The sequence below is a fragment of the Alistipes indistinctus YIT 12060 genome (assembly GCF_025144995.1).
In the GTDB taxonomy this organism is placed as follows: Bacteria; Bacteroidota; Bacteroidia; order Bacteroidales; family Rikenellaceae; genus Alistipes_A; species Alistipes_A indistinctus.
The window spans coordinates 803,368-918,710 of the sequence record NZ_CP102250.1; the positions used below are offsets into that span (position 1 = coordinate 803,368).

Sequence of the window (115,343 nt, forward strand, 5' to 3'; positions counted from 1 at the left end):
CTGCCGCATGGCAGGCAGATCCGCGTCGTAAAGCAGCGTATTGACAGCCAGATACGTTTTAACGTTATGCCGACGGGCAATGGACACGATACGCGCGAGATCGTCCAATGTAAAATTCGCGGCCGAACGCGAGCGCATATTCAACTGCCCGACGCCGAAATAGACCGAATCGGCCCCGGCATCAATGGCGGCCCGCAACGACTCATACGAGCCGACCGGCGCCATAATCTCTATATCCTTGCGTTTGAAACTCATTTTCATCCATTCTCTGTTCCGCGGGAAGGGCTGAAGCCGTATACCGAAACAAGCCCGGCTCCCTCCGCTTTCCCTATCCATCCGGGGCAGCGGACAAACCGGTGAAACGTGCTATTTCCGCCGTCCTTGCAATTCGGCAGTCAGCTCCCGCAACGGCTTCAACCGGTCGGGAGCCACCTCGAGCGCATCGAGCGCCAGATTCGCATCGGCGAAATAGGCCGCCACGGCCTTTTCGGTCAGCTCTCGAATGCCGAGCCGGTCGTAAATCGCCCTGACCCGTGCTATTTTTTCTGCCGGAACGATTGTGCGGTCCGACAGCAGTTCCAGCAGACTGCGGCGTGCCGGTTCATCGGCCCGTGCAAGCGCATTGGTCAGCAGGAAGGTCTTCTTACCTTCGAGGATGTCCCCGCCCACCGGTTTGCCGAACTCATCCGAATCGGCATACGTATCGAGCAGGTCGTCCTGCAACTGGAAGGCGAGTCCGATACTGATCCCGTATTTATACAACAGGTCGGTCGCCATATCGCTCCCACCGCCGCAAATGGCGCCGAGCTTCAACGCGCCGGCCAGCAACACCGCCGTTTTCAGTTCGATCATGCGCAAATATTCCGCCACCGACACATCGGTTCTCTTCTCGAAATCCATGTCGTACTGCTGCCCCTCGCACACGCCGACAGCCACTTCATTAAAAACCGTCAACAACCGGGGCAGCGACTTTTCGTCACAACCGGCCAGCAACCGGTAGGCATAAATCAGCATCGCATCGCCCGAAAGGATAGCCGTATTATCGTTCCATTTCTTGTGCACCGAGGGCTTCCCGCGCCGCGTATCGGCATTATCCATGATGTCGTCGTGCAGCAACGTGAAGTTGTGAAACACTTCGACGGCGAGTGCAGCGGGTTTGGCTGCCGTGACCGCCTCTTGAAACAGGTTGCAGGCCATCAGCACGAGTGCGGGGCGGATACGCTTACCGCCCGCCCCGAGGGCGTAACGGATCGGTTCATACAGTCCCGCGGGCCGGGCCGGATAAGGCAACTGGGCGAGTTCCCGCTCGCTCATCGCAATCAGTTCGTGCAGCGAATACATACATTTGTCAGGTTATATCCCCGTCGGACGGGGGTTTGCAAAGTTAAAAAAAATAAACCGTTTCGGATTATTTCTATTGCCGGGCCCGATTTTTTTATTACTTTTGATTATCTGTTTAATAAAATAATTTAAAAACTACACATTGACTCAATCATGAAAAAAGTAGCTGTCGGCGTAGATATCGGGGGGACGAACTCCGTTTACGGATTGGTGGACGAAGCGGGTGAGATCATCTGCGAAGGGGCGTTCCCCACGCGCAATTACCCCGATTTCGATCAATATATCGAGGAACTCTACATCGGAATCCAGGACCTGCTCAAACGAGCCGGCGACGAAGTGGAGCTGGTGGGTATCGGTATCGGCGCCCCGAACGGCAACTACTATACCGGCACAATCGAGTTCGCACCAAACCTCGTCTGGAAGGGCGTGCTGAATATCGTCGAGAAGATGAAGCGCTTTTTCCCCACCGTTCCGGTCATCATCACCAACGACGCGAATGCGGCAGCCGTAGGTGAAATGGTCTACGGCGGTGCGAAGGGCATGAAAGATTTCCTGGTGGTCACCCTCGGTACCGGATTGGGCAGCGGTTTCGTCGCAAACGGCAAGCTGATCTACGGCCACGACGGATTCGCCGGCGAGCTGGGCCACGTAGTGGTCAACAAAACCGGACGCATCTGCGGTTGCGGACGCAAAGGATGTCTCGAAACCTACGCATCGGCCACCGGCATCAAGCGTACGGTGTTCAAGCTGCTTGCAGACCACACCGACGACAGCGAATTCCGCCGGGTTACCTACGACGACCTGACGGCAGAGATGATTACCAAGGCAGCCCTCAACGGCGACCCGATTGCAATCGAAGCTTACGAATACACCGGCAAACTGCTCGGTGAAGCGCTGGCCGACGCCGTAGCCATCACCAGCCCCGAGGCGATCTTCCTGTTCGGCGGCCTGGCCAAGGCGGGCAAGTATATCTTCGAACCGACCAAGAAATACATGGAACAAAACCTGTTGGCGATTTTCCGCAACAAGGTGAAACTGCTGCCTTCGGGCATCGACGGTAAAAACGCTGCGGTACTGGGTGCTTCGGCCCTCGTATGGCAGAGCCTTCAGGAAGCACAGGAGGCCAAGGAGAGAAAAGCGCGGGGTTGCTAACAGCGCTGCCCTTTTCCGTCACACAAGGCCGTCCGATGTGACGGCCTTGTTTTTGCAGGAGATACGTTCTGCGTCCGTTTTTACGTTATCCATAACGAAGACTCAAACGCAACACGATAAACCAAAATATAGCACGGCAAAACCAAACGATATGAAAAGCGTACAGCAATCGCTGCTCGAGCGCCGGACGATCCGCCGCTACGAGCGCATGAAAGTGGAACCCGAAAAGATGCAACAAATCTACGATGCGATCCGCAATACCCCGACCAGTTACAACGGCCAGCAATTCTCGGTGATCGCCGTAGACGACCAGCAACTCAAAGAGCAGTTGTACGAAATCACGAACCAGAAACAGATCAAGACCTGTTCGCACTTTCTGGTTTTCTGCATCGATTACCACAAACTGCGCGTGGCAGCCGGACTGCACGGCGAACAAACGCCTCCCTTCGAAAGCACCATTGACGGCTATACGGTGGGCGTGATCGACGCGTCCCTGGCCATGATGAGCGCCGTGACGGTGGCCGAATCGCTCGGACTCGGTTGCTGCTGCATCGGTTACACCCGCACGGCGGATCCGCGGCGAATCTCCGACCTGCTGCTGCTGCCCGAAGGGGTTTCGATCGTCTGCGGCCTGGCTATCGGCTATCCGCGTGAAATGCCCGACCTGAAACCGAAGCTGCCCCAACCGGCTGTCATCCACACGAACCACTATTCGGCCGACGAAGAGCTGAAGCCGCTGCTGGCCGAATACGACGAGCGTATCACCGAATACAACCGGACCCGTTCGGGCGACCAGACGACCAACGACTGGTCGGGGCACATCGCCGATTACCACCGCCATTCGATGGAGCACGGCATCGCCGGCTATCTCCGCGAGCAGATCGGATTAAAATCGGAATAAGGAAAGCTGGGAAAATCAGCCGTCTGGAAACGAGGATATAATACCTCCCCCCCCCGGTTTTAGTACCCTATCCTTCATCGTATGACGATCCGGACGATGCGAAAGATCAAAGGCATCGACTTTTACCGGTCGATGCCTTTCCCTTTTCTGCACTAAATATTTCGGGCCGATTTCGGCTCGGCGACTTTTCCTATTCCAAAGGACGCATACCCGCGTCTGGCGGGATACGTTTGCATTTACCGGCAAGGTGTTCGATGTCGAGCCGCAACACCACCGTCCGTCGAAACGACGCAGCGATATACTTCTCCCCTATTTCAGCATATTCGGGACTGTACTTGCGTATCAGCAGGCGCAGGGCGTGGAGCCGTTCCTCATCGGCACCCACGACGACAATCCGGCCGAACAAATGCACGCTTTCATAAGCAGTACTGAACTGGCGCGGAATCACCCGTGTCCGGTCCACGACGCAAAAACTCACGCGGTCATTTTCTCGGATCGCGTCGAGCTTTTCCCCTTCGGGCGCACAATGGAAATAGATCCTATCCCCGTCCGCAACATAACTCATCGGCAAGCCGTATCCGTACCCGCCGACGCCGCACATCGCCAGAAAACCGTATTCGCCCCGATCCAACAACTCCCTCGCTGCCGCCTCATCCCACACCCGGTCTTTGCGGCGGATCGCTCTGAATTTTTCCATTATACCGATTTTGGCCAAATATAACAATAGATCCCCGCAAAAGCAGGGATCTATCATCATTTAATTTCAGGTATTTTCCCGAAACGAAGTATTCTTGGAAAATCAATAATTCAGCTTGATCGATTTCACGAACAGTTCCGAATCCTCACCGCCCTCAAAACTGTCACCGTAGGCACTGGAAGAGAACACGATCGCAATTTTGTACTTTTTGCTGGCGTCGAATGCCTTTTTCACCTCGAAGGTTTTCGATTCGGTAGCGAAGGACGAAGATGCCGATTTTTCCAAAACGGCCCTTGCCGCAATCCTAGCGTCCGTCTTCAGGTTCGTTCCGTCAAGATAATCGGCTTCGTAATCCGAAACCTCGTAAATTACGACAGCGACAGAACCCTTATCGGTCTCACCCGGTTTCAGGACGTACAACGTACCATCCTCTTTATATTCGGGAGTAAACGAACCGTCTGCATTTTTGGTTCCTTTCGTTATATAATAATCGGTACCGGGCTGATACATCCAGTTCACATCGAACGATTTCGGGAAAGCGGTTTTCACGAACGGAAGGCCGAAACGGGTACTTTTCAAAGTATTGGTCATATCCACGTTGAAAGAACCAATGAACAATGTACCTGCGGTAACGGCCGGGATAAAGGTAATAAATGCATTGCCGCCCTTGGTCATCAGCGTACCTACCCGGGCAATATCAGTCCCGTTTTGGAGAACCGGCAGCGGTTTGAAGCTACCGTCCGGATAGGTCGGATACAGGCCCATTGACTCGTCAAAAAGATGAATCAGGTTCGCCGCTCCGTTGGAAGTTGCCCATCCTTTCGGCTCTTTGATCGGTGTACCGTCGAGATTCAGCGAGGTACCATCCACCCAGTCGTTGAACAGATATTCATCCTGAGCAACCGGCAGGACTGCCACCTTCAATATATACCTTTTGGTGTAATTGGGGTCTTGGGCCACCACGTTATAAGCGACATAATCGTCCTCGCCGAATTTCGAAAAGTCGATTTTATCGCCCTCCTTGATTTCAGCAGTTTGGCCGCCGATATTCGTTTCAATCGAAGCAAAGGTACAGCCTTCGCCCAACGTAGCCTTCGGTGCAATCTGCAGGTCTTCCGCCTTCGCATTGCTCAAAACAGTAAAGGTATTGGTCGAAATGGGTTTCGCAGGATCGAAATTCTTCACGATAGCAGGACTCTCCACTAACAGGCTTTCGAGTTTGGCCGTCGTATTTTCAGTCACAGCCGTACCGCTGAATCCAACGCCGATCTGCATCGACGCATCATCCACAAGGGCGATCTTCAGGCTCAAGGTTATCGTTTTATCTACGATAGTGCCTGTAACGTCGATCAAAGCTTTCATTGAAAGAGGGGCAGGTAGATTATAAGCATAGCCCACACTGTCGATCAGGGCCACAGAGCCTCGTTGGCTAACAACCAGGTTATTCAATTGGATCTGACTGATCTCCATGTCCAGAATCGACAAATTTTTGATCGTCAGTTTGGCCAGGGACTTATTCGAGGTGTATTTCGAACCCTTATCCAAATAAACACGCTGTTCCATGCCCGGAAAAGCATTGCCGTTCACATTGACTACCAGCTGACCTTTATAAGTGCTCTGCAATGAAGCGACATCCTCGATCGGTGCGGCTGGGATCTCGGTCAGTTTTACCGTAGCGGTCAATTTGCCTTCGGCATCGACCGTACCAGCGAATTCCACCGTGTATCCGGCCAGATCGCTGGTCTCAGTACCCGATATCTGGCTGACATAGGCTTTGGTCTCCACGGCACTGTACGTTACATCGTTAATCGTAAAGTCCTCGTTATTCGGCACCACATTTGTCAGGCGTACCTTGGTTTTGCCATCGCTTTGCAGCAACACGACCTCCGGATTGGCACCGGGAGTCCCGCCGGTAACGGTCAGCGCCAGGTTCTCGGCAGAATAACTGCCCAGAACATCTTCCACTACGGGTGGTTTTGGGGGTTCCGGATTATCATTCTTACAGGAAGAGAATCCGGCCAGAAGCAGGAGCGACATAGCCGCCGAAAAGAAAACCTTTTTCATGTTCAATTTTTGAAATTAATATTAAGTGTCGGTTGTATCAGTGCATACAATATAACAACAAACATCTCTCGACCAATAATTTGCAAAAGCAAACCAAATCGAAAGAATGTAATAAAATTTTTATCCCTTATATAACGATTTCAGCAAAGAAAAGTTACCTTTGCGAAGTAAGTATTTTCATATTTCCACCTAAACTGCAGATTATGCGAACGTTAACCATCCTGCTCGGAACCATGCTTTGCTTCGGTTTGAGTGGCTGCATCAAAAACGAACCTCTGAATACAGAGGCAGACATCGTCAAATGTATTTTGCCACCCGGAATTTTGAAGTCAGACCCCCTCATCACCAACAATACGGTGCTGCTGTTGATCCTGCCCGGTACGGCCGAAATCGACCACCTCGCACCGGAATTCGAACTGACTCCGGGGGCTACGATCAAACCCAAATCGGGAACGGTACGCGATTTCACCACGCCGCAGACCTACACGGTCACCTCAGAGGACGGACAATGGTCGAAGGTCTATACAGTTACCGTCTCCCAAGCGGATATTCCGACCGTATACGATTTCGAACACTGGCGGACCGCGAACAAATACGAAACGCCCTACGAAGTTTTGGAACCCGGGAACGAAGAGATAAACATCTGGGCATCAGGAAATGCCGGATTCGCAATCGCCGCGGGCAATGCCGCCCAACCCGACGATTTCCCGACCTTCTCCACGACCGACGCTTACCAGGGTAAACTGGCCGCACAGCTCGTCACGCGCTCGACCGGCAAATGGGGTGCACTCGCCGGCATGCCCATCGCAGCAGGCAACCTGTTCATCGGCACTTTCGACGGCAGCAGCGCCATGGCCGATCCGCTGGGGGCTACCCACTTCGGATTGCCTTTGGGCCAGAAACCGGTGCGTTTCCTGGGACACTACCGCTATATTTCGGGCGGCAATGTGACGGGCAAAGACGGCAAAGAGATCATCCCGGTACGGCGCGATATCGGACAAATCTATGCGATCCTCTACGAAACGGACGATAATGTACAGTATCTCGACGGCAGCAACATCACCACTTCGCCCAACATCGTCGCACGGGCCATGTTCACCGGAATCAAAGAGACGGAAGGAACCGGATACGAACTGTTCGACGTCACGTTCGTATACGAAAAACCTTACGATCCGGAGAAACAAAAGCACTTCCGGTACAACCTGGCCGTCGTTTTCGCCGCGAGCGAACGCGGAGCTTATTTCGAAGGCGCAGTGGGCAGCACGCTCTATATCGATGCCGTACAAGTAATCTGTGAATAATGAACCTTGAAAAACAGTATAAGATGAATTTCCGAAAAATAGGTTGCGCCGTTATTATGCTGACGCTGACCCTCAGCGCCGCCGCACAGTCCGAATCCGGCAAAAAATTCGAATACCGCATCAAAGCGGGTTTCAACATCGGCGGAACGCTGCCGATTCCGCTGCCGGCCGAAATTCGAAAAATCGAGTCCTACTCGCCCACGATGGCCTTTACGGTCGAGGGAAGCGTTCTGCGCTGGTTCACGCCGAAATGGGCGCTCACTACCGGCCTGCGCTTCGAAACCAAAGGCATGAATGCCGGAGCCAAGGTTAAGAACTACCAAATGACCCTCCTGATCGAAAACGGGGACAAGACCGGGGAGATGAGCGGGCGTTTCACCGGCCGGATCAAAACCCGTGTCCAGAACGAATACATCACGCTGCCGATCCTCGTTGTACGCGAGCTCTCCCCCCGCTGGGAGATCAAACTCGGCCCCTACATCGCCTACCGCATCGACGGCAGCTTTACCGGGTCGGCTTTCGACGGCTACATCCGCGACGGAGACCCGACCGGCACCAAAGTCGGCGTCGAATCGGCGACGTACGACTTCGGATACGGACTGCGCCATTTCAACTGGGGAGGCCAGTTCGGCGCCGAGTGGCAGGCATACCGCCACCTGTCGGTTTATGCCGACCTGACCTGTGCCGCGAACTCCATCTTCAAAAAAGATTTCCACAGCGTCAGCTTCGACATGTATAACCTGTATTTCACGATCGGTTTCGGCTACCGGTTCTGACTTTCACGACACCGACAAAAACCGGAGCTTCGCAAGCAAAGCTCCGGTTTTTCATTTAGCCAACACCGATAAATAAACCCGGCGATTACTCCCGGACGAAACGGACACGCACCCGGGTATATTCGCCCTCTTCGGAAACGATCTCCATAACAGCCCCGTAAGAAGAGAGAATGTTGGCAGAAAGGTTCAGTCCAATGCCGTGTCCCCGGTACTCCCGGGAATTGCGGGCACGGTAGAAAGATTGGAATACCTGGCCGATCTCGTCCTTCGGAATGCCAATTCCGGAATCCAGTACCTCGACAACAGTTTGCCCGTTCTCCCGCCCCAGGTTAATCGCCACATTGCCCTGCGAATATTTACAGGCATTTTCGATAATATTCCCCAGCGCCACCCCCAGCAGATAGGGGTCAGCCACAACCGGAAACGTATCCCCACCCGGATCGACCGTCAAGATCAGACGGGGATTTTCCCCACACTGCCGGACGAGCCATTCGGTTAAAGAAACGGCCTCCATCGTATTTTGCCGGAGTTGCCGGTTTTGCCGGGAAAGCATCAATAACGCCTTGGTCAGGTCTCCAAGCCGCCTGCTCTCGGTGGAAATCCGTTCCAGCGCCGCAACATATTCTTCGGGCGGGCGGGATCTCATCAACATGATTTCACATTCGCCCTGGATCGCCGTAACCGGATTATTCAGCTCATGCGAAGCATTCGAAACAAACGACTTTTCAGCACTGAGCGCCGCATCGACCCGATCGAGCATCCCGTTAAGCGAACGGGTCAGGTCATCCAGTTCGTCACCGTTGCCGGTCGGCCGGAACCTTACTCGCAGATCGTTTCCCGTAATCCGTTTCAGTTTTTTCAATATCTTTTGCAAAGGGGCCAATATCCGGTCGGAATAGACCTTGCCGGCGATATAAGTTACGACCACCGCCACCAGCAACAGCAATAACATGAGCCAAGATACCTGCTGCCGGACCTGTTGTCCGTAATCGTTCTCGGCAAAAATAAGCAGGATGAAATTCCCCTCGTTATCCGGATAGAAAAGCGCGACACCCAGTTGCTGCCCGTGCCGGAACCGGACGGGTTCCCGCATTTTCAGCCGACCGACTTGGGCCTCGGTAAGATAATGTCTGAGCGAATCGCTGTGAAAGCCTGTCGAATCGGCATTGAAGATGACCTCCCGGGTAGTGGGCAACAATTCATTATAGCGTTTTTGGATCAGGGCGTAATCCTGAGCGTTCACCTCATCCCGCTCCCAATGTTTGCCGGCTGTCACCAACGCCTTTTCAGCGAGGTAAGAATAATAGACATTGTCGATATACCGCGAAGTATAAAAATAAAACACCACAACGAGCGCTCCGGTAATCCCCAGCGTGACCCACATGTAATAAAACGCTATCCTGCGACCTATTTTCATTTCGCCTGCATCATATAACCGATTCCGACCACCGTGTGAATCAATCTCCGGGCCGGATCCCGATCGACTTTGCCCCGCAGGTAATTCACGTAAACATCCACGACATTCGTATTGGTTTCAAAATCCCGTTCCCAGACATTCTTCAGGAGCACCTGCCGTGAAAGGGCTGCCCCCTGGTTCTGCATCAAAAACTCCAACAGACGGAACTCTTTTTCGGTCAGATCGACTTCTTCTGTTCCCCGGCGGGCGCGGCGGCTGGCATAATTGAGTTCCAGGTCGCCGCAGGCAAGCAATGGCGCAACAACAGCTGTCTCTGTGCCCGGTCGTCGCAACAGAGCCTTGATCCGCGCATTCAATTCCGCAAAACTGAACGGCTTGACCAGATAATCGTCCGCTCCGGCCTCCAGACCCCTGACGATATCTTCAGTGGTACCCAACGCGGTCAACATCAGGACAGGCACGGCATAACCGTAATATTGCCGGAAACGCCGGCACAAGTCCAGGCCGCTTATCTTCGGCATCATAATATCCATGACCAGCAGATCGAAACGCTCCTGCGCAATCCGTTCCCAAGCCGACGCACCGTCCCCGGCCGTAGTGACCGCATGTCCGAATTCGGTCAGTCCGCGCCCGATAAAAGAGCGGATATTGGCTTCATCCTCCACCAGCAGTATTTTGGCCATATAACCCCGTTTGAGACAAAGATACTATTTTACACTTTCCGCCCGCGAAGTTTTCCCTCTTTCGTGTAGAATACCCGGCTGTAAACGGCCTCCGCGATCAAAGGAAAGACGAACAGCGTGAAGAAGGTAGCGGCTACCAGGCCGCCGATAATGACGATAGCCAGCGGACGCTGCGATTCGGAACCTATACCGTGCGAAAGGGCTGCCGGAACCAAACCGATGGCAGCCATCGAAGCGGTCATAATCACGGCTCGCATCCGGGAACGGACGCCCGTTGCTATCGCCTCCTGCAACGGCAATTCTTGGCGGATATTCTGCTTGAAATCCATCAACATGATCACACCGTTTTGGATACAGATTCCGAACAGCGCAATGAAGCCGATACCCGCCGAAATCGAGAAATTGAATCCAGTCATCAACAGCGCCGCTATACCGCCTACCGCCGCGAACGGCACGTTGAACAGTACCAATCCTGCATCCCGCGCATTACCGAACAGCATAAACAGGATGATAAAGATAATGGCGATGCTGACCGGAACTACCTGCCCGAGCCGTTTGGACGCACGCTGCTGGTTCTCGAAATCGCCCGTCCATTTGAGCGTATAGCCTGCCGGAATGACCACCTGCTCCTTTACCTTACGCTGCGCTTCGGCGATAGCGCTGCCCATGTCACGCCCCCGCACGGAAAGCTTCACGGCACAGAAACGGGCATGATTATCCCGAAAAATAAGTAACGGGCCCGTGATCGTACGGATTTCGGCCAGCTCTTTGATCGGGACCATCGTCCCGGACGCAGACGGTACGAGTATTTTGCCGATCTCCTGTTCGCCCCGGCGGAACTCTTCGTCGTATCGGACTACGATGTCAAATTTTCGTTCATCCTCGTACAATTGCGAGGCAGCCTTGCCGCCGATAGCCATTGCGATGATCGACTGTACATGCTCCTTCTCCACCCCGTAACGGGCGAGCTTCCCTTCGTCCAACTCAATCCGCAATTCCGGTTGTCCGATGTTGCGGATCACACCGAGGTCCTCGATTCCGTCTATGGTTTTCAGTACGTCGTAAATATCATCCGCCGTCTTTTCCGACTGATAGAGGTCATGCCCGAAGACTTTCACGGCAATCGACCCCTTGACTCCCGAAGCAGCCTCTTCCACATTGTCGGTGATCGGTTGGGAAAAATTGAAATCCACCCCCGGATAGATAGAGAGATCCTGTTGCATCTTTTCGATCAGCCGAGCTTTGGTCAGCTTGCTCTTCCACTGTTTTTCCGGATAGATGTCCACATGGAACTCGTTGTTGAAAAAACCCGTTGCATCGGTTCCATCGTTGGGACGACCCGATTGCGACATTACCTGGCGCACTTCGGGATAGGCCAGTAATTTGCGCCGGATTTGGGAAGCAAGCCGCACCGACTCTTCGAGCGAAATGCTCGATGGCAAAGTCGCCCGGATATAAATCGCCCCCTCGTTAAGTTGCGGAAGGAATTCTGTCCCCAACCTGGGAAATGCCCCCAAACCCACCAGAATAACAATTGCGGCGAAGGCGAGCGTCGTTTTCGCATGCGCATGGCACTTGCGAAAAAGAGACATCACATGACGAGCGATGAAATCTAAAAAACGATTTTTCTTCTCCCGTACATTTTTATTGAGCAACATGCTCGACAGAACCGGCACGAGTGTCAGCGTAAAAGCCAACGCGCCGAGCAGTGCGAATCCGAGTGTATAGGCCAGCGGAGAGAACATTTTACCTTCGACCTTCTGGAAGGCGAAGATCGGCAACAAAGCTGTAATAATAATCAGTTTGGAAAAAAAGACCGCCTTGGCCCTATCCTTCGCCGTCTGGCGGATCAACCCCAGTTTACTCATTTTATTGAAGGCCGGCATCCCGACCTGTCGGGCCTTCTGATCCAATGCGACAAACAGGCCCTCGACCATCACTACTGCTCCGTCGATGATGATACCGAAATCGATCGCGCCCATCGAAAGCAGGTTGGCCGACATTCCCATCAACCGCAGGCAGATGAAAGCAAACAATAGTGCGAGCGGAATGATGATCGAAACGATCAGCGTCGTCCGCCAGTCGGCCATGAACAGCAACACGATACAGGTAACGAAAAAAATACCTTCCAGCAAGTTGCGGGTCACCGTATGCACGGCCAGATCGACCAGGTCTTCACGGTCGTAAAACGGTACAATCTCAACGTCCGCCGGAAGTATTTGTTCGTTCAGGTACGCGATCTTGTCCTTCAGCGCTGTAATCACTTCTCCGGGATTCTCCCCTTTGCGCATCACGACGATGCCTTCCACCACATCGTCCTCCAACCCGCGCCCCACCTGTCCCAAACGCGGCAAATGCGACTCGTGCACATCCGCAAGGTTCTTCACCAAAATCGGAGTCCCGTCGATATTTTTCACCACGATATTACCGATCTCCCCGGTATCGTTAATCAGACCGATACCGCGCACGACGTACGCCTGCGCGTTTTTCGTGATTACATCGCCGCCCACGTTGATATTACTCTTCGAAATGGCATCGAACAACTCGAGCGACGTGATGCCATAACTGGCCAACTGATGCGGGTTTACGCTCACTTCGAACGTTTTTACCTCACCGCCGAAACTGACGATATCGGCCACACCGGGTACCGAACGCAAGTTACGGTCGATCACCCAGTCCTGAACGGTCTTCAACTCCCGCACATCGCGCTTATCGCTGCGCAACGTATAACGGTAAATCTCCCCCGTAGGACCATAGATCGGTTGTACTTCCGGGGTCACACCATCCGGGAGGTCGGCATCGTTAAGCAGGTTATACACCTGCTGGCGCGCGGTAAAATCATCCACCCGGTCTTCGAAAACAATGTTCACTACCGAAAGCCCGAACAGCGTCGTGGAACGGATATCCGTCTTATTCGGGACAGGATTCATCGCGATCTCGACCGGGATGGTCACGAACTTCTCCACCTCCTCCGCACTGCGGCCGGGCCATTGCGTAATGACGGTAACCTTCGTATTGGAAACATCCGGGAAAGCATCAACCGGGGTATGCATGAAACTGACCGCTCCGGCGACAACGGCGATCGCCGTCAGGAAAAAGATAAAAAACCGATTCTTGAGCGAAAAAGAGATAATGTTGTCGATAAACTTGTGCATCCCGATCTATTTTAGCTGGTTGTACACAAGAAGGGCATTCCGTCCGATCACCGTTTCCCCGGCCTTCACCCCGCCGCTGAGGTAACACTCCCGGGGAGTCTGTCCGCGCAATTCGACCGGCCGGATCTGCAAAGATCCATCCTCGCCCGCGACAACGACATAGTGCCTGCCCCCTTCGAAAATCAAGGCCTCGGCCGGGACTGTCGGATAGCGCCTGTCCCCGTTATCGGTACGCACGTAAACGGTAGCGAACATGCCCGGTTTGAGCCGGTATTCCCGGTTGGCAAGTTTGACCCGCAGATCCATCGTCTTGCTTTCGGCATCCAACATATTGTAAACCTTGTCGATTTCGCCGGTAAACTCCGTATCCGGGTATGAAAGAATAGAAATGCGTACCGGCTGGCCCACTCCGACCGAACGGATATCGCTCTGGTACACTTCGGCGACGACCCATACATCCTCCAGTCCGCACACCCGAAACGCATCCTCTCCATCAGCCCGTACCTGCATATTGCGGCTGATGTTGCGTTCGGCAACAAACCCCGAGACAGGAGCCACGAGTCGGTAACTCGCCCCCTCCACATGATTCAGCGTCCTGAATTCTTTTGCACGCGACAGTTCCGCCTGCGCCGTATTGTACCGCTGCCGCGCTTCGAGCCGATCCTTCTCCGAAGCCAGTCCCGAAGCATACATCTCTTCGACTGTACGCTGGTTGCGTTCGGCAACGGCCAATCCCTGTACAGCATCCACGTACTGTTTTTCAGCCTCCGCCGCCTCGCCGCTTCGGATCACAGCAAGCGTTTCTCCCTTGCGAACATAATCGCCCAGTTCAGGGACGACCTCTTCGACAACACCGGCAAAAGGCACCGGAACAGGCGCAATCCGATCCTGGTCGAATGCCACCTTTCCATTGAGCAAGAGCTCGCTGGTTCGTTCCCTAATCTGGACCGTATCCACGGTTACTAGCTTCCTCAAGCTGTCCGTAAGCGTAAGCGGTACCGTTCCGCTGACGGTTTCCCTCTGACGGGTCCAGCATCCTGTCAACGACAGGATTGCAACGATCAAAACGGAATATTTATTCTTATTCTTCATTTTTTCAGCGTTAGTATGTCCATATCGCAGTTCCAGCCACCGTCCGGAGTTCATCGGCCGCAGCAAGCACCGCATGTTTGAGATCATAGAGCCGAAGGGCGCTCTCCTTATAACTTTCATAGTAATCGACAAACTCGAGCACGCTGATGTTGCGATTGGTAAAATTCTTCTCCACCTCGGCAATCAGCCGGTCGAAATCCTCCTCCAGCCCTCCTGGGGTTTCCCGATAGAGGCGCAAACTATTCTGGAAACGGATATAAGCGGCTTGCAATTCCGTTTGCGCCTGATTGCGGAGAAATTCTTTCTGCGTGTTGCTCTGCCGGATATCGAATCGCGCCGAACGGATATTTCCCTGATTCCGGTTGAAGATCGGAATGGAAACGGACGCCGTCAGTCCGAAATAGTTATCGATAAAATTGCCCTGGCGGTCGAATGTACCGCCCAGTGAAAACGAAGGAGCCGCCAGTGACCTCTGCAATTTCAAATTAGCCTCGGAGCGCAACACCTGCGACTCGGAGGCTTTCAGGTCCGGACGCTGGTTCAAAGAAGATTCCAGCCGATCCAGCATCACCGGCTGAGAAGCGATCCTGTCCAACGTTTCGTTCGGAAGTTCCGTTTCGATATTCGTTCCGGACGGCACCCCCATCAACAGGCACAATTCGCCGAGGCCATCAGCCAAATCGTTCTGTAACTGCATCCGCTCGCTGCGCAGGTTCAACAGAAAAGCCTCGAGCCGGGTCCTCTCCATCAACGAGATATTCCCCCGGGCCTGTTGGCCGGCCATTACAGTCAACAGGTGTTCCAACGAGGCGACTTCCCTGTCGTATACGCCCAACGATTTTTGCAGAAAAAAAACAGAGATAAACCGTTGCCTCAACTCGCCGGCAAGGGTGCGAACGACATCTTCGAACTGCCGCGAAACGACCTCTTTATTCAGGCCGGCGACCTTTACCGCCTTACCCCGCTGGCCGGCCAGGTTGATCACCTGTTCGATCGAAACGATCGCTTCGCCCTGTGCCCCGACATCGAAATATTTTTTATTGAGCCGGTTGTAGATATTCTGTTCAAGGGAGAGCACCGGATTCTCCAACAGGCGTGCCTGTACAATCTCAGCCTCGGCTTTGTCCACATTGTAGTGTTCCGCTATCAGCAACAAGTTATTTTGCAGGAAAAGCCGCTCCGCTTCCGCCTGCGAAACCACCAACTTACCGGGGAGATTTCCGGCCAACAGGACGACAGGGTTCAACAAAACGGGACTCAATAATAGGTAAAGACGGAATGATACTTTCTTGCCCATGCGAATTCTTTTCGGCAAAAATAGACCGTGACTGCTATTACGTCGCCATAGAACCGATTATAATCATCTCAGTAAAGATTAAAATATTATTAGAATAAGCTGCCCCTGAGACAAAATATCCGAAGGTACCGGAACAAAACAGGCCGTTCCCGGAAAAATCGGTTGATTTTCCGGGAACGGCCACTGCCTTTTACCGGCCTTTGCCGGATTATGCCTACATTATTTGTATTTGTTGACGACCTTCCAAAAGTCCGCCTTGTCTTTTTCGGTAAAGTCGCCGTAACGGAAAAACTCCACCTTGCGGTCCTTGTTCACGAAAATAATGACAAACAGGTTGTTGACATCGCCCATACCCCATGCATCGCGCAGCGAACAATCGACATCGGTGTACATCGCGGCACCGGTTTTTTTCTGTTTCGAGCGCATCATACTGCGAACCACTCCGTTAGGCAATAAGGGAGCATCTTTCAGGTTAACGATTCCGTAAGCCTGGATTTTGTCTCCCCCGATTTGGTGCTCCTCGAGGTATGCGATAAAATCGCTGTTCTGGCCCGCATGGTCGGGATCGACGTAAAAAAGCAGCAGCGGAGCCTTACCCAAATACGGCAGGTCGATCGGCTGGTTCTGCAAGTCGCGGATTTTCACATGCGGCACTGTTTTGCCTTCGATGTTATTCGGCCCCTTCGCATAAGCTCCGACGCCGAATAGCAATGCAGCGGCAAAAATTAAACTTCGTTTCATAATCACACATTATTGAATTGATATCTTGGAATCACTGGGTTTCCTTCATTTTTCCGCTTTCCCGCAACCGTACGCTTTCCCATCGACAGGAATCGGATCACCGGAAACGATGCCATGTGCTGCGAGCAACCGCACAGTTTCGTTCCACAGCCATCCGCGCAGGGGATGTCCGTACACCGCACGGGGAATCCTGCGGCCCTGTTCCCCACGCCACAGTTCACCGGTAACTTGCGCCGTCAAAGGCGACGAAGCCAACAACAATGCCGTTGCCGCTCCCTGCCGCGGGGTTTTGACCAACGGACGGAACAGTTTATCGGCCAACGGATCGAACCAGCGGCCCATTGTCAGCATGCCGGTATCGACCACGCCCGGATCGGCCGCATTAACCCGTATTCCCCGTCGGGCCATGCGCGAAGCCAGTTCCAGCGTAAACAACAACAACGCCAGTTTGGAACTTCCATAGGAGGAAAAACGCCGAAAGCGGTGCGGATCGGGCTGCAACAATTCCTTACCGACCCGGCCGATACGGTATGTACACGACACCGTATTGACAATCCGGCTCCCCTCGTCCATCAACGGCAACAAGCCGAACGCCAACGCAGCTGCACCCACATAATTGACCGCAAGATCTTCTTCCAGCCCGTCTTCCGTCAGCCGGAAGCCCCCGTTCATCACCCCGGCATTATTCAGCAGTACCGCGACCTGCATCTTCTCCGAACGCAACCGCCCGGTAAAACGACGTACAGAGTCCAGCGAGGCCAGATCCAACGGGTAAAGGACCACGCGGCGGTTGCCGCTGCGCACCATCACCGCCTGTTGCACAGGTCGGGCCTTCTCCAGGTTCCTGCAGGCCATCACGACCGGATACCCCTCCTTCGCCAACTGCTCGGTCAGTACGGCGCCGATCCCGCCCGATGCCCCCGTTACCACGACCCAACCTTTCGCTGCGGAATCCTGCGGTTCGTCCCGCCCGCAGGACATGCTCCCGGAACCTATCCTGTTACACACCGCAGCATCACTCCCTACCAGATTCTCCGGTGTACTCCCCTGTTTGCCGTCCGGTACCACGTCAACGGCCATAGCGGTAAAGTTTGGTATGTTCCTTAATGTAGTAAATGAGTTGTACAGGCAGCAGGTACAACGCCAGTACAAAAAAACGGTTCACCGCTCCCGGAAGGATATAGTCACGCCGTGCAAACATAGCCCGCAATCCCTTACGGGCAAGCCGTTCGGGTTTCATCATCACTCCGAGCCGCAGGGCAAGCCGTTGGTAATAATCGCTAAGGTTGTACAATCCCGTCGCTATCGCACCGGGACATACGGTCGTCACGCCGACCCCGTATTGATGCAGTTCGTAGCGCAGCATCTGCGAAAACTTCCGGATATAACTTTTGCTGGCCGCATAGACCGAGATTCCGGGCGCCGGGGTCCAGGCCGACAACGATGACATATTCAGGATATACCCCGCACGGCGGCGTTTCATCGCCGCGCCGAAATAGCGGCACAGCAGCGTCACGGTCCGGATGTGCAGCAGAAGCATCGTCTCGATCCGTTCGGGAGTCACCTCGGTCAGGTCGTCGAAAAAGAAAATACCGGCATTGTTCACAAGTATCCCAATCTGCAACTTCTCCCTTTCGCAATAATCGTACAGTTCCCGGGCCGCTTCGGAGCGGGCCAGATCCATGCACAACGGGATCGTTTTCACGCCGAAAGCCGCAGCCAACTCTTCGGCCACCGTCCCGATCCGCTCCTGTTCGTTGCTGACCAACAACAAGTCGTAACCGCGACGGGCCAACTCACGGGCATAGGCCAGCCCGATACCGGAACTGGCTCCGGTAACCAACGCCATTGCCCCTTCCTTTTGCAGTTGTTCGTTCATCCGCTTATACATCTTCTCTCAACACTAAATCCGTCTTTTCGGATCACACCCGGCATTTCGTCCTTTCGACTTCCGCCGACCTTCTCCGGCCAGTGGTCATTGCCACGCCTCGCGGTCGAGCCGCTCCACCTCCCGGCGTACCGGACAGGGCAAGTCGTGCAAATGCTTATGGCAAGCCATTTCGATCGAATACATCCGTGCGATGCAATAATTAGCATGCGTACAAGCGCAGCGTTCCTCTCCTTCGTTTTTCATCCGGTTGACAAAATCGGGTTCGTTAATCAGCGCCCGGGCCATCGCCACGCAATCGAATCCGGCATCGAGCACTTCGTCTATCTTTGTCCGCGACACCAAACCTCCGACATACACCAACGGCAGCTTCACCGCCTCGCGGAAATGACGCGCATCGTCCAGGAAATAAGCCTCGCGAAACGGTACCGACGGAATCATCATCCTGCCGAACATTCCCACCCCCAGTTTAAGCCACCACTGCGTCATATAATGCGTCAACGTACGGATCGGCATACTGCCGCGCATCACATACATCGGCGCGCGGCTCACAAATCCGCCGCTCAACACCAACGCATGCGCGCCGCAGCGCTCCAGTTCGCGGGCAACTTCGAGGCACTCCCCGATCTCCATTCCACCACGAAACCCGTCACGCATATTGGTTTTCACCACTACGGCCATATCATCCCCGGCCGCACGCATCACCTCGTCCATACACATACGCATGAACCGCATCCGGTTCCCGAGCGAACCGCCGTACTCATCCCTGCGCCGGTTCGTATACGGCGAGAGAAACTGACTGATCAGGTAGCCATGCCCGGCATGCACCTCGACAGCATCGAAACCGGCTTCGCGCGCCAGCCGCACCGCGTCGCCGAAGGCTTTGGCCTTTTCGGTGATTTCATCGCGGCGCAGTCCGCGTACCAGCGTCGGCGAGTAAATATTGACCCCCGAAGAGGCTGAAACCGGTCTGCAGCCGCAGATAGCGCGGTGCGACATGTTACCGCAATGACCGATCTGGATCGATGCGGCTGCTCCTTCGCTATGTATCGCATCGGTAATGCGCCTGAGCCCCGGCACCACCTCCGGGCGTAGCCACAGCTGGTGCGGAAACGAAAGCCCGTCGCGCGTCACGGATGCATACGCGAGCGTAGTCATGCCGATACCGCCGCGCGCCACGCTTCGGTGATAATCGTACAACAGATCGGTAGGAGCGTTGCCGGAACACATGCCCTCGAACGCAGCGGCCCGGATGGTCCGGTTGCGCAATGTCAACGGTCCGATCTTCACGGGAGTAAATAGTTGGGATTCTTTCATATTCGGGTCAGCAATCCTATTTTTGCTTACTGTCTAATCTGTAACAAACATCTTATCCATTCGAACAGGCGGTCAATCCATCGGCCGGTTTCAATGACAAACCCATTCTCAATAGATGAACGGAATGACCCGTTTTAACCGCGCACGGCGGAACTCATCGCCGAACATCTCTCCATAACGATGGTAAATGGCATCGGCACGGGGTACCAGATTCGCGAAGGTCCACAGTGCGAACACCGCACCGGCGGCAGACCAGGTCAGCACGGCAAAACCGGTCCACTCGATGATTTCCCCGAAATAATTGGCCGACGACACGTAACGGAACATCCCGCCCCGCGGCAGGTAATGGCCCGTATCGCCAGGCTGGCGCAAATGTCGGATAATCCGGTCGGAATGGATATTGATACCCATCCCGAGAAAAAACAACGAGGCACCGGCAATAAACTGCGGTGAGAGCAGCCACTGGGACGTATACATCCCTTCGGGCGCCAGATAGAAAATCCAGCACCCCTGCATACAGGCATTCAGCAGGTTGAACACCACCCCCATCACAATAATGCCGAGCGGCATCTTGCTTTGCCCTTTCAACAGCAACGGATAAATAAACGCACGGTTGAGATAATGAAGTTGGAACAGGCCGAAAAAGACCAATGGAGTCGCTTCAAAACGGCGCGACGAGCAAAACCAGAACAGGCACATCGCAATGAAAACCGGCGACTCCATCAGGAACCACCCCAATCGGTTCCCGATCTTCGGGCCCCAGCGTCCGTCCCTCAGCAGCCCGTAACCGGCCTTCACATGATAAAGCGCGACAAACACCACGACAGCCAATGCCGCCATGCCCCATAAAAACCACTCGTATGCCTGTAACATCCGATTTCTCCTGATTCGTTCCCTGTCAACAGTTTCCGGCAACGATCCGCGTCCAGTCCCAATGCCGTATCAGCCTCTTTCCCGAGTACATCAACGGCTGAATTTCGTCCGAAACGACATTTCGGCGCAGACCCCTTCCAAAATCAGAGCTAAGGTATAAAATCACATTAAAATTACCAACTCTTAACCTTTAGAGAACACCTCTTCCGGTAAAAAGTACTATTTTTGACAATCTCAAACCAAAAGCTTCGGACATCTACAATGAAAAGGATTCTTTACAGCCTGCTGATCGCCGCCGTGATTCTGCCGGGAGCGACCGCACACCTTCAGGCCCGGGACCGTAAACCAAAGACCAGCAAAACTGTTCAGGCCGCCGAACCGGTCCGCAATGTCATCCTGATGATCGGCGACGGTATGGGCCTTGCACAGGTAACCTCCTACATGCTTCGCGGCGGGGCACCGCTATCGCTCGCTCGCGCCCAAAGCATCGGCCTGCAATCGACTTTCTCCGCTTCGAGCGAAGTGACCGATTCCGCAGCGGCAGCCACCGCCCTGGCCACCGGCACAAAAACCAATAACGGTATGATCAGCATGACTCCCGACAAACAACCGCTCCGGTCTGTCCTCGAGCGGGCCGCAGCGGCAGGCCTGGCGACCGGACTGGTCGATACGCATGCCATTACCGATGCGACGCCCGTCGCATTTATCGGACACAACGAAAGCAGGAAAAACGAAGACGACCTGGCGGCTGATTTTCTCCGTACGGATATCGACCTGTTTATCGGCGGCGGCCGGGATCATTTTGAAAAGCGTTCCGACGGCCGCAACATTTCGGACGAGTTACGCGAAAAGGGCTACACGGTCGCCTACTCGCTCGACACTCTCGCCGCACTCGACAAAAGCCCCGTCGGGATCCTGCTCGCAGACAAATCGCTGCCGCTCGTCTCACAAGGACGCGGCGATATGCTGCCCCGGGCAACCGACCAGGCGTTACGGTTGTTATCTGCCAACGGCGACAAAGGGTTCTTCGTCATGATCGAGGGATCGCACATCGACAACGGCGGCCACGACAACAATGCGGAAACCGTACTTTCCGAAATACGGGATTTTGATGCCGCTGTCAAGATCGCACTGGATTTTGCCGACCGCACACCGGGTACGCTGGTGATCATCACCGGCGACCACGAAACGGGCGGTATGACGCTGCCTTCGGATGAAAACAAATTCGACATGGGTAAGCTCCAACCGGGCGATAAAAACCGGGCCACCGTCCAATTTTCGACCAAAGGACACACGGCGTGCCTGATCCCTGTCTACGCTTACGGCGCGGGTGCGGCACGGTTCAGCGGTTTCATGGACAACACCGATATCCCGAAACGAATCGCAGAAGCACTACATCTGGAATAAGTCAAAATAGTCGTCGCCGGAACAACATCCATTCACCGGACATCAGACACAAGGCAGAAGGGGCGGACGATCCGCTCCTTTTTGTATTTCTCCGGCACGCTTCCCCTTGCAGATGTTATAATCCGCAATACTGAAAGCCGGCCCGTGGCCCGGTTTCAAAACTTTCCCTCTTCCCATTTTCTTCTGGTATAAACAAGCAGGGCCGCATCATAAGATGCGGCCCTGTAATTTTTGAGAGTGAAAGTCCTGTTTATTTGGCAACTTTCTTATCGTAGTGCTTTGCGTAGCGGCTCATAAACTTATCAACGCGTCCTGCGGTGTCAACCAACTTCATCTTACCGGTGTAAAACGGGTGAGAGGTGTTGGAAATTTCCATCTTATACACGGGATAGGTTTCGCCATCTATTTCGATGGTCTCCTTTGTCTGGATGGCGGACCTGCACAAAAACACATGATCATTCGACATATCCTTGAATGCCACTAAACGATAGTTCTCAGGATGAATCCCCTTTTTCATGGTTGTTTGTTTTACAATTAATATGCTGTTGCGGTCGCAAAGTTAGCAAACCTTTCCGCTTTTACAAAGCGAAACCGCCGGAAAATCGATCGCAACCCCTATTTTTATTACTTATAACTGATAACCAGAACTTTGGAGTATTCCCAAAATTTCCGCTTATCCTTGATAATCAACGATTCATAAACACCCTTCTCATCCTGTACGAACTCATACGATCCGGCCGGATGCGAGCTTACGAGCGTCACTTTCTTCTGCCCGATCACTACGCTGTCGAAATGACGGATATCGACTTTCGTAAAGCTGTCGAGGCTCCGGCTCTCGTTGATCTTCAGCGTCCGGCCGATAAAACCGCTTTTGTAGACAATCTCCTTGGCGAGCAATTCTTTCTCCGAACCGACGATGTAGTAAGCGGTGTTGAGAATATCGGTCTGCCCCTTGACCTCGCCTTCGAGCGAGGCCTTCGCCTCGGAAAGGCCGGTCACCTGTGTATTGAGCCCCGAAACCTGTTCGTGCAGTTCAGCGACCTGCACATGCATCTGTTCGAGGTTGTTTTTCAGCATGACGATCTCCTGATCCTTGGTCTCCACCTGCTGCCGGAGCTGTGCGATCAACTTCTCCATGTTCGCGATATTGATATTCGCTTTCTTGAGTTGATTGGCCGACTGCTGCAACCGGGCGATCGTCTCGCGGTTCTGCAACAGCAGTTGGTTGATCGCTTCGACATCCTCGTTGATCTGCGTAGGAGTCTGGTTACGGATCTCTCCGTTGTCGATATTCTTGTTGATGATCTTCTCACGCACCTTGATCGCATTGAGGTTTTCGGCCACGGCATTCATCGACGCGAAGACTTCGTTGATCATCGAATCCTTCGCGGCCACCACGCGTGTGAGCGAGTCCTTGATACTCTCGACCTGGTCGGCGCCCTGCCGGTTCACGCAGGAAACCAGCGGAAGCAAAAACAACAACAGAAAAGCAAACTTTTTCATCATGCTATACGGTTAGGGAAACTTTTAAAAAGCCACTTTGATACCCAAGCCGAAATCAGCGGCATGGAATCCTGTATGCCCTGCAAAATTCAGGCAAGGTTTGTAATCGACGGAAAAAGCGAGCGGAATCGACGCGATTTTGTATTCCAATCCTACGATGCCGTTGATACCGGCCGTGAATTTCGTGTCGCCGTGTTTCTCCCAGCCGCCGAGGTTCACACCGCCGCCGTAATAGAAATGGAAACCGCTCGTAATCACCGGTATATTACGTTCATAAAGGGCATACACATTCACCCCTTGCACGAAATCGACAAGGGCCTCGATCGAATTGGCCGGATCGAAATTATATTTCACGCTCAGGCCCGTGGCCGTTACGCCGCCACGGACACCGATCGCCCAGTTATAATCCTGTGCATGGGCGCGGATCGACGAAACACCTACCAGTACAAAAAGGATAATCAGGAATTTCTTCATAAAACAATTTTCTAAAAATTCGACAGCAACCGTAATGTATCGATTTTCTCCGGAAATATCCGAAAATTCCGGGCAAAATTAATAATTATCTCTGCATTTATCATTCCACAGGTAAAATATTGTTTCCGGGGTGTCCTCGGCTACGACAAATGCCCTACCGCGTCGCCGTTCGCTCCTCGGGGAGTACCGCCTCCGATGACTGTTTCCGTTGCTTTCGCCGGGATGACTTGCCTTTCCGGTCCGGCACGACCGTTTCCCGTGACCCGCCATCCAGCGGTTCTCCGGCAGCAGGCATTAAAAGTGAGTCGGCTTTCTGAACCGTTGTATCGGGCAATATCCCCTGCTGGCGCAACAAAAGCGTATCGGCAGCGGTCAGTTCCTCGCTCTTGAGGGTCGCCTCCGAAGGCACATGTACCGCCGACGCGACACTCAGTTCGCTGAGGGTAGCCGCCTCGACGCCCCGATGGAAGATATCGGTTATGCGCCGCCGCAGATTCAATCGGGTGGAATCGATCAGTTCGACATAGGTCGGCACGTCGACGCTCTTGTAACGTGCCCGGCAGATGCGGAATTTAAATTTATCCGGATTGCCGTAAATATCGATCCCGAGCCGGAACGGGATCGGTGATTTGAGCACCGAAATATGGTAGTCGAAACTCATATCGAGCTTCTGCACGCCGCTGACGGCCGCGCGGTAACGATCCATCTCGATCACGAACGGGAAAATTTCAATCTGGTTGTCACGCACGAGCATCTCGACCGAAATCTTGTCGATCATATTCCGTTTCTTGTTCTTGAAATGGAGCATCTTCGAGATCTCGGTAAACGTCTCGCCGTCCAGCAGCACCATGTTCTCACCGTGAATGCGGCACGCCGCATTGACCGTCGGCATCAGGAAGTTCATCGACGAGTCGAGCGCAGCGGCGGCAGCCAGCTGGCAATCGACCACTCCTTCGAACGAACGCAGCATCGGCAACATCGTATCGACCGAAGGTAACAGTTTAATCAGCCGGTCGACCTGTATTTTTTTCATCTCAAGGTCAAAGCCGGTGGTGATATCGGTACGGCTCCGGGTCGCATAGAGGGCCGTAAGCGTCAGTTCGCCCGCATCCGTCACTGCCGTCAGGTCGTTCAGCTGCAAGCAACGGTCGCGCACGACCAGACAGCCCGAAAGCCTGTTAAGAATCAGGTCCGCATACACTCCGTAACGGACATCCAAGTCGACATCCATCTCGACGTTGGCGGGGATGACGATCAGCGGACTCTGCGATGCGGTATCGGCCTCGGTTTTCTGCTCGATCATCTGCTGCAGATGTTCCTGGGAAGTGGCTTGCCGCAGGGAATCTTTGTACCCTTCGCTCGAAGAGGCGTAAGCCGCCCCGGCATTGGCCGCCTTGACCAGTTCGTTGACATCCAGCGTATCGGACTCGATGTTCATATCCACGACAAGCTTGCCGCGTCCCAGCAATGCCCGGCGCAAATTGGACACCTTGCCGGTCAGGTTCAGTTCCGACACCCCGCTGTGGATGGTGGTTCCGCGCAAATCGATCCGGTCGGTCGTAAAGCTGACATCCACATTCCCCAGTGTATTGGTCAACGGGAAATACGGGGTAATCACCCTGCCTCCGGCAGCGGTAATGCTTCCCTTCGCATTCCAGCGGCGCAGCAGTTCACCGATCGACCGGTCAACCCGCATATCGATATCTTCGCCTGCAAAATCGTCCTGGACACGGCGGGATGCACCACGCGCCTGCCTGCGCAGCGCACGATTGTGGGCCATCAGCGAATCGCGCGGTACCGCAGGATAAACCCGCTGCAACGAATCGAGCATACGGTCGCGCTGCTGCGCCATCCGGCGACGCGTATTGAACAATATTGCCTCGAGATTCACATCTGCGCCGCGCAGTACGTAGATATTCTCCAGACTGCGGGCAGCAAGGCCTCTGGATTCGATCCGCGTGCGGATCATCGGCACCTGGGGATCGGACGCCGAAGGCAGGATGCTGAACGCAATGGATGCATTGCCAGCCTTCACCCAGGTCGAATCAAGGCCATTAACCTCCACATAACGCGTGCGTACCGAACCCGTAAACGGATGCACAACGGTCGTATCGCCGCTGAATACCGAAGCTGCGTTGCGCATTTTAAGTTCAGCCCCGGAGACAGCGACGGCCATCTGGTCTTTCAGGTTGACGTGTATCGTGTCGGCCTGTACCTCAAGATAGACCACCTGCGTACCGGCTGCGATCAGTGTATCCTGTTCCGGAAGGTTCGGATTCGCCCCAAGACTGATCCGGGTTCCGTTTGCAACGAGCCGAAGCGTATCCTGCGGCATATCGACCAGCATATCATTGAGCGTAACCACCGCATGGACACGGGTCTGCCCGATCCTGCGCGGCGTGAGTTCACTGAGACGGCACGCCAGATCGGCGTCGATGCCGACGATACCATGCGCTACAATCCCTTTCTGCTTGGAAGGAAACAGTTCGGTAAGCGTACCGAGATTGATCGAGCCGTGCATGTTGCCCTTGACCCGGGCGTCCCGCAGCACATCCCACGCCGTACCGTCCGCCCGGAATTTCATTCCGATTCCATCGACCGAGAGCTTGCGCAGGATCACACCTGTGGAATCGGAACGGGACGGATGGTAAAACAGCGACGCATCGAGCAACAGATTATCGATCCGCGCCCGACTCCCCCGATAACCGAGGTAACCGCCGTCCACTTTGCAATCGAGCCGGACACTCGGCAGTACACTGCCGTTGAAACGGTACGTTCCCGTTATCTTCGTCTCCAGGTCAGCCGTCAGGTCGGTTTCGACACGCTGTACGGCAGGCATCAACTCGACCGGAATCAGGCCGAACGCCTGTTTGAATCGCAACGGATTGACCCGGCAGGTCATATCCGACACGATACTGTCGGCCGCCACCGTCACGTTGCCGTCGAACACTGCCGGGATATCGTCCACCTTGAAAGCCAGCTGATCAAGCGCAATTCCGCCCGAATTTTTCGTATCGAATGCAAAGCCCCCGGAAAGCGACAGCGGCAGGGAGCGGGCGTAACGAACGGCCTCCTGCTGCATCGAAGCTTTGCCTCCGAAATCGATTTCATAACGTTGGCTGCGGTGCCCCCGTAGCCGCAAATGCAGTGAATCGAGCGCCGCCTCCACCCGGTCGGGACGGCTTTCGTACCGTATGCGCCCGCCTTCGAGCAGCAATTCGCGCACCCGGATACCGAAAATCGTAGAAAGATCGGTCGCCGTCGTATCGGCGGTCGTATCGGCAGACGTATAAATATTCCAGTTGGCATTGCCCGCCGGAGACACAAAAGCGTAAATATCGGGATCGACCAGCTTCAACTGGCGGACGGCGATCTGCGCGGCGAGCAGGCGCGGCAAGTTCAGCGTCACCGCAAACTCTTTGAACCGCAACAGGCTGTCGGCCCGCTGCGGCACGTATCCGCGCAACGAGTCGGGAATCCCGGCAAAAACGCCGGAGATCACCTCGCCGTTTTTCAACTCCAGGCTGACGTGCGGAAAATTCTCGAACAGCGACAGCCGGACAGTATCGAAATGCACCTCTGCATTGAGGTATTTGGTCGCGACACGGTTCACCAAAGGCGTCAGGCGCGGCGGCGTCAAAACCAGCCAGACCACCCCACCCAGCAGGACGAACAGTCCGGCCAGCGAGACGGCGACAATCAGCAGCACCTTGATCAGGCGCCTCCACCAGGGCTTTCGGGATTTTCCTTTTTCCTGATCCGGATAAGCCCCCCCACTCAGGCTCTCCGGCCTGTTCCCGCCGCTGGCGGGACCCGAAACGGTCATTTCAGGCATCGATGAAGTATCCATAGATTCCATGCGCTCTAAGTTAGGCAAAGATATCTATTTTCGCAATAAAAATGCCGCTTCCATCCGGGAAGCGGCATCCGACTACAGGAGGTCATCTCCCGTTAAATTTATTTAAAAGTTATTTATAAGACTCCTCGAAAATCCGGATAATATCGGCATCGGTGAGCGGTGCGGGATCGAGCCCGAACAGGCCTCCCATCGCATTGCGCGCCAATTGGACCAGACGCGGAAAATCTTCGCGGCGAATGCCGTAATCCGACATCTTGAGGTTATCCACCCCGCACGCATGCTGCAACTCCCTGAGCGATTCGACGAACACATAAGGTTTGTCCTCTTCGCGCATACAGCTCAGGTCGGCGCCGATATTGCGCGCCATTTCGATAAAACGGGCCGGAGCCAGCGGTGCGAAATGGCGATAGTAAGCCAACGAGATCATAATCAACCCGGCTCCGTGCGGCAGGTCAGGATAGAGGCCGCTCATCGCGTGTTCGAGCGAATGCTCGGAGATACAGCACGAGGTCGACTCGACCATTCCCGAAAGCGTATTGGCCAATGCCACGTTCGTACGCGCCTCCAGGTCGGAACCGTCGGCAACGGCACGCGGCAGGTAAATGGAGAGCAGACGCATGCTCTGGAGCGCAAGGGCGTCGCTCACCGGTGTGGCCACGCTGGCGAGATATCCTTCCGAAGCATGGAAGAAGGCATCGAATCCCTGGAATGCCGTCAGTTGCGGCGGTACCGACAGCATCAGCTCGGGATCGACGACCGACAGCACAGGAAAGAGTTCGTCGCAGCCGAAACCCACTTTATGGCGGGTTTCGTCATGGGTAATGACCGTCCACGGGTCAGCTTCGGTTCCGGTACCCGCCGTCGTCGTAATCGCGATGACAGGCAGCGCCCCCGCCGGTTTTTTGCCTCCTTCGACATAATCCCAGTAATCACCTTCGTTGGCCGCAGCCAATGCGATGGCTTTAGCCGAATCGATCGGGCTGCCGCCGCCCAAGCCGACCACGAAGTCGCACCCCTCGGCGCGGCACAGCGCAGCCGCCTCGCGCACATGGCTCAACAGCGGATTGGGCAGCACCTTGTCAAACACGACGCTCTGCGTACCGTGATTTTTTTTCAACAGCTCCACCACCCGGTCCAGGTAGCCGTATTTTTTGACGGACTTCCCCGCTGTCGTGACGATCAAAGCTTTCTGGCCAGGCAGTTTCGCCGCAGCCAATTCATCCAGTTTGCCGGGGCCGAAAAGCACCCGTGTCGGAATGTAAAAATCGAATTTTTCCATCTTTTTTGATTATCTGTTTACACTCGTGTCCTTTCGTGTCATCATGCCGGCAAAAGCCGTGCAAATACCGGCCGGCAGTTCCGACTCCAGATTCCATGCCGGACATCCGACCCCATACGGGTGACACCTGTCCGTATCCTGCGGAAAATAAAACAGAGGTGCACTTTGCCAGAGTACACCTCCATTATCTTCAGAACCTCCCCTCCGGCAATGCCGCGGATCAACCGCAACAATCCGGGACGGGGTATGGGCGACTGCCTGTCACCCAAACGACTGCCTCCTTATAACGCTTTTTTATACAGCGCTTCAATCTCCCCGAGAGTCACCTTGCGCGGATTGCCCGGGGTGCAGACATCGTTAAAGGCCGACTGAGCCAATTTGCCCAAATCGCTCTCTTTCACTCCCAGTTCACTGAGTTTCTGCGGAATGTTGATGCGGACCGAGAGAGCTTTCACGGCATCCACAGCAGCCTGCGCAGCCTGATCTTCACTCATCTTCGAAGTATCGACACCCATCGCCCCGGCGATCTTGCGGTACTTGGCCTTTGCGGCAGGCATGTTGAATTCCATCACATAGGGCAGCAACAGCGCATTGGCCACGCCGTGCGGAATATCGTAAAACGCACCCAGCGGGTGGGCCATGCCGTGCACGAGGCCGAGACCCACGTTCGAGAAGGCCATGCCGGCGATATACTGCGCCGTAGCCATCGCATCGCGCGCCTCGATATCCGACGGGGTCTCAACGGCCTTGGGCAGCCACTTCGCAATCATTTCGATCGCCTTGAGTTCGAACATATCGCTCATCTCCCAGGCCCCGAGGGTAATCAGTCCTTCGATGGCATGCGTCAGTGCGTCCATACCGGTAGCGGCGGTCAGCCCGCGGGGCATGCTGAGCATCAGCTCGGGATCGATTACGGCCAGCGTCGGGATGTCGTTCGGATCGACGCAAACCATCTTCTTCACATTCTCCTCGTCGGTAATCACGTAATTGATCGTTACCTCGGCAGCCGTACCGGCCGTGGTTGGCAGGGCAATCACGGGAACCGATTTTTTCTTGGTCGGAGCCACGCCCTCAAGCGAAACCACATCCGAAAACTCCGGATTGTTGACGATAATACCCACCGCTTTCGACGTATCGATAGACGAACCGCCGCCGATCGCAACGATAAAGTCCGCTCCGACAGCCTTGAACGCGTCGATACCGGCCTTCACATTTCTCACGGTCGGGTTCTGTTTCACGTTATCGAACACCTCGTAAGGAATGCCGGCAGCCTTCAGCACATCGGTCACCTGTGCGGCAACGCCGAATTTTACCAGATCCTTATCGGTAATCACCAGAGCCTTTTTGTAGCCGCGCTTGGCCACCTCCTCGGCGATCACTTTACGCGATCCCGGGCCGAAATAGGATGTTTCGTTAAGAATAATTCTGTTTACCATGATTTTATGTGTTTATATGTCTTTAAAAACTTAAGCCGAGCCAATAACCCGATTCCGACCGATTCTGCGAACGACCCCGGTTTTCCCTCCCGGTTCCGGCCGGTTACTCCACTTTCACCTTGACCACCGCCTTTTTCACGCGGCCGTCGCCCACCAACGGCGCATGCGCATCCTGCGGGAAAAAGATCCCGATTTCGCCCTCGCCGAGGGTAAAATAGGTCGAAGGCTCGTCATCGTAAAACATAACGTCCTTTTCGGTGTTCATCGCCCCGCGCGGAGCCGCGCAACGCGAACGGTCCTTCCAACCGAAACCCTCACGGCCCGAAAGCACGATCTGTATATCGATATAGCGGTCGTGTACCTCCAGCGCCGCATCCGCCGGTTTTTTGAGATCCCGTTCACTGATCATCAGGTAAGCGTTGTCACCGTCGATCGGATACCGGCCTTCGGGCAGACCGGAAAGATGCGCCTCCTTCAAATAGGCGCATACCTTCGCAAAATGGCTGTTCAGCGCATTGTAGGAAGGCAGGTTGGTTAAGGTGTCGAGTACCATTGTCTTTGACTGTTTATAGATCCTGTACGTTATTACGTTATACTGAACGATCAATCCCTTTTGAGCCGCACGTCCACGATCACCGGGTTGTGGTCGCTCCATTCGGGCTGTTCGCTGCGGTAGCTCACCGTTTCGAAATCGTCCGAATGGAACAGGTAGTCGATCCGCAGCACGCCCATCAGCCGCCGGTAGGTAAAGACCATACCCTGTCCCTTGCGCTTGAACGCATCGACGAAATCCCCCCGCATACGGCGGTAGGTGTAAGACATCGGCGTATCGTTAAAATCGCCGCACACGATCACCCGCGGGGTTCCGTCGTGGATGCGCAACGCCACCGAATCCGCCTGCTCCGCCCGTTTCATAAAATTGCGTTTGAGCTTGCGGGCGATCCCTTTCGCCTTGTCGTTGCGCAGCGTATCGGACAGCGGCTCCGTGCGCAGGAACTTCCGGTCGTTCTCGTCGATTTGGGTCGTTTGCAAATGGTTGTTGAATACGCGGATCGTATCCTTACGCACTGCAATATCCACCCACATCGCGGAATTCTGCGATTCGGGAAAAACCATGTGATCCTTACCCACGATCGGATACTTACTGTAAACGGCTATCCCCCATCCCCCGTTGTCCCGGATCGTCTGGGCAAAATAGACCGCCTTGTACTTCAGCGGTTCGAGCAGGCTGTCCAGCACGGCCCGCCGGTTGATGTAGTTGACCTCATACTCCTGCATGCAAACGACGTCGGGATCCTCGGCCCGGATATATTCGGCGATCGCACGCATCTTGCTCTCGGGCTTGCCGACCGTGTTGCCCCAGAAACCGCCCACATTGTAGCTCAGGATACGGATCGTCCCCTCTTCACGCGGCTGCTCGTAGGTTTTGCCCCACTGCGGCCGGAAATATTTGCCCACATTACCGAGTCCCAGCACGAATACCGCCAGCGAAAGCCATGCGATCGAGCGCCACCGTACCGTCCAATAGAGCATCAACAGTGCATTGGCGATGTAAATGAAAGGGGCGGCCAAGCCGAAAAATGCGAACCAATAGACTGTATTCGGATTGACATAAGGGGCACAATAAGCCAGTATCAAAGCCACGGCCACTGCAAACGTCAGTACATAGAGCAGCAGGTCGAAAGCCGTTGCCAGCCCTGACATCCATCCGTAGCGTTGTTTATGCTCCCTTGCAGCCATGAACGATCAATCGACAATCAATAATAAATCTTGCCCTTCTTCTTCCAGTAGTAAAGCAGGAAAAAGCCGAAGATCATACCGCCCACATGCGCGAAATGCGCCACTCCGCTTTGCGCTCCCGTAACACCGAGCGACAACTCGAGCAGACCGTATCCGATTACGAAATACTTGGCTTTGATCGGAATGGGCGGGATCAGCAGCATAATCATCGCATTGGGATACATCATGCCGAAAGCGAGCAGCACGCCGAATACGGCACCCGATGCACCGATGGTCACCACGTTGGCCCGGGCTGCGATCATACTCTGCATATAGGGGGTCATCGCACCCATCTCATGTGCCGCAGCTTGCAGCCGGCTGATCTCGATCCAGCTCACGCCCATCTGCAACAAACCCGCACCGATACCGGTAATCATATAATAGATCAGGAAACGCTTGCTGCCCATGTCGTATTCGAGCGTGCGCCCGAACATCCACAACGCGAACATATTCATGAACAGGTGCGCGATGCCGCCGTGCAGGAACATGTGCGTAATGAGCTGGTAGAGCCGGAAATTCGGGCTTTGCCACGGATAGAGGCCCAGTTTGTCGATTAGCAGGTCCCCGAGCCCGTTGGGCAGGATCACCTCAGCCAGAAAGAACAGCGCGTTTATGATAATCAGGTTCTTGACCACCGGAGGGGTCGTGAAGGCCCCGTTGTTAAATCTCATAAAATTCGTTTTAACGTTTAAAATCGTTTGGCCAGCTCTTCCCGCGTAATACGGATCAGTACCGCCCGGCCCGAAGGCGTGAAAGCAGGTTCATTGCAGGAAGCCAATTCGTCGAGCAGCGGCGCCACCGCCGCTTCGTCAATTTTCGCCGCGCCGGAAGCGCCGCGCCGCGCCAATATGGCCGCCAGATCGCGTACCTTCTCACTTTCCGGCACACCGCCCAATTCGCGCACACGGGCAAGCGCTTCATGCAAAGCGTCCTGCACCATACCTGCCGGCAATTCGGGCGGGATGCCCGTTATCTCATATGTAACGCCCTCCCCTGCCCCTTTGTTATCCGCCGGACCATTTTCAGCCGTAACACCCGCAGGCCCGTTTGCCGAAAATTCAAAACCGAGCGAGGAAAGCTCCTCGCGGATCTCCGCCATCAACCTTCCGTCGGCAGGCGACAGTTCGATCCGTTCCGGAAAAAGCAATTGCTGGCTCACTGTGGCATTATTGCCCAGCAGGCGCAAATACCGTTCGAACAACACCCGCTCCCGAGCCCGCCCGACATCCACGACGGCCAATGCATCGCCCAGAGTCGTTGCATACAGGCGGTCGCTCAACTTCAACTGCCCGCAAAACCCGGCCGTCCCGCCCAGTTCGAGACTCTGCTGCACCGGTTCGGGCTCCCCTTCCAGAAATGCCTGCAACGCACTGTCCATCTCATCGAACCGATCGGCCAAACCTGCATCCCCCGCACGGGAATCAATCTCATAAAGGTTCTGCCACCCGTCGAGCGGGGCAGTACGGGGCGATACACCTCCTCCGGCCGGCATTTTATGCACTTTTTCCTTAACCGTATCGGTCCGGAACGGGTTAAAATCGGGATTGACGCCGATTTCCGGCTCCCGATAAACGGTTCCTTCCCGGTATACGGGGATATCAATCGAACTGTCGATCTCGAAATCCATCAGCGGCACCACGCCCAGTTTACCGAGCGATTCGCGCACCGCTGCATTGAATATCTGCCAGATCGCCTGTTCGTCCTCGAACTTTACTTCCGTCTTCTGCGGATGCACGTTCACATCGATCCGCTCCGGTGCGACGGTCAGGTAGAGGAAATAGGGCGGCTGCGTCTCCGGGGCAATCAGTTTCTCATAGGCCTGAAGCACCGCTTTATGAAAATAAGGCGAGCGGAAGTAACGGCCGTTTACGAACAGGTATTGTTCCCTGTTCGTCTTTTTAGCCACCGACGGATGGCCCACGTATCCTTCGATCTTCACGATCGAGGTCTCTACGGCCACATCGAGCAGGTTATTGGCCAGTCCTTTGCCGCAAATGCCGGCGATCCGCTGCCGCAAGTTCCCTGGGGGCAGGCTGTAAACCAACGTATCGTTGTTGTAAAGCGTAAATTCGATTTCGGGATGGCACAACGCCACCCGCTGGAATTCGGACGTCAGGTGACGCGCCTCGACGGTCGGTTCCTTGAGAAAACGACGCCGGGCCGGAACATTGAAGAAAAGATTTTTAACCAGGAATTGCGTCCCGACGGGAGTTTGTACGGGTTCCTGAGCGACGAATGCGCCGCCGTTGATGGTCACCCGCGTGCCCACTTCCGCCGAAGCGGTACGCGTACGCAACTCCACCTCGGCCACCGAAGCGATCGACGGAAGCGCCTCGCCGCGAAAACCGAACGAATGCAGGCGTGAGAGATCCTCGACCGAAGCGATTTTCGAGGTCGCATGGCGTTCGAACGCCATGCGGGCATCCGGTTCGTTCATGCCGCAACCGTTATCGACAACCTGGATCAGTGCACGGCCCCCCTCCTTGAAATTGACCGTCACCGAAGTACTTCCAGCATCGACGGCATTTTCCAGCAACTCCTTCACGACCGAAGCAGGCCGTCCTACGACTTCTCCCGCGGCAATCTGATTCGCCACGCCATCCGGCAATACTCTGATCTTTTCGATATCCATCGGCGATTCTCTTCCTATCGGTTCACCAATACCAGAAACAACACCCACAGCACGGCCGCCAGCAACAGAAGCATCCGCAGCGCCATACCGCGCCGGTTCCGGCGCCCTTGGCGGCGCGACGCAACGATCCCGCGGCGAAGGTGCAATCTCCACTGCTGTCCGGAATCCTCTTCCACACCGGCCGTTTCGGGCCTCTTTCCGTTCTGCGGTTCTGTTAGCATAGCGGGTATCTCCCCGGGGTATTATTCACTTTAAAACGCAAAGATAAAAACAGTTTGCGAACTATTTTACGTTCTACCGAAAAACAGTCCGCAAACCTTTTTTGTTTCGTCAAGCGGCCGATTCTCGTGAAAGAACCGCCTCGGGCAATCATCCCCTACCGGAAAAAACTCTTCATCCGGTCGAACAGGTTGCCGCCGGCAGTCGGAGCCGCCTCCTTGAAATTGTCCCCCTGCGATAACTGCTCGAGCAGGCGTTTCTCCTCCGCATTCACCTTGGCCGGGATCGGAATGTTGACCACAACCAACAGGTCACCCCGACCGTAACCGTTCACGTCGGGCACCCCTTTGCCGCGCAAGCGCAGCACCTTGCCGGCTTGCGTACCCGGCTCGATCTTGATCTTGGCCCGGGCATCGACGGTGGGAATCTCGGTCGAAACGCCCAGCACAGCTTGGGGAATCGTCAGATTAAGATTATAGATCAGGTCATTACCGTCACGCACGAGCTCTTTGTCCGGCTCCTCCTCGATCAATACGAGCAAGTCGCCCGGAACGCCGCCATGTCGCGCCGCATTGCCTTTGCCGCTGACAGAAAGCTGCATGCCCTCGCCGACCCCCGCCGGGATTTTGAGTTCGATCACCTCCTCGCCGCGCACGGTACCTTCACCGTGGCATTTCGGACAGGGATTCGTAATGATCTTGCCCTCGCCGTGGCAGGTGGGACAGGGCTGGGTCGTCTGCGTCCGGCCGAAGAAAGTATTGACCACTTGTGAAACATAGCCCGACCCATTACAGGTCTGGCAGGTCGAATAGGAATCCTTGTCTTTCGCCCCGGTTCCGCCGCACTGGTCGCAAGTAATTTGCTTGTTGATTTTCAGTTTTTTGGTTGCACCGTTAACGATCTCCTTGAGCGTCAGTTTAACCTTGATGCGCAAGTCCGAACCGCGGCTGACCCTGTGGCCGCCTCCACCCCCTCCGCTGAAACCACCGAAACCGCCGCCGCCACCGAAATGGCCGCCGAAGATATCGCCGAACTGGCTGAAAATATCTTCCATCGTGAAGCCACCGCCGCCGAAGCCGCCGCCGCCGAAACCGCCGGCCCCGGCACCCATGCCTTCATGGCCAAACTGGTCGTAACGTGCTTTCTTGTCGGGGTTGCTCAGCACATCGTATGCTTCGGCAGCCTCTTTGAACTTTTCTTCGGCATCCTTATCGCCGGGATTTTTATCGGGATGGAATTTAAGTGCCGCCTTGCGGTATGCCTTCTTGATCTCGTCGGCACTCGCCCCGCGGTCGACACCAAGCACCTCATAGTAGTCTCTTTTCGCCATAACCGTTATTCTCCAACCACTACTTTCGCAAACCGGGTAACCTTATCCTTGAGCTTGTAGCCCTTCTGCACTACGTCGATGATCTTGCCTTTCTTGGCCTTTTCTTCCACAGGCACTTTCGCCACGGCTTCATGCAGGTCGGTATCGAGCTCCCGGCCCAGCGCCTCGATCTCCTCGACACCGCGCGAACGGAGCGTATCCATCAGCTTCTGGTGAATCAGCAATACCCCCTGGCGCACCGAAGCGACATCCTTGGCCGTCTCCATCGCCGCCAATGCCCGGTCGATATCATCCATTACAGTCAGCATCGCCTTGATTACGTCCTCGCAACCGGTAGCCACCAACTCCATCTTCTCCTTGAGGGTACGTTTCCGGTAATTGTCGAATTCAGCGCTCAGGCGCAGGTATTTATCCTGCCACTCCTTCGCGGCCTCTGCCATTTGTGCCGAATTGTCACCGGCTGCCTCCGGGGTATCTGTCACACTGTCAGGTGTAGGATCGTCGGATGAGGGCTCATCGAAATTCATCTGATCCCCCACGGCCCCGCCAATAGGCTCGTCGTCAAGAACTTTAGTGTCTACGTCTTCTTTTATCATGATTCAGGATATTATACTTTATATAATGGGTCTCGCAAATAATATACCAACAGCAAAAGCAAAAACCGAATGCAAAGGTAACGCAAAACGGAACAAAACCGGCCATATCTCCCTGTCCTTTTCAGAAAATTGTCCCACGGGGCAAAAAAATACTAGTCCCCCGATTGTCAAACAATCATCCACAAAATTCGACGATAAAAACACTTTTAGATTTGATTTTCAAGAAAATATTTCAACACACATAAAAAACAAGAATACTAATCGATAAAAAATATTATTATTTTCATGCTACTATGTATTGCATAGTATTAAAATTATTTCATATATTTGCATTACCAAACAAACACTACAAAAAATAATACGACATGAAAAACTATTCGCCGCTTTTATCCTCTGCGCATTCACGAGCCTGGGCTTATCCGCGCGAACGCAGAACGACCGTCCCGTCACACTGAAAGGACACGCCGTGACCGAAGAGAAAGCCCCGGTAGATTATGCCACCGTCATGCTGACGGCGAAAGCCGATTCGACGAAAGTTTACGGCTCCATTACCGACGAAAAGGGCGGCTTTACCGTGGAAATGCCCAAAGGCAGCTACCGGCTGAAAATATCCTTCATGGGATACGACAGCTTCGAACGCGAAGTAAACCTCGCGGCAGACACCGATTTGGGCGAACTGACGATGAAACCCTCGTCGGTGATGCTGGACGAAGTGGTCGTCACTGCGAACATGGTTACCCGCGAAGCCGACCGTTTCGTGGTCAATGTCGCGGCGACTCCCCTTTCGGCGGGCAAAACCGGCAAGGAGATGCTCGCGCTCTCGCCGGGCGTCTGGATTACCGATAAAGGCGACCTGTCCGTGAACGGACGCGGCGGGACACAGGTAATCGTGAACGACCGGGTACTCAAAGAGACGGGCGAAGAGTTGGTCGCCTACCTGGAAAACCTCAAGGCCGAAGATATCCTGAAAATCGAAGTCATCCCTTACGCAGGAGCCGAGTACGATGCGAACGCCACGGGCGGCGTGATCAAAATCACACTCAAGAAACAACGCGAAGAAGGTCTCGAAGGAGCCGTCAGCATGCGTTATTACACCTCCATCGTAGACCAGAAAGCCTGGAACTATCAGCCCAGCCTGAACCTCAACTACAAATACAACGCGCTGAGCCTTTACTCTAAAGTGGGTTACCGCCGTAACAACTGGACCGGCGGCAACATGGAAAGCGACCGATTCCTGGACCGGGACCGGATCATGGATGCAAACACCGGTATGGCACATCGCCAATCCCACACCACTTTTCAACTGGGCAGCGTTTACGACATCAACGACAAGCAAAGCGTCGGTGCAGAGTTCAATATGACCGAAAATCCTTATCACAACAACACCGACGGTACCGCACTCGCAATTGAAAGCGGAAACTCCCTCACGTCACAATCGCTTTCCCGTAGCACAACGGACTACTCGCTGATGAGCTTCACGGCGAACTACTCGCTCAAACTCGACACGCTCGGCTCGACTTTCAAGACCGTCGCAAACTACACCTACCGCAATAAGGAAGATTCGGTATATTACCACACGAACTACAGCGGCATGATGAACTACGACAGTACTTCGCGTTACATGCCCACCGCGCGGTACGACATGTTCGCGATACGCAGCGATTTCGACATCGCGCTCAGCAAAAGCTCCAAACTCGCTACCGGATTAAAATACCAACGCAACACGATGGATAACGTCAATCCTTACGACTACTTCAAAAACGATATTTGGATCCCGCTGCCCGAACGCAGCAGCATCAACAAGTACACCGAGAACATCGGGGCGCTGTATGCCAGTTTCTCGACCAAATTCCGCAACAACACTTCATTGCTCGTGGGCCTGCGGGGCGAATACACGTACGCCGTACCGGCCACCAACAGCCAATACGTTTCCGAGCGACAAAAGTATTTCGACCTCTTCCCGAACGCGAACCTGTCGATTCCGCTGAACAAAAAACAGAGCCAGATGATTATCCTCGGTTACGGACGCAAAATCGGACGACCGTCATTTTGGCAACTGAGCCCATTCCGCCAACAACTATCCGACTATATGTTCATGGAAGGCAACCCAAAATTAAAACCGTCCTATACAAACGATTACACGCTCACCTGGGTGCTCTTTCGCAAATATACGCTGACGCTCGGCGCACAGGAGGTAAAAGATGCGTTCAGTATAATCGTCGACACCGATCCTTCCGACTCGAACATCCAAATCGCCCGGCAAAGCAATATGCCCAAACGGATGAATTACAACGCGAGCCTCAGTATCCCGGCCCAGATTACCAAATGGTGGATGCTCAACGCGAACCTGAACGGCAGCCGCAACGAGAACACGCTGATGCAACGGGACGTACCTCAAAAGGAGATTATCTTTACTTTCCGCGGAAACATGAGCAACACCTTCACCTTCAAGAAAAACTACAATTTCATGATCGAGGCATTCTACATGAGCCCGTCACTGGAAGGAAACGTCCGGGTGGGGGCCTTCCACATGGTCAATGCAGGCCTGAAAGGCAACTTCTTTGACAAAAAGCTGACAGCGACTTTTTATGTATACAATATCTTCGACATGCGCGGGTCGACGATCACCTTCCAACAAGACAACACCTACACACGTTTCAATCAATGGGGCAACTACCGCTCGCTCGGCCTTTCGCTGCGCTACAGCTTCCAGGCCGGCAAAAAAATCAGGGTCAAAACCGTCGACGGCAGCGAACAAGATAACGGCGGCGGAGGTGGAGGAGGATTTTAACTTTCCAACAAAGATTACCGCAAACCGGCACTCCTATTCTTAAACTCGACTATAAAAAACATACGCACGATGCCTAAAATCAGAAATCCGGGAGTCTAATAGAATAAAAAAACTATTTTTATCTCTTAAACCATTAACCTACGAACACCTACCGCCATGAGATCACTGTTCACCATCCTGCTGGCCACCGCACTGGCGATTCCGGCGCCACGGGCACAGGCCCAGAATGCATCCGACCTGACATTGAAAGGCCGCACCGTCAATGACAAAGGGGCGGTAGTCGACTATGCCACCGTATCGGTAAGTTCGGTACAGGATTCCACAAAAACGTACGGCACGGTCGGAGACGACAAGGGGGCTTTCGAAGTCAGACTTCCCCGGGGAGACTACCGGCTGAAAATATCTTTCATGGGATACGAAAATCTCGAACGACAGATCGAACTGAACTCCGATACCGACCTGGGCGATCTGACGATGCACCCGTCCGCCGTCACGCTCGATGAAGTTGTGGTGACCGGGAACATCATCACCCGTGAAGCAGACCGTTTCATAGTCAATCTGGCCAACACTCCGCTGGCTATCGGACGCGACGGCAAAGAGATCATGTCGCTGGCGCCGGGTGTATGGATCAGTGAAAAGGGGGAGATCTCGGTCAACGGACGCAAAGGCACCCGCGTGATGGTAAACGACCGTCTGCTGCGGGAAACGGGCGAAGACCTGCTTGCCTATTTGCAAAACCTGAAAGCGGAGGATATCCTGAAAATCGAGGTCATCCCTTATGCCGGAGCGGAATACGACGCCGACATGACCTCGGGCATCATCAAGATCACGCTCAAAAAACAGCGCAACGACGGCATGGAGGGCTCGGCCACCATGCGTTACGGACACTCGCTGGTCAACGACATGACCTGGTACCTGCAGCCCGCCGTGAATCTCAAATACCGCAACAACAAACTGAGCCTTTACACCGACTTTTCACTGAACCGCAACAAGTCCGGCAACACGGTCTCAGGAATAAATCAATTCCATACCGGCGACCAAGTCACACAAACCTCCGGCGGGAAACTGTACAACCTGGGCTCCTACAAAACACTCCGGGTAGGCGGGGTGTACGACATCGACGATCGCCAAAGCGTCGGATTGGAGGTCAATTACACGCATTCGCCTTCCACAGGCAATAACCGGAACGACCTGACGATGCAAAGCGGCGACGAGGTGACCGACGTCCAAAGCCTCTACCTGAGCGACAACCTCAATTACCGGATCAGCGTTTCGGGCAACTACATCCTCAATCTCGACACGCTCGGCTCGACATTCAAACTGCTGCTGGACTACAACCGCCGCAACGGGGACGACCATTCGGACTACCACAGCCTCTATTCGGGTTTCCGAAACCTCGACTCGACCTATCGCAGCGATATCATTACGCTCAACAATATCTACTCGGCCACAGCCGATTTCGACATCGCCCTGAGCAAAGTATCGAAACTCACCACCGGCATCAAATACACGAACAACGGGATGGATAACTCGACTTTGTACGAATACCTGAAAAACGAATCATGGCACAAAATCGGCGCGCTGACCAACCTGAACAAATACAATGAAAACATCAGCGCGCTCTACGCGAAGTTCTCGACCCGCTTCAAAAACAACTTTGCCCTGTCGCTGGGCCTGCGCGGCGAGTATACCTATGCCGTTCCGTCGACCAGTAGTACCGTGATTACCGACAAGCAAAACTATTTCGGCTTGTTCCCGAACGCGAACCTGTCGATGCCGCTGAACAAAAAGCAGAGCCAGATGCTTATCCTCGGTTACAGCCGCAAAATCCAGCGGCCGTGGTTTTGGGCGCTGAATCCGTTCCGCAGGCCTCTTTCCGAATATTCGTATATCGAAGGCAATCCCAGGCTTACTCCCGCCTACACGAACGAAGTCAACCTCACTTGGGTCTTCGCCCATAAATACAGCCTGAGCTTCGGTACGCAGCTCACCAAAGACAACATCCAGCAGATTCTGGTAACCGACCCGACCAATCCCGACGCGATCGTTTACCGGTTCGAGAACATGCCGCACATGAACCTGTGGTTCGTAAACCTCAGCGTACCGGCCCAGATCACCAAATGGTGGCAGATGACGTTCAACGCGACGGGAATCAATTTCCGTTCGAAACTGTCGGGGCAGCCCATCACCATCCAAAACAGTATTATGGGCAATATGGACAACACATTCACCATTCATAAGGAGAAAAAATGGTACGTCGACCTGGGCGGCAACTACCAGTCACCGATAGCCGTCGGCAATATCCGCATGGGACATTACTATACGATTAACGGCGGACTCAAGCATACTTTCGCCAAAGACCGCATGACCATGAGCATCTATGTAAACGACATATTCAACTCCGGAACCGTACGGGTAACCGGAACCGATCCGTCGGTCACGAACGTATCCGTCATGCAGGGCAGCTTCCGCAGGCTCGGCATCTCATTGCGCTACAATTTCAAGGCAGGTAAGAAAATCAAGGTCAAGAACGTTCAATCCGGAGCCGGAGACGAACAGTCGAGGCTTTCGGGCGGAGCCAGCGCGCCCGGCGGCGGCAATTGACCTCCACTCGGCCGCTTTGGACACCATAAACTTCTCAAAACAGACGCCCACTCCCTACCGAAAAACTGAAACCAAAAAAGGAAACGAACACCTTATTTAAACGATAGATTTCCCAACATCTAAAACCGCACGATATGAAAAAAACACTGCAAGTGAACATAGGAGGCCGCCCCTTCATCATCGATGAAGACGCATACCTGACTCTCCGGCAATACCTCGACGAGGTAGGCATCCGGCTGGACGGATCGGAGAGCAGCGAGGTGATGGAGGATATCGAGACCCGGATCGCCGACCTGTTCCAGGAAACCCTCTCGTCACGCATTCAGGTCGTCAACCTCGATGCCGTACGCCACGCTATTGCCATCCTGGGCAGTGCCAAAGAGTTCGGCGAACCCATCCGTCAAACCACCCCGGACTCCGTCGGGGAGCAACAACCCCCATCCCCGACTGTCAAAAAACGGTTTTACCGCAGCCGTTACGACCGGATGCTGGGAGGCGTTTGCGGAGGCATTGCCCGTTATTACGACCTCGATCCATTGCTGGTCCGTATCATCACTCTCGTCCTGGGCGTTTTCACCGGTCTGGCGATCCTTCCCTATATCATCCTGTGGATCGTCGCCCCGATGGAACCCCGGCAAATTACCGAAGGCACAGATTTGAAAGACCAATAAAAACAAGACCGTTATGGCTGTTAATGTAGATAACATAAAAGCTCAGATGCGCAAGGGAATCCTCGAGTATTGCATTCTCTCGATTATTTCCCGCGGCGACTCGTACGCGTCGGCCATCATCAGCGAGCTGAAAGCCGCAGAGATGATCGTAGTGGAGGGAACGCTCTACCCGATCCTGACGCGCCAGAAAAACCAAGGTTTGCTCTCTTACCGCTGGGAAGAGTCTCCTCAGGGCCCCCCCCGCAAGTACTACACCATCACCGACCTGGGCCGGGAGTACCTCGCTGCACTCGACGTGGCATGGCAGGAATTCGTCACGCAAATCGGAATGATCCGCAACGGATCGGTAAACCGCTAAACAGACAAAGAGATGAAAGAGACCACCAACGTCAGCATTGCCGGAATCGCTTTCCGGCTCGATAACGAGGGATACCTGCAACTCAAGAACTACCTCACGCGGATCGAACTGGGTTACAAAAACAATCCCGACGGAGCGGAAATCCTCGCCGATATCGAGGCCCGCGTCTGCGAACTGATCCTCAACCAGCAATCGGCCGACCAACTCGTGCCGGCGGACCGCATCCGCGACATCATCGAGCAACTCGGGATGCCGGACGACTTCCCCGCGACGGACAATACGGAAACCGACGGAACGGGAACGTCCATCGACAGAAACGCCGTTCTTCCGAACGAAGAAAACGGGTCCGGGCATTCCCCGCTGCCTCGCCGTCTGTACCGCAACCCGGAAGGTGCAAAACTGGGAGGGGTATGCAGCGGGTTGGGCACCTATTTCAATGTCGAACCGGTTTTTATCCGGCTCGCTTTTCTCGCCCCGATTCCGCTGATCCCGCTATCGGCCATCATCACGCACGACGGGGCACCCTCCGCTTTCTTCGCGATTCTCTTCTCTGCTTTTTTCCTGCTCTATTTCCTGCTGTGGTTCTCCATCCCGATGGCACGAACCCCGCGCCAAAAGCTCGAAATGCGGGGTGAACGGATCACCGCATCTTCGATCCAGAAAGGCTTGCAAAACGATTTTCGCCAGATCCAGCCTTCACGCAAAAGCGAACGAAGCGCCTCGATCTGGGCAGACCTGGTTTATATTCTGGGACGGATCATGCTTTTCTTCGTCAAGTTCATCACAGTAGTAGTTGCGTGCGGTTTGCTGATCGGCGCCCTGGCAGCACTTTTCATGACAATCGTCATGATGAAAGGCGCGGCCGGTTCACCCGAAGTATTGCAAATCATGGGCATACATATTCATGCCTGCGATTTCTCAGGTACGGGCTTCCTGCTGGTCATGCTCTCCGCAATCCTGCCGATGCTGGGAATCAGCTACCTACTGATGGGGCTTGTACTGCAACTGCCCAAACTGAAAAAAGTGCTTTCGGCCCTGTTCGGTATCTGGCTGATCATCGCGATCTTCGCGGTCGTGATCGTGGCCAGGGGGCAGTATATGCCCGGTGACAGCAATGATAGCCAACCGCAGATTCCCATTTCACAGCATGACACGATACGGGTGGAAACGATCCGCATCGGCGATTCGACCGTTACCGATACGGTCCGTATCGAATATTTTACCGAACCCTAAAACTTTTAAACCATGGAAATCATCAATAACAACTACAATCCGGCCGGTGGTCCGACTTCATCCAACGGTCGTCCGTCCGGGCCGGACAACCAGGCCCGCAACCTCTTTTTCGGAACCCTGTTGGTCGCTGCCGGTTTCCTCTGGCTGCTGCGAGATTTTCATGTGGTTCCCTACTGGCTGTTCAATACGATCTTTTCGTGGCAAATGTTACTGGCCGTCACCGGCGCCTACCTGCTCACCATCCGGCGCTGGATCGTGGGATGGATCATGCTGGCCGCAGGCCTCTGCCTGGTCATCCTCGACCTGACGGGGATCCATGTCTCATTTGCAAAAATCATTTTTCCGTTGGTCCTCATTTCCGCCGGAGCAGCTATCATATTAAGTATCAATAAGCAGCAATAACCCAACACCCGTTTTGACGGCATGCACAATCCTATATTAAAAAATATTAAAATTTAGGTACCAAATATGCAGTGTCGTTATTATTGCTAAATTTGCGCAGTAAAAACAAAACGGAATACTATGGCTGAGATCAAGTGTATCGGCATTCTGACATCCGGCGGCGATGCGCCGGGCATGAACGCGGCAATCCGTGCGGTCACGCGTACCGCCATTTATAACGGCTTTGAGGTCAAAGGGATCATGAGGGGTTACAAAGGATTGATCACCAATGAGATCATCCCGTTCAAAACCCAGAACGTAAGCAATATCATCCAGCAGGGGGGTACAATCCTCAAGACGGCCCGCTGCATGGAGTTCATGACACCCGAAGGCCGCAAACTCGCCTATGAGAACATGACCGCCCAGGGCATCGACGCACTGGTGGTGATCGGCGGCGACGGTTCGCTCAGCGGAGCGCGCATTTTCGCGTCGGAATACAATTTCCCGATCGTCGGAATGCCCGGAACCATCGATAACGACCTGTTCGGTACCGATACGACGATCGGATACGATACGGCGCTGAATACCATTATGGAAGCCGTGGATAAGATCCGCGACACGGCCTCTTCCCACGAACGGCTTTTCTTTATCGAAGTGATGGGACGTGAGGCGGGTTTCCTCGCCCTCAACGGTGCGATTGCCTCGGGGGCCGAAGCGGCTATCATCCCGGAAATCGCTACCGAGGTCGACCAACTGAGCGAACTGATCGGCAACGGTTTCCGCAAATCGAAAAACAGCAGTATCGTGCTGGTGGCGGAGAGCGAACTGACCGGCGGAGCGACCGGACTGGCCGAACGTGTCAAGAATGAGTTCCCGCAATACGACGTGCGTGTGACGATCCTCGGCCACATCCAGCGCGGCGGTTCGCCCTCCGCGAGCGACCGCATCCTGGCCAGCCGCATGGGCGAAGCTTCGATCAACGCCCTGCTCGAAGGACAGCGCAACGTAATGATCGGTATCCAAAACGACGAACTGGTCTACATTCCCTTCAGCAAGGCGATCAAAAACCAAAAACCGATCAACCGGGATCTGCTCAATACGATTAAAATACTATCGATCTGACATCGGTTTTCACTCCTTAAAAAGCGGTTCTTGAGAGCCGCTTTTTTTATCGGCAGGATTGTATTTCGGGTCGGCAGAAAAGGTCGATTCATCGTGAAAACAGCCGTATCGGAAGCCGGTCCCTTGCTGATTCACAATCTTGTCCCTATATTTGTAACCTATTCATAGGCGACCGGATGCCTCGGCCAGCCCGTTTCGGAAATCTTTCCGAAAGGCCGAACAAACAGCCGGACAACATGGTGAGTAGTAGTGTTTGTAGGAAGAAGCACTGCCCCGAAGCGCAAGCCCGGGTGCAGTGCTTCGTTCGTTTATGGCACCTTTTTTGAAACACGTACGGTAGATTGGGTTCGGTAGCAACCTGAACCGAAGAAGAACCTATACAAGATTATTTTAATTAAATCGATTATTACCATGAAAAAAGGTTTACTTGCAATTTTTGCAATGCTGTGTGTAACGGCCACCGCCTCGGCCCAGGGTTGGGGATTCGGTCCTAAAGTAGGTGCCACTTTCGCGAACGTGAACGGTCTCGAGGGGACGAAAATGAAAGCTGGCGTCGTTGCCGGTATGTTTGCCGAGCGCGACATCAACAACTGGTTCAGCATACAAGCCGAACTGTTATGGAGCCAGCAGGGGTACCATCAAAAAATGGCGGGCGAAGCGTTCGATACTCGACTCAGCTATGTGTACCTGCCCGTCGTGACCAAATACTACCTGATCGGCGGCATGAACGTACAGCTGGGTGCACAGTTCGGTTATCTGGTGACCTCGAAAGCAACCGGAAGTCCGAGCCTGAAGCCGGTTATCAACAAATACAACGTAGACGCGCTGGTGGGCTTGGGTTACGACTTCAACTGCGGGCTGATGATCGAAGGCCGCTACAACATCGGGCTGACGAACCTTCAGCGCACAAATGATCCGCTGGACCTGCGCAACGCCACGATGGAAGTGATGGTCGGCTGGAAATTCTAACCACAGGATATGACTGGGCCCTGAGGCCCGGGTCGTCTATCCGGGAGGGGATCGCAAGTATCCCATTGTAAGAAAAGTGCAATATACTGACGATTCAGTTATTGCACTTTTTTATTGGGGTCGGGACAAAGTGATTCGACAATCCGGCAACCCCGTTTACCCCTGCAGAACGTCACAAAAAACTGCAACAGCCGCTCTTATACTCTTCATTCAGCAGGGATGGGTTTTGTACGACGACGCGACTCTCCGGAATTCGGACGGTGTCAGGCGGTAATACTTCTGAAACAGACGGTAAAAAGTCCTCACAGAATTGAATCCGGAGCAGGCCGCGATCGCCTCGATTTTCGTCGTGTGGTCGCACAGCAGCATCGCTTTCGCACACTCGAGCCGCAGATGGTTCGTATACTCGAGGAAGGTCATCGAACAATGCTCGGAAATCGCTCTCGAAAGGTAAAGTTTATTGGTGCCCAGTTCGGCGGCAACCTGTTCACGCGTCAGGTTCGGGTCCCTAAAGCGCTCCTGCTCCCGCATCAGCCGATCTAGAGCGGCATACAACTGGTTATCACCATCCTCCGGCCGATGTGGTTCCTGTTCCTGTAGTGCCCGGCGGATACGGTGCAACTCTTTCCGGACTTCACCCAACTGGGCAACCTGCTCGAACAGCTGTCGGTTTTTCCGCTTGACCCGGCGACCGTTCCACCACAGCAACCAGAGGATAATACCGAGTGCAACAATTCCGATTAATAATATCCCTGCAACCGTCCGGATGCGGGAGATCGTAACCTGCTGCCGCAATATCTGCGCCTGCTGTTCGGTCGTTTCGTATACGGTCCGCAATTCGAGGGCGGTCTCGTAGTTTGCCCGTGCATAAAGGCTGTCGGCAAGCACTGCGGCCTGATGTTCCATATTCCATGCATGCGGGTAATCGCCCAGATGACGGTAAATATCGCTCAATTGCCGTTTGGCCGCAAGGTTGAACAGGTTGACCGTATCGCCGACACGCGCCTCGTCGAGGTATTGCCACGCACGCCGGAGTGCCTCGGGGTAACGTCCCGCCGCCTTGAGGTAATCGAGAGCCAGTTCGTGCATTTGCGGACTCAGCACTTTGTCCGTATTCGCCAGCAACCGCTGCGCCTCGGCATATGCGCCGGCGGCTTGGGCCGTTTCGCCGTTCAACGCGTAGAGCCGTGCGAGTGAAATATGGTTTTGGGCCTGCCGGAAATTCAAATTCCGATCCTCTTCTACCTCTGTTCCGGCACGCTGCTGGCGGGTGAGGCGACCGTACCATGCGATCAGGTCCCGGGTGATGCGGATCGCCCCGGAATAATCTCCGGCCCGGAAACAGGCCTCGGCTTCCAATTCGCGGCTCCACAACAAATAATCGGTCACCTTCTTGTTCCCGGTTTGAGTCCGTAAAATTTCCTGTGCAGCACGAAGATGCTGCAATCCTTTTTCATGTGCTCCGTCCCGACTGTACGTATCCCCCAGGTATAACAGAGCGACCGCTTCGCGTAGCCGGTTTTTGTACTTGCGGGCCTTATCCAGGTAGAGCAACATGCTGCGAAGCATCTCGTCGTGCCGGTTCAGCACCTGGTACTCGTTGCACATCAATGCCGTAATGAAAAGATCGGTTTCCGGATCATTCCGAAGCTCGTCGGTGTCGGCGATCGAATGCAGGTAAAGCAGTGCCCGGCGGGGATTCAGGTCACGCGACGCGACAAAAGCCCTCGCCGCCACGATTTTGTATCGCGGAATCGCGGCATGTCCCTTCGAAGGATGTTGTCTTTCCAGCGAATCGAGTATCTGCCGGGCCAACGCGCCGTTTTTCCCGGCGAGCGCATACGCCCCATCGAGCGTATAAAGCGTATCGGCTGCCGGCTGTGCCGCAGCCGGAATGCAAACACCCGCCGCAACGGCCGAAAAGGCGACCGCGAAGATACGGAAGAGGAGAGCGGAATATAGGCGGAACATAGATGTACACAGCGTTTCCCCAAAGATAGACAAACATCAGCAGCCATACAATGTTCCCGGCTGTAAATACAGGCCGAAATCCGCAACAGCCCAGATTTTGCCGCGATGACACTTGATTTTTCCGGGATGACACATATTCGTGCTCCGTCTCGCCGGAAGCCCGGTATTTATTCCGTTCCTTTGTACACCGATGTACATACACAGCGCAATTCTGCTGTCGGCCGTGCATCCCGGCCGGTCTACATTATATTCCCGAATTCTCCATGTCCGGCTCAAAATCTTAATTGCAATCTCCCAATTAATGACAAATTATTGTAATCGTAGAATCCGGGAAGTACTGTGCGGCGCTGCAGCAGTGCTGCTTTGCGCCGGTGCATTTTCGTGCGGCAAAGAAAACGACGAATCCCAGGGAGGCGACGCGCCGCACGAAGGGCGCGCCCGCACCGTGCTGGTCTACATGATCGGCGACGTGAACCTGTGGCAGGAGCAATGGACGAACCTGAACCGGCTCGAGGCCGGATGGAACGACGATATCGACGGCAACCTGCTCGTTTACCTCGACCCTTCGCCCCATACGACACAGTTCCCGAATCCTGTGCTGCTTGAAATCGTCCCGGATCAAACCGATGCGATCGTAAGCCGTGTGGTCAAAAGTTATCCGGAGCAGAACGCGACCGACAAAGCGGTGATGCGCGGCGTACTCGAAGACGCGATCCGGATGTATCCGGCCCCGTCGCAGGGGCTCGTGATCGCATCGCACGGTTCGGGTTGGTGGCCCGCTTTCGCCGACGAGTTGGTGCCCACGGATGACGAACATGATACCCCCCAAACACGCGCAATCGCCGGGGGCGACAGGTACGGAACCGATGTGGAAGTGAACGACCTGGCCGAATTGCTGCCGATCAAGTACGACTTTATCCTGATGCACGCCTGCCTGATGGGCAATGTCGAAACCGCCTATGCGCTGAAAGACAAATGCGGAATGTACGTGGCTTCATCGGCCACATTGCCCGGTGCCAGCCTGCCGTTCCAATACATCACGGAAGCTATGTTCGCACAGCCTGCCGCCGATTTTTATCACCTGATCCAGACCAGTTGCGCTTTTTACAACACGCTGCCTGAAGACGAGGCCGACCTGCTGACTCTGTCGGCGGTACGTACCGACCGGCTCGACGGATTGGCAACGGCGACGCGCGCGTTGATGGAAAAAGTAACGGCGGATCCTGAACTGTTTTATGACAAGCTGAAAGACCGGGCCTATACATATGAAGATTCGCCCTATCAGGATCTACGGCAGGTACTTGCGCTGGAAAGCGAAGGAGTCCCGGAACTGCAATCCGACTACGAGGCTTTCTGCAAGGCACTGGCCGATGCCGTAGTGCTAACAGGTGATGTGTACCAGACATTGCCCCCCGACATGCGGCTCCATCCGGATGATTTTTGCGGGCTGACCTGTTACACCCCGCAGTCGGATGTCAAAATGTCAGAATTGAACGCGTATTTCAAAAAGACCTACCGCTGGGCGGATGCCTCCGGATTCGGTCTGCTGGTCGGCTATCAGGGTACTCCTGAAACAACACCTGCGCCATAACCCGAATAATTTATTTCCAACCACTTTAAAACCTATTTATTATGAAAATCAAATCTTTTTTGGCGACATTACTGGTAGCTATCAGTAGCATTGTTGCATTTTCCTCCTGCAATAATGACAAAGAGGAGACGGAATACTATTTTTTTAAACTGACTGCGGCGATAACCGACCCGGGCGACATGTCTCAGAGCGAAATTGATTTGGTCGATCAAGCGCTTGATTTGCTGGAAACGACTTACAACGGGAACGTATTCAATCAGGCTATGACTGTCGAAACGGCTAAATCCGTACTCGATAAGATGGCCGATGAACTCAAGTCGAAAAGCGGTACTTCAGGTCAGCCGGTAACCGTTACCTTGCGTTTGACAAGTTCATCGACAGGGGATCTTGTCGAAACCGTGACCATTTTACCGCGTTAAAATAATGATGGCTGACGTACCTGACATCGTGTAACGAAAAAAGACGGCAGGGATTCTGTCGTCTTTTTTCAAAATACAATATGCCCATGAAGACTATTTTTATGTTTATGGCCTTGTTCGCAGGATTCTGTACTGCGTCGGCCCAGGTGGATACGATTTATACCCACGAAGGGGTCATTCCGTGTAATGTCGTTGAGGTTACCGAAACGGCTGCCATGTTTCAATATCCCGGCGAGTCTCATAATAACAGTTTGTCGTTGAATGCAATCAGTAAAATCGTGTTTCGTAGCGGCCGCGTGCAGGAATTTGCCGCCCGCACTTCATTTCGCCGTCTCTCTTCACCCATGGAATGGCAGCAAGTTGCCATAGCGGGGGTCGAATCTGAGGTGAAAGGGCTGTATAAACTCGATGACGTGAGCTCCAAAGCGAAAGGAACGACCGAATTTTCAAATCAGGAACGCGTGAAGCGTCGCGCTATAGATAAAATGAAAATGCAGTCAGCTATCTTGGGTGGGAATGTCATTTATATGGTGCAGATGCGTAGCGACGGAACGAAATTCAATTGGCTGAGCGGTGTAAGCTCGACTGCTGAAACTTCTCTGTTCGGCGTAGCGTATTCGAGCCAGATGCCTCGGTTGTCCGATGTGGAAAAACTTATCAAAAGCGGTAGGCGTTTTGACGTGGTTGAAACAGTAACCATGGTTAACACCGATTCGCGTTACGCTCAAGGAACGATGTCATCGGAACTCACGATTGACCGCATTTACGACGATAGCGGTTTAATCATGCTCGAAGGCTCCATAAAAGGAGTGAAGGAACGAGTGTTCCGCGTCACTTTTTGCAATGAGTCTGATTTTTATATTGCCTATAAAACTCGTCGCGGGGTTTTCTCGTATAAAGTGACCGTACACTGAACTGGGAATTACCCGGGATGAAAACAGGTTTGGCAGGCACAGCCTGCCCGTTGCCGTAGATGACGGATGCACTGACCGGGAAATTCGGCAGTGGACATAGCTCGAGCGATAGGGAAGATTGCCGATGGATTCAATAAACTGACATAGTATGAAAGAATCGTTTTCGAAATCATACGTTATGTTCATTGCCAACCAGATCGATTATGCGGATGGAGGTATCAGGTACTGAAGAATGAGTCGGGCAATGCTACGTTGTTTTTGTTCGACGCAGGACAGAGACTGAGCGAACACACCGCACCTTTCGATGCATGGGTACAGTTTTTTGCCACGTCGCGTTCAACGCGGAAACTGTGGAAGCGGAAATTGCGCTTGACGGTCAGTCTTTGCGTTTGGAAACAGGTGAATCTGTGATTACGCCTGCCGGAGTCACGCACTCTGTACGCGCGGTCATGTTGTAATCAGAAAGATCCGGTATAAGATAATGAATTGAATGATCAAAATTGAATATCATGCAAAAAAGTACGATTTATTGTGCAATTGCCGGGATGTTGTTGTTATGCGGCGGATGCAGTAAGATGAAAGACGATATCGACACGTTGAAGAAACCGATCCCCACCGCACTGGTAATCCTCAATCCCGAATATATCGTCCAGAACGGTAAAACGTTCGATATACCGTTTCGCGTCAATCCGTCGAATTTCGTCGTAACGAAGGAAAACCTTTCGCTCGACGTGCCGGCCTCCCACATCACCCGTTCATCTTACGGAACCTCGATTCCGGAATACGAGCTGACCGATGTACAGCCGCACAAGGACGCACAGGGAGGAACGATCGACGGCGAATGGATCGCAACGGTTTCCGTCAAATCGGGCGCTTATTACAGTTCGTCGCTGATTGCATTGGTGCTCAAATATGAGGATGCCAACGGCCAGCAGGTGCAGATCACCTCGACTTATCTGGGCGACCTCACCACAACGGTCAAGTTGACGCCGGACATGGTAGCAATGAAACTGTTCCCGGCCTGCTCGTACGCAAAACTCGACGGGTCGGCTTATCTTTATACGCCGGTGACACTGCAGGCACGCCCGATCTCGTCCGGCAGCGAGACAATGTTCGACCTGAGCACCGTCCGGGTGGATTCCTGTAAAGTGGATGCTCCGGACGAGATACGAGGGATGTTCTGGCTCGAGACGACCGATCCCGACAAACGCGAATGGAAATTGCAACCCAGTTATGTGTTCCAGTTCCCGGACGCCGATGCGCGCTCCAGAGGGATCGACGTGAAGATGTGGCTGACCGACCTGGTTAGCGGAGAGCAGATCACGATCTCCAAACCGATCGCATTTTTCCGTACCGAATATACCACACCCACGGTCGAATTCAAACTTTCGGAATGGCCGGCAAACAATACGATACAAGTACCGTTCGGCAATGCGCTCGCACAAATCGGCGTGACGGCCGACCTGTTCAAACAACTTTCCGATACCGACCCGATTCCGGTGTCTAAGTCCATAGGGACAAAGGTTACCGACGACTGGGACGGAAAAGACGGGACTCCGGCGATAATCAGCCTCGAAAATCCGCATCAGAAAGAAGCTGGCAATAAAGCCGTCACTACCCCGGAAGAGGATTATCTGAAATTTGTCTTTTTTGCCGGTAAACCCGACGCAGGCGAAAAATACAAGCTCAAACTGATCGTTACCTATACCGTTCCGGGAGCCGACCAGCCGACAATCAACGCTACGATCTACGTTCCGTTCACTTTCGTTCCCTGACCGGATTAATTGTACACCCTGAATTTAACGCTTGATTATTGCAATAACCGAATAACATCCACAACACGGCGCACCGGACAGCTCGGCATGCTGCTGCTCGCAGCGGCCACCCTGATCCTGCCCAATAACTTGTCCCATACCGCCCTCTGCTGCATCGTAACCGAGCCGGACAAATTCCGGTGCCCGGCTCGGTTGCAACATTGTTTCACACTGTTTATGGTTTAATGAGTCTGTCGTTCCGGTACCCTCTGCGGAACCGGAACGACTGTTTTCCGGGGGCTGCATCCGGGGCGCATATCCGGATCAAATGCCTTGCGAAGGGGAAAGGCACATGTTTTTCGGAACCTCGTCCGGTTCATTTCCCGAATCGACCCGTACACTTGTCTGCGGGAAAAACATTACATTTGCAGGAAACGTAACGTTTCTCCGAACCATGCCGACACGCCGCGAACTCTGGGATACGCTCCACGCCGCCGCAGCCTCCCTGTACGATGGACACGAGGCGCGTGCCGCCACGGCCCTGCTCTGTGACGAACTGTTCAAAATGCGGTTCACCGATGTCGTGGTCGAGCCGGATGCTGCGTGCCCGGAAAGCACGGAAATACGCATGCGAGAAATAATCAGGGACATAGAGGAAGGACGCCCCATACAGTACATCATCGGCCGTATCGAATTTTACGGCAGGCCCTTCACCGTCCGTGAAGGAGTCCTGATTCCCCGCCCGGAAACGGAAGAGTTGGTCGCATGGATCATTGCTGAGCATACCGGTCCAAACCCGACAAAACGATATCCGGCCGGCCGAAACCTGACAAAACCGCACCGGACGGCCCATGTACTACGCGAATCGTCTGGGCCCGCTCCGCTCCGCCTGCTCGACATCGGTACTGGAAGCGGATGTATCGCCGTATCACTGGCAGCAGAACTGCGGCATTCGGAAGTAACGGCTCTCGACGTCTCGGCCGAAGCGTTGGCAATCGCTGCGGAAAACGCCACGTTCAATCATACGGCGGTCGCTTTTCTACTGCATGACATTTTAGGACCGGATCTCCCGCCGGAATTTGCCCCCGGAACATTCGACGTGGTCGTCAGCAACCCTCCGTATGTCACCGACGGGGAACGGAACCTGATGCGACCCAACGTTCTGAATCACGAGCCGGCGCTCGCCCTGTTCGTTCCCGACAACGATCCGCTAAAATTTTACCGCGCGATCGCAAAACACGGACAGACACTGTTGCGTCCCGGCGGAGCGCTCTATTTCGAAATCAACGAACAATTCGGTTCCGAAATGCTGCAAATGTTGCACACAGAAGGCTACACCGGAGCTGAATTGCGCCGGGACATATTCGATAAGGAAAGGATGGTGCGTGCATGGCGAAATTGACGAAACGTATCTCCGGCAACGAAACCGCCTTTCCCCGGCGGGAGAAAGCCGCGAAAACCCCGGAACAGGCGTTCCGGCTGCTGATGAATTTGTGTGCGAAGAGTGAGAAATGCACCTCGGATGCCCGGAAGGCGCTTTACCGCTGGGGAGTCGACCCTTCTGCGCACGAAAGCATTATTCGGAAGCTGACCGAGCAGAAATTCATCGACGATACCCGCTACGCCGCCGCCTACGTGCGTGAAAAAGCGACGCTGAGCCGCTGGGGCAGTTACAAAATCCGCTCGGGGCTGCGCACGAAACAGATCAGCGAGGAGACCATCGCCGAGGCCGTCGCACAACTCGACGCACACGACATGAGCGGTAAACTCGAAGAACAACTTCGCCGCAAAATGCGCACCGTCAAAGCTAAAAACAGTTACGACCTGCGCACCAAACTCCTGCGTTACGGAGCGGGCTTGGGCTTCGATTTCAGCGAGGTAAACGATTTGGTCGAACGACTGGTCCAGCATACGGACTCTGTCAGCGACGACTTTTAGCCGAAACGGATTCCGGCCACTGTTTCAAAAAATCACATGGGAATCATCACATTAACACCCGAAAACATCGACCGGGAACACATATGCTGCGCACTGGCCGACAAAAAGAACGCCGACGGCGTACAAGCCAAGAAAGCCGGGAAAACGTACATCCTGAATCCGGACACACCCGGGGGGAATCCTCATGCCGCGTCATCGTGCCGTTCCCCGGACGAAACCCCGTCTAAAACTCGGACGTAAAATGGAATTTGATGTCGGGAAATTTTTCCATTGCCAGGGACAGCGCATAGGAAGTATCGGCCAGGAATACCTCGCGTCCGCGCTTGTCTAACGCCATATTGTTGTACTTGCGCTTACGGAAATCCTCCAACTGTTCGCGGTTGTCGGACTCGATCCAGCACGCCTTGTGGATTTGGATCGGTTCGTAACGGCATTTCGCACCGTATTCGTGTTCCAAACGGTACTCGATCACCTCGAACTGTAACGCGCCCACCGTGCCGATGATCTTGCGGCCGTTCATCTTGCTGGTAAACAACTGTGCGACACCCTCGTCCATCAACTGGTCGACGCCTTTGGCCAACTGTTTGAATTTCATCGGATCGGCGTTTTCGATATAGCGGAACAATTCGGGCGAGAAACTGGGAATACCGGTAAAACGGAGCTTTTCGCCTTCGGTGAACGTATCGCCGATCTTGAAGTTTCCCGTATCGTGCAAACCGACGATATCACCGGGGAAAGCTTCGTCGATCACAGATTTTTTCTCAGCCATGAACGCGGTCGGCGCGGCGAATTTCATTCCCTTGCCCGACGGAACATGCAAGTAGGACTTATTGCGTTCAAAAACGCCTGAACAGATTTTCAGGAATGCGATGCGGTCACGGTGGTTCGGATCCATGTTCGCATGAATCTTGAAGATGAAACCGGTCAGTTTCGGTTCGTCGGGGCGGATATCCCGCTGCTCGGTATGGCTCACCCCGGGCGACGGGGCAATGCGGATGAAACAGTCGAGCAATTCGCGCACGCCGAAATTGTTAAGCGCACTGCCGAAAAAGACCGGAGCCACTTCGCCGCGACGGTAACTGTCCAGATCGAACTCCGGGTAAACCCCTTCGACCAGCTCCAGGTCGTCGCGCAGGTGCTTGGTAAAAGGTGCGATATATTGATCGATGGCCGGATCGTCCAGTTTAACGTCCAGCTCCACCCCTTCGGCACGCTGCTTGTCTTCGGTGAAAAACAGCGACAACCGATCGGCATAGAGGTCGTAAACACCTTTAAACGTGGGACCGGTGCTGATCGGCCACGCCAGCGGACGTACTTTGATCTTCAGTTCGGCCTCGATCTCGTCGAGCAGGTCGAACGGATCCTTGCACGGACGGTCGAGTTTATTGATGAAAACCATCACCGGGGTCTTGCGCATACGGCAAACCTCCATCAGCTTACGCGTCTGGGTTTCGACACCTTTCGCACCGTCGACCACGATGATCACGCTATCGACCGCCGTCAGCGTGCGGTAGGTGTCTTCGGCAAAATCCTCGTGCCCCGGCGTATCGAGGATATTGATCTTGCAATCCTTATACTCGAAACCCATCACCGAGGTTGCGACCGAAATACCCCTCTGCCGCTCGATCTCCATAAAGTCAGAAGTGGCTCCCTTCTTGATCTTGTTCGACTTGACGGCTCCGGCCACGTGAATCGCGCCGCCGAAAAGCAGCAGTTTCTCGGTCAGGGTGGTTTTACCCGCATCCGGGTGGCTGATGATGGCGAATGTGCGCCGACGCGCGATTTCCTGTTGTAAGTCCATATCGTAAAATGCTGCGTCCGGGGCCGCTTGGACAATCCCGGACTCAGGTTAAATTATCCATTGTTGTCATTCGACCTCGCGGGCGGATAGTCGGTCGAATAGTGCAGTCCGATGCTCTGGTGCAAAGCCTCGGCATGCTTGATTATGAGGTAGCCCACGGCGATCATGTTGCGCAGTTCGCAAAGGTCCTGGCTCAGCGTCAGCTTCGAATAGAGTTCTTCGGTCTCCTTGAAGATAATCTCCAGCCGGCGTTTGGCACGTTCGAGCCGCAGGTTCGAGCGGACAATACCCACATAATTGCTCATAATCTGCTGCATCTCCTTGTAATTCTGCGTAATGAGCGCCATCTCCTCAGGCATCGTCGTCCCCTCGTAATCCCACGCCGGGATATCGCGCTGCAGTTCTATGCCGTCGATCCTGCCGATCGAATGGCGTACCGCAGCGTCGGCATAAACGGCCGCTTCCATCAGCGAGTTGGAGGCGAGGCGGTTACCGCCGTGCAATCCGGAGGAAGAGGTTTCGCCCAACGCGTACAGCCGCCGGATTGACGACTGCCCGTTCAGGTCGACTTTCACGCCGCCGCAGCAATAATGCGCTGCGGGCACTACCGGAATCATATCCTTGGTCAGGTCGATACCCACCGAAAGGCATTTCTTGTAGATATTCGGGAAATGGTCTGTCACCTCGCGGGGATCCTTGTGCGTAATATCAAGGTACACGAACTCCTCGCCCGAAATCTTCAGTTCGTGGTCGATGCCGCGGGCTACGACGTCGCGCGGCGCGAGCGAGCCCATCGGGTGGTATTTGTGCATGAACTCCTTGCCGTTCTGCAGCCGCAGGATGCCGCCGAAACCGCGCATCGCCTCGCTGATCAGGAATGACGGACGCTCCCCCGGATTATAGAGCGACGTCGGATGAAACTGGATGAACTCCATGTTTTCGACGATACCCTTCGCCCGGTGCACCATCGCGATGCCGTCGCCGGTAGCCACTGAAGGATTGGTCGTCGTGTGGTAGATGTTGCCTACCCCGCCGGTAGCCAGCACGGTGATTTTCGAAAGTACCGTGTAAATTTCGTGTTTTTTCAGGTTCAGGACATATGCGCCGAAACAGGTAATGTCGGGCGTACTCTTCCGGACCAATTTACCCAGATGGTGCTGCGTGAGGATATCGACGGCAAAATGGTGCTCGAGAATCTCTATGTTGTGGTGCCGTTTCACCTTGCGCATCAGCGCCCGCTCGATCTCATGGCCGGTGATATCCTTGTGGTGCAGGATACGGTGTTCGCTGTGGCCGCCTTCACGGGCCAGTTCATAGCGTCCGGTGCCTTCCTTGTCGAACTTGACTCCCCACGCGATCAGCTGCTTGATCACCTCCGGCGCACGGGTCACCACCTGCTCGACCGCCGCACGGTCGCAAATCCCCGCACCGCAAACCAATGTGTCCCGGATATGTTTCTCGAACGTATCGGGATCGTACATCACCGAGGCGATCCCTCCCTGGGCGTAATCCGTGTTGCACTCGTTCATTTCGCCTTTGGTGACGATCACCACCTTGCCTACTTCAGCCGCCTTGAGCGCGTAACTGAGACCGGCTATCCCACTGCCGATAACCAGAAAATCCGTTTCGATGTTCATTACAATATCAGCTTTTTAAACTCTTCGGCACTGCCTGAAAATACGTTGCGGTCAACCTTGCCCGGGATGCCCGGAATCCGGTGCGAATCGGTGTGCTGCCAGAGCTGCCACCGCAGGGTGGGACACTCCCGGTAATCTGCGATCCACAGTACGTATTCGTCTTCGGGAAAGGTGTCCGCCAGGTATTTTTCGTAAAAATTGGTCGAGCAATAGATGATCGGGTTGACACCGTAATAGTGCTTGATCTCGCGGCAGAAATTCTTCGCCTCGCGGGCCGAACGTTTCGGATCCTTCATAAAGCGGTGCCACTCGATGTCGAGCACCGGCAGGATGTTGCCCCTTTTGAGCCGGGCCGTTTTGATGAAATTACGCGCCTGCTCCTTGCCGGGCGTGCGATGCCCGAAAAAATGATAGGCCCCCCACAGGACACCGGCACTTTCCAGTTCGGCGCGGTGCTTCGCATAAGTCGGATCGACGATCAGGGTTCCTTCAGTGGCCTTGATAAAGACGAAATGCGGCTGTTCATGCTGCAACACCTTCTCCCAGTCGACATCTTTCTGGTGCCGCGAAACATCGAGCCCCCACACCTCGAAATCGTCGGCCGTGCGCGTACACGCGACTGCCAGTAACGATACGGTCAACAACAACAATATTTTAAGGGAAGTATCCGGAATGCGCATATCCGTTTTTTGAACAGCAAAGGTACAAAACTGTTCCGGTTTTTCCGTTTCAGACACAGGTTTTCCGCTTTTTTTCATTAAAAAAAGTTAGCTTTGCAAACCGAACCCCAGAACGAAGCGAGATGAAAAAGGCGTTGTTGTGTACCGTACTGTTCCTGTCAGGTGTAACCGGCCGTGGATTTTGTACTCCGGGAAATGAAGACGCGGTCCCGCGAAAAGACACGCTCTCGGTCGAAATGCAGGACGTCGTGGTCACAGCCACCCGTACTCCGCTGACACTCAAACAAACCCCCGTCATCACACGTATCATCACAGCGCGCGACCTCGAGAGCCGGGGCGTGGCGACGATCCAGGAGGCGCTCGAAAACGAACTGGCAGGCGTCGAGTTCCATCAGGCGGGTTACGGTTCGTCGCTCTCTTTCCAGGGGCTCGATGCGCGCTATGTCCTGTTTCTGGTGGACGGGGAACGCATGGCCGGAGAGACGTACGGCAATGTCGATTACGCCCGCCTTCCCATCGCGAACATCGAACGGATCGAAATCGTGCGCGGTGCCTCGTCGGTGCTTTACGGCTCGAACGCGATGGGGGCTATCGTGAACATCATTACCAAAATGCCCAAGCAACGCGTCGAAGTGAACGCATCGATGCGTTACGGCACGCCCTATCAGAAAAACGGGGACGAAACGCTCGGGGGCACGAATACCGACCGCGACATCCACACCTACCGCAATAAACTCGACCTACCCAACCTAAAAGGGGACCTCTCGGTCGGCTTCAACACCGGGAAACTCAAATCGCTCACCACTTTTTCATACCGCAGCGTAGATGCCTACAAGCTCGTCGGCACCAAAGACGAGGTGCGCCATTACGCAGCCGGGGAACTCAAAAAAATGACCCCGAAGATGGTTCCGGTGATCGGCCCGGGCGGCAACGTGGTCGGCATGCGCCCCGAAATGGATCCTTCCACGGGCATGCCGGTCTTTGTGGTGGGGAGCACCAACCTGAACGACACGACCGTCATCGTGCCGCCCGACGACCGCGGGCTCAGCGTCAGCGGCTGGCGGGACATCAACGTGGGGCAGCGGTTCGACTATGTGCTCTCCGAAAAGTTCCGTTTCGAACTTTCCGGCAACTATTTCAACAAGCACCGCTACGACTTCAACGGCAGCATCCTCGACGAGAACCCGTTGTCGAACAACAGCAAACCGTGGACCTTCGAATCCTACGAGGGGTACAACGTCAAGGCGCTGATGGAGCACTCGCCCAACGAGAACAACAAGGTTTACCTTTCTTTCATCCGCGACGAATATTTCCGCCGGCAGGACAGCCTCAGCGGCGTAACGCTACCCAAGCAGAACCACATCTACAACATGCCGCGACTACTGTGGACGCTCAAAGCCGGGGAATACAACCGGCTCACCACAGGGCTCGAGTTGATCAACGAACAGTTGCATTTCGACCTGAATCCGCTCGGATACGACGACCTGAAAAGCATGAACACAGGTTCGCTGTACGTGCAGGACGAAATCCGCACGCAAAAAGCCCTGAGCTTCACGGTAGGAGTCCGCGCCGACTGGAACAACCGCTTCGGCTGGCACGTCACGCCCAAAGCGTCGATCAAATACAACATCGGCAAGTTCACAATCCGGGGCAATTACGCCAACGGCTACCGCAACCCGTCGCTCAAAGAGCTCTACATGGAGTTCCAGGTGCCGATGCAAGGCCAGACCTACATCCGGGGCAACGCAAACCTCAAGCCGGAAACGAACCACTACCTGTCGCTGGCCGGAGAGTTCACCACCAGCGGGTTCAACATGTCGGCCACCCTGTACAACAGCTACTTCCGCAACAAGATCGATGTGCGCGGCCACATGGAAGAGACCAAAACGATCCTGCAATACGAGAATGTCCGCCGCAGCGAAATGGGAGGGCTCGAACTGCTCGCCCGTTGGCGCATTTGCAAAGGATTGTTCGTCCGGGCCGATTACAACTACCTGTTCCAGATCGACGACGCGTCTCAGGAATCGACACAGTATATCTACCCCAGTCCGCACACGGCGACATTCCAGGCCGATTACAGTTTCTCGGCCAGCCCCGGCTGCCGCATCAACCTCAACGCCACGCTGCGTTACGTAGGCGCGAAAACCTATGAGGACTTCATGCCGATCGTCAACCTGAGCGGCATGGGCAGCGGCTCGATGAAAGACCTCAAATTCTGGATGGGTTCCTATTCGGCCCGTCAGCAAGGATATGTAATCTGTAATGCCGCGGTCAATTTCGACTTCAAGGACATGTTCGGACTCTCCCTTGGCGTCGACAATATCGGCAACTACCGGCCCAAAGTGGTGAACTTCAACTCTGCCACCACGCCGCGCCGCAACATGTTCGTACGCATTAGCTACGCATTCGCCTCGAAGCGGTAAAACTGCTTTCCGGCTTCCAGCGGGCCTGGATTCCCGAGCGGTTCCGGCATACCCCGCGAAGCAAGGCGACAAGGCTTTCCAGATGAAAAGCTACATGTTTCTGAACGCGTACAGGCACGTTTTTTGTTTAAATAGTTCAGATCAAATCCATTCCGAGCTATGAAGCAACAGAATACCCCGTCCGGCACTCCCGTCCAATCCGTATCGCCGCCTCCTTCCCCCGCATCACGGCATTCCGTGAAACACAGCCGTGTAATGCTCGGCATCCGCGACGGATTAAATATTCTGGTCTTGCTGGGCAGTGTGCTGGTCATCGCCGCCCTGTCGTTCGAAACCTTCCACGATGCGGCACAAAACTATTACCACGCCTACCTGCAAATTCAACTGTGGGTCTGCCTGATCTTCATGAGCGATTTCCTCTTCCGTTTCTACCTCAGCGAACGGAAATGGCACTACCTGTGGCACAACCTCATCTTCCTGCTCGTTTCGATCCCCTACCTGAACATCGCCGACCACAGCCAGACGCCGCTTACGCAAGAGGCCTACTATATTTTCAAGCTGATGCCGCTGGTTCGGGGAGGGTACGGACTGGCCGTGATGGTGGGTTGGATCACACGCAGCCGGGTTACCAACCTGCTGGTTTCGTATGTCGTGACCCTGCTCGCGCTGATCTACTTCTCCACCCTGATCTTCTACCAGCTGGAACACGGACCGAACCCCAATGTGACCAACTACGGCTCTGCGGTGTGGTGGGCTTTCATGAACGTCACCACAGTGGGAGCCAACATATTCGCCGTTACGCCGATGGGCAAAGTGCTCACGGTGGTACTGGCCGCATCGGGCATGATGATGTTTCCGATCTTCACGGTTTACATCACTACCAAGTTCCAATCCCACTTCAAAGCGCAGAACGCCCTGCACGAACGGGCTGGACACGAAGGATCGCCCGATCCGGATGAACCGGACGAAGAGAGCGCCGCATCTTAAAATCGGGAAAACGGGATAGATCATTTCCCGTCGAACATCCCCGAAAAACGTTGGCTAGGAAATACGACCGGGAGCTAAACTCGGAATGCCGGTGGACAGGCGGGGAGATACAGACAAGAAACACTGGCAGGGAAAATCAAAAAATCTCCTGGCGAAGATTTTAGCAGAAATTACCGTCCCAAAAACTGGATCAGCAACAGGCCGGTCAACATGGCCCCGATCGTTGCGATCAACCCCGGCATCATGAACGAATGATTCAGCACGTATTTGCCGATCCGGGTGGTACCGGTGCGGTCGAAATTGATCGCGGCGACGACGGTCGGATAATTCGGAATGAAAAAATAACCGTTCACGGCAGGAAACAACGCCACCAGCATCCACGGTGAAATACCCAGCGCAATGCCCAGCGGCATCAAAGCCCGCACGGTGGCCGCCTGGCTGTAAAGCAGGATCGACATCACGAAAAGAGCTATTCCGAAAAGCCACGGCATAGAGGTGACCACGCCTTCGATCGAAGCGCGCAGTTCGGTCATATTGCCGTTGAGAAACGTATCGCCCATCCAGGCGATACCGAAAATCGCCACCACCGCCTGCATACCGGCAGAAAAGACCGATCCCTGCGCTGCCTTGATCCCGTTCGTACGGGTAATCAACAGGATCAACGCCGCCGCGGACAACATCAATATCTCGATCACCGACGGCATCTGCAACATCGTATCCCCGTTGCGGCGCAGCTCCTCGATGGAACCGAACAGCACGATCAGCACCGTGGCCAACACGAAAATACCCACCGACACGGCCGCTTTCCATGGAGATTTCAGCGCCTCGGCTCCTTTAACCGCCTCATCGAACTCTCCCGCTTCCAACCGGCGCAGGTATTCGGGGTCCACTTCGAGATCCCTGCCCACACGCAGCGAATAAAGTGCGCCGAGCAGCACCCCTACGATCGTCGAAGGTATACTGATCATCAAGATATCGAGCAAAGAGAGGTGGTAACCGGTCAGCATGCTCAACAGCGCAACCGTCGCCGCCGAAATCGGACTCGCGGTAATAGCCTGCTGCGAAGCGATGACGGCAATGGCCATCGGGCGTTCCGGACGAATCTTCGTTTCGCGTGCCACTTCGGCGATCACCGGCAGTACCGAATAGGCCACATGGCCGGTTCCGGCTACGAAAGTAAACAGGTAAGTCACCAGCGGACTGAGCAGCGTAATCCGGGAAGGATTGCGGCGCAACAGTTTCTCCGCCTGCCGTACCATCAGGTCGAGCCCCCCGGCCGCCTGCATACATCCTGCCGCCGCGATGACCGCTACGATCATCAGCATCACATCGATCGGCGGAGAAGTCGGTTGCAGTCCGAATATGAAAGTAAGGACACCCAATCCGATGCCTCCCATTACACCGAGGCCGATACCGCCGAGGCGTGCACCGAGGATGATCGCGACCAAAACAAAAAAGAATTGCAGCAACATAGGAGAGGCGGTTAGCGGTAGGAAACGATTAAAATCCCACAAAAGTAATCATTTTCGGCAATAACCGGCATAAAACAGAGGGAGCTGACAGCCTCTACCCTTTTTTGAAAACACGAAGGCATCTCACAAACAACCGAAAGCATTCCACGCAACGGAACGGTTAAAACACAAAGGCCCCGAACGCCACCTGTTTCCGGGATTTTCACCAAACAGGCCATCCGAAACGGAAACTCAGGCCGAATGATTCCGGAGATAGTCGGCGCAAAGGGTGTGGGTCAATCCGTCGATGATCCCGATCGTCGGTACGAAGATCGTCGCAGCTTCGACGTGCCGGGCGATCGTCAGAAAAATCTCAGCCGCAGGGACGATCACGTCCGCCCGGTCGGGATTGAGCCGGAATTGCTCCATGCGCTGCTCCGGATCGAGCAGTTTGAGCCGGTTGTACAGTTTTTGGAGCGTCGCTACCGGCAACTGTCCGTCGGATTTTTTCCCGGACAGGCTGTACAGTTTATTGATATTGCCGCCCGAACCGATGATCTGCAGGCCGGGATACGCATCGCGGAGCGCGTCCATATCGCTGCGCAACGCCTCCCAGCTCTGTTCCCTGACCTTCCCGCTGAGCATACGCACCGTGCCGATATCGTAAGAACGGGAGCTATGCAACTCGCCGTCGTGAATCAGGCTCACTTCGGTGCTGCCGCCCCCCACATCGACATAAATGTAACACCCTTCGCTTTCGAGCAGGTCGCCGATATGGCTGTCGTAAACGATCCGCGCCTCTTCCACACCGTCGATAATTTCGATGCGGATGCCGGTTTTCGCGTAAATCCGGTCGGCAATGCGGCCGCCGTTCGAAGCATCGCGCATGGCCGAGGTCGCGCAGGCCCGGTAACTGACTACATCGAAAACTTTCATCAGCAACCGGAACGATTTGATCGTCCGCATCAGCCGCTTCTGTTTCTCCTGTGAGATCCGGCCGTTGCCGAACGCATCCTCGCCCAATCGCAGGGGGATGCGCAACAGCACGCACTTGGTCATTTCATCGACAGTTTCGCCGGGGCGTATCCCCTTGATCAGCAACCGTACGGCATTCGATCCGATATCGATCGCAGCAAAATTGAGTTTACTTTCCAGCATGCTCCCTCTGTGTTAACTGTTCATTCGCCTGTTCGGTATAAAAACGATACAGCTCGCTTTGCGAACGGAAAGGCGGCAGATCGTTTTCATAAAGTCTGTTCTCACCGGTACCGTCCACCACCCGGGCAGCCACATTGTCCCGCAGGCCATATTCGATTATGCGGCGCAATTCGGCCTGAATCGCACGATCGTGCACCGGGGCATAAACCTCGACCCGGTGGTCGAGATTGCGGGTCATCCAATCGGCCGAGCCAATGAAATAACGTTCGCGGCCGCGGCCTCCGTTACAGAAGATAAAGATACGCGAATGCTCCAAATAACGGTCGATAATGCCCCTGATCTCGATATTCTCACTCAGGCCCGGGATACCCGGAATGACCGAGCAGTTTCCGCGTACCAGCATGCGCAGTTGCACTCCGGCCGCAGAGGCTTCATACAGCCTGCGGATAATCTTGTCGTCGGTAATGTGGTTGACTTTGCACAGGATATAAGCTTTCCGGCCGGCCTGCGCATGGGCGATCTCCGTATCGATCATTTCATCCATCCCGGAACGCATACCCTGCGGAGAGACGAGCAGTTGCCTGAAAACGACCGGACGGTACGGGTGGCGGATAAAATCGAACACCGCATCGACCTCGCGCGTAATGCGGCGGTCGGCGGTAAACAGTGTCGTATCGGTATAGAGTTTCGCATTCCCTTCGTGGAAATTGCCCGTACTGATGCACGCGATATCGCCCTTCGGCGAGGAGATGTGGGTAAGCTTGCTGTGCACCTTCAATCCCTCGACGCCGAACAGGACATGGATGCCCGCATCCTGCATCTTCTTCGACCAGCTGATGTTCGAAGATTCGTCGAAACGGGCCATCAATTCGACCACTACCGTCACCTCTTTACCGTGCCGGGCGGCACAGATCAGCGCCTTGACCACCTTCGAGTCCTTGGCCAGCCGGTAAACGGTCGTTTTGATGCTCCGCACGTCACGGCTCAGCGCCGCTTCGCGCAGCAACCGGATATAGTTGGAAAAGCTATGATAGGGATAGTGCAGGAAGCGATCCTTCGTACGTACAGCTTCCAACGCGCTGCCATAGGTCTCGAACGGGGAGGTGAGCACCGGAGGCTGCGGGGGAAATTTCAGATCGGAGCGTCCGACGGAAGGAAATCCTATCAAGTCCTTCATGTTGTGATACCGCGACCCGGCATCGCTCGTGTCGAAACGGTCGATACGCAGTTTCGTGCGAATGTGGCGCAGCATATCCCGGGGCATCTGCTTGTCATAGACCAACCGCACCGGCTCGCCTTTCCTGCGGTTTTTCACGCCTCGCGCGATCTGCTCGACCAGCCCCACGCCGATCCCGCTGTCGAGCTCGATCTCGGCATCGCGCGTAAATTTGAACGTATAAGCCTCGAAAGAGTCGTAATGCAATCCGGCAAAGATGAACGGCAGACAAAACCGCACGACATCGTCCAGGAACATGATGCAGGTGCGCCCTCTTTCGGGCGGCAGCACGATGAAACGTCCGAACTCGCGCGTAGGCAGTTCAATCAGCGCGAAGTCACGAAGCGTCTTACCGCTGCGCGGTCCTGTCCGCAACAATTTCACAGCCAGGTAGATTCCTGAATCGGTCAGGTCGCCCAGGCGCGATCCCTGCGTGGTAATGAGTGGATAGGTCGAACTGTTCAGGTCGTTGCGGTACACCATCTTGATGTAACGGGCCTGCGAATCGGACAACTGCGTTTCGTCGATCAGGTAAATATGCTGATCTTTCAACCGGGTTTTAAGCCGTTCGAAAGTCTCCTCGAACTCCTGCAGATAAACTTTCGTCAACTTTTCGACCAACCGCAATTCGCGCAGCGCGGTGGCGCGCGTCTGTCCCCCGTGCGGTTCCTCCTCGTACTCGACCACCCGTTTGAGCGCCGAAACCCTCACACGGTAAAATTCGTCGAGATTGTTCGAATAGATCCCCAGAAAAGTGAACCGTTCGAGCAACGGCACGTTATCGCGCTGGGCCTCTTGAAGGATGCGGCGGTTAAAGTACATCCAGCTCACGTCACGATCCAGCATTCTCACCGCACGTTTTTTCTTTGCCATATCCCCGTTATGCTATTATCATTCCATCCCACGGACGTTTCCTACCGCTCCGGCCCCATCCGGCGACACCCGCCCGGCGGAACGCCGACTCAACGAAGTATAATTGTCCTAAGACGTTTCCGGCAACAAAGATATGCCGGAATAAATCCCCGACCACCGAAACTCGCATGATCAAAATGTAAATTCACAATCTCCGGACCATTTACAGCCAATCCACAACATCCCTTTTCAGGACCGGCTCCACATCTGTACCCTCCACAAAAAAGGCTATAAGTATAAAGACGTATTTTATTGGAGCATTGGCCTTTCTCAGGACATCAACAGCCCGAAACCCCGAAAATTATGCTAATTTTGTTCGTGCAAATTTTGTCCCAATCCACTTTTACTAAGATAATGAAAAATTTCAGCGCGACGAAGTACTCCCTGCAAAATGTAACCACCGGCCGAATCTTCGAAGACGAGGGCTGGCTCCTCGACGATCCCGAAGGCGGCTCACCGTCGCTGATCCGGGCCCGTTACACGACCCGGCAAATCGAGCCCGGCGGAGATGAAATGGGAATTTACCGCTTCGCGCAATGGCTGCCGGTCGGCAGAATGCTGAAAGGCTCGTGTGCCCCCGTTACTTACAAAAGTTCGAAACTGGCCGCTGCACTCGGACTGAAAAACCTCTATATCACCTTCAACGGCTATTATCCCAAGATCGGCGCCCACATGAGCACCTGCTCATTCAAGGAGACCGAGGCCTACTCGGTTTGCGGACGCCTCGGCGAAGACCATGCACACAAAGTGCTGGTAGTGGCATCGGCAGGGAATACGGCCCGCGCTTTCGCGCGCGTCTGCTCTGACAACCGCATTCCGCTGCTGCTGAGCGTACCGGAAGACAACCTCGATGCACTTTGGTTCGACGCCCCGCTCAACGACTGTGTCAAACTGATCGCGGCGCGTAAAGGCGGCGACTATTTCGATGCGATCCACCTGAGCAACCTGGTGCTCAAATCCGATAAATTCCTCGCCGAAGGCGGTGCCAAGAACATCGCACGCCGCGACGGCATGGCAACGACCGTACTTTCGGCCACGACCTTCATCGGCCGCATTCCGGATTATTACTTCCAGGCGATCGGCAGCGGCACAGGGGCTATTGCGGCATGGGAAGCGAATCAACGCCTGATCGAGGACGGCCGCTTCGGCACGCACAAGATGAAACTGATGGTATCGCAAAACCTGCCTTTCGTCCCGATGTACAATGCCTGGCGGGCACGTTCGCGCGCCATGCTCCCTTACGACGACGATCAGGCCCGGATCGACGCCGAATCGATCGACGCGAAGGTTCTGTCGAACCGCAAGCCCCCCTACCCGATCGGCGGCGGGCTGTTCGATGCACTGATCGACACTGGCGGAGACATCCTCGTAGCCACGAACGAAGAGGCCCGTGCCGCAAAGAAACTGTTCGAGGAAACCGAAGGCGTGGACATCTACTCCGCTCCCGGCATCGCGCTCGCTACGCTGATCAAAGCAGTGAAATCCGGAGAGGTCGATCCCGAAAAAATCATCATGCTGAACATTACTGGCGGCGGTGAAAAACATTTCCAGCAAGGCAAAGAGCTGCACTACCTGAAACCCTCGTTGGTTTTCGACCTCGATCCCGATCCGGACGAAGTAGTGCGAAAAGTCTCAGCACTGTTTTAACAGCATCTTTCCCGAAATCAGAGTAAAATATGGAAACGGCCCGGAGATGCCTCCGGGCCGTTTCCATATCAATATCAAGTTTTGGTTCCTTACACTCCAAAAAGCAACTGTCGGCCTTTCAACTAAAAAAACACATTACGGACGGTATGCAACATTCTTTCTCAATCAATATCCCCCATAATTGTCCGCACAAGTATCATCAAAACGCCGCACCCAATTTAAGCCATTCGATTAAAACGAAAACCGCCGCTCCGGCCAGATATCCGGCCAATGCCATCAACGTAATCCGCTTCAGGTACCACGCGAAATTGATCTTTTCGAGTCCCATCACCACGACACCGGCAGCTGAGCCGATAATCAGCAGGCTGCCGCCTACGCCTGCACAGTAGGCCAGGAACAACCAGAACGGACCGTCCTGCACGAAATGCTGCATAAAGGCGGGATCGGCCATCGTACCCACCATCGCCGGATCCACGATCGGATACATCCCCATCGCCCCGGCCACCAGCGGCACGTTATCGACGATCGAGGACATCAGGCCGATAATCACGTTGATGATATAAATATTATGCAGTTCCCTGTTGAGGAACCCGGCCGCAGCATCCAGAATCCCCGTAGCCTGCAGGGCCGCCACGGCCAGCAGAATCCCGAGGAAAAAGAGGATTGTCGGAATATCGATATGGCGGATCACCTGAGTCACCCGATGTTTGTCCCGCTCGGCCACATCCACCTTCTTCCGGTAAAGCAATTCGGTATAGACCCACATGATACCGAGACCGACCATGATTCCCATAAACGGCGGCAAATGCGTCAGCGACTTGAATACCGGTACGAACAACAGGCAGGAGACACCCAGAATGAGCATTGTCAGACGCTCCCTGGGGGTCAGGACCTGTTCGACATTCGACATGGCTTTGTCCTCGGTGCCGTCCGAAGTAATCATCCCGTGCATCGACCGCGATGCGATCCACACCGGCACGATCGTCGAAACGAGACTGGGAAGCAGCAGCGATTCCACCAGCGGCACCGAGGTCACATTGCCTTTGACCCAGAGCATAATCGTCGTCACGTCCCCGATGGGCGACCACGCACCGCCGCTGTTGGCCGCGATGATGATGATACTCGCGAACAGCCAGCGTTCCTTTTGCTCGGGAATAATCCGGCGAATCAGCATGACCATCACGATGGCCGTAGTCATGTTATCCAACACGGCCGACATAAAGAAGGTCAGGATCGAAATCAGCCACAACAACGTAACTTTCTTGCGGGTCGTAATGCGGTTGGTAATGATCGAAAATCCCCCGTGGACATCGATCAGCTCCACGATCGTCATCGCTCCGATCAGGAAGAAAAGGGTTTCGGAAATCTCTCCCAGATGTTCGACGATCTGCACTCCCGAAATGAAACGCACGCACTGTTCGACCAGCGGCAGTGCCGCAATCGTCGGATTATCCGACAAAAATTCGCCGAACGCCTGCCCGTCGAGTTGCGGCACGCTCAACGGTGCCGTAACGATATAAAGCGCCCATAAAATTCCGCCGGTCAGCAGCGCCGACGCGGCTTTGTTCACCTGCAACTTGTGCTCCATCGCAATACAGAGGTATCCGACGAGGAACACAGCGACCATTATTCCCAACATAAAACTTCTATTAACTTATTTTTCGAGGGAACAAAAATAGCAATAAAACTCGGTTTTCTTCTGCCTCCCAAATTATTATATACCGGGAATATTTGTCCTAAACAGGCTATTTATTGGAATAATTACACTATATTTAAATACTCTCCTATTGAAATTCAATCTCTAGCATTATGAAAAAGTCGTCGTGGCTGCTCCTCGCAGCCCTGTTGCTGGTGTGTTCCTGCGCCCAGCGAATCAAAATGCAGGTGAGCAATCCCGGTTACCAGACCGATTCCGTAACCGCTCCGGTACGTGTTCTTTCGCTAAACGACACGGTCCCTGCGGAAGCCGTCCTGATCGGAACACTCAAAATCGGAGACAACGGGTTTTCCAAAAGCGGAAACCTCGACACCACGCTGCGGTTGGCCAGGGAACAAGCCGCCAAAGCCGGCGGCAATCTCGTCAAAATCACCTGGCACAAGGCCCCGAGTTTTGCCAGCAGCTGCCATCGGATCAAGGCCGATATCTATCGGATGGACTCCCTGCCGCCAGTGAAGACGCATGCCGTGTTCGACAGTCTGCATTTCCTGAACGGCGAGAGCGTAATCCATCTCTTCCGGAAATTTCCTTTAGGTGCAGCGTTAAGTTACGACGTGAAAATCAATGACTCCGTAGTAACCCAGGCACGCAACAATTGGGCCGAAGAGATTGTGATCCCGGCCACGGGTGAAGTAGTCATCTGGGCCTCCACCGAAAACCGGGCGGAACTCAAACTGATCCTGCAAGCGGGATATCACTATTACATCCGGTGCGGCATGAAATACGGCATAATGGTCGGACGGCCCAAGCTGGAGATCGTGGAACCATCGGTCGCCAAAGCCGAAATCGAAGCGATTCAACAGACTGCGCCAGACCCGGATACAGATACGGATACGGAACCTTAAAAAACTTCATCCCCTAAAACTACCCAAACGATGAAAAAACTACTATTACTTGTCTTTGCACTGAGTCTCTTGCCCAAAGGTTACGCCCAGGACCTGCTCGTGACCGCGAAAGGCGATACCGTGAGATGCAAAATATTGGCGAAAACGGACCAACAGATTTTCATATCGGTCCTCCAGCCCGACGGGACCAAAATCAGTTCTTACGTCTCCAAAGACACGATCCGAACCATCACACCGGGCTATTTTGTTACCGAATCGTCACCGGAAAAGGTAACGCCATTGCTCACTGCCCCGCCAATGAACCAACGAGAGAAAACAAAACACTCCCCGCACGGGGTCCGGTTCGCCCTGTCGGGAGGGTACAGCCACCGGTTGGGTAAATTGGCATCAGGCCTGAAAAGTAGTTACAAAACCGGATTTGTCATCGGCGGCGACCTCGCAGGCTTCTTCAACGAATACATCGGATTGGGTGGATTCGTCAATTACAGGCAATACAACGACGGAAGTGTCAGCAGTGTCGTCGCCGGGCCCAAAATACTCTCCCGGTTTTACAACCGAACGCAGAACAGCGCCTTTATTCTCGGTGTGGGTCTGGGTTACGTATCCTACCAGGAGAGCGTGTCATCCATAAAGGCCACGGGAAGCACGTTCGGCACCACAGTCGAAGCCGGATACGAGATCGGATTGAGTAAAGGCGTTGCACTGATGATCAATGCATGCCTTACGGCAGGTTCATTGGGTAAAATAACAGTCAACGGAAAAACATCCGATCTGGACAAGCGGGGAAGCATGAGTTCCCTCAATCTTGCCGTCGGACTCGTCTTTGGCCGTTGAGAAAGGCCCCTACCAGCCCCCACCGCAGCACAACCTTCCCAACAAAACGAATCCTCCGGAGACAAGATGTCTCCGGAGGATTATACTAATTTTATCCGTAACAGTTATCCGGCAGAAACCATACTTGCAACTTCAGATGCCAGTTCGCGCAACCGGGGATTTGCAGAAGAGGCGTAACGGCCTGTGAGACGCATAATCTCGGCCTGCAACCTGTCGGAAAGCATCGCACAGCGGCACAATGCATTGACCATTCCCCGCACAATCAACGGTTCGGGGTCGCGGCGCATCAGCATCGCATCGGCCTCCCCGAGCAAAAAAAGCGTCCGCTCTCCATCGCACAACGGGCCACCAGCCGTGCGCATCAGCATCATGACACCCGCATACCGCAGGAACACATCATCGGCCGACAGCCATTCCCCGATCAGGTCTACAGCTGCCGCCGAACGCGAAAAAAGGTACATCACCGTCAGTTCGACGATTTCGGAATGGGTGAAATCCCGGCTCCATTCACGTACCTGCTCCGAGGTAACGCACGCAGGATCCTCGACGAACAGCGCGGAGAGCTTCAGCTCGCGCACCTGTTGCCGATACAAAAGAAGAGCAAGAGAGTGGCTCGGGCCATACTCTCTTGCTATCCCGCGAATGGTTGGAACCGAAACCCCGTAATTGAGCGGATAGACAATCCCCCGCTCCTGCATCGCTCCGGTCACCGCTCCGTTCATTTCAACCTTCAAGCGTTTGAGAAGCCGAATCATCAGAGCCGTATCATCCATACTATTCCTTTCTGGCCAGGCTGTTATTTCAACGAGTTGACAGGAACCTCGACCACCTCGCCGAACTGGTACACCGGCACGCGGCTTTGGGCTATTTCGCGTTTTCCGTCGGTCAACCGGCAGTCCACGACGTCGGCGATACGATAAAAGACCGTCCCGCGGGAATCCTTGCTCTTGCGGGTCAACGCGCTGTTTTGAGCCTTTTGCTCAGGCGTCATCTCGATCAGCACGGGCCGGCCCGACAAATCCGACGAAGGCAGCAGGCCTCCCAGATCGGAAAAGCGGCAAACGATAGCGGAATTTTTTCCCTGCTCGGGAATCACATCGTATTCACGGACGATTTTCTGTCTGAACTGTTTGCCCAGGAAAAGCGCCAGATACTCCTCTTCCAACCGGTTCAATTCGTCCAAAGCGGCTTTGAGCCCCTCTCCGAAGACATGCTCTCCGGCGTCGCCCGTCACCAGCTCCATACGCTTCTTGCGCAGCATATAGATCATGTTCGCAGCATCGAGGGCTGCAGATTCGGGATTCTGTTCCACCGTACTACGACGATCCACCTGCACCTTGACGAAACTGGTATCGCTGCCGGTCAGCGATACGGCCTCGACATTACCGCGCAAAGCACGCCGGGCAGGAGCTGCGGGACGGAAGGCCGACGGAACCGGAGCCGCACCGTCCATCTGAGCAGCCATAAAACCTTCGCGGGTCGGTTCATATATCTTCACCGGGCTTTTATCCGGATTTTCCATCGTATACACTTGTGCAGGATCGGCCTCTTCGGCAAAACCGATCTTACCGCCGGTAATCGTGTAAATGTCCTTATCGGCCAACGGAGCCATCACGCCGAGGAACTTCTGCGCATAACGGGCATAAGGCCCTTTGCGGATGCTCTCCTTCTCGACCTCGACGGTCACCTTCAGCGTAGTGCGGGGCAGGGAATAGGCAACGGCACTGTTACTGGTCACCACGAGGCCCTTACCGGCTTTCACCTGAGCCTGGACACCGGCCGAGGCAACGGCCATCAGGCACAACGGGATCAAAATTTTTTTCATATGATCAAACATTTAATTGGTCTTCGGAAAAACACGTAACAAAGCTAACTAAATTTTTAAAATACCCGGTCAAAATTTCAGGTAAAAATCACGCGTAAGGCCCCTGTAGGCTTCACTGTATTCCTGCGGGCGGCCCGTTTCCATGACCAGCGTCGCAAACCGCAGCGGCGCCTGACAGCGTGCAAATTCCATCAGCACCCGTTTCGCCGGCACGTCCGGTTTGGTCTGGACCTGCAACTTGCGTACGACATGCAAACCTCGCTCCAAAGCCATCTGTTCGAAAACGGCACCCTCATGGACAGGCAGAATTACGGCAAAAAGACCTCGCTCCGCCAGTAAAGCCAACACTCCTTCGATCAGCTCCCCGTAAGAAAGCGACACGGTGTGCCGACCGGCATTACGGCCCGGATCGGGCGACTGGAGCGAATCGACAAAATAAGGCGGGTTGGAGACAATCCGGTCGTAAAGGACCGTACCCCGAACCAAAGCGACGTATTCCTGCAAGGTTGTGCGGTACAGCCGCAAACGGCCGCTCCACGGCGAGCCGGCAAAATTCTGTGCCGCATCCAGGCAACTTCCCTCGTCCGGTTCGACAGCATCGACCTGCGCATGCTGCACCCTCTGTGCCGCCATCAAAGCGATGACTCCGGTACCGGTACCGACATCCAGTATGCGCCACGGGGTTTGTTCGGCCCCTTCTGCAACCATAATTTCAGCCGAAAAACAGAGATCGCACCAAGCCCCGAGCAATACCCCGTCCGTCCCCACCCGCATGGCCGAACGAGCCTGGGAAACGGTAAACTGCTTGAATGAAAAGTAAGAATTCCCCATATCGTGCAACATCAAACCAAAGGCGGGAAACCGATCCCGCCTTTGAGTCATGTCCTAACCATCCTGCAATCCGGCATGCGTAACGTCGCAGGTATATTCGTTATTTCCGGTAATCGGTTACCTCCACCAAACCGCGCGTGCCTTTGTACTTGCGGATATTACCGAACACTTTGATCTTCTGGCGGAATACCGTACCCTGATTGTCCGGAATATTCAACGCATCGCGCACTTTGCCTTCCGGCAGCATCACCGGGAAGCAGTCCTCGGGCTTGATCCCGCTGCCGTTGGTGTTGCCCAGCATCAGGTTGTCCTTGATGCCGGCCTCCGTGATATTGGTAAGCGTATCGATCCATTGTTTGTAATCGCTGCCGTCCACCACACCATTGACATAACCGGTTACCCAAACACCGTCGACCTCGTCGTCGAGCAGATGCTGCACGGCATAGGTCGTATAAGGGAAGAGCAGCGAACCGTCACCATACTGGGGCGCCACGGTAACCTCGAACACGAGCGGCGTGTAAGGCGGAATAATCGTTCCCCTATCGACGCTCCCGGTAGAGCTGTTCGCCGTAAAAGTGGGAAACTGTCCGGAAGAACCGTACCCGTAGGTCGAAGTAAAGACCATGGTGGCCGTTTCCCCGTACACCATCTTGGCTAATGCTGCATCCATACCGACTACCACGACATTCGTCGAGGTCGTCTCCTCTTCTTCGGAAGCTCCTACATCGACCGACAACGGTTCGTATTTGCCCGAAGAGGCATACTGTGCCAAGTTGTATTTTTTAGCCGTGTCCTCTATATTCGTATCGAATACGAAACCGTCGAGGAAGCGCCCCACGTAATAGATAGATACAGTAGAGTCTTTTTTTATTGTCGCCGTGTCTTTACCGAAAGAGATCGGCTTGAGGTAAAGGTTCGTACGCACGGTGTCGGTCAGGTTCATATTTAACTGCCCCACCGCATAGTTTTGCACCAGCGACGCCTCGTATTTTTCAGGATCCTTGACCACCCGAACCAGCTCCAGGTCCATAACGACCGGAATATTGGCGCCCAGTGCGTTCTGTCCACCGAACCCGGAGTATTCGTAACTGTATCCGCTCGACCCATAAGCCAGATCCGACGGAATATAGACACGCCACTGATCTCCCTCTTTCATATGCCCGAGCGCCAGATAATTGCCTACGATAAGGTTCAGATCCGAACCGTAATAAATGCTGTTATAGGGAGTGAACGGTACGTAGTCGGGTGTGTAATGCGTGTAGTAGTTAAACGTCCCCTGATATTTGGCAATTTCGGGATCGCGCGTCACGACCACATCCCCCGAAGCCATTGTCCTACCCGTATAATTGATCATGACCCACGTATCCACATCGGCGGGCGTCAACGCTCCGGGTTGCTCGGACGATTTGAGTTTCTCCACATATATCCCGCCGTCCAGCTTTTCGGCATTGGGGGCATACAACTGAATCCACGCCTCGAAAGAGCGTTCACGCAAGGTTTCATTGGATTCATCCTCGTTTTTCGCACAGGAGGCCGCGAGCAACCCGATTACGGCGCATACGGCGCAAGCGAAAACTTTTTTTCTCATATTCGACTATTTAACCACTTGATTCACTACTATATCCCACACCAATGGCGTATTGGCAGGAACCAATCCCAACGGTTTATTGCCATAACCCAGCCGGGACACCAGAAACAACTGCACTGAATCTCCCTGGCGGCATCCGTCCAAACCGAGCCGTACGCCTTTCACCAGGCGTGAATCGCTGAGCGAAATCTCCTGGGGCTCGAACGGCCAGTAATGCTCCAGATCCGTTAACGACTCTTCGTCGATCAAATCCTTACGATTGGTATAATAAAGCTCGCCCTTACCGCTGCTGCCCGAAGAAAACGCATAAACCGCAAAATCGATTACGGCCGAACTTTCGCCATCGAGCACCGGTGCCGTACCGTAGCCTTCCCGATCGGTGTTGGTGATATAGCGGTAGACGCCCGATTGTTCCGTATAAGCGTACTGCTGACCTTTCAGGTAGCTCGTAAAGGATGTGCGCTGGGTCTCCTCCAGTGTATCGTCCTGTTTCGAACAACCTCCCGCCACCAAGGCCGCCAGGGCCGCAATCACGTAAAATCGCCTCATCGTACTGCCGTCAATAGCTCACAAAATTATATTTTTTTTACCCAAAAGCAAAATAGGGGGCGCCTTACCATATTAAACTCACGGAAAGCCGGTTTATTGCACCGGAGCTGTGTTTTTTACATGAAAAAAGAGGTCGGTATGAAACCCAACCTCTTTTTACTCTCTTTGAACCGCCTCCGGACAGCTGCAAGGTATAGCCCTGCAAAAGCCGGTCCTACTCCCCGGACATGAAATAACGCTGCGACTTGAGCAGGTTCCGGGTTTGCAGCACCATCGTCTTCGTTTCGTTGATAATGGTCAGGTAGAGGATACTGCTGCGTGTAGTGGTCGTTTTGGCCTTGACCCGCTTGATCTGGCTCTTGATCGCGGCAGCCAACGTATCGAACAGTTTATCGCGCATCTGGAGAATCGCATCGAGCTGCGAGAAATCGTTGTTCTCCAACATCGTGTTGATTTTCTGATAAATGCTACTCACTTTCTCATTAACCTGCTGCAAATCGGCCACCTGTTCCTTGGTCATCCCCTCATGGTTGTTGTTGATGTGGTCGAAACTGGGCCGCGTGATGTGTACGAGCGCTTTGGTCACCTCGTTCATGTAATCGATGACCTGTACATAATAGTGCCCCGTCTCGATATAGTTTTCCTGCAGTTTGAAAAGCGTCGGCAGCATCTCATGCTTGCGTTCATGGGCAATCCGGTACAGCTCCTCGGATTCGCGCACCATCTGCTTGAGCAACTTACGGTCTTCGTCGAACAGCCCTACGAGCGTCTGCTGATAGATTTCAGTCACTTTGAGCATCGTTTCCGATACTTCGTGCACGCAACGCTCGATCACCGTCTGCTCCGGTCCGTCAGCCTCTTCCTCTGCCATCTTCTCTGCCTGTTTCTTCACTTTGCGGCTGTGCAGAATAGAACTTTGAACGAGCAGGTACGCGCACAGGCAAGCAAACAGCACCACTGCGATCATACCGCCCCACATCAGGCCCAGAGCTACCAGGAAGGCGATGGTAAAGGCGATCAGCGCTGTAAGGAACCAGCCTGCTATTACGGTCAGTACTCCGGTGATCCGGTACACTGCGCTCTCGCGTCCCCAGGCACGGTCGGCCAACGACGAACCCATCGCTACCATAAAGGTAACGTAAGTCGTCGAAAGAGGCAACTGCAACGACGTAGCCATCGAGATCAGGATCGAGGCGACCGTCAGATTCACCGTGGCACGTATCAAATCAAAAGACGCTTTGTCCTTGGTCTCTGGTGAGTAGACCGGAACAAAGCGGCTTTCGATAAAACGCTGCAAACGTTTGGGGGTATATTTTTCATAAGTTTTGTTGCAGTTCAGGGCGCTTCGAACAAGCGCGCGCGACACCGAGGTGGAACCGAACCGCTCCGCACCGGCATCCTGCCGGGCCAGGTTGATTTCCGTATCGGAAACCGTCTGCGCCTTTTTCGAAAACCACAGTGTTACGACCATAATCGCTCCAGACAGGAACAGGATTATCGGACGCGTCGTCACCGCACCGTTCAGGCTGCCCATCAGCGTATTGACATCCCCGGAACCATGCACGATCACGTTCTCATAGGAATCGAACCCGGCCACGAACACACCGATAAAGTTCACCAGGTCGTTACCCGCGAATGCCAATGCCAGCGACAAAGTGCCGGCCAGGACGGTAATCTTCAGGATATTCACCTTCAGCATGCTGAGGATCGACATGATGATGCTCCATCCCACCAGCAGAATGCCCAGCAAGGCCAGAATATGGGTATCCATCCAAGCCATCAGCGCGGGATTCATCAGCGAAGAGTCTTTCAGGCCCTTGAAGATCGCGAAATAGGAAATCGCGGTGATGGCGATACCGCACCACACGGCTCCTACCGTCTTGATCTTTCGCTGGTAACGGTATGAAAAAATCAGGCGTGTAATGTACATCACCGTAGTACCGCAGACAAAAGCGATCGCCACCGAAAGGAGGATCCCCGAAATGATCGCCATAGCCTTACCCGTATTGATATACGTGGCCAGGTCCGCCATCGTGTGCAGGTCGCTGTGCGTGATCTTGTAAACCGATACGCTCACGGCCGCGCCCAGCAATCCGAACACCAGCGAAACGGTCGTCGAAGTGGGCATGCCCAGCGTATTGAAGACGTCGAGCAGAATCACATTCATGAACATGACGGCCAGGAACAGCATCATCACCTCGGAGAAAGAGAACATTTCGGGATGGAACACCCCGCTGCGGGCTACTTCCATCATACCGCTGGAGGTGATCGCCCCGACGATGATACCTACCGAGGCAACCGTCATGATGACATAGCGCGGAGCGACCTTCGAACCCAAAGCCGAGTTAAGGAAGTTCACCGCATCGTTGGCCACTCCGACCACCAGCCCGGTAATGGCCAGGGTCATCATGATCCCCACGATGATCATGTACATACTATCCATAAAGTCTCAAATATTTGCTGTTTCGCCGGCAAAAATATAACAATTTGCCGGAAGATCAAGCCTTCAGCGGCAAAGATTAACGTTTTGTTCATCCGAAAGTTCCCTCAGCACCACGGTCGTCGGACACTATCCGAATGCTTTTTAAAGGCGTTTAAGCGCCATGCGGATCAGCTCTTCGACCTGCGCCTGGGGCTGTTCTTTGACCAGTGCGCGCAGCACCTTTTCGGAGGCCGGTTTGGCAAATCCGAGCATCATCAGCGCCGAAAGCGCTTCGGCGAACGATTCTCCTCCCGCCGCCTGCATCGGCAACTGTGCATCGCCTCCCGGCAATACCCCCAATTTATCACGCAATTCGACGATAATTTTCTGCGCAGTCTTGATACCGAGCCCTTTCACGCTCTTGAGCACATCGGCCTGCCCGGTGGAGATAATCGTGCGCACCTCGTCCGATGAAAAAGTCGACAAAATCATACGTGCCGTATTTCCGCCCACGCCCGACACGCCGATCAGCGCCCGAAATACTTCGCGCTCCGCAAGCGAATAAAACCCGTACAGGATTTGCGCGTCCTCGCGGACGATAAAATGAGTGTAGAGCTTGACTGTTTCGGAGGAACCGATGCTGGCGTAAGTTTGCAGCGAGATATTGAGGCTGTACCCCACCCCGCCGGCTTCGATCACCGCTTCGGCGGGCGTCAGCCGGTCGACAACGCCCCTGATATAATCGTACATAACGGCCTGTGTAATTTGGAAACAAAAATAGCGAAACAAAAATAAATATTATATATTTGCGCTATAATTAACTTTTAAACCTCTATTTCAGACGTATGAAAAATCTTCTGTTGGCCGCGTCGGCGGTCGCCCTGCTCGCCGCCACAGGCTGCTCGGACAAAAAGGGAGGCTCTGTCGCAATGTCGGGAGCCGATACCGTTACCACTGCCGCCAGCGCCAGCGTCGCTTATTTCAATATCGACTCGCTGATCAGCAAATACGATATGTACACCGACCTGCGTTCGGCTTACGAAGAGAAGGCCAAGAAAGCCGATGCGGAACTGACTTCGAAAGGACGTGCCCTCGAACGCGGGGTCCGCGACTACCAGGAGAAGGTGCAGAACGGATTGGTAACCCGTGCGCAGGCACAAGGTATCGAAGAGAACCTGAACCGCCAGCAGCAGGCTTTCGTACAGCACCGCGACCAGGTAATGGGCGAGATGGCCGAAGAGGAGCAGGTACTGCTCAACCAGATTCACTTCAGCATCACCGAATACCTCAAGGAGTTCAACAAGGACTACCGTTACAGCGTTATCCTCAGCACATCGACCGGCGGCCCGATCTACAATGCCGATCCCAAACTCGACATCACCACGGTTCTGCTCGAAGGACTGAACAAAAAATATGCGGCCGACAAGGGAAAAAACAAAAACGCGCTGCCCGCCGCTCCCAAAACGGAAGAGACCAAACCCGCAAAATAAGCTTCGCGGGTTCATAGCGAACCCGATACGGGAATTTCTCCACACCGATAACAAAATTTATACTATGAAAAAGCGCCCGGGATTTCCGGGCGCTTTTTCATATCTGTGAAATTTTCATTTACTTTGCTCTACCAAGATCGCTTCGTCATGCATAAAATACTGCTGTACGCCAAAGTGACCGCACGCCGGTTCAGCAATCCCGTCTTTTTCGGGCTGCTGGGACTTTCGTTTTTGCTGTGGTACATCACCAAACTGAGCTACACGTACACCACCGACATCACGATCCCGGTCCGCATCGACAGCACGCAATACACGGTGCGCTGCAACGTCGAGGGGATCGGTTACCAAATCCTGATGCACAAATGGACGCCGCGCAAAAATACGGTGATCCTTTCGGCCGACAACATCGCGGTCAATCCTTCGGCGGTCGTCCCCGGCTCCTACGACATTTCCACTTTCGCGCTGCAAAACATCATCTCGGCTAAAATTTCCGACCTGAAAATCAAATCGGTCGAAGCCCCCGTCGAAGTGGAACAGCCCAAACGTCCCAGATGAAAAAGATCGGCATAACAGGAGGAATCGGCAGCGGCAAAAGCACCGTGTGCCGCGTATTCGCCATGCTCGGAGCCGCCGTGTACGATTCGGACCGCGAAGCCCGGAGACTGATGAACCGGGATCCGCAACTGATTATGCGGATAAGTTCGTTGTTCGGCCCCGAAGCATATCGGGACGGCGAGTTGAACCGTTCGTACGTCGCCGCAGCCGTTTTCAACGATCCCGCCCTGCTCGCGCAACTCAACGGAATCGTCCATCCGGCCGTAGCCGCCGATTTCCAGCAATGGAGCCTGCAACAACACGCGCCTTATGTCATCGAAGAGAGTGCGATCCTCTTTGAAGCCGGGGCCGACCGCCAGATGGACGCCACGGTCGCCGTGGTAGCGCCCGAAGAGGTACGCATCCGGCGCACCTGCCTGCGCGACGGCACGGACGAAACGGCCGTCCGTGCACGGATCGCACGCCAGATGGGCGACGAAGAACGCGTCTCGCGCGCAGACCACGTTCTGATAGCCGACGAGAGCAGGCTGCTGATTCCGCAAATTATCGAACTGCACAACCTTTTCATCCGATGACCACACTAACCGTCGGCTCCCACCGGATCGACTTGTCTATCCCCGCCGTGATGACCATCGTCAATGTCACGCCGGATTCGTTTTACGCAGGCAGCCGCACCGCATCGACCGAAACAATCGCCGCACGGGTCCGCGAAGCCGCCGCGGCCGGGACCTCGATGCTCGATGTGGGCGGGTACTCGTCACGCCCCGGAGCGGAAGACGTTTCCCCCGGCGAGGAGACCCGCCGCCTCGCTGCGGCCCTGGAGGTGATCCGCCGCGAAGTACCGGAATTACCCGTTTCGCTCGACACGTTCCGGGCCGAAGTAGCCGAAAGGATCATCCGCGACTATGGCCCCTGCCTGATCAACGACATTACCGCCGGAGAGGCCGATCCGTCCATGTTCGGCACCGCCGCCCGCCTCGGGGTGCCCTACATCGCGATGCATATGCGGGGAATGCCCGACAACATGCAGCAACTGACCGATTACCGCGATATCACGGCCGAAGTCTGTTCCTATTTCGAAGAGAAAATGCAACGGCTGCAAGAGGCCGGAGTGCAGCAGGTAATTCTTGACCCGGGATTCGGTTTCGCCAAGACCGTCGAACAGAATTATGAACTGCTCGCCCGGATGCACCGCCTAACCGGACTCGGCTGTCCGCTGCTCGCCGGGATATCGCGCAAAAGTATGATCTACAAAGTGCTCGACACCGACCCGGCCGATGCGCTAACCGGCACCACGGCACTGCATTGGGAGTGCCTGCGGCAAGGCGCCGCGATCCTGCGGGTACACGACACCCGCGAAGCGGTACAGGTCGTGCGGCTGTGGCGGAAATTCCGCGAAAATTCGTAACTTCACCGGCGGAACACGGCCGAACGGTTTTGTTTAGCCGTTACGCTTACTGGATCTACCCCGGCTCAACTCACCCTAATGCAATTCCCCATGATCGAGACCAAAGACGTACACAAAAGTTTCGGGACGCTCGAAGTCCTCAAGGGCATCGACTTACGTATAGACAAAGGCGAGGTGGTTTCCATCGTAGGACCGAGCGGTGCGGGGAAAACGACGCTGCTGCAAATCCTGGGTACGCTGAGCCGCCCCACTTCGGGCGAAGTGATGATCGACGGCACGCCGGTACAGATGCTTTCGGACAAACAAATTTCGAAATTCCGCAACACGAAGATCGGCTTCGTATTCCAGTTCCACCACCTGCTGCCCGAATTTACCGCGATGGAGAACGTCTGCATCCCGGGCTATATCGCACGACGCGACCGGACGGACGTCGAACGGCAGGCCCGCGAACTGCTCGAAATGCTTGGCATGGAGCACCGCACCGAACACAAACCCGCAGAACTCTCGGGCGGGGAACAGCAACGCGTCGCCATCGCGCGTGCACTGATCAATTCACCTGCCGTACTGCTGGCCGACGAACCCTCGGGCAATCTCGACACGAAAAACAAAGAGGAGATACACAAACTCTTCTTCACACTGCGCGACACGCTGGGACAGACGGTCGTAATCGTCACACACGACGAACAACTGGCCCGGATGTCCGACCGGGAGATCATGATGGTCGACGGGTGGATCCGCCCCTGAACCGCCCCCCCGCTTTCCGCCGCCACCCCGATTCACCCCGGAGCTCCGGCGAACCTGCAATTCGAATCTTATTCACTTAATCCATAAAACCACATGAAAAAAACAGGAATCTTCTCTCTGCTTCTTTTACTGGTAACCACCGCATGGGCGCAACCCTCTCCCACCGTACCCGCTGCGCTCAAAGAGACCAAAGTATCGAACGCCGAACTGCTCAAATGGACGTTCAACGGCATCGGCAAAGTATACGACGAATCGGGCCGGCAGATCTGCCTGCAGGAAGGCGAAAACTCGCTGGGTGTAGGATTGTATTCGCCCTTGAGCTACAAAGGCGACGTAGTGATGCGCTATAAGGTCATGCCGCTGAATGCCGCGACCGTACTGGTCAACCTGCTGTGCATGTCCGACGAGGGCGAGTCGCTGGAGCTCACATTCCCCGACGGATACGACGGCAGCATGGGCCCGATCCTAAACAAAGAGGACTACTTCATCGCTTTCCGCAACTCCCCGCACGCCACCGCACCGTTCATCAGCAAAAATCCGAAAGCGGGGCAACTGGCCATCGCCGACAAGGACGAGATGATTCCCGGAGTCTATTACGACGTGGAAGTGGGCCGCGTCGGCAAACTCGTATGGCTCAAAGTGGACGGCAAGACCGTGGTACAGTGTACCGATCCGAATATTCTCCCGGGCGGTCATCTCGGCATCCGGCTGCGCGGGCTGGCAGGTCATCCGGCCGCCTGCGTCATTCGCGACCTGTCGATCCTCAGTGCGCAATAAGCCGCCGGTGCGGCACGTTCCCTAAACGACTCCCGGCGCACGACGCTCCGGGAGTTTCTATTTACCGTAAACCGCCGCTTTCGTCATTAAACACGGTTTCAATATGACACGCCCTGCAGCCAAAACCAACGCATTTTCCACCGAAACGAAGGCTACTCCCGACCGGCCGCAATGTTCCCGGACAACCCCCGCCGCAACCGAAATGCAAAAGGAATCCGCAGCCACATGCCGTCCGGATAACGCAGAGCTGCACGAGCTGCTCGAATTCCTGCACGACCGCTACAACTGTACGGCATTCGTCGCCGACGACCCCGTAGCGATCCCGCACGACTATACCTCGCGCGAGGATATCGAGATCAGCGGCTTTCTCGCAGCCACGATCGCCTGGGGTAAACGCCCGATGATCGTCACCAACGGCCGGCGGCTGATGGAACGGATGGACCGGGCTCCGTATGATTTTGTCCTCAACGCATCGGAACGCGAGTTGGGCGCGCTGGCGGGATTCGTCCACCGCACTTTCAACGACGGCGACTGCATCGATTTCATCCGGGCACTCCGGCCGTTCTACGCTCATTCCGGTTCGGCGCATCATCCTGCAGGCATTTCACGACCTGCACTCTCTCCCATCGGATTGCCCGCCGAACCCGTGATGGACGCTGCGGGCGCCACACCACAATCGCAACGAACGGAACCCCGTTCGGGACTCGGCGGCTTTTTCGAACGGGAATACGCTGCCTGCGGCGATATGCGGATCGTTTTATCGCGCTTTCGTACGGCGTTTTGGCAGAACGAACACCGCACCCGTGCCGAAAAACACCTGGCTTCGATCGACCGCGGTGCGAGCTGTAAACGGCTCAACATGTTCCTGCGCTGGATGGTGCGCCGTGACGACCGGGGCGTAGATTTCGGACTTTGGCCCGGGATTCCCGCCTCGGCGCTCTACCTGCCGCTCGACGTACATACTTCCAATGTAGCGCGCGCATTGGGACTGCTCGCACGAAAACAGAACGACTGGCGCGCCGTCGAAGAGGTCACCGCCTCGCTACGCCGCTTCGATCGCGCCGACCCGGTCAAATACGACTACGCTCTCTTCGGCGCCGGAATGGACGGAAAATTAAAACCGGTGAAAAACTGAGAGTTACACAAACAATCGGAAAATCATTTCTCAGAAACGATTTTCCGTTGATAATTGACCTTACCGGCGCGCAAAGAGAGGAGCAGATAAATGAATCCCATCATGAGTACAATCATTATATGGTCTCCATCAATCACGAGCAGGATCAACACAACAACAGCCAACGCCAGCAATACACCGATTACAATATCCCAAAACCAGAGTTCTAATTTATTTTTACCTTTCAGACAGGGTTTTGGTTGAAACATAGGTGCAGGTAACGAACTACGCATCAAAGACAACAGCACGAATACATTTAGCGGCAACAAGAATAACAGGACCGTATGACTTTGAATAGCAATCGGAATTCCAATGGAATCGGCGCTAGGCAGATAATCACCTCGCATGGCCCTGAATAAATAGTACCATCCCGTAGCTGGAATCATCAAAAGCGCCATTCCATTGGCAAGCATCCATAAAACTGTTTTATTTTTAGTCTTGACAGATTTCAAATCCTGTAATGTTTTTACGTTCAAAAAGAAAAGAAAACAAAGACACCCAAAAGAAAATGAGATAATTCCGCTCCCTATATCCATACAGCGAGTCCATAATCCGATACTTGTCGATTCATTTGAAATAATTTCCTGCTGAAACAGCACACAAGCCGTGACTAACAGCAAAATACCGATGAAAAATGCGACAAATAGATATACCCTTATATTATTAAAATTTCTCATATCTAAATTATTCAATCCTGCCAATGGAACGCACGTATATACACAAAGAAATTTTTTAATCATCAAAAAAGTAAATAATTTCTTATGCTATTATGTAAAAATATTTTGATTTGAGCAGAATCGTCCGTTAATTTACGGGCTTCTGAAACAGGGGGGAATAGTGGTAGAATATCTACATAACATACCAAGCATGGTATTGCAACAGTTCAAGAACTGGATGCTGCCTATCGCGATGATCACCGGCGGGCTGTTCTACCCGTTTTTCTCGCAACTGGCCCCCGTTATTCCCTACCTGATCTTCTGCATGCTGCTGGTCCCTTACTGCAAAATATCGCTCACGCGCATACGGATCAAGCCGTTGCACCTGTTTCTGATCCTGATCCAAATTATCGGCGGTCTCGGAATTTATACCGCGCTGAGCTTCTACGACCCATTGGTGGCGCAAGGAATCTTCATCTGCGTACTGGCCCCTACGGCCACTTCGGCCGCGGTCATCACCGGCATGCTGGGCGGGAACGTCGCCTCGCTGGCCACCTTCAGTCTGCTGAGCAATCTCTGCGTCGCTGTACTATCCCCCTTGATATTCTCGTTTATCGGCGAACACGTTTCGATGCCGTTCGGACACTCCTTCGGGATCATCTGCCGTCAGATGATCCCCTTACTGATCCTGCCGTTCGTTTTGGCCATGCTGTTGAGAAGGTTTCTTCCCCGTGTGCACCACGAAATCAAAAAACGGCAGGAACTTTCGTTCTACATGTGGTCCGTCGCACTGGCCACCGTAACCGGCAACACGGTCTCGTTCCTGATGCGGCAGGATGCATCGAATTACCGGATCGAAACGATAATGGCGCTGCTTGCGCTGGTCGTATGCGGTTTGCAGTTCATCACCGGACGCAGGATCGGGCGCCGTTTCCGCGACAAAGTCGCCGGAGCGCAGGGTCTCGGACAGAAAAACACGATCCTTGCGATCTGGATGGCACAGACCTACCTCAATCCCGTTTCATCGGTCGCCCCCGCTTTTTATGTGGTGTGGCAGAACATCGTGAATTCCTACCAGTTGTGGCTCCGGCGGCGCGACAAAGGCTGAAAACAGCTATTGCCGTTTCCTGCTCCAGGCGTGTGTGATTCCGTAAATAATCAGGACCCCTAAGCATCCCAGCACTCCGAATCTTCCGTTCCAGAAAATATCACCGCCACCTATCGTATAGAAAGCCAACGACGAAAAAATCAATCCCTGCAACAAGGCCGGGACAAAAAGCGTGCGGGTGCGGTGCAGCGCCGAAGCATAATAAAAAGAACAGATCACACACATCAGCAACACACATCCCATATACGCAATTCTTTCGCCCATCGACTGCCCGGCCGCAACGAATGCCACGACAGGAAGATTCCACACGCCCCATACCAAGCCGATAAAACAGTATTTTCCGAAACGCGTGACGGTCACATTGTGCTCCAAGAATCCCCGCCACGCAATCTCACCCGGCAATGCGCCTAACCATCCCACGGTAATTGCCCACACAAAGGCAATGAGGAGAGTCGTCCAATTTTGGGGAACGATCTTGCCCGCCCCTGACACACCCAACACGTTAGCAAAAAACAGCACGAGAGCGACGATCAGAACTGGGAACGCAATAGCCGTAAACACCGAATAGAAAACCGCTTTTTTCACATCGATCCCGCACAAAGTCAGGCGATATTGCCGAATGATCTGCTTCAGTCTCCATTTCTCCGTAATCAAAACTGCCAGTAAAGGCGTCAATACAAACAACAGGTATACAAGTTGATGCAACAACAAGTATCCCTTGAATCCCCCGTCACCGGGAGCTACGGCCACGGGAATCCGCCACCATATCCAGGCAACCGCTGCGGTTAGTAAAACCAACCAGATAAGAAAATGTAAAGTATTTTTATTCATAGCCTAAATTGTAATGTGTTGGTCTGGTTGAATCAATCACGAAATAATATGAATAAGAACCTCCGTCTCCGCTCGAAACCTGAATGGAAACCTGATATGGGACTCCGCTCACAGGAGGCGCCACATTACATTCGCCTCCCCATCCGAACAGTTGGAATGCAGTATTACTGGCATAACCGTACCCATTCGACATAGTAACTTGTCCCCACCCGATTACGGAATGGGTATAAACATTGAATTGGATGTTTGTGGCATCAACCGGAACATTCATTGTAAAATATAAGCGTTCAAAAACTGATTCGTTTCACGCACATCTTTCTGCATTTTGTCGTAAAACTCGTTTGAGATACCCAAACCCAAAGCTTGTTCACGCTTTAAATTGAGTACATACCGATTCACTTCAAAAGTGAGGTAATTGAAAGCGACTCGATTTGCCTCGTCAAGAGACAGCATCTGGCTGGTTTTCGTTTGAAAAGAAAGTTACTGATCCGCAACCTCTTGGGTAGCAATCATTTCGGAGTTCTCGCATGCGGCTATCGCACATGCACACAAGACAAAGAAGAATAGTTTTCCCATGGTGCAATAATTTTAGTGAGACAATATGGTTGATAAAACCTATCAAATCCTATCCATATATCTACTCAACACTACCAATGGCTGCATTGACAACCTATAGCACCTGATCAAACAATAAGATTAGTTATAAATATTATTGATATTATATATTTTTATAATGTTAACAATAATAATTAACAAATCAAAAATAAAAACAATGTTTTTTTTTTAATTTTAATACTTACCCCCTCCAACAGCGGTAATAAACCCCCAGAGGAAGAGCCTTGCCGAAAGAGTCGTTGAAATAGAGTTCACCGAATTGTTCCCCGGTAAAATCACCGACCAATTGGCGGACAGCCGTGCGGGCCAGCAACGCCGACAACCCCATCGAATAGAGGTTCAATACCAGAAAACCGTGCTCCGGATCGAGCAATTCTCCGCACAGGCGCAACAATTCGTTGAGATTCTCCTCCAGAATCCACTTCTCGCCGTCCGGTCCGCGTCCGTAGGCGGGCGGATCGAGGATGATCCCGCTGTATTTGCGGCCCCGCTTCACCTCCCGCCGGGCAAATTTCAACGCATCGTCGACAATCCAACGCACTCCGTCGAGTCCCGACGCCTCCATATTTTCGCGGGCCCACGACACGACCGGTTTCACCGAATCGACATGCGTCACCGATGCTCCGGCACTGCCGGCAGCTAGCGTCGCGCCGCCCGTATATGCAAACAGGTTCAGCACCTGCACGGCGCCGGAAACGTTTTCACCCGGCCGTCCCGCGACAGCGACCGCCGACCCCGGGTTTCCATTTCCGGCAGATGTTTCCGCAACCCTGTGCACTTGTCCCGCAATGAATTCCCAATTTGCAGCCTGCTCGGGAAAGATACCCACATGTTTGAAGGCAGTGAGGCCGAGCCGCAATTTCAAATCCATCGCGTCACTGCGATAGCCGATCCACCACTGCTGCGGCATCCCGTCGCGGAGCGTCCATTCGCCGCGTTCACCGCCCCGATCTCCACCGCGCGGATCCCGCCGGAAATAGGCGTCCGCCCGGCGGAGCCACTCTTTATCACCGAGCGATTTGTCCCATACGGCCTGCGGTTCGGGACGCGCAACCAAATAGCGGCCGAAACGCTCCAGTTTTTCGAAACCGCCGCAGTCTACCAGTTCGTAATCGTTCCATCCCTCCGGAATCAACAGTCCGACATCCATAATTTTATCTTTTTTTATCTTTTTTTCTTTCCCGTTCGTCTCATCCGCCGCGTTCCCGGGACTTGAACAGCGGACGGTGCAACCGGTACGATCCGGACACCAGCCCCACCGTGACCGGCAACCGGAGTCGCAGCCTCCTCCGCAACCGGGTCCGATCCCGGAGAGATTCCCCGGTAAACGACAGTCATCATGCAGCGGGTACAATCGAACTGCAATTCATAAAGGTGCTGTTCATGCCGCAGATACAGTTTTCCTTTATAGGCCGGATGCTCTTTCAGGCATGTTCCCATTTCCCGGCGCAGGCAATAGCGCATCCGCATCACGGAAAGATCCCGAAAATCGCGGCGCAGATCGTATCCCGGTTCGATGCGGGTCACCCCATGCTCGCGGTAGAAACGCTCGGCAAGCGAATTGACCACATTCTCCTCCCCGGTCAACACCTCTGCCGGAAACAGCACTTCCCGATGTTCGGAACGCCGTTCACGCCGCGGGAAGGTTTGCAGTCGCATCCCGTCGAGCCGGGCCACCGCCTCACGGCGCAGTTCATTGAGCAGTGAAATCGGAACAAAACGGACAGTATCCTGATCCACCTCTACCGAAACCACATCATAAATCGTATCGCCGGTTTTGGCGAGTTGCGTCCGGAGCGCCTGCAATGCCTGGTCGGGTTGCCGGGCCGGAGCGAATTCCCCGTGTCTGGCTACGGTGACCTGCATCCGTCCGTCGGAAAGCGCCAGTTCCGCCTCCGAAGGGCCTACCCTGACCGAAGCCGTCACCGGAATGGTGCGACGCAGGCGGCTGCGGCCCACTGCCGAAACGAACAAATGGTCGTAATTGCGATAGAGTTCCATACCGGGTACAATGCCGTCCATCCGGTTGGGCCACACCCACTCCCCGTCCGTACGGTTGATGTTCGTCCCGCCCGGGGCACCCGAAACCGTCACAAAGCAAATCCCGTCACCGGCGGACAAAGCCGTCCGGGACGGTAACCGGAAACTGTCCCGTCGCACGTCAATGACCTTCCCGAGCGGCTCCCCGAACGCCTTCGGCGTATCGAACGAAGCTACTCCGCCGTGTACTCCCCCGAGGAAATAAGCGGTCGCCCCCCGGGAAAAGCTCTTCGCCGGGTTCGGCTCGAATTCCAAGGTGGAGATACCCTCCGACGCCCGGCGCAGGTCATCGCGCCGGGCCAGTATCCCGTCCAGCTTACGACGGTACCAGCCGACCACATTACGGACATAATTCTCATCCTTGAGACGCCCCTCGATCTTGAACGACGTAACGCCGGCCCCGATCAACTCTTCAATTTGTCCGGTCGCGTTCATATCCTGCAGCGAAAGCAGGTGACGGTTCCGTTCCAGCGGCCGCATCCGTTCGTCGAGCAAATCGTAAGGCAGCCGGCACGACTGCGAACAATCGCCGCGGTTCCCGCTGCGCGGCCCCATCGTACGGCTCATGTAACAACGCCCGCTGTACGAAACGCAAATCGCTCCATGCACGAACGTCTCGATCTCGACATCGGCGGCCCGGGAAAGCCGGCCGATCTCCCCGAGCGACAGTGCGCGCTCCAGAATCACACGCGTAAAACCCGCTTCGGAGAGGAAACGAACGCGCTGCGGATCGGTATTGCACACCTGCGTCGAAGCATGCAATTCGACCGGAGGCAACTCCATCCGAAGGAAGGCCATATCCTGCACGATCAACGCATCGGCTCCCGCATTCCACATCCGGCATGCGATACGCTCCGCATCGGCCAATTCCTGTTCATAAAGCAGCGTGTTCATCGCCACATAGACCTTCGCTCCGAAACGATGGGCGAGGTCACACAACCGGACGATCTCCTCCTCGGGAACACCCGCCGCCGAACGCGCGCCGAAACGCGGTGCGCCCACGTACAGCGCATCGGCACCGCACAAAATAGCCGCACGTCCCTGTTCATAATTCTTGGCAGGGGCTAACAACTCGATGGTTCGCAACTTGCGGGACGACATTTCGGACATCGTTCGGAAGGAATATCAGGGAAAAATACCTAATTTTGCATATTTACAGCACACAAAGGTAGCGAAATTTGCACAGACCGCCGCCACGGCGCGCGACATCTAAACCGTACGGACATCATTATGGGCAGCAGGGGATCATTCGGAAGCAGGTTCGGCGTCATCGCCGCAGTGAGCGGATCGGTTATCGGTCTGGGCAACATCTGGAGATTCCCTTACGTGGCCGGCGAGAACGGCGGCGCAGCGTTCATCCTGATCTATATCGCGTGCAGCTTCCTGATTTCGATCCCGCTGATGCTCTCGGAATTCAGCCTCGGCCGCAGTTCGAAGCGCAACACCAAACGTGCGTTCCAGAAGCTCGCCCCGGGCACCCGTTGGAACTATGTGGGCTATATGGGTATCTTCTGCGCCTTTATCCTGCTGTCGTTCTATTGCGTCATTGCCGGCTGGGCGCTCGAATTCATCAAAGAATCGGTCCTCAACGAGTTCGCAGGTAAAAGCGCGGCGCAAATCAGTGAAAATTTCAACGGTTTTATCGCCAGCGGATGGCGGCCGGTGGTGTGGATGGGCGTTTTCATGCTGTCAACGGCCTTCATCGTCTGGTCCGGAATCGAAAAAGGAATCGAACGCTATACCAAGATTTTCATGCCGGTCTTTATCGTCCTGCTCGCCGCGCTGGCCATCAACTCCCTGACGCTGCCCGGCGCGCGCGAAGGGATAGGCTTCCTGCTGCGTCCCGATTTCAGCAAGATTACCGGCGCGACGATCCTCAAGGCGATGGGCCAGTCGTTTTTCTCGATGAGCCTCGGGTTGGGCTGCATGATCACCTACGGCTCCTACATCCGCAAAGGCGAAAACCTGCCGAAAGTGGCATCGATGGTGGCCCTGTCGGATATGTCGGTCGCAATCCTGTCGGGTATCGCCATTTTCCCGGCGGTTTTTTCGTTCGGCATCAGCCCCACCTCGGGTCCGGAACTGGTTTTCCTGACGCTGCCGAATATTTTCGCGCAGATGCCCGGCGGCTACTGGATCGCGATCGTATTCTTCGTACTGCTGTTCCTCGCCGCAATCACCTCGTCGATCTCGATGTTCGAAGTCATTGCCGCCTACCTGACCGAAGAGTTGCGGATGAGCCGGCCGAAAGCCGTAGTCGGCGTACTGGTCACGATCCTGGTAACGGGTTCCCTCTGCGCGCTGTCGCAGCGTCCCGGCTCCTCGCTACACATCGGCAGCATGAACCTGTTCGACCTGTGCGACTACCTCAGTTCGAACGTCCTCATGCCGCTGGGCGGCCTGCTGATCGTGATTTTTACGGGTTGGGTATTTTCGCCCGAAAAACTGCGCAACGAGCTGACCAACAACCTGACCGTAAACCTGTGGTGCTATCCGGCCATCCGCCTGCTGATCCGGTTCGTCGTTCCGGTGGTCATCACACTGCTGTTCCTCACGCAGATCGGAATCCTGTAAACCCGCAATGAAAATCCGGGCTGGGAAACCGCCTGCCGCCGGAACCGGCTTCGAATCCGGATTACAATATAGTCCCGACAGCTGTTATAAAAACCCGTAACCACGTCCGGAACACGTGTGTTCCGAAACCTAACCGACCCGAATCAAGATGATCACCTTTCTAATCTGCTTCGCCGTACTCGTGGGAGCCTACTTTATTTACGGCCGCTACCTCGAACGGACAATCGGCGCCGATCCCGACCGCGAACCGCCCTGCAGGAGCCGTTATGACGGCGTAGATTACCTGCCGCTCCCGAAATGGAAAACCTTTCTGATCCAGTTGCTGAACATCGCCGGACTGGGCCCCATTTTCGGCGCGCTGCTCGGTGCGATGTACGGACCGGTAGCCTTCCTGTGGATTACGTTGGGAGGCATCCTGATCGGCGGTCTGCACGACTACGTATCAGGTATGATCTCGATGAAAATGGGCGGCCTGAGCCTGCCTGAAATCGTCGGCCGCTACCTCGGTCCTGTGATGAAACAGTCGATGCGCGCAGTCACCCTGCTGTTGATGGTACTGGTCGGTGCCGTCTTTCTGGTCGGACCGGCGGGGATCTTGCAAGGCATGACCGGAATGAACCAAAGCACCTGGATCTGGATCATCCTGCTCTATTATATCCTGGCCACATTGCTCCCGATCGACAAGATCATCGGACGCATTTATCCCCTTTTCGGGGCCGCGCTCTTTTTCATGGCTCTCGGAATCCTTTACGTTCTGCTTTTCGACGCTTATACAATCCCGGAACTATCGGCCGGGAACTGGCATAATTTCAAAACCGACGCCGCGCGTTTCCCGATTTTTCCCACGCTGTTCATTACCATCGCATGCGGAGCCGTATCGGGTTTTCACGCCACCCAGTCGCCGCTTATGGCGCGTTGCCTGCAAAATGAGCAACAAGGCAAACCGGTCTTTTTCGGCGCCATGATCTCCGAATCGCTGATCGCACTGGTCTGGGCCGCAGCAGGTATGGCCTTCTGGGGCGGACCGGAAGAGTTGAACACGACGCTCGCGGAACACGGCGACAATGCGGCATGGGCCGTCAATGAAATCACCCGCACGACGCTCGGCAAATTCGGCGCCGTACTGGCTCTGCTGGGCGTGGTCGTCGCACCGATCACCAGCGGGGATTCGGCCTTCCGAAGCGCCCGGCTGATCGCCGCAGATTTCCTGCACCTCGAGCAACGTGCGATCCGGCGGCGGCTTTACATCAGCATTCCGCTGTTCGTCGTGGGGTTCGCGATTACGCTGATGAATTTCGGCGTCATCTGGCAATACTTCGCCTGGGTCAACCAGACCCTCGCGGCCGTGACGCTATGGACGATCACGGTTTATCTGACCGTCCGGCATAAGAATTTTTGGATCGCCCTACTGCCGTCGATCTTTATGACGCAAGTGGTAACGCTCTATATCCTGATCGCCCCCGAAGGGCTGCTGCTGCCTTATTGGACCGGATTCGGAATTGCCAACGCAATCAATGCGTTCATCACGATCCTGTTCTTCCGCTACCGGATTCGGCGGTGCAACGACATCTTCCCGGAAAACGAAGGGGATGAAGGGGATGAAGAGGATAAGGAGCATGAAGATTCCCCTGTCGACAACAGGAACGGATCGGAGCTCCCCATTCGGTAATCCGTCCCGGATCAAACCGATAGTGCCAAACCGATCCTACAGCATGAACACACCGCACGGTCCCGGGATTTTCCGTGCAACAGCATGGACACTTTGCCTGGAGACCGGGACCTTCCGTTCAACAGAACAGAAGCAACCGCCGCTCCCTAACGGTAACTCACGCTGTTCGCACCACATGTAAACTCAGCGGTAATAAACCGGTTGAAAATCGAGGTCGTGCCGCCTGCCGATGGGGATGTTCATGCCCAGGTTGAAGCTGGCTGTCGCCCGGCCCGTCGGGATCCACTGCGGGGTCACGCGGGTGACCATGTAGTCGGAGCCGAAAAAGAGCGTCACGCCTTTGGGTGTAAAGTTCAGGAGCCAGCCCCACCCGAGCCCGTAATTGGTCGCCGAACCGGTCACCGTCGCATTGAACCAGCGGCAGGGACGGAAATTGGCCGACAACATTCCTTCGGTCCAGACCCGGGGCATATAAAAACGTGTCGTCGAAAGCAGACCGAATGAGATTTTCCGGTCGAGGACGGCGTATTCGAGCCCGACATTCACCGTAGGGTGCAGCATGCGCGTAAGATGCTCTGGCGCCGGAGTGTCATAAAAACGGAACAGATCGCGCAGGTCGTCCTTAAGCCTGTTCCACTGCTCTTTGAACGAGCCCGGATTGTTGGGATCGTCCACAACGATATTACTGAAACCGTCGAATATAAACGGTTCGTTCTGCATTGTCCCGCGCAGGTTCTTGAACCACGACAGGAAACCCAGGTCGTTTACCCCGGCCGACAGCGTGAGGTGATCCTCCACCAATTCGTAACTCATCCCCAGATCGATGGCCAGTCCCCAGCCCCCTACTCCGGGATTGCGGTAATCGAGTTTATTGATTTCGCCGTCGGACTTCGTCTCGAACGACGCGCCGGCGGCCGACAAGTCGAAATACCCCTGTGCGTCGACCTCCCATTTGTTCTGGTTCATGACCACATTCATCCGGTCGATGTGCGTCCGTGCGCTGCCGGCCCCGAGCAGTACTTTCAGCTTTCCTCCCAATGTCAGGCGGTCGTTTACCGGATGGGCATGCCCCAATCCGATCTCGACATAATTATCGGTCTGCAACATCAGGTCGCGCATCTGATAGGAGCTCCCTTCGGGGGCGTCCATTCCCAGTTTCATAAAACGGAACAGGCTGCCGGGCAAGTCGATATCCGAGCTCGACCGCACGGCGATATCGATCGTATTGAAACCGCTCCACGCATAAAAAGCCGAGGAGAGCAGCGACACGTCGGCATCGACTTGTACCGCGTTGCGGTTCTTGATCCGGCCGAGGAACGTTTCGGCCGAAACGATCGGGTTCATAAAAGTAGTCAGCCGTCCGTCGGGCAGCGGATACAGGAAGGCGGTCAGCCCTACGTTCGACTGGGTAGCCACGTTGATATTGCCGATCGCAGGTATGCTGATATAGCCTCGGTCGCTCACCAGTGCGGGGTTCAGCCGGTGCCGCATCGGCATGCTTTCGAGGAAATAGGAGGTACGGAGCGTCTGGGCCGGAGCCAGAAACGGCACGACGGCGCATCCCATCAGGCAGGCCCCGCACAAAAACGTACGGAGTATTCTATTGTTCATTCGTCTTTTCATTCGGCAACTCCATTAAAGATCATCCAAATCCATGATCAGTCCACCCGGTACCCGCAGTTTCATCCGCACCTGTACATACTGCCGCGGCGTCGCCGGAATACCTGCCGAGGCCTCGTTGTTCCCGGCGGTAATTTCCAAAATCAACCCGTCGAGCCGGGCCAGCGCTCCTGCCTGCGTTTCACGGATCACCACATCGAACGACGATGACACAGGCGTATCGCCGCCGTCTCCCGGGGCTATCGTCCCGGGAGCGGACACCTCGACGCCCTGCAACGGCTGCTTCTGACCGTCCACGGCAATCGCGGCAGCCTGCAAGGTGAGCGGCACCGTATTGTCCACGGTAGCCAATATCTTAATTTCCTGAACCTTGTCCACGAAATCCCGGATATCCTTGGCCAGATTATCCACCGTGTCGCGGTACAGGATCGACAACTGCGGCCCGAAGGTCATCGGCACGCAAAGTTCATAATCGATCCGGATCTGGTAAGCAGGCACCGTCAGGTCGACCCGCTGCAGAGTCCCGGGGACAAGAGCGGGCTGCACATCCAGCAGGATCGAATCGGGTACCGTCCGGATCAAGGCAGGCAGGTTCGGCGCCTCGACGAACATGTATCCGTCGGGCATGACCGAAGCATCTTTGGCTATACGGAATACCGATAAAACAGCCCCTCCGGGCGTCCCGGCCTCCCGGACGCGCATCGCCACATTACTGCTTCCGGCCGGATTTTCCTGGTTACCGACCATCGGCATCAGCCCCAGGAAGACATCGACCTGCATCCCCAGCGGATTGGCGACCCCCAGGTTGATATAAGGATTCACGTCGAGCACGGTTCCCGCCTCGCGCAGGAAAGCGGGAATATCCTGCAATCCGAGCCACTGCTGCACATGCGGCAACTCCGGTTCCACATGCCCTTCGACGAGTTTGACTTGCATATCGCCGATCGTCAGCGCGGGCTGGAGCACGACACCGGTCAGATCACCGCCGCCGGGCGCTATATCCGTAATGCGCAAACTGCCCGACAACTCGACGGGATCGTCCAGCTGTACAGTACCGTCGGTTACCAGCAGCGGATCGAAAACCATTGCTGTAATCCCAACGCTGCAAACATATCCACCTGCCGCCGCAAACTCATCGTTGATCACCAATTCATGTCCTCCGCCGGCCAGGACGATATAAGGAGGAAAAGTGACCCGCAAGTTTTCGAAACGCATCCGGTTTACCACGCCCGACACCCCCGAAACATCGAACACGACCCGCGCTTCGACCGGGGCGGAAAACGTCACCCTGCCGACAGATTTCACCTCATCCGGAATATCGGCGCTGATCTTCACATCGCCCCGGCTCGCAATCGGTGCGGCGGGCAATTCGCCGGTTCCGGGCGTTCCCGAACCGGACGGCGGCAACACGCCCGTTCCGAAATCCGGCCGGATTTCAGACAATGCGAAAGGGTGAGTCCTGAAAGTCACCGGAACGATCCCCGCTACATCCATCTGCACGTCGTCACGTTTGAGCAACGCATAGGTGCCATCCGGCATAACCGTAAGGTCATCTTCATCGGAACCTATCAACTTTTCGAGCGTAATCTTCTCGGTCTCCCCGACCGGAATCGTCAGCTCTTTGCCTCCGACACCGACACTCAGGTCCAGATCACCTTTCAGGTCATAGCGATGGTCCACACATCCGGTCGCCGTGACGAGACAAACCGCAACACCGCAGCACAGCAACGCCAAAGCCTCCCGGCGCAAATATCCGTATCGGTAAATCATATTCGGGTTTATTGGGAATTCAGGGGATATACAAATTGGTACATTCGTCGCATTTATTATCCCAAATGCGCTCAAAAATAGTCAAAAAATCAGGTTAATTCCGATCTTGTTGTAATTTATTTTCGTCCAACCCGCGCCCTCCCCCGTTCCTCCCGAACGTTTACGCGGGTCGTCCGGCCCCGATTTCCAAAATAAACACTATCTTTGTCGCCCGGAACACCAACCAAATTTTCAGCGAAATGGCTCTACAATGCGGCATCGTAGGACTGCCCAACGTCGGCAAGTCGACACTCTTCAACTCGCTTTCGAATGCAAAGGCACAGGCGGCGAACTTCCCTTTCTGTACGATCGAACCCAATGTGGGGGTTATCACCGTTCCCGACGAACGGTTGGTCAACCTCGCCAAGATCGATAATCCGAAGAAGGTGATCCCGACTACCATCGAGATCGTGGACATCGCCGGACTGGTCAAGGGCGCTTCGAAAGGCGAGGGTCTCGGCAACAAGTTCCTTGCGAATATCCGCGAAACCGACGCGATCATCCATGTGCTGCGCTGTTTCGAAAACGATAACATCACGCATGTGGACGGCACCATCGACCCGGTGCGCGACAAAGAGATCATCGACACCGAACTGCAGCTCAAGGACCTCGAAACGATCGAGAGCCGCATTGCGAAAGTGCAGAAACAGGCCGTCACGGGAGAAAAATCCGCCAAACGCCTTTTCGAAATTTTCCAACAATACAAAAACGTCCTCGAACAGGGCAGGAGCGCACGCACGGTCGTACTCGACAAGGAAGACCGCAAACTGGTACGGGATCTGCACCTGCTGACCGACAAACCGGTGCTTTACGTCTGCAACGTCGACGAGAAGAGCGCCGTAAACGGGAATGCCCATGTAGACGCGGTACGGGAGGCGATCAAGGAAGAAAATGCGGAACTGCTGATCGTGGCAGCGGCGACCGAAGCCGATATTGCAGAGTTGGAAACCTACGAAGAACGGCAAATGTTCCTCGAAGAGGCGGGACTCACCGAATCGGGCGTCAGCCGCCTGATCCGCTCGGCCTATACGCTGCTGAACCTCGAAACCTATTTTACCACGGGTCCCGACGAGACCCGGGCATGGACCTACACGAAAGGGATGAAAGCCCCGCAGGCGGCAGGCATTATCCACACCGACTTTGAAAAGGGATTTATCCGCGCCGAGGTGATCAAATACGCCGACTACACCGCACTGGGCTCGGAAAAAGCCTGCCGGGAAGCGGGCAAAATCTCCGTGGAGGGCAAAGAGTACGTCGTGCAGGACGGCGACATCATGCACTTCCTGTTCAACGTCTGAGCAGTCTTACAGGTTTTTCAGCGCATAATTCGAAGCGAACCAGTAATCTTTCGGGTTGCGGATGCCGAAGGCGTCGCGCAGTCCGCCGTAGCTATCCTGCAAGATAGAGACGCCGGGGCCGTTGTTGGCTTCGATCACGACAGGGCCGTCCGGCGTATAGGCGATATCCCAACCGATGTATTTAATCTTGTTGAGCTTTTGGGCCGAAAGCGTCACAAAACGGGATAACTCCTCCCAGTACGGGAACGTATAATCCCCGAAAACGAAACCGGTATCGGGATGCTTCTCATGGACCCGACCGTCGAAAGCGTAAGCCCGGGCAGCGAATTTGCCCGTCACGGCGTCGACCTGCATATAAAGGCCGCCGGAGCTGGCATTATCCACCTGCATGGCGCCCTGGCCCACCCTCAACAGGGAGAACAGGATCGACACGCTGTTTTTCTCGTTCCTGGTAACGATCCGAAACGTACAGATCGCATGCGGATAAATGGCAGCCATCTCGGGATGAGGGACCAAGCCCTCTTCGACGATCCACTCGTCTCCTTTCAACTCTTCCACATACGCCGCATCCAAAAGGCGCCCGTCCGGCGTGCGCAAATACCTCCCTTCACGCAGATCGAACACTTCGATTCCCTTACCGCCCACACCGAAAGTCGGTTTGACGAACAGCCGGCCCACACCGGAAGCCTGAATCCGGGCCAACACCCGTTCAACCGTGCAGGGATTTTCCCCTCCGTCGAACAATACCCCATCGCTGACGGATAACAACACCCGGGGATGGTTGATCCCATACCCCCGGCACAGCGACGCAAAAAGCCGCTTGTCTTCGCACAGCACGTTCCGTTCGTTGAATGACTGCGGATAGAAAAGGAAATAGGCAAAATAATCGGGGATATAGGCCTTCATCTGCTCCATCGAAAGCGGACAGTCCTTGCGGTAGAGACGGTAACGGATATACTGGAACGGATAGGTTTTCCAATAGCGCTGCAAACAGCGCATCTCCCTGCGGATCCGCGCCGGACTTTTCTTGTCCGCACATCGTTCGAATTCCGCATATTCCGCCCGGTAGTAATCCCGGTAATACGCCCGGTGCTGACGCTCCGAACTCTTTTTAATAAAAAAATAGAGGTATTTTTTCAACATGGCTGGTCGAAATATGTTTCTCCGGCAAAACAAATGTAGAAAAATGTTTCTGAAACGCAACATCCCCGCGATCATAGCGATTGGCGCTTTTTTTACTATTTTTGCAACGGCTTCGCCCGTGTCCGTTTTTTGACGGCGCTCCCGGGCAGGCCGACCGGCCGAACGACATTCCAAAGGGCGTTTTCGCCGGAATTAACCGAACACAACACTGAAAAACCGATATGGAACGCAAAGTAAGAGTCCGCTTCGCCCCGAGTCCCACCGGCCCGCTGCATATGGGCGGCGTACGCACGGCGCTGTACAACTACCTTTTCGCCCGCCAGCGAGGCGGTGATTTCATCCTGCGCATCGAAGACACCGACTCGCACCGTTTCGTGCCGGGCGCAGAAGCTTACATCATGGAAGCGCTCAAATGGTGCGGTATCACCATTAACGAAGGAGTCAGCGAAGGAGGCCCCCACGCCCCCTACCGCCAAAGTGAACGGAAAGAAATATACCTGAAATATGCCCTGCAACTGGTCGAATCGGGAAACGCCTATTATGCTTTCGACACGCCCGAAGAGCTCAATGCTATCCGCGCCGAAGCCGAAGCGGCGGGTAACACTTTCGCCTACAACTACGAAGTACGCGGAAAACTGGCCACCTCGCTGGCCCTCCCGCCCGACGAGGTACAGCGCCGCATCGAGCGTGGCGACCAATGGGTGATCCGTTTCCGAATGCCCGAAAACGAAGAGGTGGAGATGCACGACCTGATCCGCGGCGACGTGGTGGTGAACACCTCGACGCTCGACGACAAAGTACTCTATAAATCAGCTGACAGCCTGCCCACTTACCACCTCGCCAACATCGTGGACGACCACCTGATGGAAATTACCCATGTCATCCGCGGCGAAGAGTGGCTGCCGTCGCTGCCGTTGCACTACCTGCTCTACCGGGCCTTCGGTTGGAGCGAAACGCAACCCGATTTCGCACACCTGCCACTACTGCTGAAACCCACCGGAGGCGGCAAGCTCAGCAAACGCGACGGCGATAAGATGGGATTCCCGGTCTTTCCGCTGCGCTGGGTCTCTCCGCAGGGAGAGGTGTCGCACGGCTACCGGGAGGACGGCTATTTCCCGGAAGCGTTCATCAACATGCTCGCGCTGCTGGGCTGGAATCCAGGCACGGAACAGGAGCTGTTCACGATGGACGAGTTGATCGCGGCCTTCTCGCTGGAACGCGTAAGCAAGAGCGGTGCACGGTTCAACCCTGAAAAAGCCCGCTGGTTCAATGCCCAATACCTCAAACAGAAATCAGACGCGGAACTGGCCGCCCTGTTCCGCCCGGTACTGACCGAAAAGGGTATCGAGGCTTCCGACGGGAAAGTCGAACAGGTGATGGGCCTGATGAAAGAACGCGCCACGTTCGTCAGCGAACTGTGGGAGCTGACCTCATTCCTGTTCGTCGCCCCGGACGATTACGATCCCAAGGCTGCCGCCAAGTTCTGGAAAGGCGACAACCCGGCCCGCATCCGGGGGCTGCGCGACCTGCTCGCAACCGTTACGGACTTCGGAAAGGAAAACACCGAAAAGAGCGTAATGGAATGGATCGCGGCAAACGAATATCCGACCGGACAGGTGATGAATGCGTTCCGACTCGCAATCATCGGCAAAAGTACAGGACCCAGCATGTTCGAAGTGTGTGAGATTCTCGGCCGTGACGAAACGCTCCGCAGGCTCGACGCCATCCTCACCAAACTGGGCACAGGGGAAAATGCCTAAACAGCAAGCACAATGCTGCCGGAATATGTAACGCTTTAAAAGGCCATCGCAATGCGGATGGCCTTTTTCACACACACCATGTCGGGTATTTTAGCGAAAGGCCTCGTAATTCGGGATAAATTCGTTAATTTTATCCCAGCAAAATTTTCCCGAACCCAATCGAAACATCCGACTTATGAGAAAAATATCCGCACGACTGCTCTCGTTGTGCGCGCTCTGGTTCGCCGCCCAGCAGCCCGCCGCCGCCCAGCATACCCAACGGTTCAACGGCTGGCCCACCGCCGCCACTGCACAGGAATTGCCCGCAGGTTTCGTCGCGCCCCCGGCCGGGTACGGCAACGTACCCTTTTTCTGGCTCAACGGCGACACGCTCCGGCGCGACCGCATGAGCGACATCCTCGATACGCTCGCCACATCGGCCACATCGGGCTTTTCGGTAAGCTATATCCACAAAAACGCCAACATCGACTCCGTCGAACACAAAAGCGGCTACGGGATGTTCGGACACACCGAGCCGGGCGAACCGAAAGTCTTCTCGCCGGCCTGGTGGGAGTTCTGGAACTGGTTTTCAGGCGCCTGTGCCGATCGGGGCATGGGCCTGGGCTTGGACGACTATACGGTAGGCTGGTACGGGAACGGCTACTATCCCGATGAGGTATACAACCAGCCAAAGTACAAAAATTACCAGGGCAAACTCGACATCACGGCCCATCCGGTGGCCGCCGGAGCGACTCTCACCCTCACACTTCCCGAACATACGGTCAGCGTCGTCGCCCTGCCGGAACACAACCAGAAAGAGAAACCGATCGATCTCACCGCCACCACCGGTGCCGGAAAACTGACCTGGACAGCTCCCTCCTCGGCCAAGTCCTATACCGTCTATGTCACGGCCACGCAGCCCGACTACCTGCTGCACCCCGACAACGGGAAAGAGCTGGTCGAGGTCTATTTCGACCGTTTCGAACAGAACATGAACCAAAAGGGGCGCGACGGCATGAACTACTTCTTCCAGGACGAGCTCCTCTACCCGCTCACGATCCTTTCGTGGGCCGAAGATATGCCTGCCCAGTTCCGGGACCGGAAAGGCTACGACATCCTTCCCTACCTGGCAGCCCTGAAGTACGACATCGGCGACATCACGGCCAAGATCCGTCTCGATTACTGCGACGTGGTGATGACACTGGCCGAGGAGCGCTATTTCAAGCCCATCTTCGACTGGAACGACTCGCGCGGACTGATCTACGGCTGCGACAATATGGGGCGAGGTAAACAGCCGCTCCACTACCTCGACTATTTCCGGGCGACCAGTTGGTTTACCGCACCGGGCAACGATGCCCCGGCACGCGGTTCCAGTTTCATCCAGACCAAGGTTTCGAGTTCGATCGCCCACCTCTACGAGCGGCCCCGCACATGGCTCGAAGCGTTCCACAGCATGGGCTGGGGCAGCAAAACGGAATGGCTCACCGAACAGATCGACCACCATTTCCTCGCAGGCGGCAACCTCGTCTGCATGCATGGGCTCTACTACTCGACCCACGGCGGCTGGTGGGAGTGGGCCCCCCCGTGCTTCCATTACCACATGCCTTACTGGCCGCACATGAAAAAATGGCTCGAATACACCGAGCGGGTCAGCTACCTGATGAGCCAGGGCCACCACGTCTGCGACATCGCGATCCTCTACCCCACCGAGACATTGCAGGCGTTCTCACCGGACAAGCCCTACGACGATCAATACAATTTCTCGTACATCATGGAGCTGAGCAACGCCGGATTGGATTACGACCTGATCGACAATCGCTCGTTGGTGAAGGCCGATATCAAAGACAAAGCGCTGCACGTCAGCGGTGAGAGCTACAAGATACTCCTGATCAAAGACATTCGCGCTTTGCGCTACGAAGCGCTGCTCAAGCTGCGGGACTTTTACCGCGGCGGCGGGATCGTGCTGGCCATCGGCGATCTGCCCGAAGCGAGCGACCGGGCCGGATCGAACGACCCGGAAGTCAACAAAATCGTCAAAGAAATATTCGGGATGACCGCCGCACAAACCGAAACGATCGCGGTCAAAGCCCAGAAAAACCCGACCGGAGGCGTAGGTTTTTACCTCAATACCACCGAGGACATGGTGCCGCTGATCCACCGCACGATCACGCCGGATTTCCGTGCAGGGACGAAAGGCGGCAAAGTCCTGCACCGCCGGACGGACGACCGCGACGTTTACATGGTGATGAATGTCGAACCGGGTACCGACTGCTTTTTCCGGGCCAAAGGGAACGCCCAGTTGTGGAACGCTTTCGACGGGACGATGCAGCCGCTTCCGGTAAAACGCGTCACCGGCGAAGGAACCGTCATCCGGTTGGACACGCCCTACAACCGCTCGTCGCTCGTAGTCTTCTCGCCCGGTGAACCGGTGTCCGATACCGTTTCACAGACTGAGAAACCGCCTCAGGAGATTATCCCGGTAGAGGGCGAATGGGAAGTGGAGATGTTACCGACGCTGGACAATAAGTGGGGCGATTTCCGCCTGCCTGCGACCGATGAAAAGATCGGTCCCGAGGCTCGCCGCTTCCGCTTCATACCGCTGCGCGCATTGGGCAAAACCAAGACGTGGATGCAACCCGCCTACAACGACTCTACGTGGTCGGTGGGCACTTACGGATTCGGAGCCCCGATGGAAGTGCTCGTCGACGGCTCGTCGCAAAAGGCCGACGGACTGGCTGCGGCGGTATTCAACGGTACGCTCGCCGACTGGAAGCCTTACAGCTTTTCGTGGCAGTACGGGGTCGAGAACAACCCCGGTTCGCAGGGCTATCACGGACTGAAAGGACGCGTAGACAACAACTTCCTGATCCTCGACAAGGGACGGAACATGCTTTTCCGTACGCAGTTCTATGCGCCTGAAACGGATTTTTACGTCCTCATCACCGGCAACGTCACTCCCGAGGGTATTTATATCGACGGGGAAAACATCCGTTCGGAAGATATCGTTTCGCGCGAAGGCCCGAACGGCCAGCGCGAGACACGTTACACGGTCAACCTGCGCAAAGGCTGGCACTCGCTGCTGCTCGTCTTTACGAACACGACCGACCAGCCGCTGCACCAAGAACCGTATGACCTGCTCGACCGGCGCACGCGCAGTACGGCGGTGATCCTGCCGCTCGCTGACACGGCTGTAAAGGAAAACACGCCTTACGACGACATCGTTGCGATGAAATGGTACCGATCGAACCGGCTCACGTTCGATCCCAACGCCGGGCGGCCGCAAAAAACCATCTACCGCTTCGAAACCGTGCCCGGCCTCTCGTCCCTGCGGCTCGACCTGGCAGGACACCTTGAAAAAGCCTGGGTGGACGGTATGGCGATCAATGCCAAGACCAATATCCGGACGAAAGGCGACGGACGGTATGAAATCGTGTTGCCGGTAACCTTCCCGCGCACCAGCGAAATGACGCTGCAAATCACTCCCGATCCGGGTGCGGGCGGTACCGCCGTATTCCGTGAACCGGTCAGGTTCATCTGCGGCAAGGGCGTGATGAATGCGGGCGACTGGAGCAAGAACGGTGCACTGCTCTACTACTCGGGTGGCATGTACTACCGAAAAACCGTCGAATTGAACGAGCAGCAGATCGCGCGCGGTGTGACGCTCGACCTGGGCAAAGTGTCGGCGAGCTGCGAAATCAAGGTAAACGGCAAAGACGCTGGTATCCACATCTATTCGCCCTTCAGCGCCGACATCACCCCATATCTGCACCCCGGCGAAAACCGGATCGAAGTATTGGTCTACAGTACGCTGGCCAACCACTACCAGACCAGCCCCACCCCCTATAAAGGCGATCCGGAAGCAGGCCTGATAGGGCCGGTACGGCTGATCGTCGGCGGAAAATAAATACGGCAGGTCGGTGGATCTCCGCGAATCCTGTTGAAAACAGAAAACGGTCAACAGGCACAGGGGTAAAAACGCTGAGGCGGATCAAAATCGAAGGGAGGCATTCATGCCTCCCTTCGATTTATGTATTTTTCATGAATTACAAACAGTACCCTATCGATGCACCGTAAACGATCGCCAATGTCCCTTCGATCGTTCGGCCTGCGCCCTGTCAGGCCGTTTCCCTTTTCGCACGGCGCATACTGAAGGCGACGATCAGGCTCGCGAAGCCGACGAACAGGAAAATCGCGGCCAGCAGGTAAGCGACGGGCAGCAGGCCGAAACGTTCGTCGATAATCATCAAAAAGCCGAAAACCATCAACAGTACGCCGATTACGGCATAGCCGCTCCAGTCACGCGAACGGTTGCGCCGCCACGAAAGCGCGTCGATCAGGTACATCAGTCCCCGGATAAAGACCCATATCCCGATAATGACCGGAATCAGCGCAGCAGAAATCATCGGATGGATCAACATGACCAAACCGAACAGTACGTCGACAATTCCTTCGAAAAGCCGCCAGCCCCAGCCGCCGGCCGACATATTAGAGAAAGCGAAGGCCAGAGACATAATACCTGTCGCCAGCGCGATCAGGCCGATGTAAAGCGCCACGGAAAGCAAAGCGGTCATCGGGTATGCCAGAGAGACGAAGCCCAACACCAAAAACAGCAGACCGCCCACGAGCAATAACCACCAATGTTTGAGAATATCTTCCATAAGAACCGTTTTTAGTTTTTGATACTGAGTGCTCTCGTACAAGAACATTGCCAAAAACAGGTATTTTTCCGGACCGGATTTTTAAATATGAAGAATTAATCGTATTTTTGCGGACTGTTTAACTTTTTTAAAACATTTAGTAGAATGCCTAAGATGAAAACGAATTCGGGCGCTAAGAAGCGTTTCGATTTCACGGGAAGCGGCAAAATCAAGCGCAAACACGCTTACAAAAGCCACATCCTGACCAAGAAAACCACCAAACAAAAACGCAACCTGACCTATTCGGGTCTCGTCGCACCGGCCAACGAAGCTGCCGTCAAACTGCTTCTGGTAAAGTAGTCCGCTACTCTGCCGACACGTTAAACCAAGAGTGCCCGTGCCCCAAAGAGTGTGGGAGAACCACGCCGCCGACCACTCGTAAAACTTTCACATTATGCCAAGGTCAGTCAATGCTGTAGCATCAAGAGCCAGAAGAAAAAAAGTTTTAAAACTTGCCAAAGGTAACTTTGGTTCAAGGGGAAATGTCTGGACGGTCGCCAAAAATACCGTCGAGAAAGGTCTTACCTACGCCTATCGCGACCGTAAGAACAAAAAACGTCAGTTCCGCAGCCTGTGGATTCAGCGTATCAACGCCGGTGTCCGCGCTTACGGAATGACTTACTCGGAATTTATGGGCAAAGTCAACGCCAAAGGGATCGCACTCAACCGCAAGGTACTTGCCGACCTGGCGATGAACAACCCCAAAGCATTCGAAAAAGTTGTAAAAACAGTTAAATAGTTACAAAGCCGCTTCTTTTTAGAGCGGCTTTTTTGTCTGTACTTTTGTATGAAAATCCCCGGCTCTTTCAGAGAACCGGGGATTTCTTTTTTCACTCGCATCTATTCCAATCCCGGAGCCACGAGATTATTTTCATTGTTTTGCAATACACAAAGGCAAAAAACGGATAATCGCGGAACCTCAGTCCGGCAGGATCAAGCAACGTGCCACCGCGAAACAAAGGACCCACCGCCGCCCCAGACTATCCGAGATAAAGGATCGCGAGCAGAGAACCGACCGACACTACCGCCCAAAGCAACACCCCCAGCAGGAGGGGTTTGAAACCGACCGCCCGGATCTTCTCAACCGAAAGGCTCGATCCGATCAGGAAAAGCGTTACCACCAACGCGGCCTTAGACACCGTAACGAGCTGCGTATTGAACATCCCTACGAACGGCAGGTAACTGTTCAGTAGCATCGCCACGATAAAGAACCCAATGAACCACGGAATCGAAACTTTTTTACCCGAACTCCGGAACAACAACGCCGAAAGCAGCGACACGGGAATGATCCACAGCGCACGGGCCAGTTTCACGGTCGTCGCGACATTCAGTGCTTCGGAACCATAAGCCGACGACGCTCCAACTACCGAGCTGGTATCGTGAATCGCAATAGCGCTCCACAGGCCGAACTGGTGCTGTGTCAGGCCCAGCCAATGTCCCAGCAACGGGAACAACAGCAGCGCGACGGAATTGAGCAGGAACACGACGCCGAGCGACACCGAGGTCTCCTTCTCATTAGCCTTGACCGCAGGAGCCACCGCAGCAATCGCGCTTCCCCCGCAGATTGCGGTCCCCGATGCGACCAGATGCGACATTTTGCGGCGCATATGAAACCACCGTCCGATAACATAGCCGAGAACCAGCACCGTACTGATCGAAGCGATCGTAAGCCAAAGTCCCTCCCGCCCGACCTGCAGGGCGCTATGGATATTCATACCGAAACCAAGTCCGACGACCGATGCCTTCAGCAGCATGCCGGTCGCTTTACCGCTCAGTTTCGGGAAAGGATGCCCCAGCAGAAATGTAAAAAGGAATCCCCCCAGCAACGCGACCGGTGCCGACAAATAAGGCGTTGCGCACAATACGATACAGAAAAAGAACAGGGCCTTGCGCGCGGCGGGCGGCAGAATTTTCTGCTTGGCGGCCTGTTGAGCGGAACGTTTGGTTGATTTGGCCCGGAGGGCGGCGACATTGGAAGTCAGTACGGCAGAATTTGCTGACATTGGGATCATGTTTGATTTCACGGCGCAAAAATAGGCCGTGAAGGCTCCCGATGCCAATCACTAAAAGTTGTAGGCTATAACTTCCGGTTATAATGATTCAGGCAGAATTGTTTGAAAAGATCGGTCAGTCGGCTGCGCTGGCCGTGGGCCGTGACAAAACTGAACCGGCGGACCAGTTCCATATCGCCCACCTCGACCACCCGCAGCCGGTTGGCCGCCAACTCGTCCAGCACAGCCTGCACCGAAACGAACGCGAACGTATCGGAATAAAACAGGTAATGCTTGATACTCTCGGTACTGCCCAACTGCATCTCGATGTGCAACTGCCGCAACGACAAGCCGTGCCGGGAGAGCTCCCGGGAGAGCACGTCGAGCGTTCCGGAACCGTTTTCACGGATAACCAACGGCAAGGCGGGCAAGTCCGCGGCTGTAATCTCCTCACGGGTAAAAGAGGTGTTCGAGGCCGAAGTCACCAGCACCAATTCGTCATCCATGAAGAGTTCGTAATGCAGCGCGGGATTCGATGCGGTCCCTTCGATCATGCCGAAATCCAGCTTACCGTCGGCGATCTGCCGTTCGATCTGTTCGGTATTCCCGTTAAAAAGCGTAACGCGAACATCGGGATAGAGCTTGCGGAATTTCGCCAGCAAGCCGGGCAACACGTATTGCGACAGCGTTGTACTCGCCCCGAGGCGGATTTCACCCGAAAAGGCCCCCTGCTCCTCGACAAAAGCATCACGCAGCTCTCCGTACAACGCCAGAATGCGGTTCGCATATTCGAGCAGCCGGACGCCGTCGTCGGTCAGGGAGATCCGGTTGCCGTGACGCAGGAAGAGCGGTTTACCCAACAACCGTTCCAACTCGTTGATCTGCTTGGTGACGGCCGGCTGCGAAATGAGCAGTTCGGCCGCAGCTTTCGTAAAACTGAGCCGGTCGGCGACGGTCTTAAAGACTTTCAGGCGGAAATCGGTCAACATAGCTTCCCAAGGTTAAAAAATCGAATCGGTTGTTGCCTCCGGACCGGACTACTCCACCCGCTGGCCGTGCAACGTCGCCGACGAACAATCGGTCACCCGCACCCGGACGTAATCGCCCACCCGGGCATCGCCCCGGTCGAAAACCACCACTTTGTTCTGTGACGTGCGGCCGAAAAGCTGGCGGTCGCTGCGCTTCGACACCCCCTCGACGAGGACTTCGAACTCCCGGCCCACATCAAGACGGTTGCTGCGCAGCGAAAGTTCGTTTTGCAGCGCAATGATCTCGTTCAGCCGCGCGGTCTTCACCCCGTCGGGCACATCGTCGGCCATGTGGCGGGCGGCTTTCGTATTGGGCCGCTCGGAATATTTGAACATAAAGGCGGATGCATAGCCCACCTCTTCCATCAGCGAAAGCGTCTGGCGATGGTCGTCGTCGGTCTCGGTACAGAACCCGGCGATCAAGTCGGTCGAAATCGAACACCCGGGCAGGATGCGGCGGATCGCTTCGATGCGCCCCAAATACCACTCGCGCGTATATTTCCGGTTCATCAGTTCGAGCATCCGCGTACTGCCGGACTGGGCGGGCAGATGGATCGCCCGGCAGAGGTTCGGATAACGCGCCATGGTGTGCAGCACTTCATCGCTGAGGTCTTTCGGATGAGAAGTCGAAAAACGGACCCGCAATTTCGGGTCGACCGACGCCACGGCGCCGAGCAGGTCGGCAAATCCGGCAACCGTTTCCCCGTTCTTCCAACGGTACGAATTGACATTCTGCCCCAAGAGGGTAACTTCGCGGTAACCGCCGTCGAACAGTTCGCGCGCCTCGCGCAGGATCGTCTGCGGATCGCGGCTGCGCTCCGCTCCGCGCGTGTAAGGGACCACACAGTACGAACACATGTTGTTACAACCGCGCATAATCGAAATGTAAGCACTCACGCCGTTCTTATCGAGCCGGACAGGCGAGATTTCGGCATAAGTCTCCTCGCCCGACAACAGCACATTGACAGCCTTCGCACCCCCTCCGGCCTCGCGCAGTAGGCGCGGCAGGTCCCGGTAAGCGTCCGGACCGGCCACGAGATTGACCAGCTCTTCCTGATCGATCAGCTTTTCGCGCAACCGTTCGGCCATACAGCCGATCACGCCGACCAACAAGCCCTTATTCTTTTTCTTGTACTGCCTCAACTCGCGGAGCCGTCCCCAGATGCGCTGCTCGGCATTGTCCCGGATCGAGCAGGTATTGATCAGGATCACGTCAGCCCCGGCGGGATCTTCCGTATACCGGAAGCCATCCCCCTGCAGGATCGAAAGCACAACTTCACTGTCGCCGGCGTTCATCTGGCAACCGTACGTTTCGATATAAAGCTTGCGCCCGTCACCCACAATCGGGCGCAGGCCGCTGATATTTACATGGTTCAAATTCATCTGAAAAATGCTTTACGCTAATCGGGGAACGCCTTGAAGCCGTCGCCGTAAGTCTGGTGCGCATCGACGATCACGACGAACGACTGCGGGTCGATCTCTTTGATCATTCCCTTGATCGCCGACACCTCGCTGCGGCTCACCACCAGGAAGATCATCTCGCGTCCGGCGCCGGTATACATGCCGGAAGATTTGATAAACGTTCCCCCGCGCCCCATCTTTTCGAGAATGTATTCGCGGATATCATCGTTGCGGTCGGAAATGATAAAGAGCAACTTGTCGTAACTGGCGCCGTCGACGATAAAGTCGATCACCCGGGTGGTGACAAAGATAGTGACTAAAGAGTAAAGCGGCAAGCGCCAGTCTCCCAAAACGACCATACCGAAGATCACCACGAGCGAATCGACCAGCAGCACCCCGCGTGAGAATGAAAAACGCGCATATTTGACCAGCAGCATCGCCACGATATCCGTCCCTCCCGAGGTAGCTTCGGTCTTGATGATCATGCCCAGTCCGGCACCGATCAACACGCCGCCGAAGATGCAGACCAGGAACAGGTCGTTGCTCAAATCCATTTTGCCGCCGAACATCGTCGCCGGATTCTCGCCGATGAAATAGGTCATCGTATTCATCAGCACCGGGATCAGCAGCGCGGCGGTAACCGTTTTCGCACCGAACATCCGCCCGAACACTTTCAGTCCGATCAGCAGCAGCGGAATATCGAACATCAGGCCGAACGTACCCACCTGTATCGACGGGAACAGCGCATGGAGCACGATACCCAGACCGTAGACGCCGCCCGGTACCACCTGGTAGGGATTCATGAACAACACGAAACCGGCCGACATCAGGATCGAGCCGCAAACCAGCCACAATACCGACTTGATTCGCCGCCGCGATGCGTACCGCCTGTATTTTTCCGTAAGAGCAAACTCCATAACACCCGACATTGTTAAATTTCTCGACAAAAGTAGCCAATATTGTTAAAACACGACACACATCCGTCGAAAAGCGTATCTTTGTGTACTTTTGTCTCAGGAATGCGCCGCATCCTGCATCGTTGCATTAATCAGACCAATCATGGCACTCAATATCTTACTGGTTATCGTCGCTTACCTGCTGGGATCGATCCCGAGCGCGGTATGGATCGGCAAACGTTTCTACGGCATCGACGTGCGCGAACACGGCAGTCACAACGCCGGGGCTACGAACACGCTGCGCACGCTCGGCCGGCGCGCGGCGCTCCCGGTCTTCGCGATCGACATCCTCAAAGGGTTCACAGCAGTGATGCTCTCCCACCTGTCGGGATACGCGCCGGGCAGCGATGCGATGTTCAATTTCAAAATCATGTTGGTAGCCGCCGCGGTAGTGGGCCATATCTTCCCTATCTTCGCCGGGTTCAAGGGTGGCAAGGGCGTCGCCACACTGGCCGGCGCCGTCGCCGGAGTCTACCCTCCCGCCGTCGGGCTATGCCTCATCGTTTTTATAATCGTACTGGCACTCTCGCATTACGTATCGCTCAGCTCGATGAGCGCCGGAATCGCCTTCCCGATCTTTATCGTCCTCGTTTTCGGTGAACGCTCCGCCTCGCTGATCGTTTTCAGCTGCGTAATCGCCGTGCTACTGCTGCTGACCCACCGCAAGAACATCGGGCGGCTCATCCATCACACCGAATCGAAAATCTATCTCGGCAAGAGAAAAGACGCTTAAACGACTCTACAGCAAAGTCAATTCCTCACCCGGAGTAAGATTCGCCTCGAAAACTTCGCCCGGCGGACATACGACGCCTTTAGCTTCGATCGGACGGGAAAACGTATTGAGCACGCGCAGCGGACCGCCGACCGTCGAACACACTTTCACTTCCGACACTTTGCCGTCCCGCATCGCCGCTGAAACCAGAAATGCCCCTTCGGTCCGCAGCGTACGGAACGAAACATCCTTCCACGACGGCGGAATCGCCGGAAAAATGCGAACGGTTCCGGTATGGCTTTGCAACAGCATCTCCTGCAGCGACGAAGCGAACGCCATATTCCCCTCTAGCGTAAAAGGCCGGTACGTAAAATTCGATTTGCCGCTCCGGCTTTGGTCGCCGTTGGCATGGAAGCTGTTCTTCAGGCAAAAGCATTGTGCGAAATCGCGCAGCGCGGCCGCAGCCCGCTCCCCGTCGCCCATACGGGCCCACATACCTCCGACCCAACTGTACGAATACCCGCACCACCATTCGGGCCCAATCCGCTCGAGCGTCTCCATGCTGTTTTGCAAAATCCTCCGCACACTGTCGCCCTGCGACGGATCGAGCAGTCCGAGCGGATGGAACGCCATCAGGTGGGAGAAATGGCGGTGCGATTCCGTATAAGGCAGCCCCTCTGCGAAATTAAGGCCGCTCTCATCGTACACATAATCGCCCCACTCGCTGCCGACCTGCCGCCAATGGGCCGCTTCGTCACTTTTACCCAAAGCACCGGCCAACTCGGCCGCCTTGTCGAATGTGAACCGGGTCAACGCGAGATCGTAATTGGTCATCGTCGGGAACCACGCCTCCCGGCGGT

At 54.8% G+C, this 115,343-nt stretch carries 95 protein-coding genes (2 of these 95 only partly in view); 40 read left to right on the forward strand and 55 right to left on the reverse strand.

What is annotated here, in order from left to right:
* Positions 1-255 carry the 5' portion of a peptidase U32 family protein gene (locus tag NQ495_RS03600; protein WP_009134323.1) on the reverse strand. Its footprint begins 1,011 nt before the window's first position, so the window shows 255 of its 1,266 coding nt (coding positions 1-255); the start codon lies at positions 253-255; the stop codon falls past the left edge of the window.
* Between the two features lie 111 nt (positions 256-366).
* Positions 367-1,341 carry a polyprenyl synthetase family protein gene (locus NQ495_RS03605; RefSeq protein WP_009134322.1) on the reverse strand — a complete coding sequence of 325 codons (975 nt, stop codon included), beginning with the start codon at positions 1,339-1,341 and terminating at the stop codon, positions 367-369.
* A gap of 153 nt (positions 1,342-1,494) precedes the next feature.
* On the opposite strand from NQ495_RS03605, the gene NQ495_RS03610 reads away from it, so the two are divergent.
* Both NQ495_RS03610 and NQ495_RS03615 read left to right on the forward strand, forming a co-directional pair.
* On the forward strand, positions 1,495-2,493 hold the full coding sequence (locus NQ495_RS03610) for an ROK family protein (RefSeq protein WP_009134321.1): 999 nt from the start codon (positions 1,495-1,497) through the stop codon (positions 2,491-2,493).
* 151 nt (positions 2,494-2,644) lie between these two features.
* Complete coding sequence (locus NQ495_RS03615) at positions 2,645-3,394, forward strand: nitroreductase family protein (RefSeq protein WP_009134320.1); 750 nt, start codon at positions 2,645-2,647, stop codon at positions 3,392-3,394.
* Positions 3,395-3,584: 190 nt separating this feature from the next.
* On the opposite strand, the gene NQ495_RS03620 is transcribed toward NQ495_RS03615, so the two are convergent.
* Both NQ495_RS03620 and NQ495_RS03625 read right to left on the reverse strand, forming a co-directional pair.
* On the reverse strand, positions 3,585-4,091 hold the full coding sequence (locus NQ495_RS03620) for a pyridoxamine 5'-phosphate oxidase family protein (RefSeq protein ID WP_040294536.1): 507 nt from the start codon (positions 4,089-4,091) through the stop codon (positions 3,585-3,587).
* 102 nt (positions 4,092-4,193) lie between these two features.
* Entirely contained in the window at positions 4,194-6,056 is a 1,863-nt protein-coding gene (locus NQ495_RS03625; RefSeq protein WP_187118324.1) for a PCMD domain-containing protein, read from the reverse strand.
* 422 nt (positions 6,057-6,478) lie between these two features.
* Here NQ495_RS03625 and NQ495_RS03630 point away from each other — a divergent pair, with 422 nt between their 5' ends.
* Both NQ495_RS03630 and NQ495_RS03635 read left to right on the forward strand, forming a co-directional pair.
* Entirely contained in the window at positions 6,479-7,456 is a 978-nt protein-coding gene (locus tag NQ495_RS03630) for a PCMD domain-containing protein (protein ID WP_232208913.1), read from the forward strand.
* Positions 7,457-7,479: 23 nt separating this feature from the next.
* Positions 7,480-8,232, forward strand: a complete 753-nt coding sequence (locus NQ495_RS03635; protein ID WP_009134316.1) for a porin family protein — start codon at positions 7,480-7,482, stop codon at positions 8,230-8,232.
* Positions 8,233-8,317: 85 nt separating this feature from the next.
* On the opposite strand, the gene NQ495_RS03640 is transcribed toward NQ495_RS03635, so the two are convergent.
* The 10 genes from NQ495_RS03640 to NQ495_RS03685 all read right to left on the reverse strand — a co-directional run bounded on the left by NQ495_RS03640 (position 8,318) and on the right by NQ495_RS03685 (position 20,695).
* On the reverse strand, positions 8,318-9,649 hold the full coding sequence (locus NQ495_RS03640; RefSeq protein ID WP_009134315.1) for a sensor histidine kinase: 1,332 nt from the start codon (positions 9,647-9,649) through the stop codon (positions 8,318-8,320).
* Positions 9,646-10,332, reverse strand: coding sequence for a response regulator transcription factor (locus NQ495_RS03645; RefSeq protein ID WP_009134314.1), 687 nt, complete (start codon positions 10,330-10,332; stop codon positions 9,646-9,648). Before NQ495_RS03645 ends, NQ495_RS03640 begins: the two co-directional genes overlap by 4 nt.
* 29 nt (positions 10,333-10,361) lie before the next feature.
* Positions 10,362-13,487: an efflux RND transporter permease subunit gene (locus tag NQ495_RS03650; RefSeq protein WP_009134313.1), complete on the reverse strand. Its 3,126-nt coding sequence runs from the start codon at positions 13,485-13,487 to the stop codon at positions 10,362-10,364.
* 6 nt (positions 13,488-13,493) lie between these two features.
* Entirely contained in the window at positions 13,494-14,579 is a 1,086-nt protein-coding gene (locus tag NQ495_RS03655; RefSeq protein WP_009134312.1) for an efflux RND transporter periplasmic adaptor subunit, read from the reverse strand.
* 10 nt (positions 14,580-14,589) lie between these two features.
* Complete coding sequence (locus tag NQ495_RS03660) at positions 14,590-15,876, reverse strand: TolC family protein (protein ID WP_009134311.1); 1,287 nt, start codon at positions 15,874-15,876, stop codon at positions 14,590-14,592.
* A gap of 219 nt (positions 15,877-16,095) precedes the next feature.
* A complete protein-coding gene (locus tag NQ495_RS03665) occupies positions 16,096-16,617 on the reverse strand; it encodes a YtfJ family protein (protein ID WP_009134310.1) in 522 nt (173 codons plus the stop codon).
* Between the two features lie 45 nt (positions 16,618-16,662).
* Complete coding sequence (locus tag NQ495_RS03670) at positions 16,663-17,697, reverse strand: SDR family NAD(P)-dependent oxidoreductase (protein ID WP_009134309.1); 1,035 nt, start codon at positions 17,695-17,697, stop codon at positions 16,663-16,665.
* Positions 17,687-18,496 (reverse strand): SDR family NAD(P)-dependent oxidoreductase, encoded by an 810-nt coding sequence (locus NQ495_RS03675; protein WP_040294681.1) that lies wholly within the window; start codon positions 18,494-18,496, stop codon positions 17,687-17,689. The genes NQ495_RS03670 and NQ495_RS03675 overlap by 11 nt, the downstream gene beginning before the upstream one ends.
* A gap of 96 nt (positions 18,497-18,592) precedes the next feature.
* Positions 18,593-19,822: an NADH:flavin oxidoreductase gene (locus NQ495_RS03680; RefSeq protein WP_009134307.1), complete on the reverse strand. Its 1,230-nt coding sequence runs from the start codon at positions 19,820-19,822 to the stop codon at positions 18,593-18,595.
* Positions 19,823-19,930: 108 nt separating this feature from the next.
* The gene (locus NQ495_RS03685) at positions 19,931-20,695 is read right to left on the reverse strand and encodes a DUF1295 domain-containing protein (protein ID WP_009134306.1); all 765 of its coding nucleotides are present in this window, start codon (positions 20,693-20,695) and stop codon (positions 19,931-19,933) included.
* A 261-nt stretch (positions 20,696-20,956) separates the two neighbouring features.
* On the opposite strand from NQ495_RS03685, the gene NQ495_RS03690 reads away from it, so the two are divergent.
* On the forward strand, positions 20,957-22,102 hold the full coding sequence (locus NQ495_RS03690) for an alkaline phosphatase (protein ID WP_009134305.1): 1,146 nt from the start codon (positions 20,957-20,959) through the stop codon (positions 22,100-22,102).
* 250 nt (positions 22,103-22,352) lie between these two features.
* On the opposite strand, the gene NQ495_RS03695 is transcribed toward NQ495_RS03690, so the two are convergent.
* From NQ495_RS03695 to NQ495_RS03755, 13 genes are all read right to left on the reverse strand, one after another.
* A complete protein-coding gene (locus NQ495_RS03695) occupies positions 22,353-22,619 on the reverse strand; it encodes a type B 50S ribosomal protein L31 (protein ID WP_009134304.1) in 267 nt (88 codons plus the stop codon).
* A gap of 107 nt (positions 22,620-22,726) precedes the next feature.
* The gene (locus NQ495_RS03700) at positions 22,727-23,608 is read right to left on the reverse strand and encodes a Cbp1 family collagen-binding glycoprotein adhesin (RefSeq protein WP_009134303.1); all 882 of its coding nucleotides are present in this window, start codon (positions 23,606-23,608) and stop codon (positions 22,727-22,729) included.
* Between the two features lie 21 nt (positions 23,609-23,629).
* Entirely contained in the window at positions 23,630-24,079 is a 450-nt protein-coding gene (locus NQ495_RS03705; RefSeq protein ID WP_009134302.1) for a hypothetical protein, read from the reverse strand.
* Positions 24,080-24,233: 154 nt separating this feature from the next.
* Positions 24,234-27,938 (reverse strand): AsmA family protein, encoded by a 3,705-nt coding sequence (locus NQ495_RS03710; RefSeq protein ID WP_040294535.1) that lies wholly within the window; start codon positions 27,936-27,938, stop codon positions 24,234-24,236.
* A gap of 109 nt (positions 27,939-28,047) precedes the next feature.
* Positions 28,048-29,217: an iron-containing alcohol dehydrogenase gene (locus tag NQ495_RS03715; protein WP_009134300.1), complete on the reverse strand. Its 1,170-nt coding sequence runs from the start codon at positions 29,215-29,217 to the stop codon at positions 28,048-28,050.
* A gap of 281 nt (positions 29,218-29,498) precedes the next feature.
* On the reverse strand, positions 29,499-30,653 hold the full coding sequence (gene fucO, locus NQ495_RS03720) for a lactaldehyde reductase (protein ID WP_009134299.1): 1,155 nt from the start codon (positions 30,651-30,653) through the stop codon (positions 29,499-29,501).
* Positions 30,654-30,756: 103 nt separating this feature from the next.
* A complete protein-coding gene (locus NQ495_RS03725) occupies positions 30,757-31,206 on the reverse strand; it encodes a YhcH/YjgK/YiaL family protein (RefSeq protein ID WP_009134298.1) in 450 nt (149 codons plus the stop codon).
* A gap of 50 nt (positions 31,207-31,256) precedes the next feature.
* Positions 31,257-32,357 (reverse strand): endonuclease/exonuclease/phosphatase family protein, encoded by a 1,101-nt coding sequence (locus tag NQ495_RS03730; RefSeq protein ID WP_009134297.1) that lies wholly within the window; start codon positions 32,355-32,357, stop codon positions 31,257-31,259.
* Between the two features lie 53 nt (positions 32,358-32,410).
* A complete protein-coding gene (locus NQ495_RS03735) occupies positions 32,411-33,103 on the reverse strand; it encodes a rhomboid family intramembrane serine protease (RefSeq protein WP_009134296.1) in 693 nt (230 codons plus the stop codon).
* Between the two features lie 17 nt (positions 33,104-33,120).
* A complete protein-coding gene (gene mutL / locus NQ495_RS03740) occupies positions 33,121-35,064 on the reverse strand; it encodes a DNA mismatch repair endonuclease MutL (protein WP_009134295.1) in 1,944 nt (647 codons plus the stop codon).
* A 14-nt stretch (positions 35,065-35,078) separates the two neighbouring features.
* Positions 35,079-35,285 (reverse strand): hypothetical protein, encoded by a 207-nt coding sequence (locus NQ495_RS03745; protein ID WP_009134294.1) that lies wholly within the window; start codon positions 35,283-35,285, stop codon positions 35,079-35,081.
* A gap of 155 nt (positions 35,286-35,440) precedes the next feature.
* Positions 35,441-36,613: a molecular chaperone DnaJ gene (gene dnaJ / locus NQ495_RS03750; protein WP_009134293.1), complete on the reverse strand. Its 1,173-nt coding sequence runs from the start codon at positions 36,611-36,613 to the stop codon at positions 35,441-35,443.
* A gap of 5 nt (positions 36,614-36,618) precedes the next feature.
* Positions 36,619-37,209: a nucleotide exchange factor GrpE gene (locus tag NQ495_RS03755; protein WP_009134292.1), complete on the reverse strand. Its 591-nt coding sequence runs from the start codon at positions 37,207-37,209 to the stop codon at positions 36,619-36,621.
* A 466-nt stretch (positions 37,210-37,675) separates the two neighbouring features.
* On the opposite strand from NQ495_RS03755, the gene NQ495_RS03760 reads away from it, so the two are divergent.
* From NQ495_RS03760 to NQ495_RS03795, 8 genes are all read left to right on the forward strand, one after another.
* Entirely contained in the window at positions 37,676-40,000 is a 2,325-nt protein-coding gene (locus NQ495_RS03760; protein ID WP_040294533.1) for an outer membrane beta-barrel protein, read from the forward strand.
* A 156-nt stretch (positions 40,001-40,156) separates the two neighbouring features.
* Positions 40,157-42,604 (forward strand): outer membrane beta-barrel protein, encoded by a 2,448-nt coding sequence (locus NQ495_RS03765; protein ID WP_009134290.1) that lies wholly within the window; start codon positions 40,157-40,159, stop codon positions 42,602-42,604.
* Between the two features lie 134 nt (positions 42,605-42,738).
* Positions 42,739-43,275: a PspC domain-containing protein gene (locus tag NQ495_RS03770; RefSeq protein ID WP_009134289.1), complete on the forward strand. Its 537-nt coding sequence runs from the start codon at positions 42,739-42,741 to the stop codon at positions 43,273-43,275.
* Between the two features lie 13 nt (positions 43,276-43,288).
* The gene (locus tag NQ495_RS03775) at positions 43,289-43,633 is read left to right on the forward strand and encodes a PadR family transcriptional regulator (RefSeq protein ID WP_009134288.1); all 345 of its coding nucleotides are present in this window, start codon (positions 43,289-43,291) and stop codon (positions 43,631-43,633) included.
* Positions 43,634-43,645: 12 nt separating this feature from the next.
* Positions 43,646-44,866 carry a PspC domain-containing protein gene (locus tag NQ495_RS03780; RefSeq protein ID WP_009134287.1) on the forward strand — a complete coding sequence of 407 codons (1,221 nt, stop codon included), beginning with the start codon at positions 43,646-43,648 and terminating at the stop codon, positions 44,864-44,866.
* A 12-nt stretch (positions 44,867-44,878) separates the two neighbouring features.
* A complete protein-coding gene (locus tag NQ495_RS03785) occupies positions 44,879-45,268 on the forward strand; it encodes a LiaF transmembrane domain-containing protein (RefSeq protein WP_009134286.1) in 390 nt (129 codons plus the stop codon).
* A 120-nt stretch (positions 45,269-45,388) separates the two neighbouring features.
* Positions 45,389-46,369 carry a 6-phosphofructokinase gene (pfkA, locus tag NQ495_RS03790; protein ID WP_009134285.1) on the forward strand — a complete coding sequence of 327 codons (981 nt, stop codon included), beginning with the start codon at positions 45,389-45,391 and terminating at the stop codon, positions 46,367-46,369.
* A 411-nt stretch (positions 46,370-46,780) separates the two neighbouring features.
* Complete coding sequence (locus NQ495_RS03795) at positions 46,781-47,338, forward strand: porin family protein (protein WP_009134284.1); 558 nt, start codon at positions 46,781-46,783, stop codon at positions 47,336-47,338.
* A 210-nt stretch (positions 47,339-47,548) separates the two neighbouring features.
* Here the strand turns inward: NQ495_RS03795 and NQ495_RS03800 are convergent, their stop codons facing one another.
* The gene (locus NQ495_RS03800) at positions 47,549-49,309 is read right to left on the reverse strand and encodes a helix-turn-helix transcriptional regulator (RefSeq protein WP_009134283.1); all 1,761 of its coding nucleotides are present in this window, start codon (positions 49,307-49,309) and stop codon (positions 47,549-47,551) included.
* A gap of 301 nt (positions 49,310-49,610) precedes the next feature.
* Here NQ495_RS03800 and NQ495_RS03805 point away from each other — a divergent pair, with 301 nt between their 5' ends.
* The 6 genes from NQ495_RS03805 (at position 49,611) to NQ495_RS03830 (ending at position 55,925) form a co-directional block, all read left to right on the forward strand.
* Positions 49,611-50,900, forward strand: a complete 1,290-nt coding sequence (locus tag NQ495_RS03805) for a clostripain-related cysteine peptidase (protein ID WP_009134282.1) — start codon at positions 49,611-49,613, stop codon at positions 50,898-50,900.
* A gap of 41 nt (positions 50,901-50,941) precedes the next feature.
* Complete coding sequence (locus NQ495_RS03810; protein ID WP_009134281.1) at positions 50,942-51,319, forward strand: hypothetical protein; 378 nt, start codon at positions 50,942-50,944, stop codon at positions 51,317-51,319.
* An 86-nt stretch (positions 51,320-51,405) separates the two neighbouring features.
* Positions 51,406-52,233 carry a hypothetical protein gene (locus NQ495_RS03815; protein WP_009134280.1) on the forward strand — a complete coding sequence of 276 codons (828 nt, stop codon included), beginning with the start codon at positions 51,406-51,408 and terminating at the stop codon, positions 52,231-52,233.
* A 509-nt stretch (positions 52,234-52,742) separates the two neighbouring features.
* On the forward strand, positions 52,743-54,008 hold the full coding sequence (locus tag NQ495_RS03820) for a hypothetical protein (protein WP_009134279.1): 1,266 nt from the start codon (positions 52,743-52,745) through the stop codon (positions 54,006-54,008).
* A 433-nt stretch (positions 54,009-54,441) separates the two neighbouring features.
* The gene (gene prmC, locus NQ495_RS03825) at positions 54,442-55,389 is read left to right on the forward strand and encodes a peptide chain release factor N(5)-glutamine methyltransferase (RefSeq protein WP_009134277.1); all 948 of its coding nucleotides are present in this window, start codon (positions 54,442-54,444) and stop codon (positions 55,387-55,389) included.
* Positions 55,377-55,925, forward strand: a complete 549-nt coding sequence (locus tag NQ495_RS03830) for a regulatory protein RecX (RefSeq protein WP_009134276.1) — start codon at positions 55,377-55,379, stop codon at positions 55,923-55,925. Before prmC ends, NQ495_RS03830 begins: the two co-directional genes overlap by 13 nt.
* 223 nt (positions 55,926-56,148) lie before the next feature.
* Here the strand turns inward: NQ495_RS03830 and NQ495_RS03835 are convergent, their stop codons facing one another.
* From NQ495_RS03835 to NQ495_RS03845, 3 genes are read right to left on the reverse strand one after another with little or no spacing between them, the layout of a single operon-like run.
* Positions 56,149-57,726 (reverse strand): peptide chain release factor 3, encoded by a 1,578-nt coding sequence (locus NQ495_RS03835; protein ID WP_009134274.1) that lies wholly within the window; start codon positions 57,724-57,726, stop codon positions 56,149-56,151.
* A 53-nt stretch (positions 57,727-57,779) separates the two neighbouring features.
* The gene (gene nadB, locus NQ495_RS03840; protein WP_009134273.1) at positions 57,780-59,363 is read right to left on the reverse strand and encodes an L-aspartate oxidase; all 1,584 of its coding nucleotides are present in this window, start codon (positions 59,361-59,363) and stop codon (positions 57,780-57,782) included.
* A complete protein-coding gene (locus NQ495_RS03845) occupies positions 59,363-60,043 on the reverse strand; it encodes a glycoside hydrolase family 25 protein (RefSeq protein ID WP_009134272.1) in 681 nt (226 codons plus the stop codon). The genes nadB and NQ495_RS03845 overlap by 1 nt, the downstream gene beginning before the upstream one ends.
* Positions 60,044-60,165: 122 nt before the next feature.
* Here NQ495_RS03845 and NQ495_RS03850 point away from each other — a divergent pair, with 122 nt between their 5' ends.
* Complete coding sequence (locus NQ495_RS03850) at positions 60,166-62,466, forward strand: TonB-dependent receptor plug domain-containing protein (protein ID WP_009134271.1); 2,301 nt, start codon at positions 60,166-60,168, stop codon at positions 62,464-62,466.
* A 159-nt stretch (positions 62,467-62,625) separates the two neighbouring features.
* Positions 62,626-63,453 carry a potassium channel family protein gene (locus NQ495_RS03855; protein ID WP_009134270.1) on the forward strand — a complete coding sequence of 276 codons (828 nt, stop codon included), beginning with the start codon at positions 62,626-62,628 and terminating at the stop codon, positions 63,451-63,453.
* 170 nt (positions 63,454-63,623) lie between these two features.
* On the opposite strand, the gene NQ495_RS03860 is transcribed toward NQ495_RS03855, so the two are convergent.
* The 3 genes from NQ495_RS03860 to NQ495_RS03870 form a co-directional block, all read right to left on the reverse strand.
* The gene (locus NQ495_RS03860; protein ID WP_009134269.1) at positions 63,624-64,925 is read right to left on the reverse strand and encodes an anaerobic C4-dicarboxylate transporter family protein; all 1,302 of its coding nucleotides are present in this window, start codon (positions 64,923-64,925) and stop codon (positions 63,624-63,626) included.
* Between the two features lie 231 nt (positions 64,926-65,156).
* Positions 65,157-66,062, reverse strand: coding sequence for a Ppx/GppA phosphatase family protein (locus NQ495_RS03865; RefSeq protein ID WP_009134268.1), 906 nt, complete (start codon positions 66,060-66,062; stop codon positions 65,157-65,159).
* Positions 66,049-68,151: an RNA degradosome polyphosphate kinase gene (locus NQ495_RS03870; RefSeq protein ID WP_040294529.1), complete on the reverse strand. Its 2,103-nt coding sequence runs from the start codon at positions 68,149-68,151 to the stop codon at positions 66,049-66,051. The genes NQ495_RS03865 and NQ495_RS03870 overlap by 14 nt, the downstream gene beginning before the upstream one ends.
* Before the next feature lie 393 nt (positions 68,152-68,544).
* Between NQ495_RS03870 and NQ495_RS03875 the strand changes: the two genes are divergently transcribed.
* Complete coding sequence (locus NQ495_RS03875) at positions 68,545-69,837, forward strand: cysteate synthase (RefSeq protein WP_040294528.1); 1,293 nt, start codon at positions 68,545-68,547, stop codon at positions 69,835-69,837.
* Between the two features lie 199 nt (positions 69,838-70,036).
* On the opposite strand, the gene nhaD is transcribed toward NQ495_RS03875, so the two are convergent.
* Complete coding sequence (gene nhaD / locus NQ495_RS03880) at positions 70,037-71,476, reverse strand: sodium:proton antiporter NhaD (RefSeq protein ID WP_009134265.1); 1,440 nt, start codon at positions 71,474-71,476, stop codon at positions 70,037-70,039.
* Positions 71,477-71,646: 170 nt separating this feature from the next.
* Here nhaD and NQ495_RS03885 point away from each other — a divergent pair, with 170 nt between their 5' ends.
* Both NQ495_RS03885 and NQ495_RS03890 read left to right on the forward strand, forming a co-directional pair.
* Positions 71,647-72,399 (forward strand): hypothetical protein, encoded by a 753-nt coding sequence (locus NQ495_RS03885; protein ID WP_009134264.1) that lies wholly within the window; start codon positions 71,647-71,649, stop codon positions 72,397-72,399.
* Positions 72,400-72,429: 30 nt separating this feature from the next.
* Positions 72,430-73,233: a porin family protein gene (locus NQ495_RS03890; RefSeq protein WP_009134263.1), complete on the forward strand. Its 804-nt coding sequence runs from the start codon at positions 72,430-72,432 to the stop codon at positions 73,231-73,233.
* 104 nt (positions 73,234-73,337) lie between these two features.
* On the opposite strand, the gene NQ495_RS03895 is transcribed toward NQ495_RS03890, so the two are convergent.
* From NQ495_RS03895 to ruvA, 7 genes are all read right to left on the reverse strand, one after another.
* Positions 73,338-74,006 (reverse strand): DNA alkylation repair protein, encoded by a 669-nt coding sequence (locus tag NQ495_RS03895; RefSeq protein ID WP_009134262.1) that lies wholly within the window; start codon positions 74,004-74,006, stop codon positions 73,338-73,340.
* 23 nt (positions 74,007-74,029) lie between these two features.
* Positions 74,030-75,058 (reverse strand): DUF4831 family protein, encoded by a 1,029-nt coding sequence (locus NQ495_RS03900; protein WP_009134261.1) that lies wholly within the window; start codon positions 75,056-75,058, stop codon positions 74,030-74,032.
* Between the two features lie 69 nt (positions 75,059-75,127).
* Positions 75,128-75,889 (reverse strand): tRNA1(Val) (adenine(37)-N6)-methyltransferase, encoded by a 762-nt coding sequence (locus tag NQ495_RS03905; RefSeq protein ID WP_040294672.1) that lies wholly within the window; start codon positions 75,887-75,889, stop codon positions 75,128-75,130.
* Positions 75,890-75,989: 100 nt separating this feature from the next.
* Positions 75,990-77,477, reverse strand: coding sequence for an FKBP-type peptidyl-prolyl cis-trans isomerase (locus NQ495_RS03910; protein ID WP_009134259.1), 1,488 nt, complete (start codon positions 77,475-77,477; stop codon positions 75,990-75,992).
* Positions 77,478-77,483: 6 nt separating this feature from the next.
* On the reverse strand, positions 77,484-78,026 hold the full coding sequence (locus NQ495_RS03915; RefSeq protein WP_009134258.1) for an FKBP-type peptidyl-prolyl cis-trans isomerase: 543 nt from the start codon (positions 78,024-78,026) through the stop codon (positions 77,484-77,486).
* Between the two features lie 214 nt (positions 78,027-78,240).
* On the reverse strand, positions 78,241-80,469 hold the full coding sequence (locus tag NQ495_RS03920) for an inorganic phosphate transporter (protein WP_009134257.1): 2,229 nt from the start codon (positions 80,467-80,469) through the stop codon (positions 78,241-78,243).
* Positions 80,470-80,610: 141 nt separating this feature from the next.
* Positions 80,611-81,198 (reverse strand): Holliday junction branch migration protein RuvA, encoded by a 588-nt coding sequence (gene ruvA, locus NQ495_RS03925; RefSeq protein ID WP_009134256.1) that lies wholly within the window; start codon positions 81,196-81,198, stop codon positions 80,611-80,613.
* Positions 81,199-81,293: 95 nt separating this feature from the next.
* Between ruvA and NQ495_RS03930 the strand changes: the two genes are divergently transcribed.
* From NQ495_RS03930 to NQ495_RS03960, 7 genes are all read left to right on the forward strand, one after another.
* Positions 81,294-81,938, forward strand: a complete 645-nt coding sequence (locus NQ495_RS03930) for an OmpH family outer membrane protein (RefSeq protein ID WP_009134255.1) — start codon at positions 81,294-81,296, stop codon at positions 81,936-81,938.
* A 147-nt stretch (positions 81,939-82,085) separates the two neighbouring features.
* Positions 82,086-82,493 carry a hypothetical protein gene (locus tag NQ495_RS03935; protein WP_009134254.1) on the forward strand — a complete coding sequence of 136 codons (408 nt, stop codon included), beginning with the start codon at positions 82,086-82,088 and terminating at the stop codon, positions 82,491-82,493.
* Complete coding sequence (gene coaE, locus NQ495_RS03940) at positions 82,490-83,068, forward strand: dephospho-CoA kinase (RefSeq protein ID WP_009134253.1); 579 nt, start codon at positions 82,490-82,492, stop codon at positions 83,066-83,068. The genes NQ495_RS03935 and coaE overlap by 4 nt, the downstream gene beginning before the upstream one ends.
* Positions 83,065-83,901 carry a dihydropteroate synthase gene (gene folP / locus NQ495_RS03945; RefSeq protein WP_009134252.1) on the forward strand — a complete coding sequence of 279 codons (837 nt, stop codon included), beginning with the start codon at positions 83,065-83,067 and terminating at the stop codon, positions 83,899-83,901. Before coaE ends, folP begins: the two co-directional genes overlap by 4 nt.
* Positions 83,902-83,991: 90 nt before the next feature.
* The gene (locus NQ495_RS03950) at positions 83,992-84,645 is read left to right on the forward strand and encodes an ABC transporter ATP-binding protein (RefSeq protein WP_009134251.1); all 654 of its coding nucleotides are present in this window, start codon (positions 83,992-83,994) and stop codon (positions 84,643-84,645) included.
* Positions 84,646-84,738: 93 nt separating this feature from the next.
* Positions 84,739-85,422 (forward strand): hypothetical protein, encoded by a 684-nt coding sequence (locus tag NQ495_RS03955; RefSeq protein ID WP_009134250.1) that lies wholly within the window; start codon positions 84,739-84,741, stop codon positions 85,420-85,422.
* A 103-nt stretch (positions 85,423-85,525) separates the two neighbouring features.
* The gene (locus NQ495_RS03960; protein ID WP_009134249.1) at positions 85,526-86,557 is read left to right on the forward strand and encodes a DUF2400 domain-containing protein; all 1,032 of its coding nucleotides are present in this window, start codon (positions 85,526-85,528) and stop codon (positions 86,555-86,557) included.
* A gap of 23 nt (positions 86,558-86,580) precedes the next feature.
* On the opposite strand, the gene NQ495_RS03965 is transcribed toward NQ495_RS03960, so the two are convergent.
* Positions 86,581-87,273 carry a hypothetical protein gene (locus tag NQ495_RS03965; RefSeq protein ID WP_040294525.1) on the reverse strand — a complete coding sequence of 231 codons (693 nt, stop codon included), beginning with the start codon at positions 87,271-87,273 and terminating at the stop codon, positions 86,581-86,583.
* A gap of 190 nt (positions 87,274-87,463) precedes the next feature.
* Here NQ495_RS03965 and NQ495_RS03970 point away from each other — a divergent pair, with 190 nt between their 5' ends.
* Positions 87,464-88,360: a bile acid:sodium symporter family protein gene (locus tag NQ495_RS03970; RefSeq protein ID WP_009134247.1), complete on the forward strand. Its 897-nt coding sequence runs from the start codon at positions 87,464-87,466 to the stop codon at positions 88,358-88,360.
* A gap of 6 nt (positions 88,361-88,366) precedes the next feature.
* Here the strand turns inward: NQ495_RS03970 and NQ495_RS03975 are convergent, their stop codons facing one another.
* From NQ495_RS03975 to NQ495_RS03985, 3 genes are all read right to left on the reverse strand, one after another.
* Positions 88,367-89,191 (reverse strand): hypothetical protein, encoded by an 825-nt coding sequence (locus NQ495_RS03975; RefSeq protein WP_009134246.1) that lies wholly within the window; start codon positions 89,189-89,191, stop codon positions 88,367-88,369.
* 796 nt (positions 89,192-89,987) lie between these two features.
* Positions 89,988-90,956 (reverse strand): class I SAM-dependent methyltransferase, encoded by a 969-nt coding sequence (locus NQ495_RS03980; protein ID WP_009134244.1) that lies wholly within the window; start codon positions 90,954-90,956, stop codon positions 89,988-89,990.
* A gap of 14 nt (positions 90,957-90,970) precedes the next feature.
* Entirely contained in the window at positions 90,971-92,956 is a 1,986-nt protein-coding gene (locus NQ495_RS03985) for a peptidase U32 family protein (protein ID WP_009134243.1), read from the reverse strand.
* 120 nt (positions 92,957-93,076) lie between these two features.
* Here NQ495_RS03985 and NQ495_RS03990 point away from each other — a divergent pair, with 120 nt between their 5' ends.
* Entirely contained in the window at positions 93,077-94,420 is a 1,344-nt protein-coding gene (locus NQ495_RS03990; protein ID WP_009134242.1) for a sodium-dependent transporter, read from the forward strand.
* Between the two features lie 148 nt (positions 94,421-94,568).
* Positions 94,569-96,089 carry a carbon starvation CstA family protein gene (locus NQ495_RS03995; RefSeq protein ID WP_009134241.1) on the forward strand — a complete coding sequence of 507 codons (1,521 nt, stop codon included), beginning with the start codon at positions 94,569-94,571 and terminating at the stop codon, positions 96,087-96,089.
* A gap of 183 nt (positions 96,090-96,272) precedes the next feature.
* On the opposite strand, the gene NQ495_RS04000 is transcribed toward NQ495_RS03995, so the two are convergent.
* Both NQ495_RS04000 and NQ495_RS04005 read right to left on the reverse strand, forming a co-directional pair.
* The gene (locus NQ495_RS04000; RefSeq protein WP_009134240.1) at positions 96,273-97,700 is read right to left on the reverse strand and encodes a DUF5723 family protein; all 1,428 of its coding nucleotides are present in this window, start codon (positions 97,698-97,700) and stop codon (positions 96,273-96,275) included.
* A 24-nt stretch (positions 97,701-97,724) separates the two neighbouring features.
* Positions 97,725-99,479 (reverse strand): hypothetical protein, encoded by a 1,755-nt coding sequence (locus NQ495_RS04005; protein ID WP_009134239.1) that lies wholly within the window; start codon positions 99,477-99,479, stop codon positions 97,725-97,727.
* A gap of 239 nt (positions 99,480-99,718) precedes the next feature.
* On the opposite strand from NQ495_RS04005, the gene ychF reads away from it, so the two are divergent.
* Entirely contained in the window at positions 99,719-100,816 is a 1,098-nt protein-coding gene (gene ychF, locus NQ495_RS04010; protein WP_009134238.1) for a redox-regulated ATPase YchF, read from the forward strand.
* A gap of 6 nt (positions 100,817-100,822) precedes the next feature.
* On the opposite strand, the gene NQ495_RS04015 is transcribed toward ychF, so the two are convergent.
* Entirely contained in the window at positions 100,823-101,959 is a 1,137-nt protein-coding gene (locus tag NQ495_RS04015) for a sugar-transfer associated ATP-grasp domain-containing protein (RefSeq protein ID WP_050808001.1), read from the reverse strand.
* Between the two features lie 221 nt (positions 101,960-102,180).
* Here NQ495_RS04015 and gltX point away from each other — a divergent pair, with 221 nt between their 5' ends.
* Both gltX and NQ495_RS04025 read left to right on the forward strand, forming a co-directional pair.
* Entirely contained in the window at positions 102,181-103,719 is a 1,539-nt protein-coding gene (gene gltX, locus NQ495_RS04020; protein ID WP_009134236.1) for a glutamate--tRNA ligase, read from the forward strand.
* Between the two features lie 175 nt (positions 103,720-103,894).
* Positions 103,895-107,602: a glycosyl hydrolase gene (locus NQ495_RS04025; RefSeq protein ID WP_009134235.1), complete on the forward strand. Its 3,708-nt coding sequence runs from the start codon at positions 103,895-103,897 to the stop codon at positions 107,600-107,602.
* A 211-nt stretch (positions 107,603-107,813) separates the two neighbouring features.
* Here NQ495_RS04025 and NQ495_RS04030 read toward each other — a convergent pair whose 3' ends face one another.
* Positions 107,814-108,356 (reverse strand): HdeD family acid-resistance protein, encoded by a 543-nt coding sequence (locus tag NQ495_RS04030; RefSeq protein ID WP_009134234.1) that lies wholly within the window; start codon positions 108,354-108,356, stop codon positions 107,814-107,816.
* Positions 108,357-108,500: 144 nt separating this feature from the next.
* On the opposite strand from NQ495_RS04030, the gene rpmI reads away from it, so the two are divergent.
* Entirely contained in the window at positions 108,501-108,695 is a 195-nt protein-coding gene (gene rpmI / locus NQ495_RS04035) for a 50S ribosomal protein L35 (protein WP_009134233.1), read from the forward strand.
* A gap of 94 nt (positions 108,696-108,789) precedes the next feature.
* A complete protein-coding gene (rplT, locus tag NQ495_RS04040; protein ID WP_009134232.1) occupies positions 108,790-109,134 on the forward strand; it encodes a 50S ribosomal protein L20 in 345 nt (114 codons plus the stop codon).
* 241 nt (positions 109,135-109,375) lie between these two features.
* Here rplT and NQ495_RS04045 read toward each other — a convergent pair whose 3' ends face one another.
* From NQ495_RS04045 to NQ495_RS04060, 4 genes are all read right to left on the reverse strand, one after another.
* A complete protein-coding gene (locus NQ495_RS04045) occupies positions 109,376-110,398 on the reverse strand; it encodes a YeiH family protein (protein WP_009134231.1) in 1,023 nt (340 codons plus the stop codon).
* A 74-nt stretch (positions 110,399-110,472) separates the two neighbouring features.
* On the reverse strand, positions 110,473-111,375 hold the full coding sequence (locus NQ495_RS04050) for a LysR substrate-binding domain-containing protein (protein ID WP_009134230.1): 903 nt from the start codon (positions 111,373-111,375) through the stop codon (positions 110,473-110,475).
* Between the two features lie 48 nt (positions 111,376-111,423).
* On the reverse strand, positions 111,424-112,797 hold the full coding sequence (gene miaB, locus NQ495_RS04055) for a tRNA (N6-isopentenyl adenosine(37)-C2)-methylthiotransferase MiaB (RefSeq protein ID WP_009134229.1): 1,374 nt from the start codon (positions 112,795-112,797) through the stop codon (positions 111,424-111,426).
* A 17-nt stretch (positions 112,798-112,814) separates the two neighbouring features.
* Positions 112,815-113,732, reverse strand: coding sequence for a YitT family protein (locus NQ495_RS04060; RefSeq protein WP_009134228.1), 918 nt, complete (start codon positions 113,730-113,732; stop codon positions 112,815-112,817).
* A 142-nt stretch (positions 113,733-113,874) separates the two neighbouring features.
* On the opposite strand from NQ495_RS04060, the gene plsY reads away from it, so the two are divergent.
* On the forward strand, positions 113,875-114,504 hold the full coding sequence (gene plsY / locus NQ495_RS04065) for a glycerol-3-phosphate 1-O-acyltransferase PlsY (protein ID WP_009134227.1): 630 nt from the start codon (positions 113,875-113,877) through the stop codon (positions 114,502-114,504).
* 6 nt (positions 114,505-114,510) lie between these two features.
* Here plsY and NQ495_RS04070 read toward each other — a convergent pair whose 3' ends face one another.
* A protein-coding gene (locus NQ495_RS04070; protein ID WP_009134226.1) for a glycosyl hydrolase family 95 catalytic domain-containing protein crosses the window boundary here: on the reverse strand, positions 114,511-115,343 show its final stretch. The gene runs 1,525 nt beyond the window's last position; 833 of the gene's 2,358 nt are visible here — the last part of the coding sequence; its start codon lies beyond the right edge, outside the window; it ends in the stop codon at positions 114,511-114,513.

Excerpts from the sequence above, each read along its gene's own strand:
- NQ495_RS03605 (WP_009134322.1), bottom strand. The coding sequence starts at position 1,341 with ATGTATTCGCTGCACGAACTGATTGCGATGAGCGAGCGGGAACTCGCC.
- NQ495_RS03610 (WP_009134321.1), top strand. The coding sequence starts at position 1,495 with ATGAAAAAAGTAGCTGTCGGCGTAGATATCGGGGGGACGAACTCCGTT.
- NQ495_RS03615 (WP_009134320.1), top strand. The coding sequence starts at position 2,645 with ATGAAAAGCGTACAGCAATCGCTGCTCGAGCGCCGGACGATCCGCCGC.
- NQ495_RS03620 (WP_040294536.1), bottom strand. The coding sequence starts at position 4,091 with ATGGAAAAATTCAGAGCGATCCGCCGCAAAGACCGGGTGTGGGATGAG.
- NQ495_RS03635 (WP_009134316.1), top strand. The coding sequence starts at position 7,480 with ATGAATTTCCGAAAAATAGGTTGCGCCGTTATTATGCTGACGCTGACC.
- NQ495_RS03640 (WP_009134315.1), bottom strand. The coding sequence starts at position 9,649 with ATGAAAATAGGTCGCAGGATAGCGTTTTATTACATGTGGGTCACGCTG.
- NQ495_RS03645 (WP_009134314.1), bottom strand. The coding sequence starts at position 10,332 with ATGGCCAAAATACTGCTGGTGGAGGATGAAGCCAATATCCGCTCTTTT.
- NQ495_RS03650 (WP_009134313.1), bottom strand. The coding sequence starts at position 13,487 with ATGCACAAGTTTATCGACAACATTATCTCTTTTTCGCTCAAGAATCGG.
- NQ495_RS03655 (WP_009134312.1), bottom strand. The coding sequence starts at position 14,579 with ATGAAGAATAAGAATAAATATTCCGTTTTGATCGTTGCAATCCTGTCG.
- NQ495_RS03660 (WP_009134311.1), bottom strand. The coding sequence starts at position 15,876 with ATGGGCAAGAAAGTATCATTCCGTCTTTACCTATTATTGAGTCCCGTT.
- NQ495_RS03665 (WP_009134310.1), bottom strand. The coding sequence starts at position 16,617 with ATGAAACGAAGTTTAATTTTTGCCGCTGCATTGCTATTCGGCGTCGGA.
- NQ495_RS03670 (WP_009134309.1), bottom strand. The coding sequence starts at position 17,697 with ATGGCCGTTGACGTGGTACCGGACGGCAAACAGGGGAGTACACCGGAG.
- NQ495_RS03675 (WP_040294681.1), bottom strand. The coding sequence starts at position 18,496 with ATGAACGAACAACTGCAAAAGGAAGGGGCAATGGCGTTGGTTACCGGA.
- NQ495_RS03680 (WP_009134307.1), bottom strand. The coding sequence starts at position 19,822 with ATGAAAGAATCCCAACTATTTACTCCCGTGAAGATCGGACCGTTGACA.
- NQ495_RS03685 (WP_009134306.1), bottom strand. The coding sequence starts at position 20,695 with ATGTTACAGGCATACGAGTGGTTTTTATGGGGCATGGCGGCATTGGCT.
- NQ495_RS03690 (WP_009134305.1), top strand. The coding sequence starts at position 20,957 with ATGAAAAGGATTCTTTACAGCCTGCTGATCGCCGCCGTGATTCTGCCG.
- NQ495_RS03695 (WP_009134304.1), bottom strand. The coding sequence starts at position 22,619 with ATGAAAAAGGGGATTCATCCTGAGAACTATCGTTTAGTGGCATTCAAG.
- NQ495_RS03700 (WP_009134303.1), bottom strand. The coding sequence starts at position 23,608 with ATGATGAAAAAGTTTGCTTTTCTGTTGTTGTTTTTGCTTCCGCTGGTT.
- NQ495_RS03705 (WP_009134302.1), bottom strand. The coding sequence starts at position 24,079 with ATGAAGAAATTCCTGATTATCCTTTTTGTACTGGTAGGTGTTTCGTCG.
- NQ495_RS03710 (WP_040294535.1), bottom strand. The coding sequence starts at position 27,938 with ATGGAATCTATGGATACTTCATCGATGCCTGAAATGACCGTTTCGGGT.
- NQ495_RS03715 (WP_009134300.1), bottom strand. The coding sequence starts at position 29,217 with ATGGAAAAATTCGATTTTTACATTCCGACACGGGTGCTTTTCGGCCCC.
- fucO (WP_009134299.1), bottom strand. The coding sequence starts at position 30,653 with ATGGTAAACAGAATTATTCTTAACGAAACATCCTATTTCGGCCCGGGA.
- NQ495_RS03725 (WP_009134298.1), bottom strand. The coding sequence starts at position 31,206 with ATGGTACTCGACACCTTAACCAACCTGCCTTCCTACAATGCGCTGAAC.
- NQ495_RS03730 (WP_009134297.1), bottom strand. The coding sequence starts at position 32,357 with ATGTCAGGGCTGGCAACGGCTTTCGACCTGCTGCTCTATGTACTGACG.
- NQ495_RS03735 (WP_009134296.1), bottom strand. The coding sequence starts at position 33,103 with ATGAGATTTAACAACGGGGCCTTCACGACCCCTCCGGTGGTCAAGAAC.
- mutL (WP_009134295.1), bottom strand. The coding sequence starts at position 35,064 with ATGGATATCGAAAAGATCAGAGTATTGCCGGATGGCGTGGCGAATCAG.
- NQ495_RS03745 (WP_009134294.1), bottom strand. The coding sequence starts at position 35,285 with ATGCTAACAGAACCGCAGAACGGAAAGAGGCCCGAAACGGCCGGTGTG.
- dnaJ (WP_009134293.1), bottom strand. The coding sequence starts at position 36,613 with ATGGCGAAAAGAGACTACTATGAGGTGCTTGGTGTCGACCGCGGGGCG.
- NQ495_RS03755 (WP_009134292.1), bottom strand. The coding sequence starts at position 37,209 with ATGATAAAAGAAGACGTAGACACTAAAGTTCTTGACGACGAGCCTATT.
- NQ495_RS03765 (WP_009134290.1), top strand. The coding sequence starts at position 40,157 with ATGAGATCACTGTTCACCATCCTGCTGGCCACCGCACTGGCGATTCCG.
- NQ495_RS03770 (WP_009134289.1), top strand. The coding sequence starts at position 42,739 with ATGAAAAAAACACTGCAAGTGAACATAGGAGGCCGCCCCTTCATCATC.
- NQ495_RS03775 (WP_009134288.1), top strand. The coding sequence starts at position 43,289 with ATGGCTGTTAATGTAGATAACATAAAAGCTCAGATGCGCAAGGGAATC.
- NQ495_RS03780 (WP_009134287.1), top strand. The coding sequence starts at position 43,646 with ATGAAAGAGACCACCAACGTCAGCATTGCCGGAATCGCTTTCCGGCTC.
- NQ495_RS03785 (WP_009134286.1), top strand. The coding sequence starts at position 44,879 with ATGGAAATCATCAATAACAACTACAATCCGGCCGGTGGTCCGACTTCA.
- pfkA (WP_009134285.1), top strand. The coding sequence starts at position 45,389 with ATGGCTGAGATCAAGTGTATCGGCATTCTGACATCCGGCGGCGATGCG.
- NQ495_RS03795 (WP_009134284.1), top strand. The coding sequence starts at position 46,781 with ATGAAAAAAGGTTTACTTGCAATTTTTGCAATGCTGTGTGTAACGGCC.
- NQ495_RS03800 (WP_009134283.1), bottom strand. The coding sequence starts at position 49,309 with ATGTTCCGCCTATATTCCGCTCTCCTCTTCCGTATCTTCGCGGTCGCC.
- NQ495_RS03805 (WP_009134282.1), top strand. The coding sequence starts at position 49,611 with ATGACAAATTATTGTAATCGTAGAATCCGGGAAGTACTGTGCGGCGCT.
- NQ495_RS03810 (WP_009134281.1), top strand. The coding sequence starts at position 50,942 with ATGAAAATCAAATCTTTTTTGGCGACATTACTGGTAGCTATCAGTAGC.
- NQ495_RS03815 (WP_009134280.1), top strand. The coding sequence starts at position 51,406 with ATGAAGACTATTTTTATGTTTATGGCCTTGTTCGCAGGATTCTGTACT.
- NQ495_RS03820 (WP_009134279.1), top strand. The coding sequence starts at position 52,743 with ATGCAAAAAAGTACGATTTATTGTGCAATTGCCGGGATGTTGTTGTTA.
- prmC (WP_009134277.1), top strand. The coding sequence starts at position 54,442 with ATGCCGACACGCCGCGAACTCTGGGATACGCTCCACGCCGCCGCAGCC.
- NQ495_RS03830 (WP_009134276.1), top strand. The coding sequence starts at position 55,377 with ATGGCGAAATTGACGAAACGTATCTCCGGCAACGAAACCGCCTTTCCC.
- NQ495_RS03835 (WP_009134274.1), bottom strand. The coding sequence starts at position 57,726 with ATGGACTTACAACAGGAAATCGCGCGTCGGCGCACATTCGCCATCATC.
- nadB (WP_009134273.1), bottom strand. The coding sequence starts at position 59,363 with ATGAACATCGAAACGGATTTTCTGGTTATCGGCAGTGGGATAGCCGGT.
- NQ495_RS03845 (WP_009134272.1), bottom strand. The coding sequence starts at position 60,043 with ATGCGCATTCCGGATACTTCCCTTAAAATATTGTTGTTGTTGACCGTA.
- NQ495_RS03850 (WP_009134271.1), top strand. The coding sequence starts at position 60,166 with ATGAAAAAGGCGTTGTTGTGTACCGTACTGTTCCTGTCAGGTGTAACC.
- NQ495_RS03855 (WP_009134270.1), top strand. The coding sequence starts at position 62,626 with ATGAAGCAACAGAATACCCCGTCCGGCACTCCCGTCCAATCCGTATCG.
- NQ495_RS03860 (WP_009134269.1), bottom strand. The coding sequence starts at position 64,925 with ATGTTGCTGCAATTCTTTTTTGTTTTGGTCGCGATCATCCTCGGTGCA.
- NQ495_RS03865 (WP_009134268.1), bottom strand. The coding sequence starts at position 66,062 with ATGCTGGAAAGTAAACTCAATTTTGCTGCGATCGATATCGGATCGAAT.
- NQ495_RS03870 (WP_040294529.1), bottom strand. The coding sequence starts at position 68,151 with ATGGCAAAGAAAAAACGTGCGGTGAGAATGCTGGATCGTGACGTGAGC.
- NQ495_RS03875 (WP_040294528.1), top strand. The coding sequence starts at position 68,545 with ATGAAAAATTTCAGCGCGACGAAGTACTCCCTGCAAAATGTAACCACC.
- nhaD (WP_009134265.1), bottom strand. The coding sequence starts at position 71,476 with ATGTTGGGAATAATGGTCGCTGTGTTCCTCGTCGGATACCTCTGTATT.
- NQ495_RS03885 (WP_009134264.1), top strand. The coding sequence starts at position 71,647 with ATGAAAAAGTCGTCGTGGCTGCTCCTCGCAGCCCTGTTGCTGGTGTGT.
- NQ495_RS03890 (WP_009134263.1), top strand. The coding sequence starts at position 72,430 with ATGAAAAAACTACTATTACTTGTCTTTGCACTGAGTCTCTTGCCCAAA.
- NQ495_RS03895 (WP_009134262.1), bottom strand. The coding sequence starts at position 74,006 with ATGGATGATACGGCTCTGATGATTCGGCTTCTCAAACGCTTGAAGGTT.
- NQ495_RS03900 (WP_009134261.1), bottom strand. The coding sequence starts at position 75,058 with ATGAAAAAAATTTTGATCCCGTTGTGCCTGATGGCCGTTGCCTCGGCC.
- NQ495_RS03905 (WP_040294672.1), bottom strand. The coding sequence starts at position 75,889 with ATGGGGAATTCTTACTTTTCATTCAAGCAGTTTACCGTTTCCCAGGCT.
- NQ495_RS03910 (WP_009134259.1), bottom strand. The coding sequence starts at position 77,477 with ATGAGAAAAAAAGTTTTCGCTTGCGCCGTATGCGCCGTAATCGGGTTG.
- NQ495_RS03915 (WP_009134258.1), bottom strand. The coding sequence starts at position 78,026 with ATGAGGCGATTTTACGTGATTGCGGCCCTGGCGGCCTTGGTGGCGGGA.
- NQ495_RS03920 (WP_009134257.1), bottom strand. The coding sequence starts at position 80,469 with ATGGATAGTATGTACATGATCATCGTGGGGATCATGATGACCCTGGCC.
- ruvA (WP_009134256.1), bottom strand. The coding sequence starts at position 81,198 with ATGTACGATTATATCAGGGGCGTTGTCGACCGGCTGACGCCCGCCGAA.
- NQ495_RS03930 (WP_009134255.1), top strand. The coding sequence starts at position 81,294 with ATGAAAAATCTTCTGTTGGCCGCGTCGGCGGTCGCCCTGCTCGCCGCC.
- NQ495_RS03935 (WP_009134254.1), top strand. The coding sequence starts at position 82,086 with ATGCATAAAATACTGCTGTACGCCAAAGTGACCGCACGCCGGTTCAGC.
- coaE (WP_009134253.1), top strand. The coding sequence starts at position 82,490 with ATGAAAAAGATCGGCATAACAGGAGGAATCGGCAGCGGCAAAAGCACC.
- folP (WP_009134252.1), top strand. The coding sequence starts at position 83,065 with ATGACCACACTAACCGTCGGCTCCCACCGGATCGACTTGTCTATCCCC.
- NQ495_RS03950 (WP_009134251.1), top strand. The coding sequence starts at position 83,992 with ATGATCGAGACCAAAGACGTACACAAAAGTTTCGGGACGCTCGAAGTC.
- NQ495_RS03955 (WP_009134250.1), top strand. The coding sequence starts at position 84,739 with ATGAAAAAAACAGGAATCTTCTCTCTGCTTCTTTTACTGGTAACCACC.
- NQ495_RS03960 (WP_009134249.1), top strand. The coding sequence starts at position 85,526 with ATGACACGCCCTGCAGCCAAAACCAACGCATTTTCCACCGAAACGAAG.
- NQ495_RS03965 (WP_040294525.1), bottom strand. The coding sequence starts at position 87,273 with ATGAGAAATTTTAATAATATAAGGGTATATCTATTTGTCGCATTTTTC.
- NQ495_RS03970 (WP_009134247.1), top strand. The coding sequence starts at position 87,464 with ATGGTATTGCAACAGTTCAAGAACTGGATGCTGCCTATCGCGATGATC.
- NQ495_RS03975 (WP_009134246.1), bottom strand. The coding sequence starts at position 89,191 with ATGAATAAAAATACTTTACATTTTCTTATCTGGTTGGTTTTACTAACC.
- NQ495_RS03980 (WP_009134244.1), bottom strand. The coding sequence starts at position 90,956 with ATGGATGTCGGACTGTTGATTCCGGAGGGATGGAACGATTACGAACTG.
- NQ495_RS03985 (WP_009134243.1), bottom strand. The coding sequence starts at position 92,956 with ATGTCCGAAATGTCGTCCCGCAAGTTGCGAACCATCGAGTTGTTAGCC.
- NQ495_RS03990 (WP_009134242.1), top strand. The coding sequence starts at position 93,077 with ATGGGCAGCAGGGGATCATTCGGAAGCAGGTTCGGCGTCATCGCCGCA.
- NQ495_RS03995 (WP_009134241.1), top strand. The coding sequence starts at position 94,569 with ATGATCACCTTTCTAATCTGCTTCGCCGTACTCGTGGGAGCCTACTTT.
- NQ495_RS04000 (WP_009134240.1), bottom strand. The coding sequence starts at position 97,700 with ATGAACAATAGAATACTCCGTACGTTTTTGTGCGGGGCCTGCCTGATG.
- NQ495_RS04005 (WP_009134239.1), bottom strand. The coding sequence starts at position 99,479 with ATGATTTACCGATACGGATATTTGCGCCGGGAGGCTTTGGCGTTGCTG.
- ychF (WP_009134238.1), top strand. The coding sequence starts at position 99,719 with ATGGCTCTACAATGCGGCATCGTAGGACTGCCCAACGTCGGCAAGTCG.
- NQ495_RS04015 (WP_050808001.1), bottom strand. The coding sequence starts at position 101,959 with ATGTTGAAAAAATACCTCTATTTTTTTATTAAAAAGAGTTCGGAGCGT.
- gltX (WP_009134236.1), top strand. The coding sequence starts at position 102,181 with ATGGAACGCAAAGTAAGAGTCCGCTTCGCCCCGAGTCCCACCGGCCCG.
- NQ495_RS04025 (WP_009134235.1), top strand. The coding sequence starts at position 103,895 with ATGAGAAAAATATCCGCACGACTGCTCTCGTTGTGCGCGCTCTGGTTC.
- NQ495_RS04030 (WP_009134234.1), bottom strand. The coding sequence starts at position 108,356 with ATGGAAGATATTCTCAAACATTGGTGGTTATTGCTCGTGGGCGGTCTG.
- rpmI (WP_009134233.1), top strand. The coding sequence starts at position 108,501 with ATGCCTAAGATGAAAACGAATTCGGGCGCTAAGAAGCGTTTCGATTTC.
- rplT (WP_009134232.1), top strand. The coding sequence starts at position 108,790 with ATGCCAAGGTCAGTCAATGCTGTAGCATCAAGAGCCAGAAGAAAAAAA.
- NQ495_RS04045 (WP_009134231.1), bottom strand. The coding sequence starts at position 110,398 with ATGTCAGCAAATTCTGCCGTACTGACTTCCAATGTCGCCGCCCTCCGG.
- NQ495_RS04050 (WP_009134230.1), bottom strand. The coding sequence starts at position 111,375 with ATGTTGACCGATTTCCGCCTGAAAGTCTTTAAGACCGTCGCCGACCGG.
- miaB (WP_009134229.1), bottom strand. The coding sequence starts at position 112,797 with ATGAATTTGAACCATGTAAATATCAGCGGCCTGCGCCCGATTGTGGGT.
- NQ495_RS04060 (WP_009134228.1), bottom strand. The coding sequence starts at position 113,732 with ATGGAGTTTGCTCTTACGGAAAAATACAGGCGGTACGCATCGCGGCGG.
- plsY (WP_009134227.1), top strand. The coding sequence starts at position 113,875 with ATGGCACTCAATATCTTACTGGTTATCGTCGCTTACCTGCTGGGATCG.